The 115,343-nt window shown below is 48.4% G+C and carries 97 protein-coding genes, 2 tRNA genes and 1 riboswitch (1 of these 100 running past the window's edge); of the genes, 59 read left to right on the top strand and 40 right to left on the bottom strand.

Annotated features, from left to right (window positions below; genetic code table 11):
• The 5 genes from ACO0K2_RS16950 to ACO0K2_RS16930 form a co-directional block, all read left to right on the top strand.
• Positions 1 to 1,753 carry the 3' portion of an ATP-binding cassette domain-containing protein gene (locus tag ACO0K2_RS16950; protein ID WP_423020982.1) on the top strand. Its footprint begins 41 nt before the window's first position, so 1,753 of the gene's 1,794 nt are visible here — the last part of the coding sequence; its start codon lies beyond the left edge, outside the window; the stop codon is at positions 1,751 to 1,753.
• On the top strand, positions 1,750 to 2,892 hold the full coding sequence (locus ACO0K2_RS16945) for an ABC transporter permease (protein WP_423020980.1): 1,143 nt from the start codon (positions 1,750 to 1,752) through the stop codon (positions 2,890 to 2,892). The genes ACO0K2_RS16950 and ACO0K2_RS16945 overlap by 4 nt, the downstream gene beginning before the upstream one ends.
• A gap of 2 nt (positions 2,893 to 2,894) precedes the next feature.
• Positions 2,895 to 3,989 carry an ABC transporter permease gene (locus ACO0K2_RS16940; protein WP_423020978.1) on the top strand — a complete coding sequence of 365 codons (1,095 nt, stop codon included), beginning with the start codon at positions 2,895 to 2,897 and terminating at the stop codon, positions 3,987 to 3,989.
• A gap of 48 nt (positions 3,990 to 4,037) precedes the next feature.
• Positions 4,038 to 5,462, top strand: coding sequence for an efflux transporter outer membrane subunit (locus ACO0K2_RS16935; protein WP_423020976.1), 1,425 nt, complete (start codon positions 4,038 to 4,040; stop codon positions 5,460 to 5,462).
• Positions 5,463 to 6,213: 751 nt separating this feature from the next.
• Positions 6,214 to 8,019 (top strand): methyl-accepting chemotaxis protein, encoded by a 1,806-nt coding sequence (locus ACO0K2_RS16930; RefSeq protein ID WP_423020974.1) that lies wholly within the window; start codon positions 6,214 to 6,216, stop codon positions 8,017 to 8,019.
• A gap of 74 nt (positions 8,020 to 8,093) precedes the next feature.
• On the opposite strand, the gene ACO0K2_RS16925 is transcribed toward ACO0K2_RS16930, so the two are convergent.
• Complete coding sequence (locus ACO0K2_RS16925; RefSeq protein ID WP_423020972.1) at positions 8,094 to 9,401, bottom strand: benzoate/H(+) symporter BenE family transporter; 1,308 nt, start codon at positions 9,399 to 9,401, stop codon at positions 8,094 to 8,096.
• Between the two features lie 88 nt (positions 9,402 to 9,489).
• Here ACO0K2_RS16925 and ACO0K2_RS16920 point away from each other — a divergent pair, with 88 nt between their 5' ends.
• From ACO0K2_RS16920 to ACO0K2_RS16910, 3 genes are all read left to right on the top strand, one after another.
• Complete coding sequence (locus ACO0K2_RS16920) at positions 9,490 to 11,013, top strand: PLP-dependent aminotransferase family protein (protein ID WP_423020970.1); 1,524 nt, start codon at positions 9,490 to 9,492, stop codon at positions 11,011 to 11,013.
• A gap of 246 nt (positions 11,014 to 11,259) precedes the next feature.
• Positions 11,260 to 12,420, top strand: a complete 1,161-nt coding sequence (locus tag ACO0K2_RS16915) for an MFS transporter (protein WP_423021031.1) — start codon at positions 11,260 to 11,262, stop codon at positions 12,418 to 12,420.
• Positions 12,421 to 12,478: 58 nt separating this feature from the next.
• The gene (locus tag ACO0K2_RS16910) at positions 12,479 to 12,916 is read left to right on the top strand and encodes a DsrE family protein (RefSeq protein WP_423020968.1); all 438 of its coding nucleotides are present in this window, start codon (positions 12,479 to 12,481) and stop codon (positions 12,914 to 12,916) included.
• A 13-nt stretch (positions 12,917 to 12,929) separates the two neighbouring features.
• Here the strand turns inward: ACO0K2_RS16910 and ACO0K2_RS16905 are convergent, their stop codons facing one another.
• The 3 genes from ACO0K2_RS16905 to glyA all read right to left on the bottom strand — a co-directional run bounded on the left by ACO0K2_RS16905 (position 12,930) and on the right by glyA (position 15,757).
• Positions 12,930 to 13,808, bottom strand: coding sequence for a hypothetical protein (locus ACO0K2_RS16905; RefSeq protein WP_423020966.1), 879 nt, complete (start codon positions 13,806 to 13,808; stop codon positions 12,930 to 12,932).
• 102 nt (positions 13,809 to 13,910) lie between these two features.
• Positions 13,911 to 14,390 carry a transcriptional regulator NrdR gene (gene nrdR / locus ACO0K2_RS16900; protein WP_423021029.1) on the bottom strand — a complete coding sequence of 160 codons (480 nt, stop codon included), beginning with the start codon at positions 14,388 to 14,390 and terminating at the stop codon, positions 13,911 to 13,913.
• Between the two features lie 116 nt (positions 14,391 to 14,506).
• The gene (gene glyA, locus ACO0K2_RS16895; protein WP_423020964.1) at positions 14,507 to 15,757 is read right to left on the bottom strand and encodes a serine hydroxymethyltransferase; all 1,251 of its coding nucleotides are present in this window, start codon (positions 15,755 to 15,757) and stop codon (positions 14,507 to 14,509) included.
• Between the two features lie 105 nt (positions 15,758 to 15,862).
• A riboswitch (ZMP/ZTP riboswitch) is annotated at positions 15,863 to 15,989 on the bottom strand.
• Between the two features lie 223 nt (positions 15,990 to 16,212).
• Between glyA and ACO0K2_RS16890 the strand changes: the two genes are divergently transcribed.
• From ACO0K2_RS16890 to ribA, 13 genes are all read left to right on the top strand, one after another.
• Positions 16,213 to 16,965, top strand: coding sequence for an SDR family NAD(P)-dependent oxidoreductase (locus ACO0K2_RS16890; protein ID WP_423020962.1), 753 nt, complete (start codon positions 16,213 to 16,215; stop codon positions 16,963 to 16,965).
• A 198-nt stretch (positions 16,966 to 17,163) separates the two neighbouring features.
• Entirely contained in the window at positions 17,164 to 17,562 is a 399-nt protein-coding gene (gene ybgC / locus ACO0K2_RS16885) for a tol-pal system-associated acyl-CoA thioesterase (protein WP_423020960.1), read from the top strand.
• 139 nt (positions 17,563 to 17,701) lie between these two features.
• Positions 17,702 to 18,397, top strand: coding sequence for a protein TolQ (tolQ, locus tag ACO0K2_RS16880; RefSeq protein WP_423020958.1), 696 nt, complete (start codon positions 17,702 to 17,704; stop codon positions 18,395 to 18,397).
• 13 nt (positions 18,398 to 18,410) lie between these two features.
• On the top strand, positions 18,411 to 18,854 hold the full coding sequence (locus ACO0K2_RS16875) for an ExbD/TolR family protein (RefSeq protein WP_423020956.1): 444 nt from the start codon (positions 18,411 to 18,413) through the stop codon (positions 18,852 to 18,854).
• Positions 18,855 to 18,859: 5 nt separating this feature from the next.
• Complete coding sequence (locus ACO0K2_RS16870; RefSeq protein WP_423020954.1) at positions 18,860 to 20,818, top strand: autotransporter assembly complex protein TamA; 1,959 nt, start codon at positions 18,860 to 18,862, stop codon at positions 20,816 to 20,818.
• Position 20,819: 1 nt separating this feature from the next.
• Positions 20,820 to 24,941, top strand: coding sequence for a translocation/assembly module TamB domain-containing protein (locus ACO0K2_RS16865; protein ID WP_423020952.1), 4,122 nt, complete (start codon positions 20,820 to 20,822; stop codon positions 24,939 to 24,941).
• A 362-nt stretch (positions 24,942 to 25,303) separates the two neighbouring features.
• On the top strand, positions 25,304 to 26,974 hold the full coding sequence (locus tag ACO0K2_RS16860; protein WP_423020950.1) for a methyl-accepting chemotaxis protein: 1,671 nt from the start codon (positions 25,304 to 25,306) through the stop codon (positions 26,972 to 26,974).
• Between the two features lie 295 nt (positions 26,975 to 27,269).
• Positions 27,270 to 28,496: an MFS transporter gene (locus ACO0K2_RS16855; protein WP_423021027.1), complete on the top strand. Its 1,227-nt coding sequence runs from the start codon at positions 27,270 to 27,272 to the stop codon at positions 28,494 to 28,496.
• A gap of 101 nt (positions 28,497 to 28,597) precedes the next feature.
• A complete protein-coding gene (locus tag ACO0K2_RS16850; protein WP_423020948.1) occupies positions 28,598 to 29,032 on the top strand; it encodes a YeeE/YedE family protein in 435 nt (144 codons plus the stop codon).
• 8 nt (positions 29,033 to 29,040) lie between these two features.
• Positions 29,041 to 29,463, top strand: a complete 423-nt coding sequence (locus tag ACO0K2_RS16845; protein ID WP_423020946.1) for a DUF6691 family protein — start codon at positions 29,041 to 29,043, stop codon at positions 29,461 to 29,463.
• 10 nt (positions 29,464 to 29,473) lie between these two features.
• Complete coding sequence (locus ACO0K2_RS16840; protein WP_423020944.1) at positions 29,474 to 29,956, top strand: AraC family transcriptional regulator; 483 nt, start codon at positions 29,474 to 29,476, stop codon at positions 29,954 to 29,956.
• A 217-nt stretch (positions 29,957 to 30,173) separates the two neighbouring features.
• Positions 30,174 to 32,051, top strand: a complete 1,878-nt coding sequence (gene ilvD / locus ACO0K2_RS16835) for a dihydroxy-acid dehydratase (protein WP_423020942.1) — start codon at positions 30,174 to 30,176, stop codon at positions 32,049 to 32,051.
• Positions 32,052 to 32,341: 290 nt separating this feature from the next.
• Entirely contained in the window at positions 32,342 to 32,974 is a 633-nt protein-coding gene (gene ribA, locus ACO0K2_RS16830) for a GTP cyclohydrolase II (RefSeq protein WP_423020940.1), read from the top strand.
• A gap of 483 nt (positions 32,975 to 33,457) precedes the next feature.
• Here ribA and ACO0K2_RS16825 read toward each other — a convergent pair whose 3' ends face one another.
• The 4 genes from ACO0K2_RS16825 to ACO0K2_RS16810 form a co-directional block, all read right to left on the bottom strand.
• Positions 33,458 to 33,865, bottom strand: a complete 408-nt coding sequence (locus tag ACO0K2_RS16825) for an ACT domain-containing protein (protein ID WP_423020938.1) — start codon at positions 33,863 to 33,865, stop codon at positions 33,458 to 33,460.
• 95 nt (positions 33,866 to 33,960) lie between these two features.
• Complete coding sequence (locus ACO0K2_RS16820) at positions 33,961 to 34,308, bottom strand: DMT family protein (RefSeq protein WP_423020936.1); 348 nt, start codon at positions 34,306 to 34,308, stop codon at positions 33,961 to 33,963.
• A 118-nt stretch (positions 34,309 to 34,426) separates the two neighbouring features.
• Positions 34,427 to 34,969 carry a hypothetical protein gene (locus tag ACO0K2_RS16815; RefSeq protein ID WP_423020934.1) on the bottom strand — a complete coding sequence of 181 codons (543 nt, stop codon included), beginning with the start codon at positions 34,967 to 34,969 and terminating at the stop codon, positions 34,427 to 34,429.
• A 60-nt stretch (positions 34,970 to 35,029) separates the two neighbouring features.
• Positions 35,030 to 35,869, bottom strand: a complete 840-nt coding sequence (locus ACO0K2_RS16810) for a hypothetical protein (RefSeq protein ID WP_423020932.1) — start codon at positions 35,867 to 35,869, stop codon at positions 35,030 to 35,032.
• 773 nt (positions 35,870 to 36,642) lie between these two features.
• Here ACO0K2_RS16810 and ACO0K2_RS16805 point away from each other — a divergent pair.
• On the top strand, positions 36,643 to 37,077 hold the full coding sequence (locus ACO0K2_RS16805; RefSeq protein WP_423020930.1) for a DUF4431 domain-containing protein: 435 nt from the start codon (positions 36,643 to 36,645) through the stop codon (positions 37,075 to 37,077).
• A gap of 98 nt (positions 37,078 to 37,175) precedes the next feature.
• On the opposite strand, the gene ACO0K2_RS16800 is transcribed toward ACO0K2_RS16805, so the two are convergent.
• Positions 37,176 to 38,381 carry an MFS transporter gene (locus tag ACO0K2_RS16800; protein WP_423020928.1) on the bottom strand — a complete coding sequence of 402 codons (1,206 nt, stop codon included), beginning with the start codon at positions 38,379 to 38,381 and terminating at the stop codon, positions 37,176 to 37,178.
• Between the two features lie 104 nt (positions 38,382 to 38,485).
• Here ACO0K2_RS16800 and ACO0K2_RS16795 point away from each other — a divergent pair, with 104 nt between their 5' ends.
• Positions 38,486 to 39,394 carry a LysR substrate-binding domain-containing protein gene (locus ACO0K2_RS16795; protein ID WP_423020926.1) on the top strand — a complete coding sequence of 303 codons (909 nt, stop codon included), beginning with the start codon at positions 38,486 to 38,488 and terminating at the stop codon, positions 39,392 to 39,394.
• A gap of 62 nt (positions 39,395 to 39,456) precedes the next feature.
• Here ACO0K2_RS16795 and ACO0K2_RS16790 read toward each other — a convergent pair whose 3' ends face one another.
• The 4 genes from ACO0K2_RS16790 to zwf all read right to left on the bottom strand — a co-directional run bounded on the left by ACO0K2_RS16790 (position 39,457) and on the right by zwf (position 43,670).
• Positions 39,457 to 40,299, bottom strand: coding sequence for an HDOD domain-containing protein (locus ACO0K2_RS16790; protein ID WP_423020924.1), 843 nt, complete (start codon positions 40,297 to 40,299; stop codon positions 39,457 to 39,459).
• Positions 40,300 to 40,502: 203 nt separating this feature from the next.
• Positions 40,503 to 41,405: an SIS domain-containing protein gene (locus ACO0K2_RS16785; RefSeq protein ID WP_423020922.1), complete on the bottom strand. Its 903-nt coding sequence runs from the start codon at positions 41,403 to 41,405 to the stop codon at positions 40,503 to 40,505.
• Positions 41,406 to 41,526: 121 nt separating this feature from the next.
• A complete protein-coding gene (locus ACO0K2_RS16780; RefSeq protein ID WP_423020920.1) occupies positions 41,527 to 42,195 on the bottom strand; it encodes a 6-phosphogluconolactonase in 669 nt (222 codons plus the stop codon).
• A gap of 14 nt (positions 42,196 to 42,209) precedes the next feature.
• Positions 42,210 to 43,670 carry a glucose-6-phosphate dehydrogenase gene (zwf, locus tag ACO0K2_RS16775; RefSeq protein ID WP_423020918.1) on the bottom strand — a complete coding sequence of 487 codons (1,461 nt, stop codon included), beginning with the start codon at positions 43,668 to 43,670 and terminating at the stop codon, positions 42,210 to 42,212.
• Positions 43,671 to 44,030: 360 nt separating this feature from the next.
• Between zwf and edd the strand changes: the two genes are divergently transcribed.
• From edd to ppc, 4 genes are all read left to right on the top strand, one after another.
• Entirely contained in the window at positions 44,031 to 45,872 is a 1,842-nt protein-coding gene (edd, locus tag ACO0K2_RS16770; protein ID WP_423020916.1) for a phosphogluconate dehydratase, read from the top strand.
• A 40-nt stretch (positions 45,873 to 45,912) separates the two neighbouring features.
• The gene (gene eda / locus ACO0K2_RS16765) at positions 45,913 to 46,563 is read left to right on the top strand and encodes a bifunctional 4-hydroxy-2-oxoglutarate aldolase/2-dehydro-3-deoxy-phosphogluconate aldolase (RefSeq protein ID WP_423020914.1); all 651 of its coding nucleotides are present in this window, start codon (positions 45,913 to 45,915) and stop codon (positions 46,561 to 46,563) included.
• A gap of 126 nt (positions 46,564 to 46,689) precedes the next feature.
• Positions 46,690 to 48,324 carry a glucose-6-phosphate isomerase gene (gene pgi, locus ACO0K2_RS16760; RefSeq protein ID WP_423020912.1) on the top strand — a complete coding sequence of 545 codons (1,635 nt, stop codon included), beginning with the start codon at positions 46,690 to 46,692 and terminating at the stop codon, positions 48,322 to 48,324.
• 258 nt (positions 48,325 to 48,582) lie between these two features.
• The gene (gene ppc / locus ACO0K2_RS16755) at positions 48,583 to 51,369 is read left to right on the top strand and encodes a phosphoenolpyruvate carboxylase (RefSeq protein WP_423020910.1); all 2,787 of its coding nucleotides are present in this window, start codon (positions 48,583 to 48,585) and stop codon (positions 51,367 to 51,369) included.
• A gap of 84 nt (positions 51,370 to 51,453) precedes the next feature.
• On the opposite strand, the gene ACO0K2_RS16750 is transcribed toward ppc, so the two are convergent.
• Positions 51,454 to 52,029 (bottom strand): outer membrane beta-barrel protein, encoded by a 576-nt coding sequence (locus ACO0K2_RS16750; protein WP_423020908.1) that lies wholly within the window; start codon positions 52,027 to 52,029, stop codon positions 51,454 to 51,456.
• Positions 52,030 to 52,272: 243 nt separating this feature from the next.
• Here ACO0K2_RS16750 and mobB point away from each other — a divergent pair, with 243 nt between their 5' ends.
• From mobB to ACO0K2_RS16735, 3 genes are all read left to right on the top strand, one after another.
• Entirely contained in the window at positions 52,273 to 52,800 is a 528-nt protein-coding gene (mobB, locus tag ACO0K2_RS16745; protein WP_423020906.1) for a molybdopterin-guanine dinucleotide biosynthesis protein B, read from the top strand.
• Positions 52,801 to 52,864: 64 nt separating this feature from the next.
• The gene (locus tag ACO0K2_RS16740; RefSeq protein WP_423020904.1) at positions 52,865 to 53,080 is read left to right on the top strand and encodes a YjfB family protein; all 216 of its coding nucleotides are present in this window, start codon (positions 52,865 to 52,867) and stop codon (positions 53,078 to 53,080) included.
• Between the two features lie 216 nt (positions 53,081 to 53,296).
• The gene (locus tag ACO0K2_RS16735; RefSeq protein ID WP_423020902.1) at positions 53,297 to 53,713 is read left to right on the top strand and encodes a hemerythrin domain-containing protein; all 417 of its coding nucleotides are present in this window, start codon (positions 53,297 to 53,299) and stop codon (positions 53,711 to 53,713) included.
• A gap of 38 nt (positions 53,714 to 53,751) precedes the next feature.
• Here ACO0K2_RS16735 and ACO0K2_RS16730 read toward each other — a convergent pair whose 3' ends face one another.
• A complete protein-coding gene (locus ACO0K2_RS16730; RefSeq protein WP_423020900.1) occupies positions 53,752 to 53,970 on the bottom strand; it encodes an RNA-binding S4 domain-containing protein in 219 nt (72 codons plus the stop codon).
• A gap of 364 nt (positions 53,971 to 54,334) precedes the next feature.
• Here ACO0K2_RS16730 and ACO0K2_RS16725 point away from each other — a divergent pair, with 364 nt between their 5' ends.
• The 4 genes from ACO0K2_RS16725 to ACO0K2_RS16710 all read left to right on the top strand — a co-directional run bounded on the left by ACO0K2_RS16725 (position 54,335) and on the right by ACO0K2_RS16710 (position 56,895).
• The gene (locus ACO0K2_RS16725; RefSeq protein ID WP_423020898.1) at positions 54,335 to 54,586 is read left to right on the top strand and encodes a DUF2282 domain-containing protein; all 252 of its coding nucleotides are present in this window, start codon (positions 54,335 to 54,337) and stop codon (positions 54,584 to 54,586) included.
• Between the two features lie 52 nt (positions 54,587 to 54,638).
• Positions 54,639 to 55,520 (top strand): DUF692 domain-containing protein, encoded by an 882-nt coding sequence (locus ACO0K2_RS16720; protein WP_423020896.1) that lies wholly within the window; start codon positions 54,639 to 54,641, stop codon positions 55,518 to 55,520.
• A 6-nt stretch (positions 55,521 to 55,526) separates the two neighbouring features.
• Entirely contained in the window at positions 55,527 to 56,306 is a 780-nt protein-coding gene (locus tag ACO0K2_RS16715) for a putative DNA-binding domain-containing protein (protein ID WP_423020894.1), read from the top strand.
• 127 nt (positions 56,307 to 56,433) lie between these two features.
• Positions 56,434 to 56,895: a DoxX family protein gene (locus ACO0K2_RS16710; protein WP_423020892.1), complete on the top strand. Its 462-nt coding sequence runs from the start codon at positions 56,434 to 56,436 to the stop codon at positions 56,893 to 56,895.
• 31 nt (positions 56,896 to 56,926) lie between these two features.
• Here the strand turns inward: ACO0K2_RS16710 and ACO0K2_RS16705 are convergent, their stop codons facing one another.
• The 3 genes from ACO0K2_RS16705 to ACO0K2_RS16695 form a co-directional block, all read right to left on the bottom strand.
• Entirely contained in the window at positions 56,927 to 59,923 is a 2,997-nt protein-coding gene (locus tag ACO0K2_RS16705) for an ATP-binding protein (RefSeq protein WP_423020890.1), read from the bottom strand.
• 18 nt (positions 59,924 to 59,941) lie between these two features.
• Positions 59,942 to 60,754, bottom strand: coding sequence for an ABC transporter substrate-binding protein (locus tag ACO0K2_RS16700; protein WP_423020888.1), 813 nt, complete (start codon positions 60,752 to 60,754; stop codon positions 59,942 to 59,944).
• A 324-nt stretch (positions 60,755 to 61,078) separates the two neighbouring features.
• Positions 61,079 to 61,894: a mechanosensitive ion channel family protein gene (locus tag ACO0K2_RS16695; RefSeq protein ID WP_423020886.1), complete on the bottom strand. Its 816-nt coding sequence runs from the start codon at positions 61,892 to 61,894 to the stop codon at positions 61,079 to 61,081.
• A gap of 283 nt (positions 61,895 to 62,177) precedes the next feature.
• Here ACO0K2_RS16695 and ACO0K2_RS16690 point away from each other — a divergent pair, with 283 nt between their 5' ends.
• Positions 62,178 to 62,678 (top strand): Dps family protein, encoded by a 501-nt coding sequence (locus tag ACO0K2_RS16690; protein ID WP_423020884.1) that lies wholly within the window; start codon positions 62,178 to 62,180, stop codon positions 62,676 to 62,678.
• A gap of 45 nt (positions 62,679 to 62,723) precedes the next feature.
• Here ACO0K2_RS16690 and phnE read toward each other — a convergent pair whose 3' ends face one another.
• The 8 genes from phnE to prpR form a co-directional block, all read right to left on the bottom strand.
• Positions 62,724 to 63,545 carry a phosphonate ABC transporter, permease protein PhnE gene (gene phnE / locus ACO0K2_RS16685; RefSeq protein ID WP_423020882.1) on the bottom strand — a complete coding sequence of 274 codons (822 nt, stop codon included), beginning with the start codon at positions 63,543 to 63,545 and terminating at the stop codon, positions 62,724 to 62,726.
• Complete coding sequence (locus tag ACO0K2_RS16680) at positions 63,542 to 64,387, bottom strand: PhnE/PtxC family ABC transporter permease (protein WP_423021025.1); 846 nt, start codon at positions 64,385 to 64,387, stop codon at positions 63,542 to 63,544. The genes phnE and ACO0K2_RS16680 overlap by 4 nt, the downstream gene beginning before the upstream one ends.
• Before the next feature lie 13 nt (positions 64,388 to 64,400).
• The gene (locus ACO0K2_RS16675; protein WP_423020880.1) at positions 64,401 to 65,270 is read right to left on the bottom strand and encodes a phosphonate ABC transporter ATP-binding protein; all 870 of its coding nucleotides are present in this window, start codon (positions 65,268 to 65,270) and stop codon (positions 64,401 to 64,403) included.
• On the bottom strand, positions 65,270 to 66,160 hold the full coding sequence (locus tag ACO0K2_RS16670; RefSeq protein ID WP_423021023.1) for a putative selenate ABC transporter substrate-binding protein: 891 nt from the start codon (positions 66,158 to 66,160) through the stop codon (positions 65,270 to 65,272). Before ACO0K2_RS16670 ends, ACO0K2_RS16675 begins: the two co-directional genes overlap by 1 nt.
• 83 nt (positions 66,161 to 66,243) lie before the next feature.
• Complete coding sequence (locus tag ACO0K2_RS16665) at positions 66,244 to 67,233, bottom strand: diguanylate cyclase (protein WP_423020878.1); 990 nt, start codon at positions 67,231 to 67,233, stop codon at positions 66,244 to 66,246.
• A complete protein-coding gene (locus tag ACO0K2_RS16660; protein ID WP_423020876.1) occupies positions 67,233 to 67,844 on the bottom strand; it encodes a chemotaxis protein CheC in 612 nt (203 codons plus the stop codon). Before ACO0K2_RS16660 ends, ACO0K2_RS16665 begins: the two co-directional genes overlap by 1 nt.
• The gene (locus ACO0K2_RS16655; protein ID WP_423020875.1) at positions 67,844 to 68,206 is read right to left on the bottom strand and encodes a response regulator transcription factor; all 363 of its coding nucleotides are present in this window, start codon (positions 68,204 to 68,206) and stop codon (positions 67,844 to 67,846) included. The genes ACO0K2_RS16660 and ACO0K2_RS16655 overlap by 1 nt, the downstream gene beginning before the upstream one ends.
• 120 nt (positions 68,207 to 68,326) lie before the next feature.
• Positions 68,327 to 69,931 carry a propionate catabolism operon regulatory protein PrpR gene (gene prpR / locus ACO0K2_RS16650; protein ID WP_423020873.1) on the bottom strand — a complete coding sequence of 535 codons (1,605 nt, stop codon included), beginning with the start codon at positions 69,929 to 69,931 and terminating at the stop codon, positions 68,327 to 68,329.
• 347 nt (positions 69,932 to 70,278) lie between these two features.
• Here prpR and prpB point away from each other — a divergent pair, with 347 nt between their 5' ends.
• From prpB to prpF, 4 genes are all read left to right on the top strand, one after another.
• Positions 70,279 to 71,169, top strand: coding sequence for a methylisocitrate lyase (gene prpB, locus ACO0K2_RS16645; protein WP_423020871.1), 891 nt, complete (start codon positions 70,279 to 70,281; stop codon positions 71,167 to 71,169).
• A 150-nt stretch (positions 71,170 to 71,319) separates the two neighbouring features.
• On the top strand, positions 71,320 to 72,474 hold the full coding sequence (prpC, locus tag ACO0K2_RS16640) for a bifunctional 2-methylcitrate synthase/citrate synthase (protein ID WP_423020869.1): 1,155 nt from the start codon (positions 71,320 to 71,322) through the stop codon (positions 72,472 to 72,474).
• Positions 72,475 to 72,630: 156 nt separating this feature from the next.
• Positions 72,631 to 75,225, top strand: coding sequence for a Fe/S-dependent 2-methylisocitrate dehydratase AcnD (gene acnD, locus ACO0K2_RS16635; protein ID WP_423020867.1), 2,595 nt, complete (start codon positions 72,631 to 72,633; stop codon positions 75,223 to 75,225).
• 139 nt (positions 75,226 to 75,364) lie between these two features.
• Positions 75,365 to 76,555 (top strand): 2-methylaconitate cis-trans isomerase PrpF, encoded by a 1,191-nt coding sequence (prpF, locus tag ACO0K2_RS16630; protein ID WP_423020865.1) that lies wholly within the window; start codon positions 75,365 to 75,367, stop codon positions 76,553 to 76,555.
• Between the two features lie 78 nt (positions 76,556 to 76,633).
• Here the strand turns inward: prpF and ACO0K2_RS16625 are convergent, their stop codons facing one another.
• From ACO0K2_RS16625 to ACO0K2_RS16610, 4 genes are all read right to left on the bottom strand, one after another.
• Positions 76,634 to 77,161, bottom strand: a complete 528-nt coding sequence (locus ACO0K2_RS16625; protein ID WP_423020863.1) for an NADPH-dependent FMN reductase — start codon at positions 77,159 to 77,161, stop codon at positions 76,634 to 76,636.
• A gap of 167 nt (positions 77,162 to 77,328) precedes the next feature.
• Entirely contained in the window at positions 77,329 to 78,204 is an 876-nt protein-coding gene (locus ACO0K2_RS16620; RefSeq protein WP_423020861.1) for an HDOD domain-containing protein, read from the bottom strand.
• Positions 78,205 to 78,432: 228 nt separating this feature from the next.
• Positions 78,433 to 80,292 (bottom strand): DUF885 domain-containing protein, encoded by a 1,860-nt coding sequence (locus ACO0K2_RS16615; protein ID WP_423020859.1) that lies wholly within the window; start codon positions 80,290 to 80,292, stop codon positions 78,433 to 78,435.
• 54 nt (positions 80,293 to 80,346) lie between these two features.
• The gene (locus tag ACO0K2_RS16610) at positions 80,347 to 80,541 is read right to left on the bottom strand and encodes a hypothetical protein (RefSeq protein WP_423020857.1); all 195 of its coding nucleotides are present in this window, start codon (positions 80,539 to 80,541) and stop codon (positions 80,347 to 80,349) included.
• 36 nt (positions 80,542 to 80,577) lie between these two features.
• On the opposite strand from ACO0K2_RS16610, the gene ACO0K2_RS16605 reads away from it, so the two are divergent.
• Positions 80,578 to 81,567, top strand: a complete 990-nt coding sequence (locus ACO0K2_RS16605) for a fumarylacetoacetate hydrolase family protein (protein WP_423020855.1) — start codon at positions 80,578 to 80,580, stop codon at positions 81,565 to 81,567.
• 53 nt (positions 81,568 to 81,620) lie between these two features.
• Positions 81,621 to 82,784: an ABC transporter substrate-binding protein gene (locus ACO0K2_RS16600; protein ID WP_423020853.1), complete on the top strand. Its 1,164-nt coding sequence runs from the start codon at positions 81,621 to 81,623 to the stop codon at positions 82,782 to 82,784.
• Between the two features lie 2 nt (positions 82,785 to 82,786).
• On the opposite strand, the gene ACO0K2_RS16595 is transcribed toward ACO0K2_RS16600, so the two are convergent.
• On the bottom strand, positions 82,787 to 84,997 hold the full coding sequence (locus tag ACO0K2_RS16595; protein ID WP_423020851.1) for a patatin-like phospholipase family protein: 2,211 nt from the start codon (positions 84,995 to 84,997) through the stop codon (positions 82,787 to 82,789).
• Positions 84,998 to 85,160: 163 nt separating this feature from the next.
• On the opposite strand from ACO0K2_RS16595, the gene ACO0K2_RS16590 reads away from it, so the two are divergent.
• The 5 genes from ACO0K2_RS16590 to ACO0K2_RS16570 all read left to right on the top strand — a co-directional run bounded on the left by ACO0K2_RS16590 (position 85,161) and on the right by ACO0K2_RS16570 (position 88,041).
• A complete protein-coding gene (locus tag ACO0K2_RS16590) occupies positions 85,161 to 86,102 on the top strand; it encodes a CysB family HTH-type transcriptional regulator (protein WP_423020849.1) in 942 nt (313 codons plus the stop codon).
• Positions 86,099 to 86,662 carry an HAD family hydrolase gene (locus tag ACO0K2_RS16585; RefSeq protein WP_423020847.1) on the top strand — a complete coding sequence of 188 codons (564 nt, stop codon included), beginning with the start codon at positions 86,099 to 86,101 and terminating at the stop codon, positions 86,660 to 86,662. Before ACO0K2_RS16590 ends, ACO0K2_RS16585 begins: the two co-directional genes overlap by 4 nt.
• 6 nt (positions 86,663 to 86,668) lie before the next feature.
• Positions 86,669 to 86,902 (top strand): hypothetical protein, encoded by a 234-nt coding sequence (locus ACO0K2_RS16580; protein ID WP_423020845.1) that lies wholly within the window; start codon positions 86,669 to 86,671, stop codon positions 86,900 to 86,902.
• A complete protein-coding gene (locus tag ACO0K2_RS16575; protein WP_423020843.1) occupies positions 86,895 to 87,548 on the top strand; it encodes a class I SAM-dependent methyltransferase in 654 nt (217 codons plus the stop codon). The genes ACO0K2_RS16580 and ACO0K2_RS16575 overlap by 8 nt, the downstream gene beginning before the upstream one ends.
• Before the next feature lie 196 nt (positions 87,549 to 87,744).
• Positions 87,745 to 88,041, top strand: coding sequence for an SCP2 sterol-binding domain-containing protein (locus ACO0K2_RS16570; RefSeq protein ID WP_423020841.1), 297 nt, complete (start codon positions 87,745 to 87,747; stop codon positions 88,039 to 88,041).
• A gap of 89 nt (positions 88,042 to 88,130) precedes the next feature.
• On the opposite strand, the gene ACO0K2_RS16565 is transcribed toward ACO0K2_RS16570, so the two are convergent.
• Complete coding sequence (locus tag ACO0K2_RS16565) at positions 88,131 to 88,469, bottom strand: hypothetical protein (RefSeq protein WP_423020839.1); 339 nt, start codon at positions 88,467 to 88,469, stop codon at positions 88,131 to 88,133.
• 116 nt (positions 88,470 to 88,585) lie between these two features.
• Between ACO0K2_RS16565 and ACO0K2_RS16560 the strand changes: the two genes are divergently transcribed.
• The gene (locus ACO0K2_RS16560; RefSeq protein ID WP_423020837.1) at positions 88,586 to 88,885 is read left to right on the top strand and encodes a 2Fe-2S iron-sulfur cluster-binding protein; all 300 of its coding nucleotides are present in this window, start codon (positions 88,586 to 88,588) and stop codon (positions 88,883 to 88,885) included.
• Here ACO0K2_RS16560 and ACO0K2_RS16555 read toward each other — a convergent pair.
• Together ACO0K2_RS16555 and ACO0K2_RS16550 are read right to left on the bottom strand one after the other, a co-directional pair.
• Complete coding sequence (locus ACO0K2_RS16555; RefSeq protein ID WP_423020835.1) at positions 88,875 to 89,870, bottom strand: CapA family protein; 996 nt, start codon at positions 89,868 to 89,870, stop codon at positions 88,875 to 88,877. The genes ACO0K2_RS16560 and ACO0K2_RS16555 overlap by 11 nt on opposite strands.
• 47 nt (positions 89,871 to 89,917) lie before the next feature.
• The gene (locus ACO0K2_RS16550) at positions 89,918 to 90,292 is read right to left on the bottom strand and encodes a hypothetical protein (protein WP_423020833.1); all 375 of its coding nucleotides are present in this window, start codon (positions 90,290 to 90,292) and stop codon (positions 89,918 to 89,920) included.
• Positions 90,293 to 90,585: 293 nt separating this feature from the next.
• On the opposite strand from ACO0K2_RS16550, the gene ACO0K2_RS16545 reads away from it, so the two are divergent.
• From ACO0K2_RS16545 to ACO0K2_RS16535, 3 genes are all read left to right on the top strand, one after another.
• Positions 90,586 to 91,098: a thioesterase family protein gene (locus ACO0K2_RS16545; RefSeq protein WP_423020831.1), complete on the top strand. Its 513-nt coding sequence runs from the start codon at positions 90,586 to 90,588 to the stop codon at positions 91,096 to 91,098.
• Between the two features lie 290 nt (positions 91,099 to 91,388).
• The gene (locus ACO0K2_RS16540) at positions 91,389 to 91,592 is read left to right on the top strand and encodes a cold-shock protein (RefSeq protein WP_422992655.1); all 204 of its coding nucleotides are present in this window, start codon (positions 91,389 to 91,391) and stop codon (positions 91,590 to 91,592) included.
• 411 nt (positions 91,593 to 92,003) lie between these two features.
• Positions 92,004 to 93,707, top strand: coding sequence for a methyl-accepting chemotaxis protein (locus ACO0K2_RS16535; protein ID WP_423020829.1), 1,704 nt, complete (start codon positions 92,004 to 92,006; stop codon positions 93,705 to 93,707).
• Positions 93,708 to 93,737: 30 nt separating this feature from the next.
• Here the strand turns inward: ACO0K2_RS16535 and ACO0K2_RS16530 are convergent, their stop codons facing one another.
• A complete protein-coding gene (locus ACO0K2_RS16530; RefSeq protein ID WP_423020827.1) occupies positions 93,738 to 94,646 on the bottom strand; it encodes a LysR family transcriptional regulator in 909 nt (302 codons plus the stop codon).
• A 214-nt stretch (positions 94,647 to 94,860) separates the two neighbouring features.
• On the opposite strand from ACO0K2_RS16530, the gene ACO0K2_RS16525 reads away from it, so the two are divergent.
• From ACO0K2_RS16525 to ACO0K2_RS16505, 5 genes are all read left to right on the top strand, one after another.
• On the top strand, positions 94,861 to 95,541 hold the full coding sequence (locus ACO0K2_RS16525) for a haloacid dehalogenase type II (RefSeq protein ID WP_423020825.1): 681 nt from the start codon (positions 94,861 to 94,863) through the stop codon (positions 95,539 to 95,541).
• Between the two features lie 50 nt (positions 95,542 to 95,591).
• On the top strand, positions 95,592 to 97,178 hold the full coding sequence (gene aceB / locus ACO0K2_RS16520) for a malate synthase A (protein WP_423020823.1): 1,587 nt from the start codon (positions 95,592 to 95,594) through the stop codon (positions 97,176 to 97,178).
• 184 nt (positions 97,179 to 97,362) lie between these two features.
• A complete protein-coding gene (locus tag ACO0K2_RS16515; RefSeq protein ID WP_423020821.1) occupies positions 97,363 to 97,932 on the top strand; it encodes a DUF1415 domain-containing protein in 570 nt (189 codons plus the stop codon).
• A gap of 586 nt (positions 97,933 to 98,518) precedes the next feature.
• Entirely contained in the window at positions 98,519 to 99,769 is a 1,251-nt protein-coding gene (locus ACO0K2_RS16510; protein WP_423020819.1) for an aspartate kinase, read from the top strand.
• 202 nt (positions 99,770 to 99,971) lie between these two features.
• Positions 99,972 to 100,065 (top strand) — tRNA-Ser (locus tag ACO0K2_RS16505).
• A 175-nt stretch (positions 100,066 to 100,240) separates the two neighbouring features.
• Here the strand turns inward: ACO0K2_RS16505 and ACO0K2_RS16500 are convergent.
• The 5 genes from ACO0K2_RS16500 to ACO0K2_RS16480 all read right to left on the bottom strand — a co-directional run bounded on the left by ACO0K2_RS16500 (position 100,241) and on the right by ACO0K2_RS16480 (position 110,790).
• Entirely contained in the window at positions 100,241 to 101,935 is a 1,695-nt protein-coding gene (locus ACO0K2_RS16500; protein ID WP_423020817.1) for a PAS domain-containing sensor histidine kinase, read from the bottom strand.
• 349 nt (positions 101,936 to 102,284) lie between these two features.
• Positions 102,285 to 106,502 (bottom strand): response regulator, encoded by a 4,218-nt coding sequence (locus ACO0K2_RS16495; RefSeq protein ID WP_423020815.1) that lies wholly within the window; start codon positions 106,500 to 106,502, stop codon positions 102,285 to 102,287.
• Positions 106,503 to 106,616: 114 nt separating this feature from the next.
• On the bottom strand, positions 106,617 to 107,783 hold the full coding sequence (locus ACO0K2_RS16490) for an HD domain-containing phosphohydrolase (RefSeq protein WP_423020813.1): 1,167 nt from the start codon (positions 107,781 to 107,783) through the stop codon (positions 106,617 to 106,619).
• Positions 107,784 to 108,185: 402 nt separating this feature from the next.
• Entirely contained in the window at positions 108,186 to 109,757 is a 1,572-nt protein-coding gene (locus tag ACO0K2_RS16485) for an acetyl-CoA hydrolase/transferase family protein (protein WP_423020811.1), read from the bottom strand.
• Positions 109,758 to 109,848: 91 nt separating this feature from the next.
• Entirely contained in the window at positions 109,849 to 110,790 is a 942-nt protein-coding gene (locus ACO0K2_RS16480; RefSeq protein ID WP_423020809.1) for a bestrophin family protein, read from the bottom strand.
• Between the two features lie 183 nt (positions 110,791 to 110,973).
• On the opposite strand from ACO0K2_RS16480, the gene hpaR reads away from it, so the two are divergent.
• The 4 genes from hpaR (at position 110,974) to ACO0K2_RS16460 (ending at position 114,921) form a co-directional block, all read left to right on the top strand.
• A complete protein-coding gene (gene hpaR / locus ACO0K2_RS16475) occupies positions 110,974 to 111,429 on the top strand; it encodes a homoprotocatechuate degradation operon regulator HpaR (protein ID WP_423020807.1) in 456 nt (151 codons plus the stop codon).
• A gap of 265 nt (positions 111,430 to 111,694) precedes the next feature.
• Positions 111,695 to 112,633, top strand: coding sequence for an exopolyphosphatase (locus ACO0K2_RS16470; RefSeq protein WP_423020805.1), 939 nt, complete (start codon positions 111,695 to 111,697; stop codon positions 112,631 to 112,633).
• Between the two features lie 271 nt (positions 112,634 to 112,904).
• Positions 112,905 to 114,788 carry a potassium transporter Kup gene (locus tag ACO0K2_RS16465; RefSeq protein ID WP_423020803.1) on the top strand — a complete coding sequence of 628 codons (1,884 nt, stop codon included), beginning with the start codon at positions 112,905 to 112,907 and terminating at the stop codon, positions 114,786 to 114,788.
• Positions 114,789 to 114,844: 56 nt separating this feature from the next.
• Positions 114,845 to 114,921, top strand: a tRNA-Arg gene (locus ACO0K2_RS16460).
• The last annotated feature ends 422 nt before the right edge of the window (positions 114,922 to 115,343 follow it).

The following is a 115,343-nucleotide window of genomic DNA, read 5'->3' as shown; positions in this document are numbered from 1 at the left end:
GCACTCTAACGCCGCTAATCAAGAGGCGATCTTGATTCAGGATTTGGTGAAGCGGTTTGATGGACAGCATGTGGATGCGATCGCGAAAGTGCATACGAGCATTACGCGTGGGACGATCACCGGCTTAGTCGGTCCAGATGGCGCTGGTAAGACGACCTTATTGCGCTTGCTAGCAGGGCTGTTGCAGCCCACTTCTGGGAGCGTGAGTATCAACGGTCTTGATCCATTTTCTCAAAGCGATGCCTTGCATGAACACGTCGGTTATATGCCGCAAAAATTTGGTCTCTATGAAGACTTAAGTGTGCTTGAAAATTTGACGTTGTACGCGGATTTGCGCAACGTCACGGGCACTGCACGCGAAGAGAGTTTTGCAAAGTTATTGGCATTCACTGCACTCGCGCCGTTCACGGAACGCCAGGCCGGTAAATTGTCTGGCGGGATGAAACAGAAGCTGGGGTTAGCGTGTGCGCTCCTTGGTACACCTCAAGTATTGTTGCTCGATGAGCCTGGCGTCGGTGTTGATCCGATCTCGCGGCGTGAGTTATGGAAAATGGTACGGGAGCTTGCGCAAGGGGGGATGACGGTTTTATGGAGCACCGCGTATCTCGATGAGGCAGAATTGTGTGATGACGTCCGTCTGATGAGCCATGGACAAATTCTGGCAAGTGGCGCACCGCAAATGTTAATGGATCAGATGCGTGGCCGTTGTTTGCACATTGGCGGCATCGCTGGACATCGACGGGATGTTCTACGGCGCGCCCTCCGTTTGCCGGAGGTGATGGACGGTGTCATTCAAGGTCGCAATGTCAGGATCGTATTGCGAGATAAAGATAAACGTCCTGACATGCAGGCCGTCGATGCGGGCCCTGATGCGACACTATTAGAAGTCGCGCCTCGTCTGGAGGATGCCTTTATCAGTGCGCTGGGCGGTGGCCCTGGTGGCGAGTCAGTCCTCGCCGCACTCATGCCCAATCTATATCAATTGCACCCCGATAGCGGAGAAGCAGCGATTCCTGTGATTGAGTCGAGGGAATTAACCAAGCGATTCGGTGATTTCGTGGCGACTGATCATGTCAGTTTTAAAGTGGCACGTGGTGAAATCTTTGGTCTGCTGGGCCCCAACGGCGCTGGAAAATCAACGACGTTTAAGATGGAGTGCGGTTTGTTAAAGCCGACATCGGGTCAAGCATTGGTCATGGGGAATAACCTCAAAGATAGTCCCTCCAAAGCACGTCAGTTGCTCGGCTACATGGCGCAAAAATTCTCGCTCTATGCGCAGTTGTCGGTGCAGCAAAATCTGGAATTCTTTTCTGGCATCTACGGTTTATCTGGCGCAGTTCAAAAAGAGAAAATCACGCAAATGGTGAATGCCTTTGCTCTTCAACCTTACCTTGATACGCCGACGGAGAAATTGCCGCTTGGTTTTAAGCAAAGGCTCGCACTTGCTTGCGCAGTGATGCACGAACCGCAAGTGTTGTTCTTAGATGAACCGACCTCGGGCGTGGACCCCGTAACACGGCGTGAATTCTGGACGCACATCAATGGCTTGGCAGATAAGGGCGTCACTATCATGGTGACAACACATTTTATGGATGAGGCGGAATATTGTGATCGTATTGCCTTGATTTACCGTGGCAAATTACTCGCGCTTGGTACACCAGATGATCTGAAACGAAAAGTGGTCACACCAGAGCGATTGAATCCGACCATGGAAGATGCGTTTATCGAATTAGTATTGGAGGCAGATCGATGAATTCACCTTCTCTTAGTCCTGTTTCGGTGCGTCGCTTACTGGCCCTGTGCCGTAAAGAGACGTACCAAATTGTGCGAGATCCGAGCAGTATTTTGATTGCATTTGTGATGCCACTGATTTTGTTATTTGTCTTTGGCTACGGCATTAATTTGGACGCGAATTATCTTCGTGTTGGATTATTAGTAGAAGACACCGGTACCGCGGCGATTCAATTTGAGCAAACCTTGCGTGCGGGAAATGGTTTTCAGATTCATAGTGGGAATAGCCGACCAGTCCTCATGGCCGCATTAGTGCGAGGTGAGATCCGAGGTATCGTCGTCATTGGTAGCGACTTTTCATCGAAAGCGCAACAAGGGCAGGGCGTGGCAGCGATCCAAGTATTAGCAGATGGGTCTGAGCCGAATACGGCACAGTTTGTCTCTGCCTACGTCAATGGTGCTTGGGCACGCTGGCAAGAAACCATGATGCAAAATCGAGGTGTGAATAATGCCGCAACGATCAACGTTGAAACGCGCACGTGGTTTAATCCTTCGAGTGTCAGTCGCAATTTTCTTGTGCCGGGCTCGATTGCGGTCGTGATGACGATTATTGGTGCATTGCTGACATCGCTCGTGGTAGCGAGGGAGTGGGAGCGTGGCACGATGGAAGCGTTGCTGGCGACACCCGTCACGAAAGCAGAATTACTCTTATCAAAAATTCTTCCTTACTACATCCTCGGTATGGCTGCGATGCTGTTGTGTCTGCTGGTGGCTGTCTTGATGATGGCGGTACCATTTCGGGGATCATTACTTGCCTTATTTGGTATATCGAGTTTATTTCTGGCGTGTGCCTTGGGTCAGGGCTTGTACTTATCGACCGTTATGCGTAATCAATTCAATGCAGCGCAAGCGGCACTCACGATTGCTTTTTTGCCAGCGATGATGTTGTCTGGATTCGTCTTTGAGATTTCTAGCATGCCAACTTATCTGCAATGGCTGACCAGAATCATTCCAGCGCGGTATTTCGCTAATTCGTTGCAGACTTTATTTCAGACCGATCTCGTGACCTCGGCGTTGTATTTAAATGCTTTCTACCTAGGCCTCTTGGGCTTGTTGTGGGTTGGCTTAACTGCCATTAAAACCAAACGTACGCTGGATTAAACATGCTATATCGACTAATCAGACTGATCCGTAAAGAGTTGCAGGCGCTACTGGGGAGTAAGCAAGGACGCATGATGTTGATGATGCCAGTCATATTGCAAACCGCCATCTTCCCTTTCGCCGCGACATTGGAAGTGAAAAATGCCAGCCTCGCTATTTATAACCAAGATGATGGTAAAGCGGGGCGTGAATTGGTGGAAAGACTCTCCCATACAGCAGCGTTCACGCACATCTTGATGGTCCACAGCCAGCAAGAGCTGAATGACATTATTGATACGCAGCGTGCGTTGGTGGCAGTTGTTGTGCCGATGGACTTGTCACGTCAGCTCAGTAAACGTCTTCCTAGCAAAATACAAATGGTGGTGGATGGACGTCGATCCAATAGCGGACAGATTGCCAGTGCCTATGCACTTCAGGTCGTCAACGATTTTGGAAAGGAGCTTGGTGCTAAGCCCGTTGCAAGCATTACTCTCCGTAATTTATATAACCCCAATCTTGAATATAAATGGCACGTCTTGCCAAGTCTCGTTGCCATTATTACGACGATTGGATGCTTGATTGTCACGGCATTGTCGGTGGCGCGCGAGCGTGAGGAAGGGACCTTTGATCAATTGTTGGTGTCACCATTAACCCCTGCTTACATCATGGCGGGTAAGGCGATTCCTGGCGTGATGGTGGCGTGTATCCAAGGAAGTTTTATTGCGTCGGTGGCACACTGGATCTATGGTGTGCCCTTTACCGGATCGTTGTTGTTGCTGTTTGCGGGGATGGTTGGCTATGGATTGGCACTCGCCGGCGTTGGCTTGTTCATTTCATCGGTGTCAGCGACACAACAGCAGGCATTTTTGGGGGTGTTCTGTTTTATGACCCCTGCGGTGATGCTGTCTGGATATGTTGCGCCGATTGAAAATATGCCACTCTTTTTGCAATGGGTGGCACATCTGAATCCGTTGACGTATTTCATTCTGATACTGAAAGGTGTCTTTTTGAAAGGGCTCGGCTTTGCGGGGGCGTGGCCCTACATCTGGCCTTTGTTGTGTATTGCGTTTGGTAGCCTGACGTCGGCTTTATATTTGTTCCGACGTCACATCGCTTGATCGACGATTTTTTGTATTGTTGTTTGCCCTGTTAAGATGAAATCAGCCATGAAAAATAATTTATTACTTGTTGGTGCGATGAGCGTTTGTGTGACATTTGCAGGCTGCAAATCAGTCGGGCCAGATTATGTTGCTCCTGTGAGTTCATTACCGACATCGTTCAGTACGTCACTGCCGCCTTCCTTAGCGGGTGAAGCACAGATCAAAGCGTGGTGGAAAAATCTCGGTGATGCCGAACTCAATGGATTGATCGCCGATGCGGTGGCAAAGAATCCTGATGTCATGATGGCAGATGCGAGATTGCGTCAGTCGCGTGCCCTTCAAGCGGTGCAGGATGGCGCGTCAGCACCGACGCTAGAGGCATTGGGTCGTGTCACAAAGGATACGCTTAGCCAGAATGGCGAACAGTTTGCTAACGTTCCCTTAAAGCATCCATTAGTCGAGTTCACCAATCGTCAGATTGGATTTGATGCATCATGGGAGATCGACTTGTGGGGGCATCAGCAGCGCGTGTCTGAGTCCGCCAATGCACGTGCCCAGGCGTCAGCGCAGCGTTTGCAGGATGTGCAACTGGTGCTGGTGGCCGAGGTTGCCCGAAATTACATTGAATTGCGTGCGGTACAGCAGCGCTGGCAAGTAGCGAAAGAAAACGCAGAAAATTACAACGAGGCGCTTCGGTTGACACGCCTTTCACACCAGCATGGAGAAGCAAGTCAGCTGGATGTGGAGCGAGTAGAAACGCAAAGAGATAATTACCTCGCTTCGCTCCCTAATTTTCAGCAAATGCAGCAACAAAGTCTCGTTGCGTTGAGTAATTTAACGACCTTGTCTCTGCCTGAACTTGAGCAGCGATTGGGTACGCAACGTGCGCTTTTAGCGGTTCCACAGGCACCAGCGATTGGCATTCCTGCCGATGTATTGTCGCATCGCCCCGACGTGCGCGCGGCCGAACGTGACCTCGCTGCGGCAAGTGCGGATGTTGGTGTAGCAGTGAGTGAACTCTATCCCCGATTTTCGTTAGTGGGCAATGCCGGCTGGTCTTCGGTTCAGTCTGATAACTTATTGCAAACGGCGAGCCGCAATTGGAGCATTGGTCCACAATTTACGCTCCCCATTTTCAATGGTCAACGTTTGCAAAACCAAGTCAAAGCAAACCAAGCAGCGTTTGACGTCGCTTCAGCAAATTACAAAAAGGTGGTGTTAAACGCCGTGAACGACGTTGAGCTGGCGCTGAACCGAATAGGGCGCAATGAAGAAAGTCGGCAACAACTCTTGGCATCCTTACGTTTACAGCAGCAATCCCTAAAACGCTTGCAGCGGCAACTCGCCGCAGGTGAGGTCAGTCAGTTTGCACTGATTGACAACCGAAAACTCATCGCTGCGCAGCAAGACCAAATTCTGCAAGTGCAGACCCAAAGTTTGACGGGACTCATTGCGCTCTATAAGGCGTTGGGCGGCGGCTGGTACGAGTAATCTCCCATATTGTCGGTGCGACCTATTTCTGGCCGTCTGCTCTGTGGGGTGGGAGAGGCGATGCCGGAATAGGTGTGATGGCTTGTCGCCATATGCTAAGAATGCAATATCATCCGCGACCTCTCTTTGTCGCATACTTCAATTTGTTGACTTTAGGTAAGTTTTTTTGTCTTCATGGTATCCTCTTGCCCTGAGTCACTATTCAGGCGTTTTCTTGTTCTTATTTTCACTTGTAGCAGAGATCTCCATTGACTACGATGCATAAGTAGTCATTGCAAAGAGATCCGTCGTTGACTACGAGCAGCCGTTCTTTCACTTGATGCTGCTCTCTCATGGTTTCGTCGGAAGTGCTCATCGCACAGTGGTGCAGCGCGTTCGTGTATTGATTAATTTTAATAAATTCGCAATATCTTTTGTTGCCAATTAACACGCTAACCAACATCACGAAGACCGAGTCGCTATACAATCGTTGTGTTGTTGAATGCTTGAGTGCTTCAATCGCAAGCTCAGATGTCAAGCTAACATTGGGTACCGCTATGGTGCGTCGATATGTGACCTTGATTTGTGACCTTGATTGGTGACGTTGACATCCGAAGTTAACATCCGATGTTGTCTTCGTGTTAGCACCCGTTGAAGAGTGGTCATTGAGGTGGGTGGTGATGACCATGCTGAATCGTTCGAGGCTGATACTTTCACCTCGTTTTGACGTTATGTGAAGTGAATAGAAAACGTTTCATTTTAGGAATTAACTATGAATTCTTTATCTTTACGCCAAAAACTGATTGCCATTTGTGTTTCAACGATGATTTTAGGCATGATCGCCGTGGTCATCGCCAACTTCTACACCACCAAATCACGCATGATTGAGTCGATGAATGCGCAAATGTCGCAGCTCTCGCAAAAAAGTGCTTTGTCGATTGCCGATTGGGCTAAATCACAAAAAACGGTTGTTTCTTCCCTTAAGTTAGCCGTCGAGTCACCAGATCCGCTGCCTGCTGTGAAAGCGGCGCAAATGGCAGGTGGTTTTGACTTGTCGTATATCGGCTATGCAGATAAGCACTTTGTTTTTTCCGAAGAACGCAAACGTGCTGCGGATTACGATCCAACGGCACGTCCTTGGTATAAAAAAGCCTCGTCAATCGCTGGGCCTGTTTTGACAGCACCGTACACTAGCGCCAGTACTGGCAAACTGTTGGTGACGTTTGCGGAGGCTGTCGGCGTGAGTGGTCAGACCAGCGCTGTCGTGGCCTCTGATGTGCTTCTGGATTCTGTGATCAATAGCGTGAACGCCATTAAGCCAACGCCTGATAGCTTTTCGTTTTTGGTTGATAAGAGCAAGGGAAATATCATTGCGCATCCGAATAAAGATCTGATTCTCAAGCCATTGAAGGATGTCGATGAAGCATTGTCTGTCGATAGCCTTGAAGAGATCGCCAAATCCGGTGGTGGTAAAGAGATGCGCATTAACGGTCGTGATGGCTTGCTGTATATGACGCCGATCGAGGGTACAGAGTGGTTACTCGTCATCGTCTTGGATAAGACACAGGCAACGCAAATGTTGGATGCTTTGCTGGTGTCATCGGCAATTACTGCGGTTGTGTTATCGGTTGCTGCATTCTTGGTCTTGACGTTCTTGATTACGAAATCCTTAAAACGCATGGAAACAGTGCGTGACGCGATGATTGACATTGCTTCTGGTGAAGGTGATTTGACGCAGCGGTTAAATGAAGAGGGGCATGACGAATTGGCGCAAATTTCAGCGGCGTTTAACCGGTTTGTGAATAAGATCGCCTCTGTTTTGTTTGAAATTCGCCATGCGAGTGAATCGGTCAAAGGCGCGTCGGGTGAGATCGCTGCAGGGAATGCTGATTTGTCTTCGCGGACAGAAATGCAAGCAGGTTCATTAGAAGAGACCTCAAGTACCATGGAAGAGTTAACGGCGACCGTGAAACACAATGCCGACAACGCGCGTCAAGCAAATCAAATGGCGTTGGCCGCGTCTTCTGTTGCCTTGTCAGGTGGCGAGGTCGTTGCGCGTGTTGTTGAGACCATGGGTTCCATCAAAGACAGCTCTCGTAAGATCGTCGATATCATTGGTGTGATTGATGGTATCGCCTTCCAGACAAATATCTTGGCGCTGAATGCCGCTGTGGAGGCAGCGCGTGCCGGTGAGCAGGGACGTGGTTTTGCCGTGGTTGCTTCAGAGGTTCGCAACCTTGCACAACGCTCTGCAGGTGCCGCGAAAGAAATTAAAGAGTTGATCGGTGATTCTGTATCGAAAGTCGATGTCGGAAGTTCATTGGTAGACGACGCTGGTAAAAACATGGAGCAGATCGTACAAGCGATTAAGCGCGTGGCGGATATTATTGCTGAGATCGCTTCTGCGAGTGAAGAGCAAAGTGCCGGTATTGGCGAAGTGAATGGCGCGATTGCTGACATGGATGACATGACGCAGCAAAATGCGGCACTTGTTGAGCAAGCCGCCGCAGCAGCACAGAGTTTGCAACAACAAGCGCACAACTTAGCGACGACAGTTGCTGTGTTTAAACTCGATTAACATCGAGAAGGCGTTTCAACAACCCGCGACGAACGCTTGTCGCGGGTTTTTTATTGCTGATTATTCCTTGTTCTTCATCGTATTGGCGACTGAGTGACCGCGGTGTTGTCTTGTATTTTGCGCGGTTTCAGTACGACATAGCTCAGCAGGCCGAGTGAAATTCCCCAGCACGCCGAACCCAAGCCCAGTACCGTGATATTCGATGCAGTGACAATAAAGGTAATGAGGGCAGCTTCACGTTCTTCGGCAAGCGCCATGGCTTGACTGAGGCCATTTTGTATTGCGCCCATTAATGCCAATCCCGCGACGGTGGTGACCAAGGCATGTGGAAGCAATAAAAAGAGTCCCTTGAGTGAGCCTGCAAAACAACCAATGATCACGTAAAAAATGCCACAAGCGATACCGGCGATCCACCTTTTGTTCGCTTCATGGTGGGCTTCTGGGCCAGTGCAGATGGCTGCTGTGATCGCGGCGAGGTTGATGCCATGGGAGCCAAAAGGCGCAAGGAGGCAACTTGCCGCCCCCGTGGCACTGATGAGCTGGCTCACGGGGGCCTTCTCAAAGCCTGCGGCACGTAATACGGCAACACCGGGTACTTGTTGTCCCGTTAGGCAAAGAAGTGCCAAGGGAAGGCCAATGCTAACAGTGGAGCTAAGAGTCCATGTTGGCATGGTCCATACTGGTGTGGTGAGGGACAGCGACCACCAGTTCGGAGAGTGCGCGCCGGAGATCGCAGTCGACTGACCCCATCCACATACCATACTCAATATCACGCCAGTGAATAAGGTGAGGACGATGGCATAGCGTGACGTTTGCCGTTTAAAAATCAAATACGCGATAAATAGGATGGCAGTAAGTATCGGTGCGCCTGCGACCTCGCTGCGTGCATTAGCAAATACCTCCACACCAAATCGAAAAAGAATGCCTGCAAGCATCGCTGAACAGACACTTTTGGGAATGGCTGCCATGATTTTTTGAAAGGCACCCGTCAAGCCAATAAAGCAGGTGAGGGCACCTGCAACCAGATAGGCCCCAATTGCGTCGTGATAAGAAACGGTCACGAGTGAAGAAACGAGGAGTGCGGCGCCAGGTGTATTCCAGGCACAAATGACTGGTATCTGATAGCGATAGCTGAGCAATATTCCGCATAGGCCTGAACCAATTGAAACAGCCCATAGCCATGAACTACTAAGCGCGTCGCTCAGATGCGCCGCTTGTGCTGCTTGCAGCATAAGTAGCATGGGGCCAGCATAAGAAATCAAGACCGCGATCATTCCGGCAAGTATTGCTGGGAAATAGTCTTTGGCATGTGAAAGTAACGAATCAGCTTTCGTCGTTGCTGACGTTACTGTCGGTGATGTGGGGGAGATGGATGTTTTCATGCAGAGAGTGTACTGATTGTGGGCGCTTCGTTTGCACACAGGTGTGCAGTCGTTTATGCTGTACAGATTGCTCTCAAAGGAATCTGTAATGCAGTACAGTTATCAGCAACTCGCAGCGCAGTTGGCGCAAGAAATTACCTCATCACACTACCCGATCGGCGAGCGCCTGCCCTCAGTGCGCTCCTTGGCGGCATTGCATCATGTGAGTGTTTCTACCGCCATTCGTTGTTATCGGCATCTTGAGCAGGTCGGGCTCGTAGAAGCGCGCGCAAAATCAGGAATCTTTGTCGCCGACTGGAAAATGCGGCGGCGTGATAGCGGCACTGCAAATACTGCGTTGCACGCAGATGCCTCAGCGAGACAGCGAGCGAATCGTGAGGCACTTCAGCCTGTCTCTTACGATAAATTACGTTCTTTGCAGCATAGAATGTCAGAGCTGTACTTATTGACAGAGCAGCCTTTGCAATGGGGACTGCACCTCGCTAGTGCCGCACCAGAATGGTATCCCACCGCTGATTTATCGAAGATTGCACAACGATTGTTGAGGCAGCATCCAGAGATGCTGGGCGAATACCCGACAGGTACGGGTTTGCCTGCGCTCAAAGAGCAATTGGTGCAATGGTTTTCGATATTCAATATGGAAGTGCATCCATCGGAGCTGTTGGTAACGAATGGATCGACAGAGGCGTTGAGTATCGCACTGCGAGCCGTTGCGCAAGCGGGGGATTCGGTGGTCGTTGAGTCGCCAGTGTATTTTGGTTTATTACAAGTAATCGAGAATTTAGGCATGCGCGCCATTGCGATTCCCTGTACGGAGAAAGACGGGATGAGTATGGAAGCGTTGGACTACGTGCTCGAACATCAGTCTGGCATCAAAGCCATTGTGGTCATGCCCAATTTTCAGAATCCACTGGGATGCCACATGCCCGTCAAGAATAAAAAGCGACTGCTTAAATTGGCTGAACAATGGGATCTTGCGGTGATTGAGGATGATGTGTTCGCCGATGTCGCACCATCCACTGCATTCACTGAGCGCGCTCAGCCACTGAAATCGTGGGACAGACATGGGCGTGTGATTTATTGTGGTTCTTGCAGCAAGAGTATGGCTCCTGCATTCAAGATTGGTTGGGTGGCAGGAGGTCGATTTCACGCCAAAATTGCGGCACTGAAACTGAGTCTGTCTTTGGTCACGCCGCTCGTTGAGCAAAGAGTTCTGTCGGAATTCATGCAAAGTGGTGCGATGCATGGTCACTTGCGAAAATTGCGGGAGCGTCTCGCCGCCACCATTCCACTTGCGACACGTGCTGTACAAGCCTATTTTCCCTCGGGGACGCAGCTCATCAGCACAGCGGGTGGTTGGTGGTTGTGGATCGCCTTGCCAGAAGAGGTCGATACGCTTGTCTTGCTGCGTCGATCAGTCGCACAGGGACTATCCTTCACGCCTGGGGCCATGTTTTCGAATGCCGATAAATTTGCGCATTTCTTGCGGCTCAATATTGCCCGTCCTTGGGGGCGTGATATGGAACGTGCACTTCAATTGTTGGGAGAACTGACCCGACAATTGTTGCTGGAAACGGGCGACAGGGGGCAAATTTCTCGTCCTCAGAATTAATTGTCGATTTGTTCTAGAATGGGCATCCATCTTCGCCGCTTCTTACCATGTTGATCAATGTACGCTGCAACTGCTCTACAGTTGCTCTACAGTGGCTCTGTATGTGCATTGTTGCAATAAGAATGGCGATTCCCCGAATTGAGGTTAGTTATGTCAGCATCACCACATCAGTCTCCCGCGGCCGCTTCTGTGGCATCTCCTGCAACGCAACCACCTATCCAACAAGCTAATGACGCATTTCATAGCATGCCAGTCATCAGTACATGGATGACTTTCTTGCTTGCTGTTTCCTGTGGATTGATTGTCGCTAATTTGTATTATGCGCAGCCATTGGTCGGGCCGATCAGTCAGGCCCTTGGTTTGGATCCGAAAGCATCTGGGTTGATTGTTACACTGACGCAGATTGGTTATGGCGTCGGGCTGTTATTGATTGTTCCATTGGGTGATTTGATTGAAAACCGCCGATTAATCCTAGGGACGATGGTCTTAGGGACGGTGGCGCTAGTAGGTGCCGCGACGGCGAGTACGCCCCTTTTATTTTTGATCGCCGCTTTTTGTATCGGTGTGGGATCGGTCGCTGTTCAGATTTTAGTGCCGCTCGCCGCCCATATGGCCCCCGAAGCCATTCGTGGCAGAGTAGTTGGTAATGTCATGAGTGGCTTAATGATGGGGATTATGCTGGCGCGTCCGGTCGCTGGGTTTATCACACAGATATCCTCTTGGCATGTCGTATTTTATGTGTCGACGGTCATCATGGTCCTGCTGGCGGTGGTGTTATCCCGCGCTTTGCCAACGCGTGTTCCTGTCGCCAAACTTCGCTACGTTGAATTGCTGCAATCTATGTGGCATCTGACGCTGCACACACCAGCTTTACGTCGCCGCGCCATTTATCATGCGTGCTTGTTTGCCGCATTCAGTATGTTCTGGACGACAACACCTCTATTGTTGGCGGGCCCTTCTTTTCATTTGTCGCAAGCCAGTATTGCCTTGTTTGCCTTAGCTGGTGTGGCGGGCGCTGTTGCTTCGCCGATTGCCGGGCGTCTCGCTGATAAGGGCTGGACACGCCCAGCTACCTGCGTCGCGATGCTTTGTGTTGCGGGGGCATTTTTGATGACGCACATTGCGCCTGCGGGCTCGTCATGGGCGCTCGGACTGTTGGTTGTGGCAGCAATCGTGCTGGATTTTGGCGTATCGGGTAATCTCACCTTGGGACAGCGAACGATTTTTGCGTTAGGGGCGGAACATCGCTCTCGTCTCAATGGCGTCTACATGGCCACCTTTTTCATGGGTGGCGCCGCAGGCTCAGCCCTTGGTGCGTGGGCTTACGCTTATGGTGGCTGGTGGTTGGCGTCTTGCTTTGGATTTTCTTTGCCTGTGATTGCACTGATCTATTTTGCAACCGAGTAGAATGGACGTTGTTGGCATTGAGGACTTGGTCCTATTATCACGATGAAAAGGAGTGTGTATGCGTCAATGGGTCTCTCTCGTTGCTACTTGTGTGTTAGCGGTCAGCGCACTTCAAGCGAGTTCTGCCGGTGCGGCGGGTCTGAATAACGATGCCAAAATGAAAGTCGTGGTGCAAGTCAGTGACGATGATCCGCGCAAATGGCAAATGGCGCTGAGTAATGTAAAAAATATCCAGCGCGATCTCGGTGCTGATCACGTCGAGATTGAGGTTGTTGCTTTTGGCCCAGGTATTGCGATGTTAAAGGCAAATGCGGTGACCGCGGCGCGTGTTACAGAGGCCAAGGCGGATGGTATTGTATTGAATGCGTGCCAGAATACGATGGCAGGGATGAAGCTCACACCTGAGGATATGAATCCAGTCGTCACTTACGTACCCTCTGGCGCCGGAGAGGTGGTTAAGAAACAGTACGCAGGATACGCCTATTTGCGTCCATAAAGCGACTAACTCGTCACGGCTGCTTAGCTAGACGTTTTTTCTTTTTTTGATTAGGGAAGCGTTGCAGGAATTTGTTTTTTAAATGCATGACACGCTTCCATAATGATGGTCTCTCACGCGCCGCGCGACTCTGGGCGTCGTCTTCTTTCATTTTCTCCGTTGCATCGACGATTGAAATTCCTTTGACCATCAAGGTCTCGTCTTGGTGTTTTCTACTAACGGGGTCACTCGCGTGCGCAATCATGCCGTCGCTTAAGTGATAGGCTGCAATGGCGGCCGAAATAGCAGGGTTGTTCGACATTGCGGTCGCGTATAAAGCAGGCGTCACAGTGAGTGTGGCGGGTGTCGCAATGGTCTCGTCAATTGTTGCTGGCGCTTGCTGAACCTGTGCGTTTCCGAGACTGGATACGTTGACTGAGGGCGATGTCGATGGCAAGAGTTGCGCTTGGTGAATTTCTGCGGCGACTGAGTTAACGTTCTCAGCTGCAATTGCACTGAGCAGTGCTTCGCTCGTTAAGCTAGTCTGAACCTGGCTATTCAACACAGCATCCGACGTATTTTGGAGTGCAGTCGTCGCTTGCGGTTGAGTCGTTTGGGTATTCGTTGACGTATTGTAGGCAAGTGCGGCGAGCGCGATATTGTTGAATTGTTGTAGTGCGTTGGTTTGCGCGTTGATCTCCGCTGTTGTTGCAGGTTGATTCGCGAGGTCCAATTGCGCTTGCGCATCTGTTTGGAGCAAGTTTTGAATGCGTGCGAGTGTCGATAGTTCGACGACGGTGCCTGATTCAGCGAGTGGCGCGATTGACTGCGACGAGGCATGCGGCGCTGTCGTCGTAGGAATAGCATTGACGGACGTTGCAGGCGGTAGTGGCGGGATAATCGGCGTGCTCATCGCATTCTCCGAATGGTTCTTGGTGTTGTTATCGGCAGTAACAAGCGAGAGTTAAGTGGGGGCGATGAAAGTTTTCTCTGGCATCGCAACAGCAAGTTGATGTTATTTTTTCGTTTTGCTTGCAGCACGATGCTCAACATTGACTTCTTGAATCGCTTCCGCAAATTCTGAAATGTCTTCGAAGCTTTTATAGACTGAGGCAAAACGGATGTAGGCGATTTTGTCGAGTCGTTTGAGTTCTCGCATCACCAGTTCACCGAGTTGGACTGACATGATTTCCCGCTCGCCGCTGGCAAGTAACTTTTCTTCGATACTTTGTACCGCATTGTCGACCGCTTCTGCGGATACGGGGCGTTTCCGCAATGCAAGCATCAGACTGGCGCGTAATTTTGCCGATTCATATTCCGACCGGCTACCATTTTTCTTGACGATGACCGGCATGATCAATTCGATTCGCTCGTACGTTGTAAAGCGTTTATCGCATTGCGCGCAGCGGCGTCGGCGGCGCATGACATTACCTTCTTCTGAGACGCGTGTATCAATCACTTGGGTGTCGTCGTGATGGCAGTAAGGGCATTTCATGTAGGTACGTGTATCTTTCTGATGTAATTTTTCAGGGGTTACGATCAATCGGTCTCATGTGCTGCGCTTAATAAAACGCCACTCAGCGAGTGGCGTTTTCATGCATTGCTTACGACTTACTTCGCGTAGACAGGGAAAGCAGTTGTCAGCTTTTTGACTTCTTCTTTCACACGTTCGATTGTTGCTGCATCGTTAGGATTGTCCAGCACATCCGCAATCAAATGACCTACTTTGATCGCTTCTGCTTCCTTAAAGCCACGCGTTGTAAAGGCTGGGCTGCCTAAACGAATGCCAGATGTAATCATTGGCTTTTGTGGATCGTTAGGAATACCGTTTTTGTTACAGGTCATGTGCGCAGAACCCAAGATGGCTTCCGCTTCTTTGCCTGTCAGACCTTTTGGACGCAAGTCGACGAGCATTACGTGGGATTCTGTACGACCAGACACAATACGCAGACCGCGTTCAGTCAATGTTTTTGCCAATGCTGCGGCATTTTTAACGACTTGTTCTTGGTAAGCTTTGAACTCTGGTGTGAGGGCTTCTTTGAATGCGACCGCTTTACCAGCGATCACGTGCATCAATGGACCGCCTTGCAAACCTGGGAAAATCGCAGAGTTGATTTTCTTTGCAATCGCTTCGTCGTTAGACAAAATGATACCGCCGCGTGGGCCGCGTAAGCTCTTATGGGTTGTGGATGTAACGACGTCTGCAAACGGTACTGGGTTTGGATAAACGCCAGCAGCGATCAAGCCAGCATAGTGCGCCATATCAACCATGAAATACGCGCCAACTTCTTTAGCGATTTTGCTGAAACGCTCGAAGTCGATACGCAATGCGAAGGCAGAGGCGCCAGCGATGATCAGTTTTGGTTTGGCTTCACGTGCCAGTTTTTCCATGGCGTCGTAGTCGATATCTTCATTGGCATCGAGACCATAAGAAACGACGTTAAACCATTTGCCAGACATATTGAGTGGCATACCGTGCGTGAGGTGACCACCTTCCGCCAAGCTCATACCCATAATGGTGTCGCCTGGGTTCAGTAATGCAAAGAATACGCCTTGATTGGCTTGGGAGCCGGAATTGGGTTGAACGTTAGCGAAGTTGGCACCGAATAATTGCTTCAAACGGTCGATAGCGAGTTGCTCAACGACGTCAACGTGTTCGCAGCCACCGTAGTAACGTTTACCTGGATAGCCTTCTGCGTATTTGTTCGTCAATTGAGAGCCTTGGGCTTCCATGACGGCTGGGGATGTATAGTTTTCAGAAGCGATGAGCTCGATGTGTTCTTCCTGGCGATGGTTTTCCAGTTGAATCGTTGCGTACAGTTCTGGATCGATATTGGCGAGTGTATGGTTTTTAGCAAACATGGCTTTCCTGATTTTCCTGTTAATGTAAAAAACGTGATCGGTGATTGTTTTCTATGAGGTGTCAGTCGGACGTGGTCGTAGAGTGGCAGCCTCACAAATTTACCATCAGGCTACCCAGGCGCACGGCGAGGGTCTTTCGACCCCGAAATCTCACGCTTCCCGATGGATATCCATCTTTTGTTGGTGTTCATATAAGAGTCAGCCAACGTTTTCGCCAGTCACGTGAGACGAAATGGTGCACAGATTTTACGTGATGCCTTATGAATGGGCAAGCATAGCGTGCGATCTTTTCGGTGCATGTGGAATCTACTTAGGTTGGTGCATTAGCCGCGTCGAGGTGCATGACCAATTGGGGTGATAATCTGAGTGCATTTCTGCTGCAACGCGTAAAAGCCCTTAGAATAGCTGCAGTAAATTTCATTCTGCTCGATAATTATTGTCTTAAAGGAAATTGTATGATCGTATTAGTGACTGGTGCAAGTTCAGGATTTGGCGAAGAAATAGCGAAGAAATTTGTACGACACGGTCATCGCGTGATCGCTGCAGCGCGTCGGATTGATCGTCTTTCTGCATTGCAGGCGGAATTGGGTGAGCATTTGTTGCCTGTACAACTCGACGTCACTGATAAAACGTCCATCGCGCAGGCGCTGGCGAGTTTGCCAGCAGGGTGGAAGGAGATCGACGTGTTGGTCAATAATGCAGGACTTGCATTGGGCACCGAGCCCGCTCACCTGGCGTCACAAGATGAGTGGGATACGATGATTGATACCAATTGCAAAGGGTTGGTCACAATGACCAGAGCGATCCTGCCAGACATGGTCGCTCGTAACACAGGGATGATCATTAATATTGGCTCTATTGCTGGATCAACACCTTACCCAGGTGGTAATGTCTACGGCGCAACCAAGGCGTTTGTGGATCAATTCACAAAAAATCTGCGTGCTGACATGGTCGGTACGGGAGTTCGTACGACGAATATCGCGCCAGGTCTGTGTGGCGGCACTGAGTTTTCGAATGTGCGTTTCCGTGGCAATGACGAGGCGGCCGCGAAGGTTTATGAGGGAACCGTACCACTCACAGCAGTGGATATCGCTGAAACAGCGTTCTGGATTGCAACGTTGCCCGCCCACGTCAATATCAATTACATCGAAATGATGCCAACTTGCCAAGGTTTTGGTCCCTTGAATATCAAGCGTCAGCCAGTCTAAGGTGCTTCTTTGGTGTTTTTGGGGTGTTCCCGAGGTGTTCGATAGCACTCATTGGATCAATGAGTGCTGATCATTTCTCTGTAGTCTGTCAGGGAAGAATCCTTAAGATCATTTATCCATCGCTTGTTTACAAGTAGAATGGCGGGTAATCTTTTGACCATAGCAAAACAACAGCAAAACAATTGCTACATATAACTTATGTCCATATTTAATTGGAATGTTCGGGTTTATTACGAAGATACCGATGCCGGTGGCATCGTCTTCTATGCCAACTATCTCAAATTCTTTGAACGTGCTCGAACAGAGTGGTTACGCGCATCCGGCGTCAACCAGCAACAGATGGCCCAAGAGCATGAAGTGATGTTTGTCGTGAAGTCGACAGCGGTTGATTATCATTCACCCGCCAAACTCGACGATGAACTAAAACTGACCGTGGTAGTCGAAAAGCTGGGCAAGGCTTCTGTGCAATTTGTACAAGAAGCGTGGTGTGGTGATCGCCTGCTGGCGACCGGGAAAATTAAAGTGGGGTGTGTCGGCGTTAATACCTTACGTCCCGCACCCATTCCTGATGTTGTTTTGGCAAAAATTTCGGTATAGTCCCCACGTGCCTTCGCATCGCACTTGCATCTCTGGCTGAATTTTCTATTTATTGCTTTATTTGCATGTTTAAGAAATAAAATTTGGCATCGTAGTGCTTTTTAATTCATTCATCTTTTACTGTTTTTAATCTGATTTTATGACTGCTACACAAGATCTTTCATTTTTGAGTCTGATAGGCAATGCGTCTGTTCTGGTACAGCTGGTGTTGGCGTTGTTATTGGGCGTGTCACTGACAAGTTGGACATACATTTTTAGCAAGATGTTCGCCATCAAGAAAGCACGAACGCAAACTGAGCAGTTTGAGCGTAGCTTTTGGTCGGGTGGCAATTTGATTGATTTGTACCAAGAAGCAGTCAGCAACCGCCGTAACGCCAGCGCGAAAATGGGTGCGATGGAGCGTATCTTCGAAGCGGGTATGAGCGAATACCAAAAAGTGAAAAATGCCAATAAAGTCTCCTTGGATGCAGGCGCAATGCTCGACGGTGCTCGCCGCGCCATGCGGGCTGCGTATCAGCGTGAAATGGACTTGCTGGAGTCTCATCTGTCCTTCTTAGCCTCGGTAGGTTCTGTTTCTCCGTACATCGGTTTGTTCGGTACGGTGTGGGGGATTATGAATTCGTTCCGCGGCTTAGCCAACGTACAGCAAGCCACCTTGGCGGCCGTCGCCCCTGGTATTGCCGAGGCATTGATTGCGACTGCTATTGGTTTGTTCGCAGCGATTCCAGCGGTCTTGGCGTACAACCGTTACTCGCATGAAATTGATCGTTTGGCGATTCGATTTGAAACGTTTATCGAAGAATTCTCTAATATTCTTCAGCGTCAATCACGTTAATGACTGAGCAAGCATGAGTTATCTGCGTGGCGAACGTAAACGCAAATTGAAAGCAGAAATTAACGTTGTTCCTTACATTGACGTGATGTTGGTGTTGTTGATCATTTTTATGGTGTGTGCACCAATGACCAATCCAACTGTCATTAATTTGCCGACAGCAGGGCAGTCCACCCAGCCGCCGTCTTCGTATATTGAAATCTCGATTGCCAAGAACAACACATGGGCAATCGCGATCAAATCCAAGGCGGAAGCGGGTGGAAGCAATGCAGCTGAAGACAAAGAAGAGACCTCTGATCGAGATAAATTGATGCAAAAACTGCGTGAATACCATGAAGCCAAGCCCGATTTGGCTGTGCTAGTCTCGGCGGATAAAAAAGTCGAATATGACAATGTTGTCCAAGTCATCTCTGATGCAAAAAAAATTGGTTTTAGTCGCGTTGGTTTAGCAACGAAATAGTGCTAATGGCGATCGCTACTCCTCCCGTGCGTTTGTCCTTGGTGTTGTTGGGACTCATCAGTGCACCTGCATGGGCGGGAGGTGACGTCTTTATTCCTCAGGTCGAAAGCCATACGGCGTTGAATGTTGGCAGTGTCGAAGCGCCGCAATCGACAGCCACTGTGCAAGAGACATCGACCAGTACGCGTAAAGCGGCTGATGTTGAATCCGAGTCGACGCGTGACGATGATCTGAATGCTTCGACAGGTACTCCAGCCCGAATCAGCGGCAGTTTCCGTTTGCAAGCGCCCAAAAATGATTGGTCTGCTTTATTGCGCGAACACATTCCAGAGTTTGGGCCGTCGCCTGAATCGCAAAATATCACCCCTTCTTTGATCCGCCGGATTCGTCAGGATATCAGCGATATTCTTGCTACCGAAGGCTACTTTTCACCACAGATTCGCTTTGAAAATCTTGATGAGGTCGCTCTACGTGATGCCAAATCCGATGCAGAAAAAGTGATTCATGTGAACGTGGAGCCTGGCCCCATTACCACCGTGACCAGTGTTGACATTCAATTCGAAGGCGCGCTCAAGCAGGCGGTGGATGCGAATGATGCAGCAGCAATACAAAGTCGTCAGGCAGCCCTGAGTAGCTGGAGTCTCAAGGTGGGCGATGTGTTTAAGGAGGATGGCTGGAGCCAATCAAAAAACCAGTTGACGGAAGCTTTACGCACAAACGTCTATGCAGCAGCGAAATTGAGCCAGAGTGATGCCAATATTGATGCTGATGCGGCCAAGGCGGATCTGGCGTTGATGGTCGATAGTGGCCCCGCATTTAGTTTTGGTCCTCTGCAAGTGACTGGACTCAAACGTTACCAACGTTGGATTTTGGATCGCTATCAGCCGCCTCGCGAAGGCGAGCTGTATTCGCGTGCACGTTTGCTTGAATTTCAACGTGCACTACAAAATTCGCCGTATTTTGCCTCGGTTGCTGTCGCCATCGAGCCTGATCCTGCCAAAGCGCAGGGCGTGCCGATTGATGTGAACCTTGTTGAGCGCAAGCCCCGAGATCTGAGTTTTGGTCTTGGTTATAGTACTAACACCGGGTTTCGGAGCGAAATCGCTTATCGTGATCGTGATATTTTGAGCCAAGCGTGGGATTTGCGCAGTGCCATTCGCATTGAGCAAAAACGTCAGGTGGGCTATGCCGATATCTATTTGCCGCCGAATGACAATAAGCTAGATTCCTTTGGTGTCATTGTTGATCGCGAAAATCTTTCTGGTGTGTTGACAGTGAAAGATGCGATCGGCATCAAACGTACCACGACCAATGGCCACGTCGAACAACGACTGGGCGTGAACCTCGTGCATGAAAAAATTACGGTCGATGGTGAACAGACGCAAATCAGTAAAGCCTTGGTTGGGAACGTCGGTTGGACATGGCGCGATGTGGATAATACGTTCGCTCCGCGTAAGGGAGAAATTTATCAACTCGATTTAGCAGGTTCAGAAAAAGCCTTGTTGTCGGATCAGCGTTTTGTACGCCTCTACGCCAAGTATCAACGCTGGATTCCTGTTGGTCGTGCAGACAGTGTTATTTTAAGGGCGGAACTCGGTCAGGTATTTGCAGGCGGGGATGAAGGCGTTCCGGAAGACTATTTGTTCCGCACAGGTGGTAGTGCAACGGTTCGTGGCTATGCCTACCAAAGTCTCGGTGTAGAGCAGGGAACGGCGGTCACCGGCGGACGCGTGATGACAACGGCCAGTGCGGAGTATGTGCATTGGCTTGATACGACGTGGGGTGTTGCTACTTTTGTTGATGCCGGTGATGCAGCAGAATCATGGAAGAGTCTGCGTATGTATGAATCCATGGGTATTGGAGGACGGTATCGCACGCCAGCAGGTCCTATTGCACTTGATCTCGCTTATGGTCGTCAGACGAAAAAACTGAGACTCGATTTTTCTATTGCAATTGCATTCTGATATGAACAATCCGACACCGGAATCTGCTAATGATAATCCAACCCCTGTCGCGGTACGACGGGGTGGTCGGTTTTGGCCATTGTTTGGCGGCGTGGCCGTCGGTTTGGTATTTCTGCTGTGTGCATTGTTTTTCTGGGCAGTGAAAACCGAAGCCGGTACGAAAGCCTTGTTCTCTGTCGCCCATTATTTGACCGCAGGTCACCTCACCGTGGATGATGTGCATGGATCACTGGGTGATGACCTTGAAGTGTCGAATATGACGTTTCATAGCGCCTCGTTGAAGATAGAAGCGCGCGGTATTCATTTAACGTGGCAACCCTCGGCCTTGTGGCAACAACGGGCGGTGATTGATCGCCTGTATGTCACTTCGCTTCGTGTCGCCAGTCAATCCGATCATACCCCAGCCACGCTACCTTCACGATTGGCGTTGCCGTTCGATCTCGACGCGCGTGATCTTGCTGTCGGGGAGTTGATCATTGCCGACATCGATCAACAGCAGCGGCAGACGGAAGTTGTTCAATTAAGTGCTTTAACTGGCGCACTTCGTTTTGATCATGGACGCTACCAAGGACACGTTATTGGTATGACACCTTGGGGACGCGTGGATGTGAGTTCATTACGCTTGGATGGGGCGGCTCCTTATCCGATTCAAGCAACTGCCACCTGGTCGGGTCATGTTCTGAGCGATAAGCCTGCGGTGAAGTTGGCAGTCACTGCTGGCGGTGATTTGCAATTGATTAAACTCACGGCCTTAGCGCAGTTGGCCTCAGCCACCACCAATGCTAAGCAATTATCGGGTCAGGCGAGTGCAAGCGTAGCGCCCTTTTCGCAAGAAACGCTGTCGCAATTAGATATTGACTTGCAACACGTCGACCCGTCGATGTGGGTGGCATCGGCACCCGCAGCAGACCTCACCCTCAAACTGAATGCCCACCCGGATGCTACAAAGAAAAATAAGACAGGGTTATTGACAGGGCGCTTCACCGCGGTGAACGCGGCCGCTGCCGCTTTGAGTCAACATGGCGTTCCTGTGACGCAGTTGAGTTCACAGTTTGTTTTGGATGGTACGGCATTGCAATTGTCCGCTTTACAGGTCGCGCTTGCCGGCGACGGCACAATACGCGGCTCGGTGAATCTTGATTGGCAGACAGCACAACCGAAGGCCGACGCGCGCCTTCAACTCAATCACATTAATTTATTAAAGATCGATGAACATCTGCGCCAATCGGCGATCTCCGGTGAACTCACTGCCACAACGCCGAATCAGGACACTATTCAGGTTCGTGCGCAGTTACGGGATGTCGCGGCTTTGCTGAATGTCGATCTTCAATATGGTATTCGTCAGCGACTACTCAATCTCAACCAATTTCATCTTGCCTCGCAGGATTCTTCTATTGATGGTCAGGGTGATTTCTCATTCGATGCCCAACAGGCTTTTCATGTAAAAGGTGTCCTGAAAAATGTCGATCCAGCAAAATGGCTGGCGGTACCAGCGGGACATTTGAACGCAGCGTTTAGCTCCACAGGGCAGATCTCACCTGATGTGCGTGTGAGTGCACAAGTCTCTCACTTATCTGGTCAATATGCAGGAAAAGTGGTCGAAGCAAACGCCGACCTGCAATGGCACAATGGAGAAGCCACCGTGCGGCAATTGGATGCGCGCTGGGGAAGCAATGTGATGAGTGCACAAGGTGCTTGGGGTGGCGCCAATGATGCGTTGAACGTGCATCTCAATGCGCCACAATTGAGTGAATTGAATGTCTTACTGGCAAAGACACCACTGTCCGTTCAGGGCGATGTGAATGCGGATCTCGTCTTGCAAGGAAAAATCGCGGCACCTGCTGGTCAACTCACCATGCATGCGGGCTCTTTGCGCATCACTACCGCAGCGCAGGTGTACTCGCTGCAAGATCTCGATGGAAAACTCAATGTCTCTCCGGCGACAGAGGGGGTAGTTGACGGAGAAATCACAGCCCATCATTTACGTGCCGATGCCGCTTCTCTGACAGATGTGGAAGATAAAATTGAACAGGTTCAATTGCGGCTCAAGGGTCGTCGCAGTGCGCATGATATTGCGCTGACGTTCGCATTGCCGGGGCAGCGACGCATTGCCGCGCAATTTGGCGGTGGTCTGCACACGCAGGTGACGAATAAAATAGAAACGCAGAGTTGGGATGGCCAGTTGCAGTCCTTGGTGTTGCATGGAAAAACAGACGCCCGTTTGGTGAATCCTACAGCACTCCATATCTCACCTGAAAAAATCAGCGTGGGCAACGTGCAGATTACCAGTGACCTTGCGCACTTTACGCTCGAACAATTGGTGTGGACGCCGCAATCACTTCAAACCAGTGGTCATGTCAGTGATGCGAAGGTCACTGATTTACTCAACCTCGTCAAGCCACAATATGCAGTGACTGGAGGGTTGCAACTCAATGCCGATTGGAATATCGAGCTGGGTGACATCGTACGTGGTCAGATTCATATTCAACGCCAAAGTGGCGATCTACGTTTTAGTGATCCAGATGGTACCGGTACGCCCATCCCCCTCGGCATCAAGGAATTAAATGTGCAAATGCGGCTTGGCGGCCTCGTTGCGGGTACTAACGGCCAGCGAATAGCAATGACGCTGGACGCAGATGGTGTCCGATTGGGACAAATGCATGTCAAAGGGGATACCCTGCTCGAAAAGCAGAATGGTGCTTGGACTGTGTTGCCGACGGCGCCGCTCAATGGCAAGGTCAATGCCGTTTTACCTGATTTAGAGTGGGTTGGTTCGTGGATTAATCCCGGTGTGGTGCTCAAGGGAAGGTTAAACCTCGATGCGACTGTTGCCGGTCAGTTGGGCACGCCGCACTATCATGCCGATTTGGCCGGCAGAGAAATCGAATTCGCATTTGCCTCTGAAGGTTTATTGCTACCGAACGGTGTGTTGGATGCGCAAATCGATGACGCTCATTTGAAACTAACGCGACTGCAATTTTCAAACAAAGTCACATCGTTGCCGCAACATGAGCAGTTTAAAGGTTGGGATATCATGGGGCAGCGCGGTGAGTTTAATGCGAGTGGTGAACTTGATATTGGTCGCGAGACAGGATCGATTAGCGCGCAATGGCAACAGTTCCCGCTCCTGCAACGGAAGGATCGGTGGCTGCTGATTTCTGGGCAGGTCAGTATTTCTGAAGCGAATAATATCTGGAGTTTGAACGGAAAAGTCTTGGCCGATGGTGCTTATTTCAAACTACCAAAATTGCCACCCCCTAGCTTGTCGAGCGACGTTCACGTGAGTCGTAAAACGGATAAACTCGCAGTAAAAAATGGTGACCCAGCCAACAATAAAAAAGGTCTCAAAACGCGCGTCGATGTGAGCTTCGATGTTGGGTCTCGATTCGTTTTTGTGGGGCGTGGTTTGGATACGGGTTTGAGCGGGAGTTTGCGCTTACGTTCGATTGATGGAAGTCCGCTCCAAGCAACGGGGTCGATTAATACCGTCAAAGGTTTTTACGAGGGCTATGGTCAACAATTGACGATTGATCGGGGCATACTGAACTTTCAAGGCCCGCCTGCAAACCCAGGTTTGAATATCCGCGCACTGCGTCAAGGCTTGCCGGTCGAGGCAGGTGTAGAGGTCGTTGGTACGGTGGTCGCACCGCAAGTGCGTTTGGTGTCAGAGCCGGATGTGCCCGATGCAGAAAAATTGACATGGTTGGTACTGGGACGCGGTTCTGATCAATTGGCGGGTGGCGATGCATCACTCCTTATGTCTGCTGCTACGGCAATTTTTGGTGGCGATGGAAGCCGTAATGTACCTAAGAGTATTGTTCAAGGGCTGGGCTTTGATGAATTTTCGATTGGTAATGCCAGTGGAACACCTTCATCCCACGTGCCAGGGCAGACCGTCGCTGGTGCAACCTCGACGTCGACAACGTCATCGACAAGTACAGATCAGGTGGTGAGTGTGGGCAAACATTTGATGCCCGGGCTTGTTTTGGCTGTCGAGCGGGGACTTGGTGATGCAAGCGGCGCGGTGAAATTAAGTTGGCAGCTCACTCGAAGAATCACCATCATCGGACGGACCGGAAGCGAGTCTGCTGTCGATATTAATTACACCTTTTCTTTTAACTAACTAAAGACGGTGTGTCCTTTTCGTCGTTACTTGTCTTTTTTGACATCGCTCGAATGCCACGTCATAGCGATGTGATCTATCCCTGTACATTGTTCCCGTCGTGCGACAAGCGTCGATAAAAACGACAGTGTAAAAAGCCAAAAAATGTAAATTTCCGTTGATAAAACATTTCAGACATTAAAATTCATTTAGTTTTTGCAGTGGCCTCTCCCTCAAATCATCTCTTGTAAAACCACTTCGCATTACAGTTGCTTTTGTCACCAGCGTTGATGGAAGTTGATGAAGTATGTGTCGAGCGGCATTGAATCAAATTCAATGAAATTCAGTGACTTACTTGTGTTTTTTTACCATTCGGGGGAAACATGCGCACCAACCTTCCTGTCACCAACCGAGAATACATGTTGGCCGACGATGAAACGATCGTTTCTAAAACAGATTTACAAGGAAATATCACTTATATTAATGACGACTTCGTGCGAGTGAGTGGCTTTTCTGAGGCTGAGCTGCTTGGTGCTCCTCAGAACATCGTGCGTCATCCTGACATGCCAGTTGAAGCATTTGCTGATTTTTGGGAAACGATTAAGAGCGGTAAGGCATGGACAGGTCTGGTCAAAAACCGATGCAAAAATGGCGATCATTATTGGGTGGAGGCGACTGCAGCACCATTGATTAACAACGGTCAAATGGTTGGTTACACATCAATTCGCGTGAAGCCATCTCGCGACAAAGTCAACGCTGCGGAAGCCGCTTACCGTGCCATCAAAAACGGTGACAAGTCTCTTCAAATTCGACAGGGTGTTGCGATCAAAAATGCCTCTGTACGGAAACTCAATCCTTTCGCCAACTTACGCCTCGGATCAAAGATTACCGCGTTTGTCGGTGTACTCGCTGCCTTGATGGTGACATTTGCCATTCTTTCTATAACTGGTGCTGTGAAGGACTATCCTGTCACCACGAATGTGCTCGCAGCCTTTGGGGTAGCATATGCCATCATCGTCGGTATCAATATCTATCAAAGCATCATTACCCCTATCTTAGAGCTCAATAACGCCATTGAAAATATGAGTTCAGGGGATTTGTCTGCAGCAATTGTCAGTCGTGGCAATAACGAGTTGACCGATTTAACGGAAGCGCTACGTGTCCTTCAGACGAATATTAAATTATTAATTGGACAGATTAAACAAAGTACGGGGCACGTTAACGAGGGGGCAAATGAAATCGCCCAAGGGAGTCTGGATTTGTCTTCTCGAACAGAAACCCAAGCAAGTTCGTTAGAAGAAACAGCGTCATCGATGGAGCAGCTAACCTCGACCGTCAAACAGAACGCAGATAATTCACGCGAAGCGAGTTATTTGGTCGTGTCCGCTGCTGACACGGCCGAGCGCGGTGGCGTAGCCGTATCCAACGTTGTCGCAACGATGGGCGCGATTAAAACGAGCTCAAGTAAGATCGCGGATATTATCGGTGTTATCGATGGTATTGCATTTCAAACAAATATTTTGGCGTTGAATGCGGCGGTGGAGGCAGCACGTGCAGGTGAGCAAGGGCGTGGATTCGCCGTCGTTGCGAGTGAGGTGCGCAATTTGGCGCAACGCAGTGCGAATGCGGCAAAAGAAATTAAAGTCTTAATTAGTGATTCCGTCGCTCAGGTCGATGCTGGGGCAAAATTGGTGGACGAAGCTGGTAATACCATGGGTGAAATCGTCAGCGGCGTCAAACGAGCGGCCGAAATCATGCACGAAATTACTGCAGCAAGCCAGGAGCAGAGTGCCGGTATTGGTCAAATTAATCAGGCGGTCGCTCAAATGGATAATATGACACAACAAAACGCCGGGTTAGTCGAAGAGGCTTCCGCTGCTGCAGAAACATTGAAAAATCAGGCGCACAATCTCACTGAACTTGTGAATTCATTTAAGCTTGTTAGGACCTCCAATGGTGGCATCGGTTCGATAAGACGGGCACAAGTAGCATCGGTCGCTAAAAAACAAAGAGCGACGCAACAACTCATGTTTGATTCTTCTGCTGCTGATTAGCAACCTCGCATTGCCCTCAGAAGCGTAGAGAACACGCCGCTGTCATCAATTCGCCCTTGTTGGAGGGTGGGTTGTCGCAGCGGTATGCGCGCTTCTGCATTTTCTTTGTGTTTTCTTTGCATTTTCGTGCGGTGCTATGCGCAATACATCGTCAGAGCAACACCATCTCTGATTGTCCGCGCTGCATTGTGATATGGCGCTTTTGCGATAAAGAATGACATGATGTCGCAATACTGACGACGCTTTTTTCACTAGACTGTCTGCACTCTCTTGAATTTTATGATGAATCAACATGATGCAAACAGCGACAGAAGTGGGTCATAGCGCACCCACGCCAAAGGAAGTGACTGGTTTTCGGGTATTGGGGGCCATTAGTGTTGCCCATTTTCTCAACGATATGATTCAGTCGTTGATCTTATCGATTTATCCATTGCTGAAAGGTAATTTTCATCTCAGCTTTGCACAGATCGGATTGATTACACTCACCTACCAGATGACCGCATCCATTTTGCAGCCAGTGGTGGGTATGTACACCGATAAGCATCCCAAACCCTATTCATTGGCACTTGGTATGGGGTTCACCCTTGTTGGCCTTTTGCTGTTATCGGTGGCATCTCATTATGGAATCGTGCTATTCGCCGCAGCCTTGGTGGGAACGGGATCGTCGATTTTTCATCCAGAATCTTCTCGTGTTGCACGGATGGCTTCGGGTGGTCGTCATGGTCTTGCACAGTCTATTTTTCAGGTTGGTGGGAATGCTGGTAGCGCAATGGGGCCCTTGTTGGCTGCGTGGATCATTATTCCTCACGGACAAACAAGTATTGCGTGGTTTTCCGTGGCGGCATTGCTGGCGATTGTGATCCTCTGGCAGATCGGTAATTGGTACAAGCGTCGGCGGAGTGAGATGTCAACAAAAGCCGGAAAATCTGGCCATTCGCACGCCGTGCTACCCCGTCGGCAAGTCATGTTTTCGATTGGTATCTTGTTGCTGCTGATTTTTTCAAAATACTTTTACATGGCAAGCTTAAGCAGCTACTTCACGTTTTATCTCATCAGTAAGTTCCATCTATCCATACAAGATGCACAGTTTCAGCTCTTTATGTTCTTGTTTGCGGTTGCTGTTGGTACGGTGTTGGGTGGTCCGATTGGTGATAAGGTAGGACGTAAATGGGTGATCTGGGCGTCAATCTTGGGTGTTGCGCCTTTTACCTTGATGCTGCCTTATGCGAATCTGTTTTGGACGGGTGTCTTGTCGGTCGTGATCGGTATCATTCTTGCGTCAGCTTTTTCGGCAATTTTAGTCTTCGCCCAAGAATTGGTGCCTGGAAAAGTCGGTACGATCTCAGGACTGTTTTTCGGTTTTGCGTTTGGTATGGGCGGGATTGGTGCGGCGGCGCTGGGGAAACTTGCTGATATGACCGATATTTATTTTGTTTATCAGGTCTGCTCCTTTTTGCCGTTACTCGGACTTGCAGCAGCGTTTTTACCTCGATTAGAAAAGTACCCGCATCAAACTTCATGACGAAAATCAATCGGGTCGCTAAATGCGTCGCCGTACAGTAAAATAATTGAACGTGCTGGGGCTGATCCCAGCACGTTTTTTTGTTTTCCTGAAAGAACATCATGTCTATCGCATGGAACCTTTTTACCCCGTGGACCGCGCTCATGGGTGGCGCTTTGATTGGACTCGCTGCCGCTATATTGATTTTGTTTAACGGAAAAATTGCTGGCATCAGTGGCATTCTGGCGGGGGCGCTCAAATCAATGAGCATGGGTGGCTATTGGCGCCTCACGTTTTTGCTGGGTTTATTGATAGCCCCCCTTGTTTATCAACTCTTTTTACCTTTGCCAGCCTTGCAAATAGAGGCAGGCACGGGACGTTTGTTACTCGCTGGCTTATTGGTCGGCATCGGGACGCGTTATGGCGCAGGGTGCACAAGTGGTCACGGTGTCTGTGGGCTATCCCGATTGTCGCTGCGTTCGTTGGTTGCCACGATGAGCTTTATGGGCGCAGGTTTTCTCACTGTATTTATTATTCGTCATGTTTTTCACGGGTGAGCACAACAATGATTTATGTCACATCTCTTATTGCAGGTTTGGTGTTTGGGCTTGGTCTGATTGTCAGTGGAATGGTAAATCCGGGCAAAGTACAAGGTTTTTTGGATCTGGCTGGTGAGTGGGATCCTTCTTTGATGTTGGTGATGGGCGGGGCGATTGCAGTGGGGCTGATCGCATTTTTGATCGCCAAAAGACGCACAGTTAGTCTGATCGGCGAACGCATTGAGTTGCCTTCCAATACGATCATTGATGTCAGGTTGGTGGCGGGGAGCGCTCTATTCGGTGCAGGCTGGGGCTTAGCGGGGTTTTGCCCAGGTCCAGCCTTGGTCGGGTTGGGAATGGGATTGCCCTCAGCCGCGATCTTTGTTGTAGCGATGATTGCAGGCATGCTGCTGTTTGAGTTCATCGAAAAAAGGCGTACATCGAAATGACCAACCGAGAATGGCAAAACCTATGAATGCCATGCACGTCGACATCGTTGAATTTCCCCTCACGTTGGTTGCAGCGATCGAGCATCGCGGCTCACCTGCACTAGAGCACGAGAGTGTGCGTCGTCTGATTGCGTGGCGCATCGAATGTGGCTATCCCCCTGATCGCCATCCCACCTACGGCGTTCATTATGATGACCCGTGGACAACCGCGCCTGAACAGTATCGGGCTGATTTTTGCGTGGCGGTAGAGGAGGAAGTTGCGGCGAATTCTTTTGGTGTTGTGAATAAAAAAATACCAGGTGGGCGTTGTGCAAAAGTCAGACACCGGGGATCACGAGAGAATATTCCCGCAGCCCGATATCTTTGTGAAACCTGGTTGCCTCAGAGTGGGGAGTCCTTACGCGGCTTTCCTCTTTTCTTTCACTACGTCAATGTTGGTCCACATGTGGCCGAGGCGGATATGGTGACGGACGTGTATCTACCAATTGCTTGAAGCTCATTCGCAAGTGAATAATTCACTCTGCGAGCACCATACGGTACGAAGAATTCCGTTGGCAATAGAGAGTCGCCCGTTGATCAATGGAAGTGTCATTAATATGTATTACGACTTAATTTCTGATTATATTCATATTTGACATATCGTTATTTGCAAGGCACAGTGAGATCCTCATTGATTTATTTGTTGCACAGAACTACAACAGGAGTCGCTCATGCCCGCATATCGTTCACGTACCACTACCCACGGCCGTAATATGGCCGGTGCCCGCGCCCTGTGGCGTGCTACCGGCATGAAAGACGGCGATTTTGATAAGCCGATCATCGCCGTGGTGAATTCATTTACGCAATTTGTGCCAGGTCATGTGCATCTGAAAGATTTGGGACAAATGGTGGCGCGTGAGATTGAAGCGGCCGGTGGCGTGGCAAAAGAATTCAATACAATTGCTGTTGATGATGGTATCGCGATGGGACATGGCGGTATGTTGTACTCATTGCCATCACGGGAGTTGATTGCGGATTCCGTTGAATACATGGTCAATGCCCACTGCGCTGATGCGATGGTTTGCATTTCCAACTGCGATAAAATTACCCCAGGGATGCTGATGGCTGCCATGCGCCTCAATATTCCGGTTGTATTTGTTTCAGGTGGTCCGATGGAGGCGGGTAAGGTCTTAGAGACACTCCATCCTAAGCAAACGGGCGAACAAAAAATCATGAAAATCGATCTGGTCGATGCCATGATTAAAGCCGGTGACAGCAAAGTCAGCGACGAAGAAATCGGTCGTATCGAACGCTCCGCATGTCCAACCTGTGGATCCTGTTCGGGCATGTTTACGGCGAACTCCATGAACTGTCTGACCGAAGCGTTAGGCTTGTCCCTCCCTGGTAACGGTACGATCCTTGCCACCCACGCAGACCGTAAAGAACTGTTCCTGCGCGCGGGTCGCTTGGTTGTTGAGCTTGCAAAGCGCCATTACGAGCAAGATGACTATTCCGTTCTGCCACGCTCTATCGCTACCAAAGCGACTTTCGAAAACGCAATGGCGCTCGACGTTTCGATGGGCGGTTCCACCAACACCGTTTTGCATCTGCTCGCAGCGGCCAACGAGGCGGGCGTCGACTTTACGATGGCCGATATTGATCGCATTTCGCGCAAAGTGCCATGTTTGTGTAAGGTGGCACCGATGACGGACAAATATCATATTGAAGACGTGCATCGTGCCGGCGGCATTATTTCCATCCTTGGCGAACTGGCACGTGCTGGCTTGCTCGACACGTCCAGACCTACCGTTCACAGCCCCACCATGGCTGACGCCATCGCCCAATACGATATCGCAGTATCAAGTGATGAAGCCGTCAAAACCTTGTTTATGGCGGCACCAGGCGGTGTCCCAACGCAGACAGCCTTCTCTCAAAACAAACGCTTTGATAGCCTCGACACAGACCGTGCAGCGGGTTGCATCCGCGATAAAGCACATGCCTACTCGCAAGATGGCGGATTGGCTGTGTTGTACGGCAATCTCGCAGAAAAAGGATGTATCGTCAAAACGGCTGGCGTCGATGAAAGCATCTTGAAATTCACTGGCAAGGCGCGCGTCTTCGAAAGCCAAGATGCCGCGGTTGAGGCTATTTTAGGTGACACAGTGCACGAGGGTGATGTCGTTATCATTCGCTATGAAGGTCCCAAAGGTGGTCCTGGCATGCAAGAAATGCTGTATCCAACGTCCTACATTAAGTCAAAAGGACTTGGTAAAGCGTGCGCCTTGTTCACAGATGGTCGTTTTTCAGGCGGCTCATCCGGGCTCGTGATTGGTCACGCCTCCCCAGAGGCGGCAGAGGGCGGGGCGATTGGTTTGGTCGAAGAGGGCGATATCATTGAGATCGATATTCCTGAGCGTCGAATTCACCTGAAAATCAGTGATACGGATCTCGCAGCACGTCGTGTTGCGATGGAAGCCCGTGGCGATGCCGCGTGGCAGCCAGTCAATCGTGATCGCTATGTGTCGCAGGCCTTGCAAGCTTATGCTGCATTGGCGACCTCCGCTGATCGCGGTGCGGTGCGGGATATTTCGCAATTGAAGCGTAAATAAGGCGCAAATAAAGCTAATTAACTCATCAGTATTGCATCTCAGAAAACATGCAAAGCCCCGAGTGATCGGGGCTTTTAGAGCACATCTTCCACGTTCATTTCCTGCGAAAGTGATAGCGATTCCGGTATCTTTTTCATAGGTCGTTTATACTCTCCCTTTTGGTGATACATTTTGTTATCATCTTTGCCACTTTAAAATGAAACAGAATCCTCTTTCAGGCTCCTGCATTGCATTGTTGTCAGTGAGTTGACTGCCAAAGACCTGTTATCAAAAGAATTCGCGAGAAACGTATGTCAAGCAACAACCCGCCTGCTGAAAACAAAGAGCAGGTTTTGGAATTTGTCGATTCCTGTCAATTACCAACGACGTGGGCAAACTTCCGCATGCACGCTTTTTTTGAGCCTGCGACCGGAAAAGAACACGTCGCCCTGACACTTGGCGATGTCGCCGACGGACAACCCGTATTAGCACGTATCCATTCTGAGTGCCTCACTGGCGATGCCTTATTCAGCCAGCGTTGTGACTGTGGTCCACAATTAGAAATGGCACTGCAAAAGATCGCCCACGAAGGCCGCGGTGTATTGCTCTACCTGCGGCAAGAAGGTCGCGGTATCGGCTTGTTAAACAAAGTCCGCGCCTATCATTTGCAGGACGAAGGCGCTGACACCGTTGAAGCCAACCAGTTGCTCGGCTTTGCAGCGGATATGCGCAATTATGGTTTGTGCGATCCGATGCTCAAACACCTTGGCATCACATCATTACGCCTCATGACCAATAATCCACGCAAACTCGCTGCAATGGCAGGTTTAAACGTCACTGTCGCTGAACACGTGCCCCTGATCATTGAACGCAATCAATATAACAACCGCTACTTAAATACCAAAGCCACCAAGCTTGGTCATTTGATTGAAGCCGGGTTGTAAATCAACACCATAAGCCCCGATCATTCGGGGCTTTTTTGATTCTGGTAACCAGAGTTCGCTACCAAGTCCGTCATTTCGCTAATTTCGCTATTTCGTCAATCTCTTCATGTCGCTCATATCGTCATACCGCTAATCTCGTCATTTCATTGTTAATCCCGTCATTTCCGCGCAGGCGGGAATCCAGTGCGCACCAGCGCATGAGGTCAGAAAACATGTTTATGGAGATTCAACGCTGAAGGCGCTTACGCGCCACTGGATCACCCGCCTGCGCGGGCGATGACGGTTTGAAAGGGAACGTGATTTTAATTTTGATCTTAATTTTGATCTTGAATTTAATTTCTCATCCATAGCGGTTGCAACTTGCAACTCGTGAATAAGTTGCTATCCACCACATCGTCATTCCCGCGCAGGCGGGAATCCAGTGCGCACCAGCGCATGAGGTCGGAGAACATGGTCATCTGCAAATTCAATGAACGCACTCCATTAAGTTCTTTCAGTATTCCTTTGGAGTGCCTGCAACGTCTGAATCGCGTCATTTGCTTTGTCGACTGGCACAAAGATATGATCATGGCATGCACCAGCAACGACATTACAGCTAATTCCAGCATTTCCCAATGCAGCGGAAAATGCGGCCGTTAGCCCTATGGCGTGCAAATCTGAATTGACAGTCAGCGTAATCCAAGAGCAACGAAACAGAATATCTAGTTGATTTTTTATTGCATCGCCTTCGCTCACCACAACAGAAAGACCTTCCGCTTCCTTGATTGACGCCAAAATAATATGGGGATCGATGCATTGCGCTGGCTTGATTAAAGCAAAAGCGAAGGTGCCTGGATTGAGTACAGGCGTCATCGATCTGAGTAATGATGGCAAATCAGAAATTGGGTTCATCGTGTGCAGTCCCCTTCATCTCTATTTGTTTTTCGATAAATGTACGGTCGTTTGCCTCATCGCATGGCAGAGACTCAAAATCAAGACGTACTTCATTAAGCTGAAACGTCTGCTTTAAACGCAAACGCAAAAAATGCTGCTAATCCCAAACAGAAAAATGCGGCAACATAGTTCCACGCGAGCTTTTCTTTTAAGAAAAAAATTGCAAAAATGATGAAGACACACAGCGTTATTACTTCCTGAATAATCTTTAACTGAAAGCCGGTAAAGTATCCATATCCAAGGCGGTTAGCGGGAACTGCGAGACAATATTCAAACAATGCAATTCCCCATGAAAGTAAAATGGCTTTCCAAAGCGCCCAATCATGACCATATTTCAGATGACCATACCAAGCAACAGTCATAAATATATTTGATAAAAGCAAGAGGAGGATGGTATTCATGAGATAAGGATAAAACGTTAATGATAGGTAATGGATAAAAATCGGACTTGTACTATCTGCTTTCTTTTATATTCAAGATTATCCTTTTTCGACTAAGAACGGATAATGGGCTTTGTCATTACAAACGATAGGTGCAATTCACTGCGAGCAGAAAGGTGAATGCTACCAGCAATGGCGGCTGTGGCTGAGTTGGATAGTCGATGAGATAGCGTCGCCGTGAAGAAAAACTCAAAAAAGGAGAAACGTCCTTGAATCGTGCCACTATTTCGGTTCCCCGATAAAGTTCAAATCCAAATCCGAACCAAGACCGAGGAACTAATGTGTATTCTTGGTCCAGATACGTAATAACGTTGATTTTCCCTCGACCGCCAAACTGTGCCGTGATTGCGGGACTTGTTGATGATGATAATTCTTGCAGCCCAAGGTCGAAGCGATTAGCGAAGAAATGGTCGCTACGTAGTACCTTGAAAAAGTGATAGGCTGCTCCTTGGACGGTCACACAAGGGGCGTCCGTCAGTTTAAGATCTTTAAGCATGGGTGTAAGTGGCGCACCGCTTGCGGCAAAGATACCTCGCTGTAATTGAATCTCACTTTGTGTTTCTCCTGAGGGGGCGTAGATCTTGTATGTATTCAGACTCAGACGCTCGGCAAACTGGTTCAAAATGATTCTCCAAAAGTAAAACGCTGTGCGGCATGTCATTGATTGATGGACACAGTCAATCTATTGACTACCAATTGCAGCAGGATAAGAAGCCGAAATGGTGCCCAATGGAACAATGACATCATACTTCGTCTTACTCAAACTTGATCTTGCTCTTCGTGGATGCGGTGAGCATATTGCTTTATCTGCAGAGGGGCCGTCACATGCCCAAGCATCTCCACCTGTCGTTGAAAAATCGATATTTTGGGTGGTGAAATAGCGCGAAAGTCGCTCTGCCATTGGATGAATGTCTGTTTCTTCAAAACGTCGACTTGCCATCTCTGAATGATAATTGCCGACTAAAATCAAAGCTGTATAGGTAGGGTATTGCTGTAGTCTTGTTTCGATGTTGAGTGCCATGATTGAATCGCGCCAACCCGGCCAAAACGTCTCGTTTTCAGTCAATAAAATAGGTTCGTCTTTATCGCCAGCATCAATTGCGAAAAGCAAAATATCTTTTTGTGCAGCACGCAGCAATCTGACCCTCTCGATAAGTCGTAACATCGCTTCGCTGCTTCGTCCGTCAGGCATACTTGAATGCCAAAATTTCCCCGACGTCAGTTTCATTTTATCGTCAGGCATTCCAGAGCTCTTCAGATATTCAAGGATTGGTATTTGTTCGTCAACTGGTATCTCAAGCCCCAACATCAACGGCCGATTTTCGGTTACCAGACTGCATGCTAAACCACTAACGAATAAGGGAATTTCATTCGTTCCATGCGTTTCGCCAACGATGATGACTCTTGCTTTGAGTTGATTAACATCAATGACACCTTGTGGCTCGCAAACCGCTTCATTAGCGTAAGAACTTGAATAAAGCAAAAACGGGATGATCCAACTTAATGGTTTGAAAAAACGCATAAATTAACCGATTCTTAGATTTTGACGCCACAAAAAGCAGCGTTTGTGGGATACAGATTTATTTAAAAGTTAGGTGCACTTGCCCAATAATAGATTGAAACACCTTGAAGAGGGTGTAACCTAATTAAACAGTTTCGACGGCGACAAATTCTTTCGTTATTGACCTCAGACTTCTACGTGAATATGAATTCTTGGCAAAAGTGTTCTCTTTGTTGTGCGCTGATCTTGCTCTATTGAGAGGATTTTCTTGTAAGAAATTATACAAATCGAATGCATTTGTTCAAGGGCTAAGTGCTATAACGATCCAAGTTCAGCTCGGCTAAGACGCAACTTTTTATTTAATTGGCGCGGCAAGTGATCAAGACACAATTATTGGTGATGTTAAACGCCTTGGATCAGAAAATATTTTCATGCGTGTTTAACGCTGATGGCGCTTAAGCGCCACTGGATCACCCGCCTGCGCGGGTGATGACGGTTTGGAAGAGAGTGTGGTTTTAATTTTAAATTGTTTAATTTTGATTTGTTTAATTTTGAATTTAATTTCTCATCCATGGCTATTGCAACTCGTGAATAAGTTACTACCCACGACATCGTCATTCCCGCGTAGGCGGGAATCCAGTGCGCGTCAGCGCATGAGGTTTGGTCGAAAAATATGCTCATCGGTATTTAAAGCTGGAGGCGCTTACGCGCCTCTGGATCGCCTGCCTGAACAAACGCTGATACTTGTTTTGATCGGCTGGGTAAAACACGTCTATTTCTTTAAGGTGTCCCATATGTGGCGAACATTATTCTTAGCTGCGGTCTGTGTCTCGTTGGGTGGCACAGCGCATGCCAATACCAATACAAACACGTGTCTTCGGTATCGCGAGGATGTGTCCCTTCAAGGGACGCTGACACGACAGACTTTTCCTGAGCAGCCTAATTATGAAAGCGTTGCGCATGGTGATGCCAAGGCGACCTATTTCTTGCTGAAGCTTGATCCAGCCGTTTGCGTTGCTCCTGGGGACGATGAGGATGAAGCGGGGGAGGGACACGTGAATATCGTTCAACTAGTGTTTATGGGCAAGGAAGATATGTTTGGACCGTTGCGGCCATCACTTGGGGAAAAAGTGCAGTGTTCGGGGCAGCTCATGCATGCGTTTTCTGGGCATCATCATTCTCGCATTTTGCTCACAACATCGCGTTGTCAGGACGTGGAGCGCAGATAAAAAAATGTATCGGACGTTCGTTGATGGAACGGTAAATCATCGTGCAAGGAGGCGGGTTGCTGCGCAGCTTGCACGACTTTCATTGCGTGAGGAGTCGATTAGTGTGTGCCGGTCACGCGGGTGGATGTTGCGTGGAGAGTGATTCCCTCTTGACGATCTAAATAGCCAGCGATTGTTGTTAATGCGAGTGCGCCCAGCACGACAATAGCGCCTATCCATGGCGTCGCCATCAATCCAAGGGTTGAGACAATGAAGCCGCCAACCCATGCGCCACCGGCAATGCCAATGTTGAATGCGGCAATATTCAAGCCAGAAGCGACATCAACAGCGTGCGGCGCATCAAGCTCTGCCCGCTTAACAACATATACCTGAAGACCCGGCACGTTACCGAACGCAACTGCACCCCACATCAATACGGTACCAAGTGCGAACCACGGGTTATGCGCAGTGAAGGTGAGTGCAAATAAAACGAGTGCCAGCAGCAGAAACACGATCTGCAAAGCGCGAATGGGGCCCTTTTGATCCGCCAGCTTGCCACCCCAGATATTGCCAACGGTGACCGATACGCCATACACCAACATGACCAAGCTCACGCTCGTCGCCGAGAAGCCTGACACTTCTTGCAAAATTGGAGCAAGGTAAGTGAAGGCGATAAATGATCCTCCATAACCAAGTGCTGTCATCGCATAAACGAGTAATAAACGTGGTTTTTTTAGTACGGATAATTGAGTTAGTAGGGAAGCCGGCTTATTGGTTGGTATGTTGTCCGGTACAAGGATCCAGCTACCAACAAAGGCGATGATACCGAGCAAAGAGACGGCGAGAAAGGTGGATTGCCATCCCCATGTTTGGCCGATCAATGTGCCAAGTGGTACGCCTGTTACCAGTGCAACGGTCAATCCGGTAAACATCAATGCGATAGCGCTAGCGGCCTTGTCTTTGGGGACTAAGCCAGTGGCAATGGTTGATCCGATAGAGAAAAAGACGCCATGTGCTAAACCGGTCAGCACCCGCGCGACCATTAGTGCCTCGTAGCCTGGTGCCATCCATGCCATTAAATTTCCGATCGTGAATAGTGCCATTAAGCCGAGCAATAACAGTTTGCGCTGTACGCGTCCAGTCAATGCCGTTAATACTGGTGCGCCGATGGCGACTCCTAGTGCATATAAACTCACGAGCAGTCCGGCTGATGGCACTGACACGCCAAGATGAGTGGCAATGGTGGGAATTAAGCCCACAATAACGAATTCTGTGGTTCCGATGGCGAAGGCACTGAGTGTCAGTGCCCAAAGTGCGATAGGCATGATCTTCCTTTCAGATAATGGAGTGAGAGGGTTCGCAGTGTGCGCGCAGTGCTATCAAAGAAAAACCAGGTTGGTTACAATATACTTTTGACTGGGAGTCACTAATGCTTGAGTTGGATGCACTAATTGCTTTTGAGGCAGTCATCGATACGGGCTCGTTTTCTGCCGCTGCCGAGCGTCTTGGTCAAACACCATCAGGTATCAGCCGAGCGATATCTCGTCTCGAGTCTAAGTTAGGGATGACGCTCATGACGCGCACTACGCGTCGACTCGATCTCACCGAAGAGGGGACGTGGTTGCTGCAGCGTGCACGGCAAGTGTTATCGGACCTTAAAGAAACCGAAGAACAGTTGACCGCCCGTCTTTCTCAGCCCTCCGGTGTTGTACGGATTAGTGCAGCAACGCCAGTTCTCGATCACTTACTTGCACCATTGGTTGCGGACTTCATGGATGCTTATCCGTTGATCCGACTTGAGTTAGTGAGTGGTGAGACGGTCGTTGATTTGATTGAAGCGCGAATTGATTTGGCGATTCGGATCGGCCCCTTGGCAGATTCCACCCTCAATGCACGGCGCTTGGGAACGAGCCGCCTGCGGCTGTTGGCTTCTCCGGATTACCTAGCGCGCCATGGAGCCCCCGATCACATCGACGCACTCGCTGGGCATCGCTTGTTGGGATTTACAGAGCCATCCTCCCTCAATATTTGGCCATTGCCGCAATCTGGTGGCGATGGGTTATCGATACAACCTAGTATCGCTGCCTCTAGTGGTGAGACATTGCGTCATTTGACGTTGAATGGTGTGGGTATCGCTTGCCTTGCTGAATTTTTAACGCGCAGTGATGTGGAGGCCGGACGCTTAGTTCCTGTCTTAGAGAAAATCACCTTGCCTTGGAGTCAGCCTGTTTGGACTGTCTTTTACAAACAAGCCGCATTAGCGCCGCGCATTGGCGTGTTGGTTCATTTCTTAGCGCAGAGGTTGAGCGCAGTGTTGGATGATGAGATGAAAAGATAAAGAGAGGGGGCGACAGGGTGGCCCGTCGCCTTACCTTACGTCATCCGTGTTCGACGTTCGTTCTATAACTCAATGCTTTCAGTTAACCGTTGAAATTCTTTACTGGCGTCGATTAAAAGTTGGTCGAGTGATTCGTTTGTAAGGCCCAGCGCTTGCCATGGTAATGCGGCAATTTCCGGTGTGCTATGGTCGGGGTTGTCGGTGCTCGCAAGAACATGTGCGATGCGGTCGGCGACGTTGACGATGGATGCGAGGAATCGAAGTCCCGGTGTCTCGGGGTGATGATGGCCAGCGATGGCGTGGGTCATTTGCTCTGAGAAATTCCATTGCTTTGCCAACGCTTCACCGACAGTGTCATGACCAATGCCAATGACTTCGTGTTCGGCTTCGATGCGGCTGCAGTGATGTTCCGTTTGCCAAGTCAGGACTTGTTCGTATTCAGGGCCGTGATAGGTCACCAACACCAAAATGCCGACATCGTGGAGTAAGCCAGCGGTGAAGGCAACATCCTGATTGAAATTTAATTGGGAGGCGATTGATTTTGCGACGATACCAACAATGTTGGCGTGTTTCCAAAACGCTTTATGGCTAAAGCCGCGACAGTTGTTTTCTGGGAAGCAGCCGGTCAGTGACGCGGTGACGATGATTTGACGAACAGTATTGAGTCCGAGCATCGAGATTGCCTGCTGGATCGTCGTTACTTTGAGCATCGTCGAGTAATAGGCCGAATTCGCATAACGCAACGTCTTGGCGGTCAATGCGATATCGTGCGTAACTTTTTTGGCTAACTCCAGGGTGTCGACGTTTTCTTTATCGATATTGTTCAGAATTTCCATCACCACAGCGGGCAGGGTGGGTAAATCCTTCACATCTTCAATAATCTCGTGAATGGCAATCGTCGACATACATTACTCCTTGGTGTATCAGGGTGTCGGGGCGCGAACACGTCGCATGACGAGTGCAGTGTGGCGTCCTCATTCATTTCAGTAGTGTCTACAATAACCTGAAGAGAGCCAGATTGCCTGAAAAAATCTTGCAATCCATGCGTGTGAGTCGAAACTGTTGCTTTCGTAGCATTGCTGCAACGCACAGACTGACCGTGAGGGTGTTAGACCTTAGAGTCGATCCGTTTTTCGCTGATGCTGATTTTTGCACGCTCGAGCATATCGATCGCCGCAGGGCCTCGGAGCAGGGTGACTGCCACGGCAAGGGCATCGATGTAGGTGAGATGCGCCAAGCGCGAAGTCATCGGGGTATAAATATCCGGATCTTCTTCAACGTCGACGCTGATATGCACATCGGCATAATCGGCGAGAGGGCCTCCACTGGCGCACAAGACGAGCACTTTCGCACCCGCTTGTTTGGCGAGTTGAACACTATTGATCAGGTCGCGTGTACGCCCTGTGCGTGAAAATGCGACAACGACGCAGTCACTGTTGAGTAAGGAGGCAGACTGTGCTTGCAAGTGGGCATCGCAAAACACCGTCGTTGGGATACCAAAGCGGAAAAACTTTAATTGCGCATCAATGGCAAGGGCACCCGAGTAGCCGAGGCCATAACATTCGATACGACGAGCGCGTGCCAATAAGCTCACAGCCGCCTCAAAGCTGGCCGTGTTGGCGTTATTACGTGCCTCCATCAGTGTTGCGATGGTCCGGTCAAAGACTTTTGGTAAAACGTCTTTGACGTGATCTGCTTGATTGACGTCTAAATGGAGATACGGAATCCCCGTGGCTAAACTTTTAGCGAATGCCAATTTAAACGTTTTGAATCCATCAAACCCCAAGCTTTGCGCGAAACGCGCGACGGTTGGTTCGCTGACATCACATGCTTGGGCTAGCACGCGGATCGACATTTCAAGTGCGTCGTGTGGCTTTTGTAGTAAAAATTCGGCGACTTGACGCTCGGCACGGCTCAAGGCGGTACTCGCGGTTCGGATACGTGCGAGTAATCCTTTTTCAGAGGGTGTTGAAGGCGAATTGTCAGAGGTGTCAGAGAAAGGATGGGCCATAATGTACGTTTTCAAGATCAGGACTGGTTCAAAAGTGCGCGACAGGCTGCATAAATGCACAAGCCCTGATGTTGTTTGCTGATGTTATCTCTTTATCTATTACTGGTACTGCGTATAGTAATCAGGGACACCAAAATACGTCAATCGGACAAGTTGCTTCGCGAAGTAGAGCAGCGATAGGTAAATTGCCTTCGAGCGCATTATCGAGCACCCGACGCTTTTCCGCACCGGTAATCACCAACCACAGGCGTTCTGTCTTCAACAGACGTGGTAAAGAGAGCGACATACGGCTTTGACGGGTTTGTGGATGCACCGCGGCCAAGCAAGTCAGTTGATCGTGTTGAGTTGGTGCACCCGGGAACAGCGACGCAATGTGCCCATCTGCACCCATGCCCAGTAAAACGGCGCTAAAGGCGTGGGGCAGTTGTGTTTGCAGACGATCATCGATTGCGTCCGTAGCGACTTCTGGCGAGCTGCTGGCATTTTTGAGTGAGACCAGTTTCCAGCGCTTTGCTTGCCCCGATTGGTTGAGGCAGCGGCGAAATAAACCTTCATTGCTTTGCTGATCCGCATCACTTACCCAGCGTTCATCTGTGGCGACTAAACTCACCGAGTTGTTGGTGCTTGATTGCGCCAATAGCGTATCGAGTCGTTGATAGATGGGCGCAGGCGTGGAACCTCCTGCTAACGCAAAGCTAGAACCCTGTGGGCTTGTCTCAATAATACGCAGCCATTGTTGGCTGAGTGCTTCAGTCAACGCGCTGAAGTTGTCAAAAGTGTGATAATTCATGTGTGGCATGCCGATTAATTGTCTACGTATTCTTCGCCCCAAGCGGCACCGTTTTGTGCGAGCAAGAAGCTTGATGCAGAAGGTCCCCAGCTACCGGCGATATAGGATTTCAAGCCTTCATGGTCGTTTTGCCACGCACTCATGATCGGATCGATCCAATTCCATGCGGCACTCAATTCGTCGTCACGCACAAACAACGTCAGGTCGCCATGCATCGCGTCGAGCAACAAACGCTCGTAGGACTCAACGCGACGCGAGTTCGATGCCTCAGCGAAGTCAAGATTGAGTGCGACATCGGATAAGCGAATGCCTTCACCGGGTTCTTTGGCCTTCATGAACAACTGAACGCTTTCTTCTGGCTGCAAAGAAATCACGAGACGGTTTGAACGCATTGGTCCTTGTGACTGGCCAAAAATCGAGTACGGAATCGGTTTGAAGTTGATGGTGATTTCCGCGCAACGTGTTGCCATGCGTTTGCCAGTGCGTAAGTAGAAAGGAACACCCGCCCAGCGCCAGTTGTCGATTTCGGCACGGATAGCGACAAATGTCTCTGTCCGGCTTGCTTGTGGAACGCCTGGTTCTGCTTGATAGCCAATCACTGGCTGACCATCGACCGCGCCTGCACGATACTGACCGCGGACTGTTTTTTTGCTGACTTCGTCTGGGGTGAATTTACGCAGCGCACGTAATACTTTCACTTTTTCATCTCGGATTGCGTCAGGGTTGGCATTGACTGGCGGTTCCATGGCGACGATGGAGACTAATTGCAGTAAATGGTTTTGCACCATATCGCGCAGTGCGCCGGTATGGTCGTAGAAATCGCCGCGTGATTCAACACCGACTTGTTCGGAAATCGAAATCTGTACATCTTGAATCCATTTACGGTTCCAGAGCGGCTCTAGGAACGAGTTAGCGAAGCGCAGTGCCAACAAATTCTGCACCATTTCTTTGCCGAGATAGTGGTCAATACGGTAGATCTGGTTTTCGTTCAGATACGTGCGCAATGATTGGTTGATTTCACGTGCTGACTGGGCATCACGTCCCAGTGGTTTTTCAACGACAACGCGGGCGTTACCTTCGACCAAGCCGTGTTTCGATAACTGTTCAACGACAGGAATAAAGATATCCGGGCCTGTTGCCAAGTAGAACAGGGTAGCGTTGGTGTCTGAGGTATTGAGTGAAGATTTAAGTGCTTCAAAATCGGAGGGTACGCGCGCATCGATTTTGGTGTAGTGTGTTAATTGCAAAAATGCAGCAAGACTCTCTGCTGTCGCGCCGGTCACTTTGGATGCATAGTCAGCGATGCTGCTACCAACTCGTGAACGATATTCATCGTCCGTCAATTTTTCACGGGCCGCACCGATAAATTTGAAATCAGTATCTAGCCTGCCGTTCACAAACGCGCTGTATAACGCTGGAATGATCTTGCGCTTTGCCAGATCGCCTGTGCCGCCAAATAAAACAAATGTGGTCATGCTGACTCCGTGATGTTTTTTGAGTTGTTTTGTTCTGAAACTGTTCGTGACACGAAAACGTCGCTTCGCTAGCGGGTGTGCCGGTCCTGCGGGCGATTGTGTCTTTCCGGTAAAGAGATACTTCTTGCACTATCCTGTTACTACGGACAGCTTGATTATGCCAGAAAAACTTCAAAAATGTAGTTTCATTACGATAAATTTGATCAAAATGCATAAAAAAACAGCACATAAGGAAATTTCTGAAAGTTTGTTACGGAATTTTCCTGAATTATGCTATCTTTCATGCTATCTTTGATTGTATTAAATCAGTACCTTCGACCAGCTTTATTATTTCTGCCCATTTGGGTATTAGGTGAGTTTATGACAACATCTCCTTCCGTCGCGTTGCATCCGGTAATCAACCAGGTGACTCAACGTATCATTGAGCGCAGCAAACACCTCCGCAGTGCTTATCTTTCTCAGCTCGAAAAAATGCGTGGTCGCGGCCCGCGTCGTGCTAGCTTGTCTTGTGCTAATCAGGCGCATGCCAATGCTGCTATGGATAGTAGTACAAAAATCTGGTTAAACCAGGCACAGAAACCCAATATCGGTATCGTGACGGCATACAACGATATGCTGTCGGCGCATCAGCCTTATGAGTCTTACCCGCAGCAAATCCGCCAAACAGCATTGCGTTTTGGCGCAACGGCACAGGTGGCAGGTGCCGTCCCAGCGATGTGTGATGGTGTGACACAAGGGCGGCCAGGCATGGAGTTGTCCTTGTTTTCACGCGACGTCATTGCGCAGGCGACAGCCGTTGCTTTGTCGCATGACGCTTTTGATGCCACCTTGTGCTTGGGAATTTGCGACAAAATCGTACCAGGTCTGTTAATCGGTGCATTGGCGTTTGGTCACTTACCGACCATTTTTATTCCAGCAGGCCCGATGGGCTCTGGTTTGTCGAATAAAGAAAAAGCGGCGGTGCGTGAGCGCTATGCCCAAGGCAAAGCCACCAAAGAAGAGTTGCTCGCTGCAGAAAGCGCGGCCTACCACAGTGCCGGTACATGCACATTCTACGGTACCGCAAACAGCAATCAGATGCTGCTAGAGGCCATGGGATTGCACCTGCCTGGTGCCGCTTTTGTACATCCGAATGATCCATTGCGTAGCGTATTAACAGACGCTGCGGTGGAACGTGTGTTGCAAATGACGGAGCAAAGCGGTAACTACAAGCCTATCGGTCAACTCGTTAACGAAAAAACGATCGTCAATGCAATCATCGCGTTGTTGGCAACCGGCGGCTCCACCAACCATACGATTCACTGGATTGCAGTGGCACGTGCGGCAGGCATTTTGATTGACTGGCAGGATTTTGATGAGTTGTCGTCTGTCGTTCCACTCTTAACCCGTGTTTATCCGAATGGCACCGCCGACGTCAATGCATTTGAAGATGCGGGTGGCCCAACATTTGTGATGCGTGAATTATTGTCCGCTGGCTTGATGCATGGCGACGTGATGACCGTGTATGGCGATCAAGGGTTGCATTCGCATACAGGCCGTCCGGTCCTGACTGAAGAAAATAAAGTGCAATGGAAAGAACATCCAGCACTGTCGTCGGATACGTCCGTTGTTCGTAATGTGACGGAGCCATTCGCGGCAACGGGTGGTTTGCGTTTGCTGAAAGGTAACCTTGGGCGGGCGATTGTGAAAGCATCCGCTGTCCCTGAAGAAGCATGGATCGTGAAAGCGCCTGCGATCGTATTCGAGTCACAGGATGCCCTTGTGAAAGCGTACAAAGCCGGTGAGCTGAATCGGGATTTTGTGGCAGTGGTGATTTTCCAAGGACCACAAGCGAATGGTATGCCGGAGTTGCATCAGTTCACGCCAGTATTGGGTAGCCTGATGTCGGCTGGATACAAGGTCGCACTGGTGACGGATGGTCGTATGTCGGGTGCATCGGGCCGTATTCCGGCTGCATTGCACGTTAGCCCGGAAGTGGCGCAAGGTGGGCCGCTGGGTAAAGTACGTGATGGTGATTTGGTGGAATTAAATGTCCACACTGGCGAATTGACCGCCTTGGTCGATGAGCAGGAATGGAACCAGCGTGCTGTTCGTGAATTAAGTAAAGAACCAACATTTGGTTATGGTCGCGATTTGTTCGCGGCACAGCGTCGTGTCGTTACTGCTCCTGAGCATGGTGCATCAACACTGTTTATTGACTAAATCATCGACCTCACTCGTGAATTATTCTGGAGAAATCAATATGAGTTCCACCCGCTTTACAAAGCAAAACATCATCGCCCAACTTGAGCAACTGCGCGTTCTGCCTATTCTGGTTACCGACGATGTTGATCAGGCGATTCGCTGCGTGACGACACTGGCTGAGAATGGCTTGCCAGCCGTTGAAATTACCTTGCGTACACCAAACGCAATGACGGTATTGCGAGAAGTAGTCAAAGCATGTCCAACAGTGACAGTGGGTGCAGGTACGATTCTGACGCAGGCGCAGTTAGACGCAGTGAAAGAAACGGGTGCTGCATTCGGTATTAGCCCTGGCATTACACCTGTGCTGGCAAAAGCGGCGGCCGAATCTGGTTTGCCGTATTTCCCAGGGGTGGGTGGGGCGAGCGATTTGATGCTGGCATTAGAGCATGGCTTTGATGTCGTCAAGCTGTTCCCATCGGATATCGTTGGTAGCACCAAAATGGCAAAAGCCTTGGGTGGCCCATTTCCTGATGTGCGCTTCTGCCTGACAGGTGGCGTTACTGTGGAATCGACACCCGCGTTGTTGCAACAGTCGAACGTATTGTGTGTTGGTGGCTCTTGGATGTGCCCAGCGTCATTGATTAATGCGGGAGACTGGACGGCGATCGCTAGTCTGGCTGCGGCAGCTGCGCAAGCGGCAAAGAAGTAAAGTAATACTCAGGATGTAAAGGGGGCATTGTGAGACAACATGCCATCGCAGGAGATTCATTGCGGATCATGGTCGTGCTCCCTTTTTTTGCAAATAATCAAAAATTCAACATGTAAAAGCAAGATCATGGCTACTTCTGTTTCTCGTACCCCGCTTTGGTGTTTGTTGCAGCAACGTGCAACGAATTTACCGAGTTTAAAAGAATTATTCCGCGCTGACCCACAACGTTTTACGCATTTTTCTGCGTCAGCTTGTGGAATTTTGCTCGATTATTCCAAGCAGCGTATTGATACAACAGCGAAGCTCAATTTGTTGGCGCTTGCGCGTCAGCAGAACGTAGAAGAGCGCCGTGATGCGATGTTACGTGGTGAAGCAATTAACCACACTGAAAACCGCGCGGTATTGCACACCGTTTTGCGCTTGCCACGCGGCGAAGCGTTTGAACTCGATGGCGTTAATATCGCTGCTGATGTACATCAAGTGCTGGCACAAATGCGCACATTTAGTGATGCGGTTCGTGAAGGTCGTTGGCTGGGTTATACCGGCAAAGCGATTCGTACTATCGTTAATATCGGTATCGGTGGCTCAGATCTAGGGCCGCAAATGGCATGTATCGCTTTGGCACCGTGGTCGCAAAAAAATCTGTCTTTGCATTTCGTATCAAATGTCGACGGTCGTCACGTTGCCGATGCCTTAGCCAATGCTGACCCTGAAACGACCTTATTTGTTGTTGCGTCGAAGACGTTTTCAACCATGGAGACACTGACCAACGCCCGTACTGCCCGGGAGTGGATGTTGGCGCATGGTTGCCCTGTGGATCAAATTCGTCAGCATTTTGTGGCCTTGAGTACGAACGTAAAAGCAGCCGCCGACTTTGGTATTGCCCCAGAAAATGTCTTTCCATTCTGGAATTGGGCGGGTGGTCGTTATTCAATGTGGAGCGCCATTGGGCTTTCGATTGCCTTGTATGTCGGGGCAGATCGTTTTGAAGAAATGCTTGCGGGTGCGCATGAGATGGATCTCCACTTTGCGCAGGCACCATTGGAGCAAAATTTGCCAGTGTTAATGGCATTGATTGGCGTTTGGAATATTAATTTCTTGGGCCTACAAGCGCTGTCTATTGCACCGTACCATCAACGGATGACCCGTCTGCCAGCGTATTTGCAGCAGCTGGAAATGGAAAGTAATGGCAAATCAGTGACCCGTGAAGGTCAGCGTGTGGATTACACCACGTCACCAATTTTATTTGGTGAGGCGGGAACGAATGGCCAGCATGCCTACTTCCAATTGTTGCATCAAGGGGCAACGATCATTCCGACAGATTTTATCGTCGTTGCGGACGATGATGCAGGTCTACCAGGTCATAACCAAGCCCTGTTGGCGAACTGTTTTGCACAATCCAAAGCCATGGCGCTCGGAAAAACGATGGATGAAGTCCGTGCCGAATTAGGTGACTTACCTGAAAAAATGCTTGCGCCGCGCGTATTTGAGGGGAATCGTCCCACTTCTACGGTGCTACTCAATGAACTGACGCCACGTTCTCTGGGTGCATTGATTGCCTTGTATGAGCACAAAGTGTTTGTGCAATCGGTGATTTGGGATATCAATGCATTCGATCAATGGGGTGTGGAACTCGGCAAATCGTTGGCGCAACAATTGATTAGTCTCGATCCAGCCGCCGTGAAAGAAGAATACGATAGCTCAACCAAAGGCTTGCTGCTGGCGGTCAAACGCAGTCAAAAATATAAGAATGCCGCTTAACTGACATTCGTCGTTCACTTCATTGCAGTGGTATTTTTGCCGGGATCGTGGCCTCTCGGGGCTACTTTCTGCGCGTTTGGTCAGTTGATGGCCCGTTGCAGTGAGGAAGTTTGTTGTATGTAAGCCTCATGTCATTTCGTCGAAGTAAGCTCATCACGTCGTAATGCCTGAGGATTCAACGTGGATAGCAATATCCAGGATAACGCATCAAGATTTTTCATCTTTCTTTGTTTACCCATACCGTAGAATTTCGTCAGCATGAATACTCACCTCCATCCCCAATTAAAAATGAACGATAAAGACGACGATAAAGACCAAAGTTTGCGCGAAGATATTCGCCGACTGGGACGCCTGTTAGGTGACACCGTACGTAATCAACACGGCGATGAAGTATTTGATCTGATTGAGCAGGTGCGACAGAACTCGATTCGTTTTCGTCGCGATGCAGATGAAGCTGCGCGCTCTGCGCTAGAAGCGACGCTGGACGGACTGACGAACGATCAAACGACGCAAGTGATTCGGGCATTCAGCTATTTTTCTCACTTGGTCAATCTTGCTGAAGATCAGCATCATATTCGCCGTACCCGCGCACATCAGATCGCTGGATCAGCACCGCGCGCCGGCAGCTTGGCTCATACCATTGAGTCCTTGTATAACACAGGGCATACGTCTCAACATCTGATCGATTTCTTTCAGACCGCGCAAGTGGCGCCAGTACTGACTGCCCATCCGACCGAAGTGCAGCGTAAAAGTATTTTGAATTGCCAGATGGTGATCACGCGCTTGTTAGATGAACGCGATCGGATGCAGCTGACACCGGAAGAAGCGGAAGCCAATGAAGAGGCATTGGGACGCGCTGTGTTAACCTTGTGGCAAACACGCATGCTCAGAACCTCCAAATTATCCGTCCTCGACGAGGTCGAGAATGGCCTGAGTTTTTACGATTACACTTTCTTACGTGAGTTGCCGCAGTTGTACGCTGGCTTAGAAGACTTGCTGGCAAGCAAAGATCCTTCCTTCAAGCAAGCTGAACTGCCTAGCTTTATGAAAATGGGAAGTTGGATTGGTGGCGATCGTGATGGAAATCCCTTTGTGACGGCAACGATTCTCGAAAAAACACTTGCTATGCAGAGCACGACAGCGTTTAAGTTTTATCTCGATGAATTGCATACATTAGGCTCGCAATTGTCGATGGCTACTTTGCTGGTGAGTGTCTCGGATGATCTCCAAGCGTTGGCGCAACGTTCGCCAGATCATTCCCCGCACCGATCTGATGAGCCATATCGTCTGGCTATTAGCGGCATCTACGCACGTCTGGCTGCAACCTACACTGCGTTGCTGGGCCTCTTGCCGACTATCCCGCCGAGTGGTGAAGCTGATCCTTACGCGACCGCTGAAGAATTAGCGGCGGATCTCGATATCGTGCATCAGTCATTATTGGCGCATGGTTCAGCAGCGATCACGCGGGGACGCTTGCGACATCTGCGTCGTGCGGTACGCGTATTTGGTTTCCATCTTGCGCCTGTCGATTTACGTCAGAACTCTGATGTCCATGAGCGCGTTGTTGCCGAATTGTTGCAGGCGGCGAATCCCCAAGTGCGTTATCTGGAGATGACGGAAGATCAGCGGATTGAAGCACTGATTCAAGAAATCAGTTCTGCGCGCCCCTTGGCTTCACCCTATCTGGTGTATTCCGAAGAGACGCAGTCGGAATTAGCGATTTATCGTGCTGCTGCGACGGCAAAAAAACGTTACGGTGATGGTGCGGTGCCAAACTGCATTATCTCGAAGACGGATGGTGTGTCGGACATGCTTGAATTAGCGCTGTTACTCAAAGAGTCAGGCTTGCTGCACCCCGCCGAAGGGCGTCTGGACGTCAATATTATCCCGCTATTTGAAACCATTGGCGACTTGCAAAATAGTGCGCCAGTGATGGATCGCTTATTTGCTATTCCGGCCTATGCGCGTTTGCTTGCGAGCAGAAACAATGCCCAAGAGGTGATGCTTGGCTACTCTGATAGCAATAAGGATGGCGGTTTCTTGACGTCAGGTTGGGAGTTGTACAAAGCAGAGCTAGATCTGGTGCAGGTCTTCGCCCGCCATCAGGTGCGCTTACGTTTGTTCCATGGTCGCGGCGGCTCGGTGGGGCGTGGCGGTGGTCCAAGCTATCAGGCGATTCTTGCGCAACCAGCAGGTGCGGTGCAAGGACAGATTCGTTTGACGGAGCAGGGCGAAGTCATTACTGCAAAATATGGTAATCCAGAGGTAGGCCGCCGTAATTTAGAAGTGTTGGCGTCGGCAACAATGGAGGCAACATTGCTTTCCGATGCAGAGCAACCGCCACGTCCTGAGTTCTTGTCTGCGATGGAAGAGCTTTCTGATCACGCGTTTAAAGCGTACCGCGATTTGGTGTATGAAACAGAGGGATTTGAGCAGTACTTCTGGGAATCAACGGTCATTTCAGAAATCGCTGGTTTGAATATTGGTAGCCGTCCAGCATCACGCAAAAAATCCACTGCTATCGAAGATTTGCGTGCGATCCCGTGGGTATTTAGCTGGTCACAATGCCGTTTGATGTTGCCGGGCTGGTTTGGATTTGGTGCAGCGGTGCAGCACTACCTGAAAGCGCACCCGCAAGACGGTCTGCAAACACTGCAATCCATGTTTAAAGAGTGGTCCTTTTTCTCGACCGTGCTCTCCAACATGGAAATGGTGTTAGCGAAGAGTGATATTGGTATTGCGAGTCGCTATGCCGAGTTGGTCAAGGATGAGTCATTGCGTGCGCGCATCTTCCCTCGCATTGCTGCTGAACATGCATTGACGATTGATGTACTCAAAGCGATTTCCGGACAAGAAGAGTTGTTGGCCGCTAATCCTTTACTCGCACGTTCGATCCGTAATCGCTTCCCTTATCTGTCGCCGTTAAATCACGTTCAGGTTGAGTTGTTAGAGCGTTTCCGTCATGGGGACGAAGATGAACGAGTTCGTCGTGGCATTCATTTGTCGATTAACGGTATTGCGGCTGGTTTGCGTAATAGCGGCTAAACGTCTTTACCTCCGCATCGAAAAAAACCGCATCACGTTGACGTGTGCGGTTTTTTTTTGAGTGGCAATCGTTTTGCCGTTGCATCAAAAACTCCGTTGCAGACCGATCTGGAAATTGTTGACGATCGTGCTTGCGTTGTTCATTAAGTCGAGACGACGTGAAGAGATTTCTACACGTGCAGATACGGTATCCGTCAAAGCGTAGTTCGCACCAATCGCGATCATAGGCTTTGTTGAATGGGTCGTTTGATTTGCGCTCACTGGTCCGATTGTGCCGTTTAGTTCTGCTTTGTTGTAGCCAACACCCAGTTTAATGAAACCGGTCATTTTATCGATCAGAGGACGGCGATAGACGCCAGTCACCTCGATAGCGCTGCCTTTGACTGAGCCTGCCACTAAGCCAGTAGCGGTGTAGCTGCTGGCGTGAATCGTGCCGAATGTGGTGTAGCCGACTTCAGCACCCCATTGATTATTGATGTTGTAACCGCCAACGACGCTGAAAGCAGTGTCATACGTGTCGCAAAAACTTGCTTGTGAGCAGCTGGTTTCCCAACGTGCCTGTCCCACTGTACCGCCAACGTACATCTGCGCCATGGTCTGGGTGCTCAACAGCAGGCCAGTAAGGAGCATCGCCGCGGACATGGTTTTTTTATTCAACATGGTAGACCTTGTGTTAGTGTGATTGATTGCCGATAAAATGATGGATAGCAAGAGAAAACAATATTGCAATAAAGTTAATTATTAATCCGTCGGCGGCCTGCATTGTAACTGCTCATTTCTTTTCCGGTTGGAAAGGTTCCTCTAAAACAATGCCCAGGGAGCGGTTGTCAATGAAGAGAAGTCGACGGTTCGATCATGGCGCGTGAATGGGTGAATGGCACCCTTGGTGCGTAAAAAGGAGTGATGTCTGTGCAGGTATTGGGTGTAGTAGGGTGGTCGGGAAGTGGAAAGACAACATTACTTGAGTTTTTGATTGCTGAGCTGGGACGGCGAGGCAAAACGCTCAATGTCATTAAACATAGCCACCACGATGTGGTGCTAGAGCCGCCTCATAAGGATAGTGCGCGATTTCGGGCGGCTGGTGCCGGAGAGGTGATGTTGGTATCACCGTATCGTTATGCGATTGTCCGCGAATTACATGCCCAGCCAGAGCCTGAGCTTCAAACGTTGGTGTCTCGTTTGTCGGCGGCAGATTTGGTGCTGGTGGAGGGGTATAAGTGGGCTGCGATCAGTAAGTTAGAAGTATTTAGGCCGGGTGTTGGCAAAGAGGCCAATTACCCAGCAGATAGCAACATCCTTGCGGTAGCCTCTGATGTCGCTCGTCCGGCGACTGCACGGGAAGGGCTTGTCTGGCTTGACTTGAATCAGCCCGCATCCATTGTTGATTGGATGATTGGTGCGATGCAAAACGAAAATCTTTCACGATTTTAAAAGAAAACACTAAAGAACCCCCTTCAGCCTGCCGATAAGGAGATGTCTGATAAGGGGAATTGTCATGAGTGTATCTGGTATTGCCGATGTAGCATCGACTCTGGCACAAGTCGGTACGAGCCAAGACATTAATATTGCTGTCTTGAAAAAATCGAATGAGTTACAAACGGAAGACGCTGCAGCCTTGATCTCGGCGATTCCTAACAACTCTGCGTCCAGCGGTACATCCTCTGGCAATTTGCCTCCTCATTTGGGGCAAAACGTGAATGTGGTTGCCTGATCATTCGTTAATCTTTGACAACGTTTGACGGGGTGAACGTCTTAATGCAAGCAGGTTGATGCTTGCCAAATGACACTGCTTGCACCTCCAGCACATAGTTACACACAAAAACAGCGCACAAGATGCGCTGTTTTTATTGGTGAAATGATTTTCAACAAGCAAAGTTCTCACCGATCAGCCATAATCTTGGCACTTTATTGCAAGAGGATAAGAAATATGACACACGAATCATGGGGCTGGTCAGATCGCTTGGCGCTACGCTATGAGCCGATGGACGAGACACATAAAGAATTCGTCACGCTTTGTGCTGCGTTATCGGAGGATAATCCCGCAACGTTTATCGAACGACTTGATGCATTAATTGCACACTCTGTTGAGCATTTTGAGCAGGAAAATCAGTGGATGGCTGAAACTGCTTTTCCGCCCGCTGGTTGCCATAAACAAGAACATGATTCAGTCTTGGAAATCATGCGGGAGGTGCGTTCACACGTGTTGGCGGGTGATCCTGACCTCGCTGCGCGGCTCGCAGAAGAATTGCCGCATTGGTTTGAACATCATGTTGATACCATGGACAACATGTTAGCCCGGTTCATGGCGGCCCAGGCAGATCAGGCTGTCGCTTCGGCGACGTAATCGGCAAGAGAGAACGCTTTATCGGTTTCTCTCGTGGTTTATTCTGCCGAGACAGTAATGCGAATATCGCCCAGTTGCACCGTTTGTCCTGCACGGATTTTGGCGGTTTTTCGCAATTCCTGTTGTCCATCAACAAATACATCACCGCTTGCGACAATTGCTTTACCGGCGCCACCGCTATCACAGAGCCCCACCAGCTTCAGTAATTGATTGAGTTCGACAAATTCGCCCTGCAGGCTGAAATCTAAAGTTTGCATGTGCGCTCCAACGCGATGAGTGAGAAGAGGGCGAAGAATACACTAAAACATAGCCTCTTTGGGATTAAGATGTACGGTGCCGCATACTTGAAAGCGCTGTGCTCTACCAACGACTTAAGTTGTGGGATATCGATGCTCCTTTGATGAAAAAACGTTGCAGCACTTGAAAGTTGGATGATTCCGAGTAGCATGCAATGAACGCTGTGTTTAGATGAATCTACATGATCTAGTCTTGCGTATAAGTTGATGTCGGGTTGAATAAAATTTTTTTTGCCATTGTGTAAGTTTATCGGCGTCTACCCGACTACTAGTGGTAGTTAAGAAGTTTTTTACTGAAGTACCTCACTCATTTACGGAGAATCACATGAACAATAAAGCAATGATCGCAATCGCTCTGGCAGGTTTGGTCGGATCCTCAATGGCAATGGCACAAGATGCGCCAAAAACTGAAAAATGCTACGGCATTGCCAAAGCGGGTCAAAATGACTGCGCTACAAAAACAGGCTCCCATTCCTGCGCTGGTCAAGGTAAGAAAGACAATGACCCATCTGAATGGAAAAAAGTACCTGCAGGTACATGTGAAAAAATGGGCGGCAAGCTCGAATCAGGTAAGTAATTCGGACTTTTACGTCTGATCGCAGTAGCTTTTTTGAAGAAATGACTGGTACATGCTGACGCAACCTTCTGAACGGTCTCACCCACAGTTAGTCCTTTCTGGGACGGGTGTGGGGTTGAGAACGCCGCACTATGCTGATTTTCTGGCGCAGACACCTGCGGTTGACTGGATTGAGGTCCATGCAGAAAATTATTTTGGTGATGGGGGATACGATTTATTCGTCCTTCAGCAGTTGCGGCAGCAGCTACCGGTGAGTGTCCATGGCGTGGGTCTTGGCTTGGGTTCTGCCCAAGGCTTTCGCCAAGAACATTTGTTAAAGTTAAAGCGCTTGGTTGATCGCATCGAGCCTGCGTTGGTGTCCGAACACCTTTGCTGGGGTGCTGTTGCCAGTCGCCATATGAACGATCTCCTTCCGTTACCGCTCACGCCGTCGGCGTTGGATCTGGTTTGCGATCGTGTTGACGCCTTGCAGCACATGCTGCACAGACAAATTCTGATCGAAAACGTATCGACCTATGTGCGTTTTGAGCAAGATGCTATGTCAGAGGCGGATTTTTTACATGCCTTGGTAACTCGAACCGGTTGTGGGGTCCTGCTGGATATCAATAATCTGTATGTCAATCAGGTCAATCACGGCGAAGATGCCTTGGCGGCATTGCAGCGCCTTGCTACGTTACCCGCGGGCACCGTTGGAGAGTTTCACCTTGCAGGGTATCTAGAGACTCCCGAATGTTTGGTCGATAACCACGGTAGTCGCGTGAGTGCCCCTGTCTGGCAATTGTATTCCGATGCTTGCGCATTGCTCGGTACCCAAATTCCCGTCCTTATTGAATGGGATACAGATATTCCTCCTTTATCTGTGCTACTCGGTGAAGTGGAAACTGCTCGTCGTTTGCGGATGCTCGCCGATGAGCAAATGCTTGCTATTGCCTGAGTTTCTATGGATCTTACTCAACTTCAACAGTCTTTTTCAGACGCATTATTGTCACCAGCAGCGCAGCCATCATTTGCATCGCAGTTGAAATCGCATGCTCTTCTTGATGATCGCTTTGCCTATTATCGCGGCAATCTGACGGGTGCTTGGATTGCTTCTCTGCGCGGTGCTTATCCTGTTCTTCTACAACTGGTGGGAGACGATTTTTTTGACGGTATGGCCAAGGCTTATGGCGCGGCGTACCCCTCGCAATCGGGTGACTTGACCCTCTTCGGCGCTCAACTTGCTGCGTTTTTAACGCATTGTGATTTCATTGATACGTATCCTTATTTCGTGGATATCGCTCGGTTGGAGTGGTCCTTGCATTGCGCTTACTATGCCGCAGATGCCACGCCTTTGAGTCTCAATGACGCGATTGTCACTGCGCAGACGTTGGGGCAGGATCTGGTGAATGGGCGTCTCGTTTTTCATCCTGCTGCTTCCCTATTTGAGAGTGACCAAAGTGCAGTCGAGCTGTGGTTGGCGCATCAAGGTGATGCCGAGCCTGTGTTTCCAGATGAGATGACGAGAAAGAATGCGGCACTGATCACCCGTCCGCAATGGAATGCCTCACTTGTTTCGCTGACGGGTGCTGAATGGTCGGCACTCGATGCGCTCTTTCAAGGGAAATCCTTGGGCGATGCACTGGAGATTGCCTTGTCGATGGATGCGCATTTTGATATTCCCACGGCACTGCAGCGATGGTTTGCAGCAGGCGCTTTTACGCAGATGACATTTGTTGATTAATTTCTGTTGTCGTTTGTAAGATTTTCAGTTGATCTTCGACTCATGATCATTGGGTAAAACCTCTCAACCCACGGGGTGTTAGTGACTACCTTTGGTGATTATTCTTAAAATAAATGGGGAAAATAACATGAATTTCTTTTTACGTTTGCACGCGTTTAGCCAACAATTCGATGACAAACTTCAGGCGTGGGGTGGTAGCTTGGTCAGCCTGGGTCTACGTTTATTTGTAGGTTGGCAGTTCTTTAAAGCCGGTATGATCAAAATCTCTGACTGGTCGGCGACACTCTCTCTGTTTCAAGATGAATACAAAGTCCCTGTATTGCCGCCAGAGATTGCAGCGGTGATGGGCGCGGGTGGAGAGTTAATTTTCCCTGTTTTTCTGGCTATTGGTTTATTTTCACGACCTGCAGCGTTGGGATTATTCGTGGTGAATGCGATGGCGGTTATTTCGTATCCGCAGTTATTTCAGTTTGAATGTCCTGCTGCGATCAACGACCATTTTTACTGGGCAATTTCATTGATGGTGATTGTGATGTTCGGTCCAGGCAAATTCAGTCTTGATGGTTTTCTCTCATCGCGTCGTCGTTAAGCCGCATGGCGCTATGTTAAACCGCATGGCGTTATGGTGAGATCGTGGCGATATAGTCTTCTAAATGAGCCAGTAATGTGTTCATTGACTGAAGAAGTGTGGAAGTTCGATCTGCATCCATGCTTTTGCCAGCCAGCTCAATTTGTTCGCCAATGACACGTAATTGATCGATCCCGAGATTGGCGCTGGCTCCTTTGATTTGGTGGCCGATTGCCTTCACTTCTTGGAAGTTGGCTGCCGCGAGGGCTACCTCGATTTGCTCTCCAAGCGGACGTGTCGTGTTGACAAAGAGATGCAACATTTCAACATGCGCTTCTTTGTCATCACCTAGCATATCGGTGAGTCGGGCTTCGTTGACGAGGGCTTGTTCTTCGATCGATGTATCCGCCGATTGAATGTGCTCTGCGTTAAGAACTGCTGCTTCGTTATCGCCCAGAAACTGCATGAGCATCGATTTTAAAATCGGTTTTGTGACAGGTTTGGAGAGATAGTCGTCCATGCCAACCGCTATGCAACGTGGCCTTTCTTCAAGCATTGCATTGGCGGTGAGGGCAATAATGGGGATATGTTGACCCGATTCTTTTTCATCTGCACGGATGTGGCGAGTTGTTTCAAAGCCATCCATGACCGGCATATGGCAATCCATGAGGATCAACGCATAGTTGCCTGATCGATACATCGCCAAACCTTCTTCACCATTATCAGCAACATCAGCGGTATGCCCTAATTGCTCTAACATATGCATGGCGACCTTTTGATTAATCAGATTGTCTTCAATAATCAAAATTTTGCCATGATGCTGGGGGGCGCCGCTCGTCGCCACTTCTGGCATTTTTTCGACGGTTTCTTCTGTCGTTGCTGCGAGGAGTTGTTGTTCTGATTGTTGGCTCAAATGGAGCTTAAGTTTGTTGAAGAGCAACTCATATCTGACGGGTAAATAAAGGATATCTGTAAAAACCAAGCTTTCAGATGCCGTTAGGGTGGTGGTATCGCTGGTCATGAGAATCAGCGGCGTAGATCCGGCACTCTCTTTGAAATAAAGATCGTCGTTACTTGTATCCGAGGAGCGTAATGTATCTTCAATGAGGCACAGGTCAAAGACGTTCGTATTGGTCAGATGATGCTCAAATTCCTCTCGGGTTGTGACCGTGATTGTCATTAGGCCATAGGAGTGGAGATAGGTTTTAAGAGCGAGCGACAAGGCCAATGTCTGACAGAAAAGCAGCACGTTTCTTTTTTCTAATGCCTCGTGGCGTTGCGCGATGATTTTTTTGCCACTGGCGTCGAGCGGGATTTCAAACCAAAAGTGGCTGCCTTTACCGACGGTACTGTTGACGCCAATCCTGCCCTTCATTAAGTCCACTAAGCGCTTGCATATTGATAGACCTAAGCCAGTACCACCAAATCGTCGAGTAATCGAACTATCTGCCTGAATAAAAGGGGCAAATAAAGTGGACAAGACATCTTGGTGAATACCAATGCCGCTATCAATGACATCAAAGCGGATCATGTCACTATTGCCCGTGGTATCGCTACGTCCGACTTTTACTAAGATATTTCCCTGATCGGTAAATTTAATCGCGTTACCGATCAGATTTAGCAAAATCTGTCGCAATCTGCCGCCATCAGTGTTCACGAGTTCAGGTAGCGCTGGATCGATGATAGTAAAGAGTCTGACGCCTTTTCTATTCGCGCGCTCTGTAAAAATCTCGACACTGGACTCGACGATGTGGAGTAAGTCGCATGTCGAGTGTTCGATCTGCATTTTTCCCGCTTCAATCTTCGAGAAATCCAATACATCGTTGATGATGTTGAGTAATGCGTTGGCGGATTCATCAATGACCTTGATAAATTCTCGCTGTTTTGGTTCTAAGTTTCCATCGAGCAGTAAATTGGTCATGCCGATTACGCCATTCATTGGCGTGCGTATCTCGTGGCTCATCGTCGATAAGAAGATGCTTTTAGCATGATTCGCTTGCTCGGCACGGATTTTAGCAAGCTCAAGTTCAGCCTCGAAATGATCGCGAATGCGCATGAGCCACGTCAGCAAAAAGGCACAAACCATCACGAAACAGGCGAGAGCGACGCCGCTCCATTTTAAATTGCCGGTACTTTCTGACCATTGGGCAAGGACATAACTCTCAGAAATGGCGCTGATAGCAACCACTGGATACGCATGGGGCGCACGAAAATTGATAATGAACGTATCCTCTGGCGCAAAGCTATCTTTTCTAGTGATCCGCACACGTCCAAAATCCGATTCGTTTTGAAGCGTGTTGAAGAAGGGAAGATCAGCGTAAATTTTCCCAAGTAGGAAGTGCTCGTTGGGTGTTGTACTTAATACTTTCCCACTGTAATCGAGAATGGTCACGAAATTCATGTTCGTTCCAAGCATGCTCTTGAAGTCAGCAAGCAGGTAAGTCGGATTGACCATCGTAAGCAAGATATACATCTTATCCTTTACGCGGACTTCCTTCGCGAAAGGGATCGTATGGTTCGATCCCGATGTATCTTCATTCACGACCCCGTTCGTACCGAGCTCATGAATATCTCGAATAAACACAGGACGACCTGCTTCCAGCGTGGTACCTAATGCGTTTTTAAAGCCAAGCCAGTTGAGATTAATGTGCTTATTCAATGCCTGTTGGTTAGAACTGACGAGTACGTCACCGTCGACGCTGAGGATAGATACGGAACGCAGGTGCGTGGAATTATTCACCGTTGCTTCGATAATGCGCCGGACTTCATTGTTATTGATGTTGTCCGTCGAAGTCTGTTCGTTGTTGTTGAGGATGCCCGTGATGACGTTGAGAGAGTTATCGATCGACGACAGCGTTCTGGTCAAATGGCTTTCGAGCATTTTGGCCAGCAGTTCTCCTTGTGTGTTGGCCTCTTGGATCGACTCAGCTTTATCCCGGTCGAGTAAATAATCAGTGGCCAGCAAAATGCCAACACTAAAGATCGCACCGAGAATAATCCATAACGGAAACTGGCGTAGGAGACGAATGATCTTCGTGTTGACTTGCATTCTGATTCGCTTGGCTCGCTAATTGGTGATAACGATCGGGTCTAGCCTGTGCTTGGTGGCGATGCTTCGTAAGCGGCCATCCTTTTTCATTTTATCAATAAAAACATTGATACGGGCTAAAAACTCTGGTTCACCTGGTGCGACGGCGTATGCATAGTCGGTTAAGTTGAATGGTGTCGTTGGCGCGACCATGCGTGCCCAATCGGTGGTCTCTAACATACGACGGCTATAGGGGTAATCCGTCATGAAGGCATCCGCGCGACCGGATTCCACCTCTTGCTCTCGGGTTAATGGTGGTGACACGACGAGTAATTTGGCATTTTTGAGGCTATTTTGCATGATGGTGACCATCAAGGTACCTTCCTGTACGGCGATGATCCGACCAGCTTTATCAATATCCTGCCAAGTTTGAATCGTATTATTCGATTTCGATGTGATGGCATAGATATCACTGCGCAAGTAGGGTTGAGAAAACGCCAGTTTTGCTTTTCGGGCGGGTGTAACACCCACCGCATGCATGGCGATATCACATTTGTTTTTGAGTAGATTGTCGATCAAATCTGGAAATGAACTATCGACATAGCTGATCTTGACGCCAAGATCTTTCCCTAATTCAGAAGAGATATCGATGTCGATTCCCGTCAGCGTTTTCGTTTTGGGATTTTTAAAGGTAATGCCGTAATAATCGGGCCAAATACAGACGCGTAGTTCTTTCGATTGAAGTATTTGCTGAAGTTTACTTTTGGCGTGTTCTGGTTCAGCGGCGACTGCAAGGACAGTGCTTCCGGAAAGAAGGGCGAGCGCTACTAGGTTCGACAGCAAGTATTTCATGGGCATTCCTTTATTTTCACGTGTTCACAAGGTACAAAATGGTCGAGTGTGAATCTTTTTGACTGGCGACAGTGTGCAAATGATTGGAAGTATATGCAATTAAACGATCGTTAAATACTGGTATTAATCGATCGCCAGTGCGTGCTATTCGATCTTTGTGGCATCTTTACCGCAAACAATATTATTTTTCTTATTGTAAAGGTGAATGTGGTGATGTGGAGCAACGGTTTGTTGCTCCAGTGGGGCGTCAAGTGAATGAGCTAGAAAGTGATGTCGAATCATCAACATCACTTCGTTGAGGGGATGAGAGGAAGAGATTGGGGATTAGGGATTATTTTGGTGAATCGCTATCTGATGCGCAGCTGGTACTGGCCATCCTGCTTCAGCACATGCCGCTGCAATTGCCTTGTTCGTATCAAAATAAACCTGCCAGTAGTTGGCATTGCTGCAATACGGGCGTACGGCGATCAAGGTACCAGCGGCATTGAATTCTAAAATATCGATGGTCGGCGCTGGAGAAGTCGTAATGTTCGGGACTTTGGCGACGTGTTGAGAGAGCACCTCAATGGCTTCAAGTGGATTGACGCCGTTGGCGATCTGGCACTTGAGATCGACGCGACGATGAGGATTGGCAGAATAATTGACGAGATTGTCTGAAAAAATCTTGCTATTACCAACATAGACACGCAAGTTATCGCCGGTTGTCATGGTGGTAGAGAAAAGTCCAATCTCTGTCACTTCACCCGTCTGACCGCCTGCGCTAATGGCATCACCAACTTTGAATGGGCGCAAAATGACCAAGAAAATACCGGCTGCAAAGTTCGAGAGCAAACCCGACCATGCGACACCGATCGCCACACCGCCGGCGGCAATCAGGGCGGCAAAGGATGTTGTTTGAATTCCGCAGACGTCCAGAATCGCCATCACCAGTGCGATGCGCAAAGCGACGCGTAAAGAGGATTCACTGTAAGTAATCAACGTTGGATCGACTTTGCGCAGGGTCATTGCTCTGCGCAAGAGGTTGGTGAGCACGCTAATGGCGATACCGCCAATAATCCAAATAGCGATCGCTGCGAGTATTTTTAATCCGAAGGGAACGAGATATACGTTGATGAGTTGCGCAATGTCGACGCTTGGCATAGGAAACCTGATAAGTAGTGGGTGGGACTACTAATATCGTTTTTGGTAATTATTTTGTCAACGAGGAATATGTAAAGTATTGATAAAAAGAGATGATTAATTTTCTATTTTTAACGTTTAAAGAAAGTAGTTTAAAAATTGAAAAAACTATTGAATTTAGGATATAAATTGTTTTTGGCTATCCATTGAATAGCAAAATAATATTGGTAATTCACGTCGCGATCGCGCAAACTACATCTAATGCCAAACCTATCGTTTGGTGAAAATTATCAGGGAGCACGACATGGAAAATACAAAAAAAGCACCACAGCAACCAATGATTGATATTGGAATTAACGATGCTGATCGGACAACAATTGCACAAGGCTTGTCGGCACTACTTGCTGATAGCTACACGTTGTACATGATGACCCATAATTTTCATTGGAATGTGACGGGGCCTCATTTCAATACCCTGCACACCATGTTTATGGCGCAATACACAGAGCAGTGGAATGCCTTGGATTTAATCGCTGAACGGATTCGCTCTTTAGGGCACCATGCACCTGGCACGTACAAAGAGTTTGTCCGTTTATCCTCAATCGAAGAAGCCGAGGGAACGCCCAAAGCGATGGACATGGTGAGATACCTGGTGAAAGCACAAGAAGCAACTGCGAAAACAGCGCGGAATCTTTTTGGCTTTGTCTCTGAAGTGAATGATCAGCCGACCGCTGATTTGCTCACGCAGCGTTTGCAGGTGCATGAAAAAACGGCGTGGATGTTGCGCAGTTTGTTAGAAGAGTAATGATTCATCGCTGCTGATGGCATGATGACGCTGTTCATGAGCGCCTTAATGCATCAGCAGTCGACGGATTTTGAAGCTTAATGCATCAACCAAAGCGACCAATATCAGCATGGCAATAATCACCGTGGCAGCCGTTGGCATTTGAAACAGGGATAAGTGGTATTTGAGCATTTGTCCCAACCCCCCAGCACCAACGACCCCAAGAATCGCCGCGGCGCGGATATTGTTTTCCCATCGATATAAGGTGTAGGACATCATTTGCGGCAGACCTTGTGGCAGGGTCGCGTAGAGGAACGCACTGATGGCACTGCTGCCGTTGATTCTGAGTGTTGATTCGCAGGCGTCGGGCAGATTTTCTAATGTCTCTGCAAATAGTCGACCCAGTACCCCAGTGGTGTGTGCCGCTAAAGCGATGGTGCCTGCAAAAGGGCCTAGTCCTGCTGCAATGAGCATAATGGATGCCCAAACTAGCTCAGGAATAGCGCGAAAGACATTGAATAACGCATAGTTGCTGTACTTGGCAATGCGACCAAACCGACCGCTAGCGGGTAGCGCCAAAAAAAGCGCGATACTCGCAGCGATAGCCGTCCCCAAGGCTGACATGGCAAGCGTTTCTAGTGAGGCGGAAAACACTTTTTTTAGCATGCCGAGGCTTGTATCTGGTGGTGCAAACCCCGCGATGAACTCTTTCATGTTACTAGCCGAGTCCATGTTAAACAGCAATTGCCAGTCAATCTGCACGCTATAAAAACTACTGATCACGAGGATGAGCAATAATGCCACCACGACCATCGTCTTGCGCTCAATCATGAGAGGTGGCGCGGGCAGTATCACGTTGCTGGTGTCGGAAGAGCGGATATCGTTCATTTGAGATTTCTTCGGAAAAACTGACTCAGACTATCTGCCACGCTCACCAATAAAACAAAGACTAATAAAATCGTCGAGACTTCGCCACCAGCGAGCATTTTGAGCGATTCATCCATGCGTTGACCTAAACCGCCAGCGCCAACAAATCCCATGACGACAGATCCTCTGATCGCACACTCCCACCGATAAATTGTGTAGGAAATGAGCTCTGGTGTGGCATTGGGTAAGGTGCCATACAGAAACGCGGCTAAGCGCGAGCTACCATTTTGGAGCAACACTGTCGATGCGTGTGTGTCGGTTGATTCAATAATTTCTGCGTAGACTTTGCCCAGCATGCCACTGTAGGTGAGTGTGATGGCGAGTACACCGGCTGCTGGTCCTAGTCCCATGACGCGAACGAAAATCAGTGCCCAGACCAATTCCGGCACACTGCGGAGCAACACAAGTAGCCAGCGAATACCTTGTCTCATCACGTAAGCGGTCCAGGCCATACGCTGGGTACCGATGCGTGAGATCGATAACTGCTCGTTCACGATCAAGGTCATTGGAATCGCTAACAGGATCGAGAGGGTAATGCCAGTCGTTGCCATCGCCACCGTTTGCCACGTCGCACGTAGAACGATGCTGAGAAACTCAGGGTCATGCGCTGGAGGAAAAAAGTTCGCCAAAAACCGCCCCGTTGCCGAGAGGCTTTGCGCGTCAATTAATTCCCATGGCTTAAATTCTGTGACTTCCAATGTGGGCCACAATAAGACGAGAAAAAGAATGCTGCTGACGAGACGTCCACGCCAGGACGGATCGCGGAGGGCTGCGGGGGAGGGGGGTGCGGAATGGTCTGACATGCGGCCCGGACGATTAAAAGCAGCGAGGGTTGCTATCAATGGCCACTCGTAAGTTGACGGGCTCACTGACAGGCGCGTCGTCGCGTGCATTTTTGTATAAATTGTCGATCATCTCGTCGGTGACTTGGCGGGAATCAAAATAGATTTTGCCATCTCGTAAGCCAATGATGCGCTTGAAGTGACTACGCGCTAAGTCGACTTGATGCAGACTGCAGATCAAGCTGGCGTTACGCTGTTGAGCCTCCGTTTGAAGGGAGGTCAGCGTTTGAATTGCCAAGCGCGGATCGAGCGCTGATAACGGTTCGTCGACCAATAGCAAGCGAGCGTCAGATAATAATAATCGTGCTAAACCACATCGTTGGCGTTCTCCACCAGATAGTTCATCGACATGCGCGTAGAGTTTGTCCTCAAGATCAAAACGCGATAAGGCGACGTATGCTGCTTTCGGGTCGGTAGGTTTGATCAGGTTTTTTAGTGCAGTGGTAAACGACCAAGAGGGTAGTTTTCCAGCGAGCACAGACGTGATAACGCGTTGCCGAGGGGGGAGGGGTGGTGTTTGCGGTGCCAAAAATAGCGTCCGCCGCAGACGATGGCGGTCACTATTTGATAAGCCCCAGACATCGGCTCCATCGATCTTCAGTGCCCCATTAATTGGTTGGTGTGCACAAGCGATCGTATGGAGTAGCGTGGTCTTTCCGGCACCAGATGGACCGATGATCGCTACTTGCTCTCCCTCTTCAACAACGATATCGATTTGTTGTAAGGCATAGTTACCATCATTTCCAGCGCGTTGCGAACGTGCGTCAGACACCGACGCTTTTCCGCGTGCGGCGTGTCTGACGTCAACTTGCTGTAACTGAAGAAGCGGGGGTGTTTGATGCATTACTTCAATAGTCCGGCATTATGGGCTGCCGCCTCAATCGCTTTGTAGTTATCAGCTTTCGTTGGAATGAACCGTTTTGTTCTCTGCAGATCAAGAATTTCTTTATCGCGTGGGTCATTCGTATTCAACGAGAGGAATGCCTCGCTAATTTTCTTTTGCAGGTCGGCTGGCATGTCAGTGCGAACAGACCAGTTGTAATCAAAATAGCCTGGTGTGGTGTAGAACACGTGGACTTGCTTTGTGTCGACTTTATTTTCTGCGATCAATTTTTCCCAAACGGAAATATTTAACGCGCCAGCATCTACTTTTCCACCTGCTACGGCTGCTACGGTTGCATCATGCGCGCCAGAAAATGCGATACGCTTGAGGTCTGTATCTGGGTTGATCTTTGCTGAGAGCAAGTAAGAGCGTGGCATCAAATGACCAGAGGTCGATGACTCAGAGCCGAAAGTAAATGTTTTACCTTTTAGATCTTCTAGCTTACGGATATCCGATTTTGTGGTGATAAACACGGACTGGAACTTCTCATCTTCTTCACGTTGAACGAGTGGCACGACTTGTCCTTTGCTGCGAACATTCGCCTGCACAAAAGTAAAGCCGCCAAACCAAACCATGTCGAGTTTATGATTGATCAAACCCTCAACGGAAGAGGCGTAATCCGTCACAGGAATGAATTCCACTTTCATCCCTAATTTTTTCTCTAAATAGGCACCCAGTGGTTTGAATTTTCTTTGCAATTCTGTTGGTGCTTCGTCAGGGATCGCTGAAACGCGTAAGACCTGCTGTGATGTGGCCTGTTGAGCCATGCTTTGTGCTGATAATCCACTCAACCCCAGCGCGCTGGCGGCAAGGAGGGCATTGAAGGCGCGGCGAGATAATCTTGATGTCATCATAAATCTGCTTTTTAAAAGAGAAGAGGAATAGCAAAAGCTTATACTAAAACCGAGAAGTTGACAGAAGTAACACGAAAAAATCAGGACTTTGCTTTTCCAGCGGGGTCGGCTTGTGGTGGGCTCAAGAAAAATGCGCGGTTTCTTCCACCCCGTTTGGCACTATACAAGGCGGCATCGGCTGTATTGAGCAGTACTTTGGGGTCGATCGCGGTGTTGCTTGAGACGGTGCTAAATCCAATACTGATACTGACACGGTCACTAATCCGAGATTTTTCGTGGGGAATGTTCAAATCCCATACTGCTTTCCGGATTTTTTCAGCGAATGTCGTTGCAGATTCTTGATCCATGTGGGGAAGCATGAGCACGAATTCTTCGCCGCCGAATCGTGCCACCACATCACTGGCGCGTTGTAACTGCTTTTTCAGCACGCTAGCGACTTGAATCAACGCGTGATCACCAATCACATGGCCGTAACAGTCATTAAATTCTTTAAAGAAATCGATATCCACCATAAAGACGGCAAGGCTTGTGTTTTGCCTTAAGGTTTGCCCCAGTGCCATTTTGTAGTGTTCATCAAAAAAGCGGCGGTTGTAGATGCCGGTTAAGCCATCGGTTGTGGCTTCTTTTTTGAGTAATTCGGAGTGAGTTCGAAGAATTTTCTCGCGTTTGATCGATGTTGTTGAATCCGTGACTTGAACGAGACAGCAACGCTCAGATCCCACGTTGATGGGGGTGAGTGATATCGATTGATGAATACGCTTTCCGGTTTGTTCGATGCCTCGCTCAAATAAAGCGAGTGGAGACCGGTGCAGCGCATTCGACAGTACAACGGGAAGTCCGTAATTGATGGTGTTCGTGATGGCACTAATAAAAGCAGGACTTGGCGCTTCTGAAAAAACGTCTCCAATATTTTTCCCTAAGGCATCTGCTGCTGATGTGCCGCTGTGCTTTTCAATCCAGCTATTCCAAAGAGTGACCTGTTTTTGCCCATTCACAACGATCAATCCAAGATTGATGGCGTTGAAAATTTCTTCCATCGTCTGTGACGACGGCGGCATTGTTGCTGACATCAAATTCCCCCCATGAAGTGCTCAATTTGGGCGACCAATTCTCTTAATGAGGTGGAGCTCAAAACAAAAATCAAATGGCCTTCGGAGTGGCGTTTCTCAATGGCGAGATCGATGTGCAGCAACAACAGGTAGGGTTCTTCCTCGGAAGTGCCAACGCGCTGGAAAATTTCTTCCACTGTGGCAACGGTGTAATCGGGGAGCGAACAATTGAGAGGAATATTCAACATGTCTGCCATCGCTGACAGGCAGGCATTAAGAATGATGTTCCCCAGTTCGCACATCGCTTCTTGTTCGAATTCTGCGAGATCTTCAAGACTGATCTGTGAACCCATCATGTCACGAACAATTTCAAGTGCGTGCGCTTCGGTGAACAGTAACACTGCTTCCGCTTCAAACGCGCCCGTAAATGTTTGGTGTACCGCGCCAAACCGTTCACTGTCGAGACCCATCACTGCTCTGTCGATCTCGGAAGATTTTCGAATCTCCACCGAAGGAACGGAAAGACGAACTTCATCTCCGACGATTTCCGATAGACTTGCTGCAGCTCTGCCGGCACCAACATTGAATACTTCGCTCAATGCGTCCAGATGAAGTTCAGTTAATGAAATCATTATTCGCTCAGAAAGTATTTAGTGACAATTGCGATTGATTTTTCGGTGACTGGCTTAGCGACAAAAATAGATCCCAGCGACGTGGCGCGGGTTTGCATCGTATCCTGGACGTTGGCCGAGAAAATGACGATGCGCATATGCGGGTGGGATTGCAACATCTGCTCTGCGGCATCGGTGCCCAGCATTCCCGGCATGTTGATATCCATTGTGCAAAAGTCAATGGTTTGTTCGGACGTTATTTTGATCGCGTCCTCGCCGCAACCAGCTTCGACAATTTCCCAGTCGGGTTGAACTGCCTTGATGTGGGCACGGATCACCATGCGAGAGACTTTGCTGTCATCAACGATAAGAAGTTTTTTCATGAGTTTTTATTGGATCGTGAGTAGACAATGACGGTGGTGCTGTTGCACTTGTATATATGTATATCTTTCCAGCCGCATTTTACCTTACTGTATAACAAAAATTATACGCAGGATGTTCAATTAATGTTTCTTAAGCTTTCGCCAAAGCGTTGTTCGGCTGATTCCTAGAAATGCAGCAGCTGCTTCCCTGTTGTAATCGAACTGTTTGAGTACTTGCTCTATGGAAATATCCTCGGATTCGTTGTTTGTTTGCACAGCGGGTTGGGGTGCGACCGCTGTTTTTGTATTGAGTTCAGGGAGAATTTTCCGCGCAAATCCTGCAGTGAGCGCCTGGAGTGGTTCGGCGCTTAAGAATAAGCCAAGGCGTTCCATCATGTTGCGTAATTCACGTACATTCCCGGGCCATTGATATTGTTCAAATAAATCGCGACAAGACGATAACTCTGCGTGCAAGTTGATATGGGGACGCGCACCGATGTTTGCTAATGCATGTTTGAGTGTCCACTCTGCAAGTGGCAAAATATCTTCTGGCCGCTCTCGGAGGCTTGGCATAGGGAGTCGTAGAACCGCTAATCGGTAGAATAGATCAGCTCTGAAACGTCCTTCTTTGATTCGGGTATCCAAATCACAATGCGTCGCGCTGACGATACGAACGTCGACAGGAATGGGTCGAACACCACCGACGCGAACCACTTCACGTTCTTCAAGAACACGCAATAAGCGCGTTTGTAGACTGAGGGGCATTTCACCTATTTCATCGAGAAACAGCGTTCCCCGATGCGCTGCTTCAAACAAGCCCGCATGTCCCCCGCGTCGCGAACCAGTGAATGCGCCTTCCTCATAGCCAAAAAGTTCGGATTCGAGCAGGCTCTCTGCAATCGCGCCACAATTGACGGCAACGAATGGTTGACGCGCACGTGGACTTTCTCTGTGTATCGCTTGTGCCGCGAGTTCTTTGCCTGTGCCCGTTTCTCCTTGTAGTAACACCGTGGCAGGCGAACGTGCATAGAGCGTGATTGCCCTGCGTGTCGCTTGCATTGCCGGAGAGTCGCCTCGGAGATCGCGTAAATCGTGTCTGGCGCGTAGCGCTTCGGTTGCGGTGTGTCGGCGGCCCCGGTTGGTTTCGAGCTGCGTGAGCCGAGCAAGTTCTAGTGCATTGTCAAAGGATTGCCGTATCGATGTCGCAGAGTACATGAAGATGCCTGTTAATCCTGCTTCTTCGGCGAGATCGGTGATCAAGCCTGCGCCAACGATGGCTTGAATTCCACTGGCTTTGAGTTCGCTGATTTGTGCTCTGGCATCTTCTTCCGTGACATAAGTGCGTTGTTCGAGGTGAAAGCCAAAGGTGGTTTTAAAGTCGACCAACTCAGGCATCGTTTCTTGGTAAGTGATAATGCCGATAGATGAGGAGACTTTTCTTGCTCTCGCTAAACCCTGCATCACATCAAAGCCGCTCGCCTTGGCAATGACCACCGGCACTGGAAGGCGATTTTTCAAATAAGCGCCGTTTGACCCCGCGGCGATAACGACGTCACAGCGTTCTGTTTGCAGGCGCTCGCGGATGTGCTGGACGGCCTCTTCAAACCCCATGTGCAAAGGAACAATGTCGGCATTGGCGTCGTATTCCACCATGATGTCCCGAAACATATCAAACAATCTGGAAATGGAGACGGTCCAAATGACAGGTCTGTCTTGCGGATCGCGTGGCGGGTTATGTGGCTTCATGGGCGTCTCATTGTGACTGACGGGGGAGGCTTGGCGTGTGCATTTTATATCACGCAACATGTTTCATGAAATGTTTCAAGAATATGTAATGAAACATGTTGCGTTTCAAATGAAACGTATTATGGAGCGCAATGTGAGGTAAATGTAACTTGAAATGCGGTAGTTCTGACGCATAAGTGCTTGATTTTTATCGATGTGCGGCTAATCTACCTCACGGTTGGTGCGCATTGGCACGCTGATTGCATAATGGGTAGTGAATTCTGTTCAACATACGGGACTGGAAGCGATGTGTAATCGATCATTTCTCTTCGCGATCTAGCCTCACTCACCTGAAAGATAACCACGACATGAGTAATTATTCCGCAGGCGCAGCCTTCCGTAAGGCGATGCAAGAAGAATCACCGTTGCAAGTCGTTGGCGCGATCAATGCCAACCATGCTTTGCTGGCCAAACGCGCCGGATTTAAAGCGATTTATTTATCAGGTGGCGGTGTTGCCGCTGGTTCGTTGGGCTTGCCGGATTTGGGTATTTCAAATCTGGATGATGTATTAACCGACGTTCGTCGTATCACTGATGTATGCGATCTGCCATTGCTGGTCGACGTGGATACCGGTTTTGGCTCGTCTGCGTTCAATGTTGCTCGCACAGTGAAATCGATGATCAAATTCGGCGCTGCCGCCATGCACATCGAAGACCAAGTTGGCGCTAAACGTTGTGGACACCGTCCAGGTAAAGAGATCGTCAGCAAGCAAGAAATGGTTGACCGTATCAAGGCAGCCGTTGATGCGCGTACTGACGACAATTTCGTCATCATGGCCCGTACCGATGCATTGGCTGTAGAAGGTCTGGAAGCAGCGATTGAGCGTGCGCAGATGTGTGTGGAAGCTGGCGCTGATATGATTTTCCCAGAGGCAATTACACAGCTTGAGATGTACAAGCAATTTGCCAACGCTGTCAAAGTACCTATCCTCGCCAATATCACTGAGTTTGGTGCGACGCCTTTGTACACCGTTGAAGAATTGAAATCTGCGGATGTCGGTCTCGTTCTGTATCCATTGTCCGCATTCCGCGCAATGAATAAAGCAGCTGAAAACGTCTACACCGCGATCCGTCGCGATGGTACGCAAAAAAATGTGGTCGATACGATGCAAACGCGTATGGAGTTGTATGAGCGTATCAACTACCACGACTTTGAGCAAAAGCTCGATGCTTTGTTTGCGCAGCAAAAATTAAAATAACGTTGAACGACGCGCTCTTCCATCGGGATAGCTGCCATGGGCTCTGTGAGCGCGTAACCACTTATTAATCTGTAACTGGCTTGGGTTTGCTTGCTGTCGCGCAGAGCGCGGGAGCAGCACCGAGCAGTTTTATACAATCTGGAGAAGACGATGACAACCGAAACAACAAGCACATTTAAGCCAAAAAAATCCGTTGCTTTGTCCGGCGTAACCGCTGGCAATACCGCACTCTGTACAGTGGGTAAAACAGGTAACGATTTGCATTACCGTGGCTACGATATTTTGGATGTGGCAGACGCCTGTGAATTCGAAGAAATCGCACACTTACTCGTGCATGGAAAATTGCCGACTGCTGCAGAATTGTCTGCCTACAAAACAAAATTAAAAGCCTTGCGTGGCTTGCCAGCAAACCTCAAGGCAGCATTAGAAACATTGCCTGCATCGTCGCATCCAATGGACGTGATGCGCACTGGCGTCTCCGTATTAGGCTGCACATTGCCAGAGAAAGACGATCATAACGTGCCTGGCGCCCGTGATATCGCTGATCGCTTGATGGCATCCTTGGGTTCCATGCTGCTGTACTGGTACCACTTTAGTCACAATGGCAAACGCATCGATACTGAAACGGACGATGATTCAATCGGTGGTCATTTCCTGCACCTCTTGCATGGCACGAAACCAAGCAAATCGTGGGAAAAAGCGATGCACACATCCCTGATTCTTTACGCAGAACACGAATTTAATGCTTCCACCTTCACTGGTCGTGTCATCGCCGGCACAGGATCGGATATGCATTCTGCAATTACCGGTGCGATTGGCGCGCTGCGCGGACCAAAACATGGTGGCGCAAATGAGGTGGCCTTTGAAATTCAGAAGCGTTACGACAATCCAGATGAAGCAGAAGCGGACATCAAAAAACGCGTCGAAAACAAAGAAGTGGTGATCGGCTTTGGTCATCCTGTGTACACAATCTCTGATCCACGTAACAAAGTGATCAAAGAAGTGGCACGTCATTTGTCAGTAGAAGCGGGCTCGACAAAAATGTTCGATATCGCAGAGCGTCTCGAAACAGTGATGTGGGATATCAAAAAAATGTTCCCGAACTTGGATTGGTTCTCGGCAGTGTCTTATCACATGATGGGTGTGCCAACGGCCATGTTCACACCATTGTTTGTGATTGCACGTACCTCTGGCTGGGCTGCACACATTATTGAACAACGTATCGATAACAAAATCATCCGTCCAAGTGCAAACTATGTGGGTCCGGAAGATTTGAAATTTGTACCATTGAACGAGCGTAAATAAGAACGCGTTCATCAGCGAACTTCATTAAGTCATCGCATGTCATCTTAACCGTGGGGTGCCAGAAGCAATCTGTTTTTGGTGCTCTACGGTGTCAAGAAATTATTTTTCTTTGCTTAGGCAATTGCCTCTGTAGCCTCAATACTGAGCGAGCATATTATGAATACACAATTCCGCAAGTCTTTACCAGGTACCTCCTTGGATTATTTCGATGCCCGTGAGGCGGTCGATGCAATCGAGGCGGGTGCCTTCGATAAGCTGCCCTACACATCGCGCGTACTCGCAGAAAATTTGGTACGTCGCTGCGATCCATCGACACTGAGCGATTCGTTAAAACAACTCATTGAACGTAAGCGCGAACTGGATTTTCCATGGTTTCCAGCCCGTGTCGTTTGTCACGATATTCTTGGTCAAACCGCGTTGGTGGATTTGGCAGGTCTACGCGATGCGATTGCAGAGCAGGGCGGCGATCCAGCGCAGGTGAATCCGGTGGTGCCGGTTCAATTGATCGTCGATCACTCGTTGGCAGTTGAGTGCGGCGGCTTCGACCCCGATGCCTTTGAAAAAAACCGTGCCATTGAAGATCGTCGCAATGAAGATCGCTTCCACTTCATCAACTGGACCAAGCTTGCCTTTAAAAACGTTGACGTGATCCCGCCGGGCAATGGCATCATGCATCAGATTAATCTGGAACGGATGTCCCCAGTCGTGCATGCGCAGCAAGGCGTTGCATTTCCAGATACTCTAGTCGGAACAGATAGCCATACGCCGCACGTTGATGCGCTGGGTGTGATCGCGATTGGTGTGGGTGGCCTTGAGGCCGAAAACGTGATGTTGGGGCGCGCGTCTTGGATGCGTTTGCCAGATATCATTGGCGTTGAATTGAGTGGCAAGCCACAACCTGGCATTACGGCGACAGACGTCGTATTGGCGCTGACAGAGTTTTTGCGTAAATCAAAAGTCGTTGGAGCATATCTAGAATTTTATGGTGTTGGTGCTGCAGCATTGACACTTGGCGATCGCGCTACGATTTCCAATATGGCACCAGAATACGGCGCAACAGCGGCGATGTTCAGTATTGATCAGCAAACGATCGATTACCTGAAATTGACCGGACGCGAAGATGCGCAAGTGGCATTGGTGGAAACCTATGCCAAGACGGCTGGTTTATGGTCGGATACGCTTGTTCATGCTGAGTATGAGCGGGTCTTGAAGTTCGATTTATCGACAGTTGTTCGTAACATGGCTGGTCCTTCTAACCCACATGCACGGGTTGCAACGACCGATCTGGCGGCGAAAGGAATCGCTGGTGCGTGGACCGATGTGCCTGGTCAAATGCCTGACGGTGCAGTCATTATCGCGGCGATCACGAGCTGTACAAACACCTCTAACCCACGCAATGTGATTGCGGCAGCGTTGTTGGCGCGTAACGCCAATCGTCTGGGTTTGACGCGTAAACCATGGGTAAAATCTTCCCTCGCGCCAGGCTCGAAGGCAGTCACGATGTATCTGGAAGAAGCTGGTCTCATGACTGATCTGGAAAAACTCGGATTTGGCGTCGTTGCTTATGCGTGTACTTCTTGTAACGGCATGTCAGGTGCGCTCGATCCAGTCATTCAGCAAGAAATTATTGATCGTGATCTCTACGCGACGGCTGTTTTATCGGGTAATCGTAACTTTGATGGACGTATTCATCCGTACGCAAAACAGGCGTTCTTGGCATCGCCACCGTTAGTGGTTGCTTATGCGATCGCAGGAACAATTCGTTTTGATATTGAAAAAGACGTGCTGGCCGTGGTCGATGGCAAAGAGATTCGACTCAAAGATATTTGGCCTGCAGACGAAGAAATTGACGCCATTGTGAAGTCCAGCGTCAAGCCTGAAATGTTCCGTAAAGTGTATGAGCCTATGTTTGCGATTCAAGCTGCGCAAGCCAATTCAGTGAGCCCGTTGTACGACTGGCGTCCACAAACGACGTATATCCGTCGTCCTCCATATTGGGAAGGTGCATTGGCAGGTGAACGCACGATGAAGGGCATGCGTCCGTTAGCAGTGTTGGGCGACAATATCACGACGGACCATTTGTCACCATCGAACGCTATTATGCTCGATAGTGCAGCAGGCGAATATCTGGCGAAAATGGGATTGCCAGAGGAAGACTTCAATTCCTATGCGACCCACCGTGGCGACCATTTAACAGCGCAGCGTGCAACGTTTGCAAACCCCACATTGAAAAATGAAATGGTGCGTGATGCGGATGGTAAGGTGAAGGCAGGCTCGTTAGCGCGCATTGAACCTGAAGGCAAAGTCACACGTATGTGGGAAGCCATTGAGACCTACATGGAACGTAAACAGCCTTTGATTATCGTTGCTGGCGCTGATTACGGTCAGGGATCTTCTCGTGACTGGGCGGCTAAAGGCGTACGTCTGGCGGGCGTTGAGGTGATTGCGGCAGAAGGCTTTGAGCGTATCCATCGTACGAATTTGATTGGCATGGGTGTCTTGCCGCTCGAATTCAAACCAGGCGTCAACCGTTTAACCTTGCAACTCGACGGTACAGAAACCTATGATGTGGTTGGTGAACGCCGACCACGTCAAGACCTGACCTTGGTCATCCATCGCAAGAACGGTGAACGGGTTGAAGTGCCAATGACGTGCCGTCTCGATACCGCAGAAGAAGCATCCATCTATGAAGCTGGCGGCGTATTGCAACGTTTTGCACAAGACTTCTTAGAATCAACGAAGGCCGCATAATTATTTTTGCATGGTCGCAATCTCTTTCTGGTACAGATGCAGGCTTCATTGCCTGCTGGATAATTGATCAACAGAGATTGCGCCATATAGGTTGATAGTTTTTAGGTCTCAGTGTAATGAGATAAAACGAAAGATTACAATGGCTCATCAAGCTCAGATTAAAATTCCCGCAACGTATATTCGCGGCGGAACCAGTAAGGGCGTTTTTTTCCGTTTGCAGGATCTTCCACCAGCAGCACAAGTCCCAGGTGCTGCACGTGACGCCATTTTGTTACGCGTGATTGGTAGCCCTGATCCTTACGGTAAGCAAATTGACGGCATGGGTGGTGCAACGTCGTCAACAAGCAAGACGGTGATTCTGTCGACAAGTACACAGCCGGATCATGACGTTGATTACTTATTTGGCCAGGTGGCGATTGATAAAGCGTTTGTTGACTGGAGTGGTAACTGCGGTAATTTGTCTGCGGCAGTTGGCTCCTTTGCGATCAGTGCAGGCTTGGTTGACGCCGCGCGCATTCCACAAAACGGTATCGCGACTGTGCGTATTTGGCAAGCCAACATTGGCAAGACGATTATCGCGCATGTACCTGTGACCAACGGCGAAGTGCAAGAAACAGGTGACTTTGAACTGGATGGCGTGACGTTTCCTGCCGCCGAAGTGCAATTAGAGTTCATGGATCCAGCGGCAGACGAAGAGGGTGCTGGTGGTTCGATGTTCCCGACCGGAAACTTGGTCGATGATCTTGAGGTGCCAGGGATTGGTACCTTAAAAGCAACGATGATCAACGCTGGTATTCCGACGATTTTTGTTAATGCCGTGGCGATCGGTTACCAAGGAACAGAGCTGCAAGAGGCCATCAACGGCGATGCAAAAGCATTGGCGATGTTTGAAACGATTCGTGCTCACGGCGCAGTGCGGATGGGCTTGATCAAGCATACTGATGAGGCAGCGAAACGTCAGCACACACCGAAAGTCGCTTTTGTTGCTCCACCTGCTGATTATGTATCGTCGAGTGGCAAAGCAGTTGTCGGCAAGGATATTGACCTGTTGGTGAGAGCGATGTCCATGGGTAAATTACATCACGCAATGATGGGCACAGCGGCGGTGGCGATTGGTACTGCTGCGGCGATTCCCGGTACGCTGGTCAATATTGCTGCTGGCGGCGGTGAGCGTTCAGCGGTGCGTTTTGGTCATCCGTCCGGTACCTTACGTGTTGGTGCCGAAGCGACGCAAGTGGATGGTGAATGGGTGGTAAAAAAAGCCATCATGAGTCGTAGTGCTCGTGTCCTGATGGAAGGCTGGGTACGAATCCCTGGCGATAGCTTTTAATCTTTCAACGCCGATGTAAGCGATCTACAGATCTCGTTACGATAATCCGTAGATCGCTCTGTGCTCAACAATGCTTGATTAAGCAGTCAACGTGGAAACAGCAGCTTGAAGTTGTTGTTTCAAGTCTGGATTGCTTAATTCGCCGGTAGCAACGTCGAAATTGCTATGAAATGACGGGATCGACAAACTTGCTTTGACAGTCGCTCCAAAGTACGGAAGCGACGTCGTTGCCGCTTGCAATACCGTTTTTGCACCGCCTGGTCCTGGGGATGTCGCGAGTGCGATGACCGCTTTGCCATTAAATACTTTTTGTTGGATACGCGATGACCAATCAAAAAGGCTCTTATAAGCGGCGGTGTAAGAGCCATTATGTTCGGCAAACGAAATCAAAATCGCATCTGCACCGTTGATTTTGTCGAGAAATTGTTTGGCTTGTTCTGGATGACCATGCTCTGTCTCATGATCTTGGCTATAGATTGGCGCGGCAAAATCATTCAAATCTAAAATCTCAACCTCTGCGCCGTGGATCAGGCTGGCAGCATGGGTGACGAGTTTTTTGTTGATCGATTGACGGCTATTCGATGCTGCAAAAGCGACAATTTTCATGGTATTTCTACTTTCGTATATCGATGATGTGACGGAGTGAGAAGACAGTAATACGCTCGACGTGCGGCGTTGTCTCTCTCATATCATATCTGTCAATAATGACATCTGAAAGAATACCCTTACCAAAGTTGGGCTTTTTGTCGGAGTGGCGCTTGATCTACCTGTAGTTAGCTCATCAATGCGGCTGTCAGAGAGCGTAGTTCTTCTTCCGATTCTTCGAGGATGCTGTTGAGCGTCCCATCACCAACCACAAAATCGATTTCGGAACTAAATCGTTCAGATTCTGCGTAAGAATTAAAATCGAGCGGCGAATGGGTGCTGGCTAACTCGTTGGCCAATAAAATCGTATCGCCAAGCGTTTCTGGTGGCATCGCGCGTAGACCGAACCACATCGCTTCGAGGGCTTGGGTGACAGGTGTAGGTAAATGTAGATTTTGAATCACAGCCCGTCCGATCACTGCCTCACTTGATTCTAGATCGATAATCGTGTCGGCGAAGGCTGGCAAATTATCGTCAACATCGTGGACGCCTTCTGGGTGTAATAGCGCAGGGAATTCCTCTGCGCGAGACATCAAATAGAAGTTGCCGACCTCATGCACAATACCTGCAAACATCGCCGTATCCGCGTCGAGTTTTGTGATGCGTCGAGCAATGACCTGGGCAAGGGCCGCAACTTGTGCGGTATGTTCCCACAACTTATTGGTCATACTGCGAATATGGGGGTCTTTGCTTGTCCCAGCGAGTTGGCGCACGATCACTGAAGCAACGACTGTGCGTAAAGAGCGGAATCCCAGTCGATTGATCGCTGCTTTCACATTGGTAATGTCGCTGCCCCGGTTAAAAGCGGCCGAGTTGGCGATGGCGACCACGCGCGCGGCGAGCAGTGGCTCATTCATGATGAGCTTTGTGACAATATCTACCGCACAGTCGGGATCATCTAATACTTGTTGAATTTTTAACGAGGCAGCCACATTGGTGGGGAACACGAGATCCCCACGGTTTGCCTGTTCGACGATGTTCTTGAGCGCTTTAGTTCTGTTCATCGCAAAGGTCAATCATTGAGTGTTGATATGGTCGCGGCGCTGAGTCAAAGAGCTTGGCTGGTACTTGGTGGCAGGTCGATTACTTTCGACCTTGCCAACCTATTAACTGCAGCTTATCGCCAAATAGGAACAGCACACTTTAGGTTAATTCGGAACTTGCAGCAAATCATTTTGCGCGACTTATCTCTTCAGGTCAATCGCGCTCTGTGATAAACATGAACCCCGTGACTATTTTGCCGTTTGTTGCACCGAAATCCATTTGAGCATTTTAGCTTCAAGTAGCGATAAAGGGAGTGTTCCATCACTTAAAATAGCATCATGGAAGTGGCGTAAATCGAACTTGTCACCCAGTGCTGCTTCGGCTTTACGGCGTATCTCTTGAATTTTCAAAGAGCCAATCTTATAGCCGAGTGCTTGTCCTGGCCACGCCATATAGCGTTCAATACATTGGCGTGAGGAAGCTTCGCTGTAACCAAGCGTCTCTTGCAAATATTGAATGCCTTGCTCGCGTGTCCAGCCCTTCGCATGCATCCCTGTATCGACCACGAGGCGCGTTGCACGGAGCATTTCGTCACTCAGATGACCATAATAGGCAGACGGATCGTTTTGGAATAGTCCCATATCTGTGCCCAGCGTCTCTGCGTAGAGCGCCCACCCTTCGGTGTACGCATTGTTGCCGCCTACTTTACGGAACCGAGGTACATCCAATTCTTGTAAGGTCGCTAAGTGGAAATGGTGTCCAGGCTGACCTTCGTGTAAAAACAAGGTCTTCATGCCCGTTGTTGCATAATCGGCAGGATTATTGATCACTGCCCAGAATACGCCGGGACGCGAGCCATCAATCGCAGGCGCAGAGTAGTGATCCGATGCGGTCGCACGACTGATTTCTGGCTCTGGACGAATATCGAGCGGTGCTTTTGGAATGCGTCCAAACAGCTCAGGTAATTTTTGGCGTATTTGTGCATCGATCACGCGATAGGCATCGAGAACTTCTTTTTCTGTTTTAAAAGGGCGGTATTGGGTTTGTTGTTCCATCCAGGCTGGCAAGCCCTTTGGATCACCGGTGTAGCCAAGGCGTGGTCCCAGAGTTGCATATTCACCTTGAATGCGTGCCACTTCTTTCAGACCGATAGCGTGAATTTGCTCGGGGGTTAATTGTGTCGTTGTCTGATCCTGCACCCATGCTTTGTACCACTCTTGTCCATTGGGCAGCGCGCCCCAGCCAGTCGTGGTGCGGCTTGCTGGTAGATACTCTTTATTGAGGAATTGATTAAACTCACGCAGCGCTGGCAAAGTGGTCTGTTGAATGACATCACGATACGCTTTCGTCAGGCGACTCTTGTCTTTATCAGAAAACGTGCTCGGGAAATTCTTGATTGGCTGGTAGTACGCCTGATCTTCTGCTTTATCGGCGAGCAAATCTTTATATTGTGGCAGTGTGGAGATTACCAATGCTTTGGGTAAGACGATGCCGCGTCGCATGCCGGTACGCATGTTGATCGTTGCTTGTTTTAACCATGCGGGTAGCAGCTTGAGACGGTTCAGGTAAGCCTCATAATTCGCCACTGTGGTGAGCGATTGGGCACTTTGACCACTGGCAAATTGTGCCAATGTCACCGGAATGCTGTCCATTTGATTGATTGGCAACAGAATATCGTCAAATTTTGCCATCTTCAGCGCTGCGTCCAACTCGTATTTCAGGCAATCGTAAGTGACCTGATCGTTTTCGGACAGGTTGTCGCGATGGATGCGGATGAGTTGTTGCGCGATATGTGTTAAGACGGCCGTATGTTTCGCTTTGATTAACGGGTTGAGTGTCAAAGGAAGTCGATCGTCATAGCGATTGTCGCCAATGTAGGTCGCTGAAATTGGCTCGAATGCGGCCTGCTGATCGTAATAGTAATCAGCTAATTTGAGCAGTTGCCGGCTATCTGCCTGTGACTTGGCATTCACGTTAGATGTGGCTGGTGTGGATGCGGGTACATTGGCGGCCATGCCACTGAGGGCGACCCCTGAGTTGATGACAAGTGCTGCCAAAACCGGAGAAAAAAGGGTAAGGGTAGAGCGAAGACGGCGATGTTTGTTCATTGCTGATTCCGGTGAATAATGATGCCTCTGTAAGGCAAAAATAGATCCACTATTTTACGCGAGCTCTTTGCTGTTCTGCACCTTCATTCGTGTCGATGTTGCAGATAGGATAATGTCGAGAGGTGTATTGCTCAGGAGCTCTTCCTGCCATTGTATTTGCTGCAGGGTGTACCAACGGTGCATCGGCATCACCGTATCGTTATCACCGCATCGACACCACATAAAGGTCAACGGTGTGAATGCCTTCATGTAAAATCGCGATGATCAAGATAAACAAGGAAAACAATGAAGCTTGCAACCCTGAAAGATGGCTCGCGCGACGGTCAATTGATCGTTGTTGCCCGTGATTTGAAAACTGCCTGTATTGCCAACGGAATCGCTCCGACGTTGCAACGGGCATTGGATGATTGGAACTTTATTGCGCCGCAACTTGATGAATTGTCTATCCGCCTCAATGCTGGGCGGGCTGTGAATAGTTTCGAATTCTCTCCCAGTCAGTGTATGGCACCGTTGCCGCGTGCTTACCAATGGGCAGACGGCTCGTCTTATGTGAACCACGTTGAATTAGTACGTAAAGCTCGGCAGGCTGAGATGCCGGAGAGCTTTTGGCATGACCCATTGATGTATCAAGGTGGCAGCGACGATTTCATTGGTCCTTGCGACGACATCGTACTTGCATCTGAAGAGTGGGGGATCGACTTTGAAAGCGAGATCGCTGTGATTACCGGCGATGTCCCGATGGGTGTTCCTGTACAGTACGCTGGGGAACACATTCGCTTACTGATGCTGGTCAATGATGTGTCTTTGCGTCATTTGATCCCCGCTGAACTGGCAAAAGGATTCGGTTTTTTTCAGTCTAAACCAGCGTCTAGCTTCTCTCCTGTTGCCGTAACACCAGACGAGTTAGGTGAATTTTGGCGCGATGGGAAAGTCCATTTGCCATTGCGATCTACCTGGAACGGTAATCTGGTTGGGCAGCCCAATGCTGGCGTGGATATGGTGTTTTCGTTTCCGCAGCTCATCACCCATTTATGCAAAACCAGGAATGCCCGCGCCGGTACCATTATCGGTTCAGGGACAGTCTCCAACAAAGACGCTGCCAAGGGATTTAGCTGTATTGCCGAAAAACGTGCATTAGAAATGATTGCCACCGGAGAGCCAGTGACACCATTTATGCAATTTGGCGATAGCATTAAAATCGAGATGTTGGATAAAAATGGTAAATCGATCTTCGGTGCGATTGATCAGAGTGTTGTCGAGGCGGGTACGCAATAAGGTAGTGCGTTTTTGAACTTCACTGAATGAGCCTTGCCCCGGTTGGAGGATACATGCTTACTCGTCGTGCTGTCTGTTCGGTGGTTGCTGCGCTGTTCTGTGCGCCTGTGTTTGCACAGATCAAAGTGGGCGTGGATTTGTCGATGACAGGTCCTGCCGCAGCGATTGGCGCTGCCTCGAAAAAAGCCGTGTTGCTATGGCCGAAAAACATCGCTGGACAGCCTATTGAGTACATCATCCTCGACGATGCCAGTGACCCAGGGATTGCGGTACGGAATGCCAGAAAGCTGATCAACGAAGATAAAGTCGATATCTTAATCGGCCCTAATTTGACGTCGTCAGCGTTAGCGATGTTAGACGTCGTATCCGAAAGTGCCACCCCTATGGTAACGCTCGCCGCGGCTGCATCGATTGTTTCGCCGATGGATGATAAGCGAAAGTGGGTATTTAAAATGCCGCAGAACGATAGCCATATGGCATCGATCTTGACGCAAGATATGGCGGATCGCGGCATCCATAAGGTCGCCTTTATTGGGTTTTCGGATGCGTATGGTGAAGGTTGGTGGTCGGAGTTTTCACAGTTTGCGGCATTGAGAAAACTTAGTATCGTTGATCACGAACGGTATGCGCGCACTGACGCCAGCGTGATGGGACAAGTGCTTAAACTCATGGCAGCAAAGCCCGATGCGATTCTCATCGCGGGGTCAGGAACACCCGCCGTGCTACCTCAGCGAACCTTGGTCGAGCGTGGCTATCATGGTCAAATCTATCAAACGCACGGCATCGCCAGTCCCGAGTTTCTCAAGCTCGGTGGGAAAGACGTGGAAGGAACCTTGTTTCCAACCGGACCTGCCGTCGTTGCCACGCAGTTACCTGCGATGAATCCCGTCAAAAAAGTCGCTGCTGCTTTTGTTGAGAAGTATCAAACAGCGTATCCCGCAGAGCGGAGCGGTAACGGCATTACGCAATTTGCAGCGGACGCTTGGGGTGCCTATTTATTGATGGCACATGGCATCACTGAAGCCTTGAAAACGGCGACGCCAGGCTCGAAGGCTTTCCGCGTTGCCTTGCGCGATGGGATTGAATCCACTAAAAATTTAGCGGTGCCACAAGGCGTGATCAACATGACCCCAACAGACCATGTTGGTTTGGATCAGCGATCACGCGTGATGGCAAGAATTCAGACCGGCCAATTTGTCTACGCGTCTGGCGGTTAGGCTTATTGTCTCCCCATTTGGAAAAAGACATTTTTGGCGCCATTCTGACCGACTGCAAATCCGAGATAGATCGGACCCATAAAACTATCAAAACCGGCAAACAAGCTAAGGCTTTTGCGTAGAGAAGGAATGGTGATCTGGCTACGGTCATTCCACACATTACCTGCTTCGAGTGAAGAGCCTAGAAATAGACTTTGTCCCGCCATTTCAAAATTCACAGCGCGAAGTAAATACGTTGCGCTGCCGTAGAGCATATAGTTTCCGCTGAATTGGTCTTGCTGATAAGCAGACAGTCGTTGGAAACCGCCCAGCGTCGACCCGATTCCTTGAAGCTCGTTGCTCGTCTGAAATAATCCAGCACCGTTGAATTTCAGGTTAATGCTATGGCTATTGAAACTTTTTGCCCACTCACTGGTGAACGATAATTCTTGATAATTCTTTTCACTTCGGTTGAGTCCAAAAAAGACACTGCCAGCAACCTTGTATCCGTCCCGAGGAAAGTTAGGATCACTGAGTTGATCAATCGTGGCTGATGTTTTTATACCGACTTGCTGAATGCTGCCCGCAGGAATAGTCAGGTTTGTGATGGAGCCGTCGGCATTCACGATGAGACCACCTAATTTGGAGCCCACGCTGTAGCGGTTATAGTTGAGCCCAATGCGCGCTTCGCCAAGCTTACTTTGTTCGCCAAGACGGAATGCCCAATCGATACCTGCTTTTTCAGACCGTACATCCAGCTCGGCGATGCGCGTATCGTCATTGTAGGCGTTTAAGGTACTGTCGCTAAAGTCGAGGTAAGGAGAAATAAACATCCCTTCGCGCTCAAAAATGGGCTGTCGCAGTTCGGTGTGTGCCTTGATTTGGTTGCCAAATTCAAGATCAGTTCGCCACTCTAAGCCGCTGTCATTCAACCATGGTCGTCGATGTCCAACCTGTAGGCGAAAACCGCCTACACCATCAAAGCCGCTCGATAAATTTAAACCAAAACGTAAAAAGTGCGGTCCCCAATTGCGCCCACGGGCATCGACCCGGATACCGTATTCTTCGTTGCGTTGAATCAGCTCGTGACTGATGCTGTCGAATTCTCTACCGTTATTGAGAATCGCTAATTTACGGTTGATCTCATCGGCGTTATAGATGCTGCCGATCTCAATCCCAAGCTGACGCCGAATATCTGCCTCGGGGATTTTGCTCTCGTTGCGAATATCGACAAATCCAATTTTAATGGGAGGGAGCTGGGGATTGAGTCTCATACGCTGCGCACTCATAAACGTCGGCTCGGTCAAAGAGAGCGCCTTGAGTTGAGCGGCCATTTTTTGGGTGGCTATTTCGCCGATGCGGCTTGCTTCCTGTGATCGGGAGAAATCCATGAAGCCAATATTGCCTAAATCCGGTTCGATGAGTACGTCAGCACCTGTGAGAAGCGCCTTTTGTGCTTGTACGTTCTGCTCGGTCAGGATGTTAATCATTTGTTGGCTGACATTAAACAATGTCTGTAGGTTATCTCTGGCGAGGAGGGGCGTGCCGATGTTCACCGCAATCACGACATCCGCACCCATCTTGCGGGCGATGTCGACCGGTAAATTTCGGACGAGACCACCATCAGAGAGCAATCGACCATCAATCTCAGTGGGGGCAAAGACGCCTGGAGCCGCCATACTGGCTCGAATTGCCTTGTGCAACGATCCTCTGTCAAAAACAACCATCTGTCCTGTTTCGAGATCGGTTGCCACGGCGCGAAAGGGGATGGGTAATTGGTCAAAGCTGATATCAGGCGGCAGGTGGGCTGTCCAGTTTTGGATAAGTTCCTGAAACTGACTTGCTTGCACAACGCCCGCAGGAAGGCGCACACCGTTCTCGCTTAAACCCAACGTGGCACCCAGTGGGTAGCGATCATCCTCTTCTCGAATGGCTTGCGGTAGTTCGCGGCGATCAACCCGATCAAGTGCGATGTCATTGAGCTTGAGTGCTTGTAGTTTGTTTTCAATGTCCGTCGCAGACATCCCTGCGGCATAGAGCCCGCCAACCACAGCACCCATACTTGTCCCCGCAATGCAGTCAATGGGAATGTGCATTTCTTCGAGTTGCTTGAGGACACCTAAATGAGCAAATCCACGCGCGCCACCGCCAGAGAGCGCAAGGCATATTTTGCGTGGTCGGACTTGCGATTTTTGTGAAGTCAGCGTCTCGGCATTCGCGGGAAATGTATGCAAAAAAATCACTAAAATGCTGATCACAGCAAAAAAAAGCGATTTCAGGCGCGAGTATTTTTGATTGAGCATGGAATTCTTGTCTGGGTCTCTATATACTGCTAGAAGTATATCAACTTAGTCTTACCGAAGTTTAATGGCATAAGCCACCTTATATCTGCGACTCATGAACCTACATCAATTACGCTTTGTCCGGGAGGCCGTCAGGCAGAATTTTAATCTGACTGAGGCTGCGAAGGCGCTATTTACTTCGCAACCTGGCGTTTCAAAGGCCATTATCGAGCTAGAGGAAGAGTTAGGTGTCGATATTTTTACCCGTCATGGTAAACGTATTCGTGGCTTAACAGAGCCTGGACGCGCTGTCTTAAAGTCAGTGGAACTGATTATGCAAGAAATTGATGGGCTCAAACGCATCGGTAAGGAATACGCAGCGCAGGATAGTGGGAGCTTCACGATAGCGACGACGCACACTCAGGCACGTTACGCGCTGCCGAAAGTGGTGCAGGCGTTTATGCAGAAATTTCCTAAGGTGCGATTGTCGTTGCTGCAAGGCAATCCTAAGCAGATTGCTGAGATGGTGATGAGAGATCAAGCAGATCTTGTGATAGCTACCGAATCTATTGCCGGATTTGACGGTTTGATCTCCTTGCCTTGTTATCAATGGGAGCACGTTCTCATTGTGCCGGTTGATCATCCTTTGTTGAAACTGAAAAATGTCACCCTCGAAGAGATGGTGGATTATCCTCTGGTGACCTATGATGCCGCCTTTGCTGGCAGAAGTAAGATCGATCAAGCATTTCAGATTCGCAATCTCAAACCAGACATTTTGCTCGAAGCGATTGATGCTGATGTCATCAAAACCTATGTTGAACTTGGTATGGGGATTGGTATCATCGCGGGTATGGCATTCGATGCAGAACGAGATAAAAATTTACGTGCGATCCCGGTGGGGCATCTTTTTGGGATGAATGTGTCGCGCGTGGCAATTAAGCAAGGTGCTTACTTGCGTAGCTATGTCTACACATTTATTGAGCTCTTAAACCCGACGCTGACACGTAAAATGGTGGATAGTGTCTTGCAGGGTAATAAAGATAATTACGACTTATGACCCTCAAGGCACTGCGTGAATGGATGCCCGCGCAGCGGTCTCAGTTACGCGTTGTGTTGACCGATATTGACGATACCTTAACGACCCACGGTCAGCTCAGTGCCGCGAGCCTCGATGCGTTAGCTCGTGCAAAACAGGCAGGGTGGTTGCGGATAGCCGTGACAGGGCGCCCCACTTATTGGACTTTGCCTTTGCTTCGCTTGTGTGATTTTGATGCGGTGATTGCTGAAAATGGCGCGAGTGCATTTTGGTTGGATCGCGATGGACAACAACAAGCCTTGTTTTACGCGGATGCCGAGACGCGTAAACAGCACAGAAAAGCACTGCAAGCGTTGGCAGGCGTGCTGCAATCGCGTTTCCCAGAGGTGATGGTGGCATCGGATGCGGCTCAGCGAATCGGTGATCTGGCATTCGATATTGGTGAAACTATTTCGCCATTGCCTGTCGAACGCGTGGAGGAGATTGTTGCGTTCATGCGTGACTCTGGATTTCATACGACTGTCAGTAGTATTCACGCCCATGCATCGGTCTTGCCATTTTCTAAGCAGACAATGACGTAGCGACTGTTGGCAGAGGTGTTCGGTATCAGTGACGAGCAAGCACGTAAATGCTGTGTGTTTATTGGTGATTCGCCCAATGATGCCAGTATGTTTGCCCATTATCCTTGGTCGGTTGGGGTTGCCAATGTCAAAAAATACCTCGATAGATTCGAAGCACATCCGCGTTTTGTCACGCAACAGGCGTGCGGTGCCGGATTTGTCGAACTGATTAACTTTTTATTAGATAACGAACATGAATGATGAAACAATGCGCGAATATTACGCGCAACGCGCCCAGCACCTAGAACAGGTCTACAAGCGACCTGAGCGTCAAGCAGATCTGCAAGAGATGCAGGAACGTATTTGCGAGCTACTCAGCGGACACAAGGTGCTGGAAATTGCGTGTGGAACAGGCTATTGGACGGAAAAATTTGCGCCGCATGCCGCCTCGGTCTACGCAACGGATATCAATCAGTCGATGCTCGATGTTGCGCTGACTAAGTCATATCCCGAAGGTAAAACATCCTTTGGACTGGTTGACTTGTATGCCTTGCCAGAGGCAACAGAACAACAGTATTCCGCATGCTTTGCAGGATTTTTTTGGTCACATGTAAAACGGGAAGAGCAGGCCGCGTTACTGACTAAATTAAGCAAAAGCGCAGGAAAAGGCAGCTTGCTAGTTCTCATTGATAACAACTATATCGAGGGCATCAGTACGCCTGTTGCTCGTACTGATGCGGAAGGAAATACTTATCAGTTCCGTATTCGCCAAGATGGAGAGCGTGTCGGCATTCTCAAAAATTTCCCTACAGATAGTGCCTTGCGTAAGAAATTTGGCCCACTTGTGAGAGATATTAGAATTGTCCGAAACGAACATTACTGGTTACTTACCTGCCTACTGAAATAATGGATGTTTTTACCCATTGAGATCATGTCGCAGGTGAAGCGTCTAGTATTGTTCCTCGAAAGTAAGACGTGCTACAGTTCAGGTGATTTTAATCAACAATAGACGCAAAAACGTGTCAACGTGGAGACTTAGCTTCGATGCGTGTTTTCTTGATGATACCGTTTTTGCATGAGACTTTTCATCTAAAGGAGTAGACATGGATTTGCAAGCATGCACTGAGACAATTCGCGCGAAAGTTGGCGACAACAGCGGCTTGAATGCGACGCTGAAATTTGATTGCGGCACTGATGGTGTTGTGTTTGTTGATGCAGTTTCCACGCCAAATACCGTATCTAATGACAATACGGATGCATCATGCACGATCACTATTTCGTTGGAAAATCTGTCCGCACTGCTGACAGGTGAGCTCAATCCAATGAACGGCTTCATGATGGGTAAGCTCAAAGTGTCCGGCGATATGGGCGTGGCAATGCGCTTGCAAACAGTGGTGTAAGCCAAGTGTAGCCATTACTTCGTTTTTGGCTTTGCAATTAAACCGCAGATCGTTCTCGACTGCGGTTTTTTTATTGTCGCGACGCTTCCTTAAACGAGCGACATCGCGCCAACAATCAATGCCGAAGTGCCGTCAGGATAGAGCGCATCGAAACAGCGAGTGCACGACTTGCAAAAGAGATGTGAGCGTTTCACATGCTTGTATCTCAATACGAGCTGTAGTTTGATGTCCATACAATAAGGGCAGTGTTCACGCATGGCACCAACAGACTGAATATCTTCGGCATAATAGACACCATCGACAACGCGACCATCAATGACATCTCTTGGGTCAACTTCAAGGAGGGTAAACTCGGGTGCCCTGTGATTTCGGCGATCGCTAAAAAGAGCACTGGAGGAGGTTGATAACGTCGTATTTGCATGGTTCATGCTGGACTCCTGAATTGTCGCGCTGTCCTCAATGTCGTTGATGGATTGAAATTGATCGGAAGCGCAGTTCAATGTAGTCAAATTCACTGCAAATAACAAGGACTGCTTATAAACACATGGAAGAATCGAGTCAGATAGTTCATCTCACCATATCGCCTCAAGAATGGCAATGCATCGTGCCAACAGGAAAGACGCTATTGGAAGCGTCCCTTGCTGCGGGGATTCGCTTGCCGAGCTCGTGCAGAAATGGGACGTGCCGCGCTTGTATGTGTCAATTGATCGAGGGCAAGATTCGGTATCGAATTGAGTGGCCAGGTCTCAGCGCCGAAGAAAAACAAGCGTCGTGGATATTGCCATGCGTGGCAGAAGCAGAGGGCGCAGTCGTGATCCGCGCCCCGTTGGCTGTTAAGGTGTAGCGTGCGGCGCGAATTCAATTTTCGCGTTGCTACATGATTGTATGGTGTCGCCGGGACCATGCCAGCACGGCGTTTTTGCATCGTGAACGGGCGATGGTATGCCGTCATCATTGAGTTTTGCCAGTCGAGTGTCCCACGCTTGGACACCTGATCGGTTAATTTCAAGGCGGACAATCCATCCTCTCGTCTGGGGTTCATTGTCTAAAGAATCGATGAGAAAATTGCCGATACTGTAGATAATCGGTTTTCCATGGTATTGCTCGATATCTTGGGTGACGTGAGGGTGTCCGCCAATCACGGCATCCGCACCAGCGTCGATCATTTTGTGGGCGAGTTGATGTTGACGAGCACCAGACTGCGCTTCGTTTTCCCAGCCCCAATGCATGAATGGAATAACTACATCTGCATGATATTGCTGGCGTGCACGTTGAATGTCGGCGATGACCTGTTCATCATCCTCGCTCCAAGCTACACCCGCTTCCGTTGCTGTCGCTTCGAAACTACGTGGCATAAATTCATCGTAACCCAATAACGCGATTTTGATGCCTTTTTTGTCGATGATGAGGGGTGTATGGGCTTCTTTCAGATTTCTTCCGCCGCCAAAATAAGGAAGGTGCTCTCTCTCGAGATGTCCGAGCATCTCTGTGAATGCCTCTTTGCCAAAATCACCTGAATGGTTGTTCGCAATCGATACGGCATCGAAATGGGCGTGGATGGTTGGCAGAGTGCTTGGGTGACCTCGAAATGTGAAAATCTTTTCTGCCTTGTTGCCACTCATGGCGACGACACATTCGAGATTGGCAACGCGTATATCTGTACTGGACAAAAGTGCAGCAACTGCGCCAAGGGGGTCTTCGTGTACTGCAATTTTTTGAGCCGGCACCCCATCCAAAACAATATCACCCGCAAAAAGGAGGCTGACGGTCGGCTGCGCTGGTTCGGTCGCCCACGTTGTTGGTGTGATGGTGGTGAAAAATACGCTCATCAGTAGTACTGACAAACGACATGTTGTTAATCTCTTTGAAAAAGACTTCATTTGTTTTTATCCTGCAGAGTGCAATGGTATTGGAGCTGGCGTTCAAGCGGTCCAGCGTAGAGGCGATTCATCGGCGTGAATAACGTCTCCTCGCTCTTTAGCTGAAATGGCGGGTAATAACTTGCTTCATGGATAGGTACATCGCCATGTGCCGTCTGGAAGTAAGCATAGATTTTGATGTAGTCAATCGTGGACGCTTGGCCATGCATCTCTGCTTTGAGCTTAAAACGGCCGCCGACATCAATGGGGGTGAGTTGATAGGAGTCTGTACTGACACGAGCATCGATTATTTGTGTCTCATCAGCGTATGTCGCATAGCACCTTAATAGTGGCGCTGCGAACGCTGGGTGTGGCGAATGAAGGAGTGCCAATGAAAGACACGCGATGCCTCCATAACTGCTTCTCCTGCGTGTTGAGTGGGTGGGGGATGCGCCTGAATGCCTAGGATCTTGCATACGAATGTGCCTGACAGAAAATGGGGTCACCATCATAACGCTAACTTAGATTAGTATTGTGTAAACGATAAAAAAGAACAGTATTTGTGTGAAAGAATGTCAGGTTGGAGCGACAAAATATTGATTTCAGTTAAAGTAGTTTGCGTAGAGAAATGGTTCCACTTCAGCCTGCTTGGGTGGTTGTGGTCTTGCTGTGCAATAAGAATTCGGTGGGATTTCTTGATTTAATTCATGGGGGAAGAATGGATAACGCAATGGTGAACAATCCGGAGTTTCGGTCTTTGCTCACACAAGTAATCGAGGAAAAAATCCCTTTCTGCCAGTTGCTCGGCATGAAGGTCGCCAGTTTGGATCCTGATCAGCCACAGCTTACGTTTGCAATGCGCGATGTGCTATTAGGGAACTTCGCCAACGGCATGCTGCACGGCGGGGTGATTGCTTCGGTGCTCGATAGCGTTGCTGGACTGGCGATCCTGTTGAAGATGGCCACGCTGACACCAAAAGAAGATGTCTTTTCCCAAATTAGAGAGTTTGGGTTGATGAGCACTATTGATTTGAGAATTGACTACTTACAACCTGGAAAGGGCGTCAGTTTTACTGCGCAAGCCGAGGTGACACGGTTAGGTAAACGTGTCGCTAATGTGTTGATGGAGTTGCGCAATGATAAAGGCGAACGGATTGCAACGGGTGCTGCGGCGTTTATGCTTTATGGGCGTACATAATTTGGTGAGACATTCTTTGCGCCAACAGGAAGTAATGCTTCTTTGATAAGTTTTGAGCGTTTTTTGTCCGGTTTTCCTCTTTGGTGTCTGTTAAATGTCGACGAAAACAAGGAAAGTTGAAGATATTTGCAGATATCTTCATTTTTTATTTACTTTGTCGGATAGATTGTGCGTATAATCAGATAGTCGTTGAGATTCAAAGTGGTAGTGCAGTATCAGTCTGTCATTTCTTACTTGGTTGAAACGATCTATCGGGCACATGCCCAAATTAACTGAAATAGGAAATAGTAATGGCAACAGGTATTGTTAAGTGGTTCAATGATTCTAAAGGTTTTGGTTTCATTACTCCTGATGAAGGCGGCGAAGATTTGTTCGCTCACTTCTCCGCAATCGTATCTTCCGGCTTCAAATCTTTGAAAGAAAACCAACGCGTTTCTTTCGAAGTAACGACAGGCCCAAAAGGTAAGCAAGCTTCCAACATCTCCCCTCTGTAATTGAGTGGTGATGGGCTGATTAGTCAGCCTTGCATATAAAAGATCCCCGATTTTGTCGGGGATTTTTTTTGCCTATTCATTTTGCGATTATAGTCCGTGAGTCGCGCATGTAATGTCTATCAAGCGTTTGTGTCTTCTTTTTGCCTACTTTTGCTTGGCGTCAAAATACTGCTTTCCCATATCATGAAAACAAAACTATACTGCTTCCGTAGTGTATTCACCGATCGCGCGTTTCATTAAAAAATATCGAGACAAAAGCGGAGATGATGGTGGCCATTTATTTGATAGATAGGTGGGTTTATTCATTGATTCGTGTTGATATGCGGCAAAAGTTGTTTCTAATCAATACTCAACATCGGGTATTTTGTACGCTTCATTATTTGAATAAAAACTGATTGAGAGGACGTAAAGATGAATTTAACGATCAGATTGCGGCTCATAGGCACCATGGCATTCATGGCGGTGATGCTGACCATTGGCGGCTTGATGGGTGTTTATGGTGTGAGAAATAGCAATGCTGTGATTCAGGAGATCTTCTCCAATCAGCTACCTTCCGTTGCAACACTAGAAGAATCGCGAATTTGGTTGTTGCGTGCCCGCGTGACTGTTGATCGGGCGATTGCCCACCCAGAAGACCCTGATATCGCTAAGACCATTAAGTTGTCTGAGGATTATTTTGCTAGGTCGACGGAAAATTATCGTAAGTATATGGCGTTGCCCCAAACAGCAGATGAGAAAAAACTCGCAGATGAAGTAACGGCGCTTCGTAGTGCGTTTGAGAAGGAGGGGTATTTCCCCATATTGGCGGCGCTTAAAGCAGGGAATAAAGAAGAGGCTGACAGGCTGAATGTGAATATTGTTCCTGTTAGGTATCGAGAATACTCCAATAAGATTAACTCATTGGTAGAGCTGCAGTTCACTAGTTCAGAAGAGGCACTGAAGAAAAGTCAAAGTGACTTCACCATCTTTATGTGGGTTGACCTCTTAGGTGTTGTTGCAGGGCTGAGTGCGGTCTTTATTTCTGCTTACTTTTTGCTGAGGGCGATTTCTCATCCCTTGCACCAGGCGTTGGTGCAATTCAAGGCCATTGGTGATGGTGATCTGACGAATCAACTCAAGCCTGAGTCCAATGATGAAATGGGGCAATTGGTATCCGGCCTTGAAAATATGCGCCAAAGTCTAGTGCAAACGGTCACGATGGTGCGTCAGAGTAGTGGCTCTATCGCGATTTCATCTGAGGAAATTGCCACGGGCAATATGGACTTGTCATCCCGTACCGAGCAGCAGGCTGCCAGCCTAGAAGAAACAGCTTCTTCGATGGAAGAGTTAACATCGACCGTGCAACAAAATGCCGATAATGCACGGCAGGCCAACACACTAGCATTAACAGCTTCCGAAGTGGCGACAAAAGGTGGTCGCGTAGTCGGCGACGTTGTTCATACTATGTCGTCGATTAAAGAAAGCTCAAGGAAAATTGTCGATATTATTGCCGTCATCGACAGTATTGCGTTTCAGACTAATATCTTGGCATTAAATGCCGCAGTTGAAGCTGCACGTGCCGGCGAGCAAGGACGTGGCTTTGCAGTGGTTGCGACGGAAGTGCGAAATCTTGCGCAGCGTTCCGCTGGCGCAGCAAAAGAAATCAAGGAGCTCATTAGTAACTCCGTCGATAAAGTGGACGAGGGATCTCGTTTGGTTGATGACGCTGGTAAAACAATGGATGAAATTGTTGTGTCGATCAAGAGTGTTGCGGACATCATGGCGGAGATTACTGCAGCGAGTGCAGAGCAAAGTGATGGCATTCAGCAGGTGAATCAGGCTATTACAAAAATGGATGAGGCGACGCAACAAAATGCCGCATTAGTGGAAGAGGCAGCAGCAGCGGCAGGTAGTATGCGTGAACAGGCGCATATTCTCAGCCGGGCGGTAGGTATATTTAAAGTGTCTGACGGTATGGAGTCGCGCCCGTCTTTCTCAGGTAGTGCGATGAAAGCGCCGAAGCCAGTGCAAGCATCACCGGCTCCGAAGGCGGTAAAAAAACCGATGAGAGTACTTTCAGATACATCGGCGCAGAAGGCGCCATCCAAGCAGAGCGATGATTGGGAAGAGTTTTGATGTAAAAAAAACGGGCATATGCCCGTTTTTTTATTCGACGTTTTTCCAATAAAAAGGATCGCTGTACGCTTGTCTTAAAAAGTCAATAAACGAGCGAATACGCAGAGGCAAGTGGCGTCGTTGCGCGAAGATTGCGTAGATGTCGTTGCCTGGTGCTGTGTATTCATCAAGGACCGTGACTAATTTTCCTGATTCAATCTCCGCACCAACTTCCCACATCGAACGCCACGCGAGACCTTTGCCGGCGATTGCCCAGTCGTGCAATACCTCGCCGTCGTTGCAGACCATATTTCCTTCGACTTTCACTGTGACGTTTTTACCGTTTTGACGAAACGTCCATCCCCGTTGACTACCATCGCTGCTAAACGCGAGGCAATTGTGGCCGCTTAGTTCATCGATACTTTTTGGCGCGCCGTAACGTTTGATATAACTCGGCGCTGCGACCACGACGCGTTTGTTGTCGGCTAGTTTGACGCCGATCAGATTGGAATCTGTCAGGGAGGCGATGCGAATGGCAACGTCGACTCCTTCACCAATTAAATCAACGACGCGGTCATTGAGACTTAATGTGAGCCTGAGGTCACTATGTTCTGCCAAGAAAGAAGGGATGAGTGGTGCAACATGCTGCCGCCCAAAACCTGCTGGGGCAGAGACGGTTAATATGCCGCTGGCATTAGAGCTGCGTTCGGAAACAGAGGATTCGGCTTCTTCCAGGTCTGCCAAAATCCGCATGCAATCATCCAAAAATGCTGTCCCTTCATTGGTCAGGGCGATTTTTCGGGTCGTTCTTTGGATGAGTTTGACGCCCAATCGCTCTTCTAGTGCGTCCAATCGCCGGCTAATCATGGCAGGTGCAACGCCTTCAGCGCGGGCGGCGGCGGAGAGACTGCCTCTATTTGCCACCTCGACAAACGTCGTGATTTGTTTGAATTGGTCCATTTATTTCTTCTCTTTGGATCGCACGCAATGAATGTTGCGTGGGATTACCTTCATTTTATGCGGTTTATTCGCCACTTATTGCAAAGATCTTTAACTAAAAGTAAAAAATAAAGTGATAAAACGAGATATTTCTGTTGGTTTTTATTGAATATACTACGTTTTAACAACATTGGAGTTCACCCCAACATTTCGTGACCAAGTGGAAAAGACTGCCATGACGATTCAAGCAATTGCATTTGATGCCTACGGAACCCTCTTTGATGTGTATTCCATTAGTCAGCTGGCCGACAAGTATTTTCCAAGACGGGGTAACGAATTAGCGCAGTTGTGGCGAAGCAAGCAAATTGAGTACACACAATTGCGCACGATGTGCAGCATGTACAAGCCATTTTGGGAGGTCACGCAAGATGCCTTGGTGTTTGTGTGCAAAAAAATGGCGCTGAGTCTGAGTCTCGACGCACAAAATGCACTGATGGGACAGTACGCACGTCTCGATGCCTTCCCAGAAAATCTCGGGGCATTGCAAGCACTGCGGACCGCGGGCTACAAATTATCAATTTTGTCGAATGGCACAACACCCATGCTGCAGTCTGCAGTGGATGCTGCTGGCATGCAAGGATTGTTTAGTCATCTGATTTCGGTGGAAACGGTGAATAAATACAAGACGGCACCCGAAGCGTATCAATTGGGGCCGGATGTGTTTGGTGTGCCGGCGAAAAATATTTTGTTTGTATCGAGTAATGGCTGGGATGTTTGTTGTGCGACATGGTTTGGTTACACAACGTTTTGGGTGAATCGTGCAGATGCACCCTTAGAAGAATTAGGAGTGACGCCACACGGTATCGGGCGCTCGCTGAGTGATGTTGTTGCGTTTGTTTCGCAATATCACAGTTAATGTTTTTTTTTTGAATTGATCTTATTTTTCACTTTATCGCGGAGACTGAAATGACGCAATTGACTGTTCCTGAAGGTATGCAAATTACTGGTGAAATCAAGCCAGGCTTTGAGCAAATTTTGACCCCTGAGGCGTTGGCGCTGGTCGCTAAACTGAGCCGTGCTTTCGAACCTCGTCGCCAAGCATTACTGGCGGCACGTGTAGAGCGAGCAAAGCGTCTCGATGCCGGTGAGTTGCCAGACTTTTTGCCTGAAACGGCACATATCCGTGAAGGTGACTGGAAGATCGCCCCGATTCCTAAAGCGTTGGAATGCCGTCGTGTTGAAATTACAGGTCCAGTAGAGCGCAAGATGGTGATTAACGCGTTCAACTCCGGTGCTGATAGTTACATGACCGATTTTGAAGACTCGAATACACCCAATTGGGACAATCAAATTAGTGGCCAGATCAATATGCGTGACGCTGTACGTCGCACGATCAGTCTGGAACAAAACGGCAAATCCTACAAACTGAACGACAAAATTGCCACGCTGGTTGTTCGTCCACGTGGATGGCATCTGGATGAAAAACATGTGTTGGTTGATGGTCAGCGCGTATCCGGTGGTATTTTTGATTTCGCTTTGTTCTTATTCCATAACGCCAAAGAACAATTGGCGCGTGGTGCAGGTCCTTATTTCTACCTGCCAAAAATGGAATCGCATTTAGAAGCCCGTTTGTGGAACGATATTTTTGTAATGGCACAAAATGAAATCGGTATTCCACAAGGCACGATCAAAGCAACGGTCTTGATCGAAACGATCGTCGCTGCTTTTGAAATGGATGAAATCCTGTATGAATTGCGTGAGCATAGCTCTGGTTTGAATGCTGGCCGCTGGGATTACATTTTCTCCTGCATCAAAAAATTCAAGAACGACAAAGATTTCTGCCTCGCTGATCGCGCAAAAGTAACTATGACAGCGCCATTTATGCGTTCTTATGCGTTGCTGTTGCTGAAAACCTGCCACAAGCGCAATGCGCCTGCGATTGGTGGTATGGCAGCGTTGATTCCGATTAAAAATGATCCAGAGAAAAATGAGATCGCCATGGGCGGCGTGCGTAACGATAAAGCACGTGATGCAACGGATGGGTATGACGGTGGTTGGGTAGCACACCCAGGCTTGGTGGATTTGGCGATGACCGAATTCAAGAAAGTATTGGGCGATGCGCCAAATCAAATCTCCAAACAACGTCCTGACGTGGTTGTAACAGCAAAAGATTTGTTGAACTTCCAACCTGAGACACCAATTACTGAAGCCGGCTTACGTTACAACATTAACGTTGGTATTCATTACTTGGGTGCTTGGTTGGCTGGCAATGGCTGCGTACCGATTCACAATTTGATGGAAGATGCGGCCACTGCTGAAATTAGTCGTTCACAAGTATGGCAGTGGATTCGCTCTGACAAAGGTAATCTGGAAGACGGTCGCAAAGTGACTGCTGAAATGGTCCGTGCGATGATTCCTGAAGAGCTCGCCAAAGTGAAAGAAGTGGCTGGAAATGGCCCTACTTATGACCGAGCTGCAGTAATTTTCGAAGAAATGTCGACCTCAGAAAGTTTTGCTGAATTCTTGACGTTACCTTTGTACGAAGAAATCTGAGATGGCGCATCATGTCGGTGAGATGAAAGGGTAATTTTCATTCACATCTTCACAGACGCTACGCTATGTCAAAAAAACAGCCCGAAAATACGGGCTGTTTTTTATTGCGGTGGCATACTGTCGGTTTATTTTCTACACTACGTAACGACGCCAGATGGTGTCCTTACTTGAAAGCGTAATTATCATGCCAAAAATCACCCCTGTCGCTCCTGAAACCGTCATTGCTCACACTGAAGAGTGGTTAGAAAAAGCAGTGATCGGACTTAATTTGTGCCCATTTGCAAAAGCGGTCCACGTCAAAAAGCAGATTCGCTATGTTGTGAGTGAGGCGACTACGCCAGAAGCATTACTTGAACAGTTACACAGCGAACTTGAACTCTTGGCGGAAACCAATCCGGAAAAAATTGATACTACGCTCCTGATTCATCCGCAAGTGCTGACCGACTTCCTTGATTTTAACGACTTCATGGATGTGGCTGATGGTTTGTTAGAGGAACTTGAATTGGACGGTATTTTGCAGGTGGCAAGCTTCCATCCAGATTTTCAGTTTGAAGGTACGGACCTCGATGATATTGAAAATTATACGAACCGCTCGCCGTATCCAGTGCTGCATTTGCTGCGTGAAGAGAGCATCGACCGCGCCGTCGAAGCTTTTCCGGACGCGGGCATGATTTATGAAAAAAATATTGAGACCATGCAACATCTTGGTTTTGAAGGTTGGGATAAGTTGGCGCTGTCATATTTGAATAAATAATCGCGAAGCGCGTTCTACTTGATGTGGACGATGCGGTTAACGACGCGGCTGATGTTGCTTTATCTCTTGAATTGGCGCATCAGCCGCCATCCTTTATGCCGCAGTTGCAGCAAGATCCCTTGGTCTACTCGTCATTGGCGCAATTAATTATTTATATCAATAGATGAAATAGTTATATAGCGGCGCTTCGCAGTTTGTTGGTAAAAAATGCGTTCTTTATTTTCTTTTAGCATGAGCGTAAAGTGATTTTAAACCACATTAAAATGACATACCCCTGGGAGTATATTTATTAAGTCTTATTAATCAACGGTATAAGCTTATAAAATAGCGATACCCCCATAAGATTTAGGGGGATTCAGCTAAGGACCTGCTTCAAGGTGATGTGAGTAAGGTCCGTCATATGATGTTTTTATTTTCAATTCCCTTGTTAATTTGCCTTATTTTCTGTGGAAAATTTGTTCTTAATTGCGGCAAAACCACGGTTTCTTCAGAAATTTTGCTTTTGAGCTCCTTGTTATTTTGCAGGGCAGCATGTAGAGTAAGGGGTTGCTTTACCTCATTTCTCACCCTTTAGTCTTCTATATCTATGGCTTTAATCGTCCACAAATACGGCGGTACGTCGATGGGTTCTACGGAACGTATCAAGAACGTCGCCAAGCGCGTTGCCAAATGGCATGATGCCGGTCACCAGATAGTTGTGGTGCCATCGGCCATGTCCGGCGAAACAAATCGTATTATCGGCCTCGCCAAAGAAATCATGGCGCAACCGGACCCACGTGAGCTTGACATGATTGCCTCGACGGGCGAACAGGTTTCTGTTGGTTTGTTAGCAATGGCATTGCAAGCGATCGGTAAGCAGGCCGTCTCTTATGCGGGCTGGCAAGTTGCAATCAAAACCGATTCTTCCTACACCAAGGCACGTATTGCATCAATCGACGATGTGAAAGTGAAAGCAGACCTCGACGCAGGTAAGATCGTCATTATCACTGGTTTCCAAGGGGTGGATGAACAAGGCAATATCACCACGCTTGGACGTGGTGGCTCTGATACTTCTGCTGTAGCGGTTGCCGCGGCATTGAAGGCACAAGAGTGCTTGATTTACACAGACGTTGATGGGGTTTATACGACGGACCCACGCGTGGTCTCAGATGCACGCCGTTTGAACACTGTTACTTTTGAAGAAATGCTTGAAATGGCGTCGTTGGGTTCAAAAGTATTGCAAATTCGTTCGGTCGAGTTTGCAGGAAACTATCGTATGCCAACCCGGGTGTTGTCGTCTTTGACAGACCCGTTAATGCCGCTGGAAGAAGAAGCAAAATCCGGCACTCTGATTTCGTTTGAGGAAGATACACACATGGAACAAGCTACCATCACTGGCATCGCGTTTAACCGTGATGAAGCCAAAATTACCGTTCTGGGCGTGCCAGATCGCCCAGGCATTGCGTACCAGATTTTGGGACCGGTTGCTGACGCGAATATCGAAGTCGACATGATTATACAAAATCAGTCCGTCGAAGGAAAAACAGACTTCACTTTCACTGTGCCACGCGGCGAGTACCAAAAAGCGATGGAAGTCCTTGAAGGTAGCGTCAAAGCGCATATCGGCGCTGCGAGTATCGCTGGTGATTCCAAAGTATCGAAAGTCTCCGTTGTCGGCGTTGGTATGCGTAGCCATGTTGGTATCGCATCCCAGATGTTCCGTACATTGTCTGAAGAGGGTATCAATATTCAGATGATTTCGACTTCGGAAATTAAAATCTCTGTATTGATCGACGAAAAATACATGGAGCTCGCAGTACGTGCCTTGCACAAAGCATTTGGTTTGGAAAACGCTTAAGTAGGTTGATAAGTAGTAAGTCGATAAGTAGTAAGTGGGGTAGCAGGAAAGACATGAATGCTGCCCCAGTTCACTGTCTGGTGAACCATCGAGTTGAAAAAAACTATTTTTGTTTGCACCAGTAGTTGACCAAAGGCAGTTGAACCGCTATTATCTTGATCTCGATTACTGCCGAGCTCTCGGGCAAGGTTGGTAATAGTGTGGAGGCGTGGCCGAGTGGCCGAAGGCACTTCCCTGCTAAGGAAGCATATGGGCTTAAACCTGTATCGTGAGTTCGAATCTCACCGCCTCCGCCAGTAATTCTGATTAAGCCCCTGATTCGTCAGGGGCTTTTTCTTTTTGTCTTCGCGAAATGCCGCTGTGGCATTTAATTTCATTTCGCTCTTTCGCTCTTTCGCTTTTAGGCTGCAGCGATAGCAAGGCATCGATCACGCTCGGAAGAGGGTAGTAATAACTTCGATGCAGCGACTATCAGTGTAAAAAGTCCGTGTCAGTATTGTCCGAAATCTCGGGTGCTTTGAGCGGGAGATTCAGTTGAAAGCATGTACCACCAGTGTTGGCATCGCTGCTCACTGAGATTGTTCCGCCAAGCAAACCTGTCACGAGGTTGTGCACGATATGCAATCCCATTCCCGAACCGCCTTGACCCAGTCGTGTGGTAAAGAAAGGCTCAAAGACGCGCCGTAAATGGTCCTGAGGGATACCTTTTCCATTATCAGTAATCTGTAGCAACACCGTCTGTTCATCAACTAATTGGCCTCCAATTTGAATCAGTCCGCCTGATGATGATTCGAAACCATGCACGATGGCATTGTTGATGAGATTAATTAATACTTGCCCTAGCGGACCAGGAAAACTATCCATGTTGATTGATTCATCGATGTTTTTTTCAATACGACACTTCTCTTGCGATAATGTCGGGTTCATGGTCAGCAAAATTTCGGCTGTCAGTTGAGAAAGTGAAAAAAGCCGCCTTTTTGAGCTGGTACGATCAACGGCCACATGTTTGAAGCTGCTGACCAGATCTCCCGCTCGTGTCAGATTGCGCATGAGTATTTCGGTGGCGAGCGCCATCTCAGCGATAAAGCTCCTTAACGTTGATCGTTTCAAACCACCCTCAACCTGTGCTGCAATCTGCTGCAACATTTCCTCTTGCGTACTTGCGACCGTGAGGCTGTTTCCAATCGGGGTATTAAGCTCATGCGCAACACCGGCAACGAGAGAGCCAAGTGCCGCGAGTTTTTCAGATTGCACCAGTTGATCTTTTGCAATGTTGAGTGTTTCAAGAGCGCTCTTGAGTTCAGAATTTTTCGTTTGTAACTCTGCGGTTCTTTCGGCGACACGCTTCTCTAAGTGGGTGTTGAGCCGCATGATTTCTCTTGCAGCGGAACGGATCTCGGTCACATCATGCAACAATGAAATCATTAACTCTTCACCGCGTGAGACGTACAGTGTCGTGTTGATCATCATTTCTCTTTCACCGCTTGCGCCTAATCGAATTGTGGCGGGGAAATCCGTCACGGTAGCGTTGTCTTTGAGCAGTGCAACTAATTTGTCGCGATCATCAGGATCCTGCCAAACATTCAATTCTTGTGCTGTTTTGCCTACGATATCCTTCCGAGCCATTCCCATTTGTCGTTCAAAAGCAGAATTAACTTCTAGGTAGGTCCCATCTTTTAACCGGGAGATCGTCATGCAGTCTGGTGTTAAACGGAATGCTGCAGCGGATTGTTCAGAGGCTGCTAGTTGATCAGTAATATCGCGTGCAATCCATACGGCATGGGAGTTAATGGTGCCCTCTAGGGCAATCAAGCTACAATTGACAAGGCAATCTCGAATGGTGCCGTCACGGGTTCGCATCTTGGCAAGGTAATCGCGTGCTTGTCCTTCGCGCATCAATTCCGCTACCAGCTCATCTCGCTGTTCCGGTATCGCCCACACATTAAAGTCGCGAATAGGGCGCCCAATGACTTCTTCTCTCCGGTAACCGCTAATTTGTTCGAATCCTTTGTTGGCTTCGATGATTCTGCTATCACTGATATGTGTAATCACAATCCAGTCTGCACTAGTGTGAAAAACCCGCGTGAATTTTTCTTCGGTATCGCCGAGTTCAGCAAGAATCCATTGTTTGATTGCCTGCGGCAATATCCTTGAGAGGAGTCCCATATCGCAACTTATAAATGATTTGTGTCTGGAATCGTCGACAGACAGCGTACTTCTGTGGTCTTTTTGTTGTGAAGTATAAATGAATCATTACTCTACAGGAAAATAGCTTCATTACCCTTATTTTGCGTACTGAGCGTGGTTTTAATTGAACGGTAGCAAAATATATCAACTAAAAGTGGTATGTACACCAGAGGATTGGCTGTCTGAACGATATCGATGGGCGACTAATCCTTTCTCAGCAGCAATGGCATACATAGCCGATCCTAGGTGCGGATCGGCTATGGTATAGCGTAACGATTCATTGGGGAAAAAGAGATTGTATTGTTACTTGTTCTCGTGTTTTATTGCACTACTCTTGATCGATGCGAATGTCCAAAATATCAGCAAGGCGTCGCATGTGAGTGAGTGCCGTATCAAAATCGAAATTTCCAATGCGTTGTACTAGCTCAGTCACAGCAGCGTCATATCCCAATGCATTGAGAGTGGGGGTGAGTGAATCAAGCGTTTTAGCGGCGTTTGCATCGAGTGCGGAAAGTTCACTTACTAACTTACGCATCGCGTCACCAACTTCCACCATGTTAATGTTGACGATCGATGGTGTGGTGACAGCTTCTTTCGCTATTTCTGTCGATGCGGGAATGCTATTTGTGATGTGAGTGAGTTGATTTCGTAGTTCGATATCGACTAAAGATAGTGCCTTTTTCAAGGCCTCTGCATCTTGGGATTGAAATTCAGCTTCTGCATGAAGCGCTAATTTGCTTAATTCTATTGCGCCGATGTTGGCAGCAAGCCCTTTTAGCGTATGAACTTCACGTTTTGCTGTCTCCTGATCCTGTGACTTAAGCGCTACCTCAATACGTTCCATGACGGTTTGTTGGGTATCTCTAAATCGAATAATGAGCTTTTTCAATAGGCGCTCATTCCCACCCATTCGAGCGAGTGCATTTTGTAGATCGAGTCCCGTTATATGACGTGGTAACGCATTGATATCTAGAGGCGTTTCATTCGCCATTTTCTGAGCGACTTCAGAAAGCATAGGGACTTCACGTAAAGACGTGTTGCTGCCTTTAGGCTGGATCCATCTTGCCAGTGTTGAAAATAGTTGATTGACGTCAATAGGTTTGGCAATGTGGTCATTCATGCCGCATTCGATACATTTTTCTTTATCGCCAGCCATCGCATTGGCAGTCATTGCTAGGATGGGCAATTCGGCAAAGCGTGCATCTTCGCGAATTTTTCTTGTAGCTTGAAATCCATCCATCACTGGCATTTGGCAGTCCATGAGAACGCCATCGTAGTTTGAATGGCGAATTTTATGGACAGCCTCTTCTCCATTGTTGGCAACGTCAACACGAATATCTGCCCCTTGCAATATTTCGAGCGCCAATTCCTGATTGACTATGTTGTCCTCAACGAGGAGAAGGAATGCCCCTTTAACCTTATTTTCCGCTTCCTTATTGCTTGCTTCCTTCTCGCTTTTCCGTGTTTTCTGTGCAGCCTCTTTGCCGAGTGCATTAAGAATGCTATCAAGCAGCATGGATGGGTTGATTGGTTTAGCAATGACACCTTTCACGAATTGCATATCGCTCGGGAAATTGAGGTCTTCTCTGCTGTCAGCAGTAATGACTACCATAGCTGGAATCGTGGTTAATTTGCCGCTGGTCCGTATGTATTCAATGGTTTCATTTCCATTCATGTCTGGCATGTGCCAGTCCACAAAAACGAGATCATATGGTTTTCCTTGCGTCTCAGCCGTCTCTAGTAGCTGAAGTGCCTTGAAGCCATCTTCAACACTGAGCGTGTCAAATTTCAACGAATTGAGCATCGTCGTCATAATTTCTCGAGCAGCGGGATAATCATCAATTACTAAGATTTTGAGTCCATTTAACTCTTGCGCTGTGAGAGAGAGTTGGCGTTGTGTAGGCTGAATGCCAAAGTGAGCGTTGAAATAAAAGGTGCTTCCAACCCCAGGCTCGCTCTCTACACCAATTTCACCTTTCATCAATTCAACAAGTTTTTTACTGATCGTGAGCCCTAATCCAGTACCGCCGTATTTACGGGTAGTCGATTCATCCGCTTGGGAAAATGCATTAAATAACTTGTTTCGTTGGTGTTCACTGAGGCCAATTCCGGTATCTTTCACTTCAAAGCGCAAATTGATCTCATCAGAGGAATGAGAAATTCTCTTGATAGTAAGAGTGACATTACCTTTCTCAGTAAATTTAATGGCGTTATTGACGAGATTAATCAAGACTTGCCCTAGTCGCAAAGCGTCTCCGATCAAGGCGGTCGGTATGTCTGTTGAGATATCAAAAAGGAGCTCAATATTTTTTTCGCGTGCTTTGATAATCGACAGATCTGCAAGTTGTTCGAGGACGTCTTCTAGGATGAAATCAGAAGCTTCCATTGATAACTTGCCTGCTTCAATTTTTGAAAAGTCGAGAATATCGTTGATGATGCCAAGCAGATTTTTAGCGGCCGACGACACCTTTTGAATGTAATTTTGCTGTTTCTGATCGAGATTCGTTTTGAGTGCGAGCGCGGACATACCGATAATCGCATTCATCGGTGTTCGAATTTCGTGACTCATATTTGCGAGAAAATCGCTCTTTGCTTTCGTTGCGTCCTCTGCGACAATTTTTGCATTAAGTAATGCCTCTTGTGCGAGCTTTCGCTCAGTGATATCGCGGAATATCACGACTGAGCCTTGAATTTGATCGTCTTTGAAGACCGCTGTTGTTGTGTATTCGACAGAGATGGGGCCACCATCTTTTCGCCAGAGTGCATCGTGGTCGATATGACGGACTTTTCCATCGTTGAGGGTCAAATTAACGGGTGAAACCTCATCAGGGAGCGTGGTGCCATCTGTATGAGCATAGTGCAGCATGGTGTTAATTGACTTTCCAATCAGCTCATCTTTGTCATAACCGAGAAGCTGGTCTGCTGCAAGGTTGGAAAAAGTGATTTCTCCTTGCGTATTCAGACCGATGATGCCGTCGCCGACGGCACTGAGAAGTAGTCGCGTTCTTTCTTCCGTTTGACTTAAAATCTCTCGACTCCGCTCCAGTTCTTCGCGCTGATCGAGTAATGTGATTTTTTGTTGTTCAAGCTCATCTGATTGCTCTTCAAGGTAGCGCGCTTGCTCAGCGAGCTTTGCGTTGTTTTCTTCCAACTCCTCTCCACGAACGCGAAGCTGGAGTTCCGATGCTGCGAGTTCATCGGCTTGGGTTTTTGTTTTATTAAGTAATTCGAGAGTGGCAGCATTACCTGCTAATAGTTGAATTTTTTCTGGGATTGATTCCAGCAAGAGTTCGATTAAATGAATTTTCTCTGTTTCAAATGGATGAAGTGAGCCCATCTCAATGACGCCGAGTACTTTTGATTGGTGAATGATTGGAGCGATGTAAATATGATCCACGGCGAGTTTGCCGAGCCCAGTACTCACACAAATGTCGCATCCTTTTTTCTGTGAGAGAATGACGTGCTTTTGATCTTTTGCTACTTGTCCTACAAGTCCTTGTCCCCATTCAAACCGTTTGGTATGAAGATGATCATCGCACCCATACCCCCCGACTCTTTCTAGTTGGGTTTGTTGTTCGTCGATCATATACAAAGCACCGTATACCAACTGCAAATTGAATGCTATTTCTGCACTCAATAGATCGCCAAATTCTTTGAATTCTGTCGCCTTCTGAATGGTTTGATTAATTTTTGTTAGCTGACCTTCAATAAGGTACGTCGCATTAAATTTCTTCGCTTCTTGTTGAAGAAGGTGCACGGATTTGGCAATGGCGCCAAGCTCATTCTTATAATTAGTGTAAGGGACGTCATCGTCGAGTTGCGACAATGAAATGTCGTTGATGCAAGTAACGAGTCTATTTAGTGGGCGTCGAATCGACAGTGTAATGAGTATGGCGAGTAACGTTGCTCCGATAAGACCACCAGATAACAAGTAAACCGCTGTAGCAAGTGATTGGTCATACTTTTCTTGAACTAAGTTAATCGTTGCTACGGTGTCTAATTTTTTTTGAGTGACTAATTCGGTTAGTTTGTCATCGGCATTGTTAACTGCGATCAAATATTCAGGACTAACTAAGAATTCTGATACAGTCAATCCTTGGTTGGCATCCCTTTTTTCTTGATCAATTAATTCTAAGGCGTGATCAACTTTGGCGAGATAGATCGCATACATGTCTTCAAATTGTTTGATTTTGTCTTTGTCGGTGTCACGGAAGATGAGTTTTTTTGATTCCTCTAACTCTGTTTGTAATAGTTGTTGCGAGTGTTGAAGGTCTCTCTTCGCTGTTTCCTTTTTCTCGAGCGTTCTCGAAAGGGCGATTTGGCGAATGCTTCGCTCAATATACATTAAGTCGATATTTGATTCTTGGAGATGAGAAATGCCAAATAAGTTTGTTTCAAAACTTTTCTTAGCGACATTCTTAATTTCTGCTGTGCTGTTTAATGTAATGATGCCGGTGATCAGCGCAATCATAATCGTGAAGCCAAAACCGATGACTAGTTTTATCGTTAGTTGCGATCGTTCAAAAATTTGAATCACATTTTTCATATGCCCGCCGGGAAACCCAGAGTAGTGTGGTTAAGCGACATCGAATCATTGACAACAGTTACTTTCGCTTAATAAAGTCGTTAAGAATTATTTGGTCGTTGTGCATTTTTTATTTCATGTTTGATTTCCTAGTGTGATTTTAATTAGTGTGGATTTTTCATCGAGATCTTTCTCGTTATCTGAATAGGTTAAAGCGATAGTGTAGAAAGTTTGATCTATCGCGCAAAACGCATCGACGACGTCTGGATCAAAATGCGTTCCTCTTCCTTCTACAATAATTTGCTTTGCTTTTTCATGGGGCATCGGTTCTTTATATACGCGACGACTAATGAGTGCGTCGTAGACATCTGCTAACGCCATTAGTCTTGCTGAGACGGGAATGTCGTCTCCACTTGCACCGGTTGGATAGCCACTACCATCCCATTTTTCTTGATGATAGTAGGCAATCTCTTTGGCAAATTGCAGGAAGTCCACCTGAGTCCCAAGATGCTCTTCGGCCTTAACGATGGCGTTGTAACCAATCGTCGTATGTGTTTTCATAATCTCAAATTCATCGACCGTGAGGCGTCCTGGCTTTAAAAGTATCCGGTCTGGTATGCCGACTTTACCGATGTCGTGTAGCGGCGCAGATTTAAAAATCAATTCAATATTTTGTTGAGATAGAAAATCGTTAAAGCGCGGATGTGGCTGTAGCTCGAGTGCTAGCGCCTTGATGTATTGTTGAGTGCGCTGTATGTGATTCCCTGTTTCTAAATCTCGTGTTTCGGCAAGAGATGTCATCGTAAAGATCGTGACATCCTGAATTGCTTCCATCGCTTTCGTACGTTCTTTAATTTCAGCTTCGAGATATGTATTTTTATTTCGAATGAAATCAGCTGCCGCTTTATTTTCTAGATGTGTTTTTATTCTCGCTTCCATTACGGCTGGCGATATGGGCTTGGTAATGTAATCAACAGCGCCAGATTCTAGACCTCTTTTTTCATCTTCGACGGAGGTCATTGCCGTTAAGAAAATAACCGGAATATCTTTCGTTTCTATATTGTTTTTCAGTTCACGGATCACATCATAGCCAGACATTTCAGGCATCATAATGTCGAGCAAAATGAGATCTGGCTTGATGTTGTCGTTAATATGGCGCAGAGCGGTTCGCGCGCTATTGGCAAGCTTTAGTTTATATTTGTCTTTGAGTAGTTCAGATATCTGTATGAGTATATCTGGCGTATCATCCACCACCATGATAGTTGCTTGCAGCGGAATGGGAGGGGAGTTGCTGTTCAACATAATATTCCTCAGATGACCAAATCTACCCAAGATTTTTGAGACTACCTTTGTGAAAGGTAGCGTAATAAATCAAACCAAAAGTGAAAAGGTGTTAATAAAGCGATATCTAGAGGATAGAACCTGTTTTTTATTTTGTCGATTACTTAAATAAGTCAAATTAAACAAATACACCCCAATGAATTAACTTGAATAAATTAACTTGAATGAATTAATTTGAATGAATTAATTTGATCTTACCGATGCCTACTTGGTTTTAAGAAAATGAAAAATAAAGGTATGCGAAGAAGGATAGTGAGATATTCGCTCAAAACGTTTGTGCGTGAAGAGGCAAATAGAAGTAATGAGGAGTGAAACGTATCCATGGATAACTTCACTCCTGATCGAAAGAAATTGTTGAAGTGTTTACGCGGCGACTTTTAAGTCAATAGTCGCCTCCAACATGCTTCCTGTTTCTCTATAGCGTGTGTGCCACGCAAATGCTTTCTCAAGGACATGGGGTGTGTGTCCTCCGCGTTGTTCTGCTTCTTTAAGATACGCAAGCAACATTGCCTTATAGGGTTCAGCAACACAATGTTGAATAATTTGTTGTGCTCTTTCCCTTGGCGCAAGACCGCGTAAATCAGCAAGACCTATTTCTGTCACGATAATGTCGACGTCATGTTCGGTATGATCAACGTGCGTCACCATGGGGACGATGCTTGAAATTCTCCCGTCCTTCGCGATCGACTTTGTCGCAAAGACGGAAAGGTAAGCGTTCCGAGCAAAGTCGCCTGAGCCGCCGATACCATTCATCATGTGTGTGCCAAGGACATGTGTTGAGTTAACGTTGCCGTAGATGTCGGCCTCAAGCGCGGTGTTGATCGTAATTAAACCGAGACGACGAATGACTTCTGGATGATTGCTAATTTCTTGAGGGCGTAATACAAGGCGGTCTTTGTATTTTGTGATGTCGGCGAAGACTTCTTTACTTTTTTCGGCGGAAAGCGTGATTGAAGAGCCAGAAGCAAAATCAAGTTTCCCCGCATCAAACAGATCGAACGTGGAGTCTTGTAATACTTCGGAATACATCGTCAAATGTTCGAAGGGACTATCGATAAAACCCATCATCACTGCGTTTGCAATCGTCCCGATACCTGCTTGGAGAGGCATCAAGTTATTCCCTAATCGACCATCACGTACTTCGTCCTTAAAAAAATTAACGAGATGAGCGGCGATTTTTGCTGTGTCTTCATCAGGGGGTAAGATGGTGGAGGCACTATCTTTTTTCTGGGTGATCACGATCGCGACAATTTTTTCCGGTGGAATAACGATGGCAGTCGTACCAACGCGGTCACTGACAGAGGTGATCGGCACAGGTTCGCGACGTGGTCGGTGCTTTGGAATAAAAATATCGTGAAGGCCTTCCAGCTCTAGTGCTTGTGTCACATTAATTTCAACGATGACCTGATCAGCCAGGATAGCGAAGCTGGCGCTATTACCAACAGAGGTTGTTGGAATGATTGCGCCGGTTTCGGTGATCGCGATCGCTTCGATAATGGCAACATCAATGGCGTTAATTTGACGTGTACGCAATAGCTCGACCGTTTCAGACAAATGCTGATCAACGTACATGACCTCGCCCCGATTAATCGCAGCGCGTAAAGTGGGGTCTGCCTGAAATGGCATACGTCTGCTCATCGCTCCGGCCTCAGTCAGCGTTTTATCGACGTCATTACCAAGTGATGCACCTGTCATTAAACTGATTTTCAGTTGTTCATTCTTGGCTCTTTCAGCGATAGCCAGTGGGACGACTTTTGCATCACCTGCACGGGTGAATCCGCTCATGCCAACCGTCATGCCATCTTCGATCCAAGACGCGGCGTGTTCCGCGCTGGTAATGCGATTCCTCAATGCCGGTAAGCGAATTCTCTCTTCTTCGATTTGTTGATGGCTGATGGAATCGTGTCCTTGAAGCGGTTGATGCGTGTCGTACATGGTAAATCCTTTGTCTCTGAAAGTGGATAGCAAATGTCGGGTGATCAGTGATCTGTTATGGTTATATGGATTGGAGAGCGCTGAAGCGAACTTAGGTAATGCAGTAGTCGACTGGCTTGAGCGGCTCTGGAATTGCTGTATCTTGCAAGGATTCGCGTAATTCAATTTCAATGGTTCTGCAAATCGCATCAAGAGGGAGGTCGTTGGTTTCTGTGCCGAACGGTTCTTCGATTTCATCACCGAGCGCATCCAGACCGAAAAATGTGTAAGCGACAATCGCAACCACAAAAGGCGTCATGAAACCAATGGAATCCACAAGCCCGAACGGCAGTAAAAAGCAGTAAATATAAGCAGTTCGGTGGAGCAGGAGTGTGTAAGAAAATGGAATCGGCGTATTACGAATGCGCTCACAAGCTGCGCCTGCTGCAGTAATCGTAGAGAGGGTGGCGTCTAGATTGGCGGCAAGGCAGGATTCGATGCGACCTTCTTTGAGTGTTTGCCGCAAATCCTGTCCCATATTCAGCATCAGAAAATCAGGTTTATTTCTACTCAGCTGCATTTTCTGCAGCTCTTCTGCCGTGAGCCATTGAGCCATTTCTGGCTTTGTTTCTTGATTCCGGAGTAAATCGCGCAATGCATGGCAATAGGCGATGGTTCTCAATATCATGCGAACCCGGATATCGCTCAGACCGTTGCTTGCCCTTGCTGGGAGTGGATCATCGATGAGGCTTTGGCATTGGCGCGATAAGTTGCGTGCCCTCAGCAGAAGCTCTCCCCATAGCTTTCGCCCCTCCCAAAAACGGTCATACGCAGCATTGTTTCGAAAGCCAAGGAAAATCGAGATCGGTAAGCCAATCAGGGTAAAGGGGATCGTAGTGAGTGTGATTTTGAGCTCGAAGAGATCTCCGTGTGAAATCGTGACGAGCGTTGCAATCAGGATGTTGATCGTTAGCGCAGGGAGAATCCGTGGTAATACAGATCCCCGTAAAAGCAAAAACAGGCGAAAGCCTGATGGTCTGTCGCGAACAATCATGCGCTAGCCATAAAAAGTAGTCGATTCAAAATTACTCCAAAATTACTAACATATGAGTAAATTAAATCACTAATATGTGAGTAAGTCAAATCGTCGCGCTATCATGTCTGTAAAATAAGGGGCTGTGTCAACGCAATGCGCTTCACAAGCAGCAACATCCCCAGAGTAAGATCAGGAGTCGTTATGAGTCATAAAATTGCTTACCGCAATTTGCCGCAGTTATTTTTAAAAGCACGCGCCAACTTGATGGCGCATTTCAAGCCGATTCTTGGTCATTTTGGTTTGACCGATCAGCAATGGCGGATCTTGCGCGTGCTAGATGAGTATGGAAGTCTTGAGCCTAGAGAATTGTGCGATTTGTGCCAGATATCGAGTCCCAGTATGGCAGGGGTGTTAAAGCGCATGGAGGAACTCGATATGATTGGTCGCAGTGCCATCGAGGGAGATCAGCGGCGTGTCCTTATTGGTCTCTCGGAGGCGGGGGATGCACTCATGACGGAAATGGCACCGCTCATTGATTTGCAATATAAACATATCGAGCAGACCTTCGGTATCGACGCGATGAATGAACTCGTCGCGGTGCTTGAGCGTTTTAATGCCGTCTCGGAAGAGGCGGTTGAACACATTGTATTGAAGTAATAATGTTGTCTTAATGCAAGATCGCGCAAGGAATGTGTCGGATATGTAAATGGTTATTATAAAAGCAATTAAATAAATAGACATGGTATCTAAAACCAACTACATTAAACAAAGCTTTTTTAGTGATTACGTGATGGCGTCGAGTTAAATCCAATTCACTCGATGTTGTATCTCGTCATTGACCAAAAGAACTCGTCTTCTCTTAATGAAGCCTTGATTCTCTTGTTTTTCTGAACTTTGTTCTATCCAATGTGAAGGGCACGCTATGTCTACTGACTCAAAAAAATTTCGACTCATTACCCGCAGTGACTTTGATGGACTTGTGTGTGCAGTATTGCTCAAACATCTCGATATGATCGATGAGATTCTATTTGTTCATCCGAAAGACATGCAGGATGGGAAAATTGCAGTCACCGACAACGATATCAGTACGAATTTGCCCTATGTCGAATCAGTTCATTTAGCGTTCGATCACCACTCATCAGAGGCGATTCGTAATTTTGGTGACCGCCACAACCATGTCATCGAGCCTGATGCACCCTCCGCCGCACGCGTTGTCTATAACTTTTATGGTGGCGCTAATACTTTTCCAGCGTCATGGAATGAGATGATGGCAGCCGTGGATAAAGGGGATTCCGCGCAATTTAATCGCGACGAAGTGCTCAATCCTCAGGGGTGGGATCTATTAAACTTTTTGATGGACGCGAGGACTGGGCTTGGTCGCTTCCGGGAGTTTCGTATCTCTAATTACGCTTTAATGATGGAATTGATTGATATGTGTAAAACACAAACAATCGATCAAATCATGACCAATCCCGATGTCAAGGAGCGGGTTGATCTCTATTTGGAGCATCAGGAAAAGTGCAAAGAGCAGATTCTCCGGTGTTCTACAGTGCATTTCAACCTTGTCGTGCTGGATTTGCGCAATGAACCTGTTATCTACGCGGGGAACCGTTTTTTAATTTACGCATTGTTCCCAGAAATCAATATTTCCATTCACGTTTTGTGGGGCTTGAAAAATCAAAATACGGTATTGGCAACTGGGAAGTCCATTTTGAACCGAACGTCACGCACCAATATTGGATCACTCATGCTGGAATACGGTGGTGGGGGTCATGAAAACGCAGGAACCTGCCAAATTGAAAATGACCTCGTGCAGCGTGTCTTGTCGGTACTCATTAATAGGATTAATGCAGACGGATGATTTTTTTGTGGGTACAACATGGATTGTGCCCACAACTTTCTAGGCGTTAGTACTTTTGACTTGTCGCAATGTTTTTCCATGCGGCAATTAACTCGTTGTTTTTGCTTCACTTTATTGTTGCCTTATATCTTTTTTGCCTAGCACAAAAGGCATAATCCGTATATTGATGTGTTGTGTAAAAAATCTATAAAAGGATTTTTTGTTGTGCGCTATTGAAATAAAGGGCGGATTCGCCTACTGTGCAATGCACCAAAAACAATAAGGTACGCAATTGGAAAATCATCAAGATCACACAAAGAGTAGTTTAGCTGCTCTATCCTTGGCGGCGATCGGTATCGTTTATGGCGATATAGGCACCAGTCCCCTCTACACCATGCAAGAAGTCTTCTCTCCAGAGCATGGTCTTGAACTCAATGAATTCAATATTTTTGGTGTTGTTTCTCTCATTTGTTGGGGGTTAATCATCATCGTCGCGCTGAAATACGTTACGTTGATCCTCCGCGCAGATAACCGCGGAGAGGGCGGAATTATGGCGCTGACAGCGTTAGCACTCGAGTCAGTTGGTAAATCATCGAAACTGCACTTAACACTATTCGTGCTCGGCTTATTTGGTGCCGCTTTATTCTACGGCGATGGGGTGATTACACCCGCCGTGTCCGTGCTCTCTGCCATTGAGGGGTTGAAGGTAGCGACGCCTGCTTTCGATCCGTATGTGGTGCCAATTACTGTAGTAGTCATTATTGCTCTGTATGCAGTGCAATATAAAGGGACGGCTGGTATCGGTAACTGGTTTGGCCCCATCATGTTAATTTGGTTTATCGCATTGGCGACCATGGGTGTCTACAATATCGCGAAAAACCCTGCGATTGCGGGTGCACTTAACCCGATCCACGCTTTTCGATTTATGCAGGTGCACGGTTGGATCGCCTTCTTGGCCTTGGGTGCGGTTGTGCTCGCATTCACGGGTGCTGAAGCGCTCTACGCAGACATGGGCCACTTTGGCAGTAAGCCAATTCGTACTGCATGGTTTTTCTGTGTTTTCCCGGCGTTAGGTTTAAATTATTTGGGGCAGGGCGCGCTGTTAATCGTCAATCCAGCTGCAGTTAGTAATCCGTTTTACCAGCAGTTGGGCGCGTGGAGTGTCTATCCACTCGTGATTATCTCTGCGATTGCCACCGTGATTGCTTCGCAGGCGACAATCTCTGGCACTTTCTCGATGACGAAGCAGGCGATTTCGCTCGGCATCATGCCGCGCATGCAGATCATCCACACTTCGGCAAAAGAAATTGGGCAAATCTATATTCCAGCAGTGAACTGGGCGCAGCTCGTCGTGGTAGTCGCTGCAGTGATTGGCTTTGGGTCCTCTTCTAATCTCGCCTCGGCCTACGGTATTGCCGTGACGGGTACGATGCTGGTTACCTCATTGCTGACCTTCTTTGTGATTCGTTACGGCTGGAAGTACAACCCTTTGCTGTGCTTCCTGGCAACCGGATTTTTTGTCGCAATCGATCTTGCGCTGTTCTCTGCCAACGCAATGAAGATCTTCCATGGCGGTTGGTTCCCACTGGTGTTAGGTATCGTGATGTTCGTTGTCATGATGACGTGGAAACGTGGACGTGAGCTGGTTTTTGATAACCTGAAAAAACATGCGATTCCATTGAGTGACTTTTTGGATTCACTTTTCGTCTCACCGCCACAGCGCGTTGCTGGTACCGCGATTTTTCTTCGTGGTGAGGCTGATGGTGTACCTCACGCCTTGCTGCATAATTTGTCGCACAATAAAATTTTACATGAACGAGTCATTTTCCTGACCTTGCACAACAAGGAAATCCCATGGGTTGCATTGGCAGACCGTGTGGTGGTGACCGATCTTGGACACAACTGTTTCCAGATCGATGTGAATTACGGGTTTAAAAATGAGCCTGATATTCCAAAAGCATTGGCATTATGCGAGACGAAGGGCTTAACTTTTGAGCCTCTGGAAACTTCGTATTTCATTTCTCGTCAGACGATTGTCTCCAAACCTGAACGCGGCATGGCACTGTGGCGTGAGTGGTTGTTTGTCACGATGTCACGCAATTCACGCGATGCGGCGGATTACTATCGAATCCCAACGAACCGTGTGATTGAAGTGGGTTCGCAGGTCGAAATTTAAAACTTTGGCATGGGGGCTTATCAAATCAAAACCCCTGTGCTATAATTTTGTTTTTCGCGGCTGTAGCTCAGCTGGATAGAGTACTTGGCTACGAACCAAGGGGTCGTGGGTTCGATTCCTGCCAGCCGCACCAGATTCAAGGGACTAGATGAAAATCTAGTCCCTTTTTTCTTTTCTGACTCAGGTTTTTGAGTCACTCCCAGTCTTCAGTCTCATGATCTACATTCGTTTCAAAAGTGGCGCAATAGTTAATTAAATTGTAAAGTTGCATCCAACTTGAAAAATGAGGGGGGCTTTAATTGACATCCTTGGTAACGGCAATCGCGATTTTGATGATCGGATTTTCTTTGGGAAGTGTCTTTGTGTTGGCAGTGACGCACTTCAGCAGGGATAGATATCGAGATTTCCCATTGTCACGTTCAATGGGTTTGAGCTTCCCCTGAAATTTAGTTCCCCAAAGGTGACGTAAAATAAACGTAACTTTGGAAAGACAAATGATGAACAGGATACCAAAAAAAGCTTACACGACCGAGTTTAAAGAACTGGCCGTTAAAC

This window comes from Undibacterium sp. MH2W (assembly GCF_049340215.1).
Lineage (GTDB): Bacteria > Pseudomonadota > Gammaproteobacteria > Burkholderiales > Burkholderiaceae_D > Undibacterium.
Note: the sequence above shows the minus strand (reverse complement) of the source record. Positions and strands in the feature narration are given on the sequence as shown.

What these genes read in the sequence shown, in the direction of transcription:
- ACO0K2_RS16660 (WP_423020876.1), bottom strand. Translation starts at nt 67,844, where the DNA reads ATGATTTCATTAACTGAACTTCATCTGGACGCATTGAGCGAAGTATTC.
- ACO0K2_RS16695 (WP_423020886.1), bottom strand. Translation starts at nt 61,894, where the DNA reads ATGCCAAGCGTCGACATTGCGCAACTCATCAACGTATATCTCGTTCCC.
- ACO0K2_RS16565 (WP_423020839.1), bottom strand. Translation starts at nt 88,469, where the DNA reads ATGAACCATGCAAATACGACGTTATCAACCTCCTCCAGTGCTCTTTTT.
- ACO0K2_RS16690 (WP_423020884.1), top strand. Translation starts at nt 62,178, where the DNA reads ATGGAAAATACAAAAAAAGCACCACAGCAACCAATGATTGATATTGGA.
- ACO0K2_RS16655 (WP_423020875.1), bottom strand. Translation starts at nt 68,206, where the DNA reads ATGAAAAAACTTCTTATCGTTGATGACAGCAAAGTCTCTCGCATGGTG.
- ACO0K2_RS16710 (WP_423020892.1), top strand. Translation starts at nt 56,434, where the DNA reads ATGAATTTCTTTTTACGTTTGCACGCGTTTAGCCAACAATTCGATGAC.
- ACO0K2_RS16535 (WP_423020829.1), top strand. Translation starts at nt 92,004, where the DNA reads ATGAATTTAACGATCAGATTGCGGCTCATAGGCACCATGGCATTCATG.
- ACO0K2_RS16930 (WP_423020974.1), top strand. Translation starts at nt 6,214, where the DNA reads ATGAATTCTTTATCTTTACGCCAAAAACTGATTGCCATTTGTGTTTCA.
- ACO0K2_RS16850 (WP_423020948.1), top strand. Translation starts at nt 28,598, where the DNA reads ATGTCTATCGCATGGAACCTTTTTACCCCGTGGACCGCGCTCATGGGT.
- ACO0K2_RS16470 (WP_423020805.1), top strand. Translation starts at nt 111,695, where the DNA reads ATGTCTACTGACTCAAAAAAATTTCGACTCATTACCCGCAGTGACTTT.
- edd (WP_423020916.1), top strand. Translation starts at nt 44,031, where the DNA reads ATGACAACATCTCCTTCCGTCGCGTTGCATCCGGTAATCAACCAGGTG.
- ACO0K2_RS16525 (WP_423020825.1), top strand. Translation starts at nt 94,861, where the DNA reads ATGACGATTCAAGCAATTGCATTTGATGCCTACGGAACCCTCTTTGAT.
- ppc (WP_423020910.1), top strand. Translation starts at nt 48,583, where the DNA reads ATGAATACTCACCTCCATCCCCAATTAAAAATGAACGATAAAGACGAC.
- prpF (WP_423020865.1), top strand. Translation starts at nt 75,365, where the DNA reads ATGGCTCATCAAGCTCAGATTAAAATTCCCGCAACGTATATTCGCGGC.
- ACO0K2_RS16515 (WP_423020821.1), top strand. Translation starts at nt 97,363, where the DNA reads ATGCCAAAAATCACCCCTGTCGCTCCTGAAACCGTCATTGCTCACACT.
- ACO0K2_RS16845 (WP_423020946.1), top strand. Translation starts at nt 29,041, where the DNA reads ATGATTTATGTCACATCTCTTATTGCAGGTTTGGTGTTTGGGCTTGGT.
- acnD (WP_423020867.1), top strand. Translation starts at nt 72,631, where the DNA reads ATGAATACACAATTCCGCAAGTCTTTACCAGGTACCTCCTTGGATTAT.
- ACO0K2_RS16590 (WP_423020849.1), top strand. Translation starts at nt 85,161, where the DNA reads ATGAACCTACATCAATTACGCTTTGTCCGGGAGGCCGTCAGGCAGAAT.
- prpB (WP_423020871.1), top strand. Translation starts at nt 70,279, where the DNA reads ATGAGTAATTATTCCGCAGGCGCAGCCTTCCGTAAGGCGATGCAAGAA.
- ACO0K2_RS16490 (WP_423020813.1), bottom strand. Translation starts at nt 107,783, where the DNA reads ATGTTGAACAGCAACTCCCCTCCCATTCCGCTGCAAGCAACTATCATG.
- ACO0K2_RS16740 (WP_423020904.1), top strand. Translation starts at nt 52,865, where the DNA reads ATGAGTGTATCTGGTATTGCCGATGTAGCATCGACTCTGGCACAAGTC.
- ACO0K2_RS16620 (WP_423020861.1), bottom strand. Translation starts at nt 78,204, where the DNA reads ATGAACAGAACTAAAGCGCTCAAGAACATCGTCGAACAGGCAAACCGT.
- ACO0K2_RS16715 (WP_423020894.1), top strand. Translation starts at nt 55,527, where the DNA reads ATGGATCTTACTCAACTTCAACAGTCTTTTTCAGACGCATTATTGTCA.
- ACO0K2_RS16500 (WP_423020817.1), bottom strand. Translation starts at nt 101,935, where the DNA reads ATGGGACTCCTCTCAAGGATATTGCCGCAGGCAATCAAACAATGGATT.
- ACO0K2_RS16705 (WP_423020890.1), bottom strand. Translation starts at nt 59,923, where the DNA reads ATGCAAGTCAACACGAAGATCATTCGTCTCCTACGCCAGTTTCCGTTA.
- ACO0K2_RS16670 (WP_423021023.1), bottom strand. Translation starts at nt 66,160, where the DNA reads ATGACATCAAGATTATCTCGCCGCGCCTTCAATGCCCTCCTTGCCGCC.
- ACO0K2_RS16820 (WP_423020936.1), bottom strand. Translation starts at nt 34,308, where the DNA reads ATGAATACCATCCTCCTCTTGCTTTTATCAAATATATTTATGACTGTT.
- ACO0K2_RS16905 (WP_423020966.1), bottom strand. Translation starts at nt 13,808, where the DNA reads ATGAGCACGCCGATTATCCCGCCACTACCGCCTGCAACGTCCGTCAAT.
- ACO0K2_RS16530 (WP_423020827.1), bottom strand. Translation starts at nt 94,646, where the DNA reads ATGGACCAATTCAAACAAATCACGACGTTTGTCGAGGTGGCAAATAGA.
- ACO0K2_RS16800 (WP_423020928.1), bottom strand. Translation starts at nt 38,381, where the DNA reads ATGCCTATCGCACTTTGGGCACTGACACTCAGTGCCTTCGCCATCGGA.
- ACO0K2_RS16840 (WP_423020944.1), top strand. Translation starts at nt 29,474, where the DNA reads ATGGCAAAACCTATGAATGCCATGCACGTCGACATCGTTGAATTTCCC.
- ACO0K2_RS16625 (WP_423020863.1), bottom strand. Translation starts at nt 77,161, where the DNA reads ATGAAAATTGTCGCTTTTGCAGCATCGAATAGCCGTCAATCGATCAAC.
- eda (WP_423020914.1), top strand. Translation starts at nt 45,913, where the DNA reads ATGAGTTCCACCCGCTTTACAAAGCAAAACATCATCGCCCAACTTGAG.
- phnE (WP_423020882.1), bottom strand. Translation starts at nt 63,545, where the DNA reads ATGAACGATATCCGCTCTTCCGACACCAGCAACGTGATACTGCCCGCG.
- ACO0K2_RS16720 (WP_423020896.1), top strand. Translation starts at nt 54,639, where the DNA reads ATGCTGACGCAACCTTCTGAACGGTCTCACCCACAGTTAGTCCTTTCT.
- ACO0K2_RS16725 (WP_423020898.1), top strand. Translation starts at nt 54,335, where the DNA reads ATGAACAATAAAGCAATGATCGCAATCGCTCTGGCAGGTTTGGTCGGA.
- ACO0K2_RS16945 (WP_423020980.1), top strand. Translation starts at nt 1,750, where the DNA reads ATGAATTCACCTTCTCTTAGTCCTGTTTCGGTGCGTCGCTTACTGGCC.
- ACO0K2_RS16575 (WP_423020843.1), top strand. Translation starts at nt 86,895, where the DNA reads ATGAATGATGAAACAATGCGCGAATATTACGCGCAACGCGCCCAGCAC.
- nrdR (WP_423021029.1), bottom strand. Translation starts at nt 14,390, where the DNA reads ATGAAATGCCCTTACTGCCATCACGACGACACCCAAGTGATTGATACA.
- ACO0K2_RS16865 (WP_423020952.1), top strand. Translation starts at nt 20,820, where the DNA reads ATGAACAATCCGACACCGGAATCTGCTAATGATAATCCAACCCCTGTC.
- ACO0K2_RS16600 (WP_423020853.1), top strand. Translation starts at nt 81,621, where the DNA reads ATGCTTACTCGTCGTGCTGTCTGTTCGGTGGTTGCTGCGCTGTTCTGT.
- ACO0K2_RS16675 (WP_423020880.1), bottom strand. Translation starts at nt 65,270, where the DNA reads ATGCATCAAACACCCCCGCTTCTTCAGTTACAGCAAGTTGACGTCAGA.
- ACO0K2_RS16795 (WP_423020926.1), top strand. Translation starts at nt 38,486, where the DNA reads ATGCTTGAGTTGGATGCACTAATTGCTTTTGAGGCAGTCATCGATACG.
- hpaR (WP_423020807.1), top strand. Translation starts at nt 110,974, where the DNA reads ATGAGTCATAAAATTGCTTACCGCAATTTGCCGCAGTTATTTTTAAAA.
- ilvD (WP_423020942.1), top strand. Translation starts at nt 30,174, where the DNA reads ATGCCCGCATATCGTTCACGTACCACTACCCACGGCCGTAATATGGCC.
- ACO0K2_RS16825 (WP_423020938.1), bottom strand. Translation starts at nt 33,865, where the DNA reads ATGAACCCAATTTCTGATTTGCCATCATTACTCAGATCGATGACGCCT.
- ACO0K2_RS16730 (WP_423020900.1), bottom strand. Translation starts at nt 53,970, where the DNA reads ATGCAAACTTTAGATTTCAGCCTGCAGGGCGAATTTGTCGAACTCAAT.
- ACO0K2_RS16540 (WP_422992655.1), top strand. Translation starts at nt 91,389, where the DNA reads ATGGCAACAGGTATTGTTAAGTGGTTCAATGATTCTAAAGGTTTTGGT.
- ACO0K2_RS16680 (WP_423021025.1), bottom strand. Translation starts at nt 64,387, where the DNA reads ATGTCAGACCATTCCGCACCCCCCTCCCCCGCAGCCCTCCGCGATCCG.
- ybgC (WP_423020960.1), top strand. Translation starts at nt 17,164, where the DNA reads ATGTCCATATTTAATTGGAATGTTCGGGTTTATTACGAAGATACCGAT.
- ACO0K2_RS16570 (WP_423020841.1), top strand. Translation starts at nt 87,745, where the DNA reads ATGGATTTGCAAGCATGCACTGAGACAATTCGCGCGAAAGTTGGCGAC.
- tolQ (WP_423020958.1), top strand. Translation starts at nt 17,702, where the DNA reads ATGACTGCTACACAAGATCTTTCATTTTTGAGTCTGATAGGCAATGCG.
- ACO0K2_RS16480 (WP_423020809.1), bottom strand. Translation starts at nt 110,790, where the DNA reads ATGATTGTTCGCGACAGACCATCAGGCTTTCGCCTGTTTTTGCTTTTA.
- ACO0K2_RS16700 (WP_423020888.1), bottom strand. Translation starts at nt 60,754, where the DNA reads ATGAAATACTTGCTGTCGAACCTAGTAGCGCTCGCCCTTCTTTCCGGA.
- ACO0K2_RS16665 (WP_423020878.1), bottom strand. Translation starts at nt 67,233, where the DNA reads ATGTCAGCAACAATGCCGCCGTCGTCACAGACGATGGAAGAAATTTTC.
- ACO0K2_RS16510 (WP_423020819.1), top strand. Translation starts at nt 98,519, where the DNA reads ATGGCTTTAATCGTCCACAAATACGGCGGTACGTCGATGGGTTCTACG.
- ACO0K2_RS16925 (WP_423020972.1), bottom strand. Translation starts at nt 9,401, where the DNA reads ATGAAAACATCCATCTCCCCCACATCACCGACAGTAACGTCAGCAACG.
- zwf (WP_423020918.1), bottom strand. Translation starts at nt 43,670, where the DNA reads ATGACCACATTTGTTTTATTTGGCGGCACAGGCGATCTGGCAAAGCGC.
- ACO0K2_RS16560 (WP_423020837.1), top strand. Translation starts at nt 88,586, where the DNA reads ATGGAAGAATCGAGTCAGATAGTTCATCTCACCATATCGCCTCAAGAA.
- ACO0K2_RS16615 (WP_423020859.1), bottom strand. Translation starts at nt 80,292, where the DNA reads ATGAACAAACATCGCCGTCTTCGCTCTACCCTTACCCTTTTTTCTCCG.
- prpR (WP_423020873.1), bottom strand. Translation starts at nt 69,931, where the DNA reads ATGAAGCCACATAACCCGCCACGCGATCCGCAAGACAGACCTGTCATT.
- ACO0K2_RS16495 (WP_423020815.1), bottom strand. Translation starts at nt 106,502, where the DNA reads ATGAAAAATGTGATTCAAATTTTTGAACGATCGCAACTAACGATAAAA.
- ribA (WP_423020940.1), top strand. Translation starts at nt 32,342, where the DNA reads ATGTCAAGCAACAACCCGCCTGCTGAAAACAAAGAGCAGGTTTTGGAA.
- ACO0K2_RS16870 (WP_423020954.1), top strand. Translation starts at nt 18,860, where the DNA reads ATGGCGATCGCTACTCCTCCCGTGCGTTTGTCCTTGGTGTTGTTGGGA.
- ACO0K2_RS16610 (WP_423020857.1), bottom strand. Translation starts at nt 80,541, where the DNA reads ATGAAGGCATTCACACCGTTGACCTTTATGTGGTGTCGATGCGGTGAT.
- ACO0K2_RS16915 (WP_423021031.1), top strand. Translation starts at nt 11,260, where the DNA reads ATGCCAGTCATCAGTACATGGATGACTTTCTTGCTTGCTGTTTCCTGT.
- aceB (WP_423020823.1), top strand. Translation starts at nt 95,592, where the DNA reads ATGACGCAATTGACTGTTCCTGAAGGTATGCAAATTACTGGTGAAATC.
- ACO0K2_RS16875 (WP_423020956.1), top strand. Translation starts at nt 18,411, where the DNA reads ATGAGTTATCTGCGTGGCGAACGTAAACGCAAATTGAAAGCAGAAATT.
- ACO0K2_RS16855 (WP_423021027.1), top strand. Translation starts at nt 27,270, where the DNA reads ATGCAAACAGCGACAGAAGTGGGTCATAGCGCACCCACGCCAAAGGAA.
- ACO0K2_RS16805 (WP_423020930.1), top strand. Translation starts at nt 36,643, where the DNA reads ATGTGGCGAACATTATTCTTAGCTGCGGTCTGTGTCTCGTTGGGTGGC.
- ACO0K2_RS16910 (WP_423020968.1), top strand. Translation starts at nt 12,479, where the DNA reads ATGCGTCAATGGGTCTCTCTCGTTGCTACTTGTGTGTTAGCGGTCAGC.
- ACO0K2_RS16935 (WP_423020976.1), top strand. Translation starts at nt 4,038, where the DNA reads ATGAAAAATAATTTATTACTTGTTGGTGCGATGAGCGTTTGTGTGACA.
- ACO0K2_RS16810 (WP_423020932.1), bottom strand. Translation starts at nt 35,869, where the DNA reads ATGCGTTTTTTCAAACCATTAAGTTGGATCATCCCGTTTTTGCTTTAT.
- ACO0K2_RS16485 (WP_423020811.1), bottom strand. Translation starts at nt 109,757, where the DNA reads ATGTACGACACGCATCAACCGCTTCAAGGACACGATTCCATCAGCCAT.
- ACO0K2_RS16735 (WP_423020902.1), top strand. Translation starts at nt 53,297, where the DNA reads ATGACACACGAATCATGGGGCTGGTCAGATCGCTTGGCGCTACGCTAT.
- glyA (WP_423020964.1), bottom strand. Translation starts at nt 15,757, where the DNA reads ATGTTTGCTAAAAACCATACACTCGCCAATATCGATCCAGAACTGTAC.
- ACO0K2_RS16780 (WP_423020920.1), bottom strand. Translation starts at nt 42,195, where the DNA reads ATGAATTATCACACTTTTGACAACTTCAGCGCGTTGACTGAAGCACTC.
- ACO0K2_RS16605 (WP_423020855.1), top strand. Translation starts at nt 80,578, where the DNA reads ATGAAGCTTGCAACCCTGAAAGATGGCTCGCGCGACGGTCAATTGATC.
- ACO0K2_RS16940 (WP_423020978.1), top strand. Translation starts at nt 2,895, where the DNA reads ATGCTATATCGACTAATCAGACTGATCCGTAAAGAGTTGCAGGCGCTA.
- ACO0K2_RS16750 (WP_423020908.1), bottom strand. Translation starts at nt 52,029, where the DNA reads ATGTTGAATAAAAAAACCATGTCCGCGGCGATGCTCCTTACTGGCCTG.
- ACO0K2_RS16790 (WP_423020924.1), bottom strand. Translation starts at nt 40,299, where the DNA reads ATGTCGACGATTGCCATTCACGAGATTATTGAAGATGTGAAGGATTTA.
- mobB (WP_423020906.1), top strand. Translation starts at nt 52,273, where the DNA reads ATGTCTGTGCAGGTATTGGGTGTAGTAGGGTGGTCGGGAAGTGGAAAG.
- prpC (WP_423020869.1), top strand. Translation starts at nt 71,320, where the DNA reads ATGACAACCGAAACAACAAGCACATTTAAGCCAAAAAAATCCGTTGCT.
- ACO0K2_RS16920 (WP_423020970.1), top strand. Translation starts at nt 9,490, where the DNA reads ATGCAGTACAGTTATCAGCAACTCGCAGCGCAGTTGGCGCAAGAAATT.
- ACO0K2_RS16860 (WP_423020950.1), top strand. Translation starts at nt 25,304, where the DNA reads ATGCGCACCAACCTTCCTGTCACCAACCGAGAATACATGTTGGCCGAC.
- ACO0K2_RS16555 (WP_423020835.1), bottom strand. Translation starts at nt 89,870, where the DNA reads ATGAGCGTATTTTTCACCACCATCACACCAACAACGTGGGCGACCGAA.
- ACO0K2_RS16890 (WP_423020962.1), top strand. Translation starts at nt 16,213, where the DNA reads ATGATCGTATTAGTGACTGGTGCAAGTTCAGGATTTGGCGAAGAAATA.
- pgi (WP_423020912.1), top strand. Translation starts at nt 46,690, where the DNA reads ATGGCTACTTCTGTTTCTCGTACCCCGCTTTGGTGTTTGTTGCAGCAA.
- ACO0K2_RS16785 (WP_423020922.1), bottom strand. Translation starts at nt 41,405, where the DNA reads ATGGCCCATCCTTTCTCTGACACCTCTGACAATTCGCCTTCAACACCC.
- ACO0K2_RS16585 (WP_423020847.1), top strand. Translation starts at nt 86,099, where the DNA reads ATGACCCTCAAGGCACTGCGTGAATGGATGCCCGCGCAGCGGTCTCAG.